This is a genomic window from Arthrobacter monumenti (assembly GCF_054511255.1).
The window spans coordinates 1-111,113 of sequence record NZ_JBTNCY010000005.1 but is presented as its reverse complement, the minus strand read 5'-3'; the positions used below and the strand labels follow the sequence as shown (position 1 = coordinate 111,113).

The 111,113-nt window shown below is 61.3% G+C and carries 124 protein-coding genes and 2 pseudogenes (1 of these 126 running past the window's edge); 76 read left to right on the top strand and 50 right to left on the bottom strand.

Features of this window, described 5'->3' with window-relative positions; genetic code table 11:
- The 21 genes from rpsS to ACX80B_RS08770 form a co-directional block, all read left to right on the top strand.
- On the top strand, positions 1-282 hold the 3' portion of the coding sequence (rpsS, locus tag ACX80B_RS08870) for a 30S ribosomal protein S19 (protein WP_459295204.1). 6 nt of this gene lie to the left of the window's left edge; 282 of the gene's 288 nt are visible here — the last part of the coding sequence; its start codon lies beyond the left edge, outside the window; it ends in the stop codon at positions 280-282.
- A gap of 56 nt (positions 283-338) precedes the next feature.
- Complete coding sequence (gene rplV, locus ACX80B_RS08865) at positions 339-740, top strand: 50S ribosomal protein L22 (RefSeq protein WP_459295202.1); 402 nt, start codon at positions 339-341, stop codon at positions 738-740.
- The gene (gene rpsC / locus ACX80B_RS08860) at positions 740-1,627 is read left to right on the top strand and encodes a 30S ribosomal protein S3 (RefSeq protein WP_026534042.1); all 888 of its coding nucleotides are present in this window, start codon (positions 740-742) and stop codon (positions 1,625-1,627) included. The genes rplV and rpsC overlap by 1 nt, the downstream gene beginning before the upstream one ends.
- Positions 1,628-2,044 (top strand): 50S ribosomal protein L16, encoded by a 417-nt coding sequence (rplP, locus tag ACX80B_RS08855; RefSeq protein WP_026534041.1) that lies wholly within the window; start codon positions 1,628-1,630, stop codon positions 2,042-2,044.
- A gap of 2 nt (positions 2,045-2,046) precedes the next feature.
- On the top strand, positions 2,047-2,403 hold the full coding sequence (gene rpmC, locus ACX80B_RS08850) for a 50S ribosomal protein L29 (protein WP_459295199.1): 357 nt from the start codon (positions 2,047-2,049) through the stop codon (positions 2,401-2,403).
- Complete coding sequence (gene rpsQ / locus ACX80B_RS08845; protein WP_459295197.1) at positions 2,400-2,705, top strand: 30S ribosomal protein S17; 306 nt, start codon at positions 2,400-2,402, stop codon at positions 2,703-2,705. Before rpmC ends, rpsQ begins: the two co-directional genes overlap by 4 nt.
- A 127-nt stretch (positions 2,706-2,832) precedes the next feature.
- Complete coding sequence (gene rplN, locus ACX80B_RS08840) at positions 2,833-3,201, top strand: 50S ribosomal protein L14 (protein ID WP_026534038.1); 369 nt, start codon at positions 2,833-2,835, stop codon at positions 3,199-3,201.
- Positions 3,202-3,204: 3 nt separating this feature from the next.
- Positions 3,205-3,564 (top strand): 50S ribosomal protein L24, encoded by a 360-nt coding sequence (gene rplX, locus ACX80B_RS08835; protein WP_459295194.1) that lies wholly within the window; start codon positions 3,205-3,207, stop codon positions 3,562-3,564.
- Positions 3,564-4,139 carry a 50S ribosomal protein L5 gene (gene rplE, locus ACX80B_RS08830; protein WP_459295192.1) on the top strand — a complete coding sequence of 192 codons (576 nt, stop codon included), beginning with the start codon at positions 3,564-3,566 and terminating at the stop codon, positions 4,137-4,139. The genes rplX and rplE overlap by 1 nt, the downstream gene beginning before the upstream one ends.
- A gap of 71 nt (positions 4,140-4,210) precedes the next feature.
- Positions 4,211-4,609, top strand: a complete 399-nt coding sequence (gene rpsH, locus ACX80B_RS08825; protein ID WP_459295191.1) for a 30S ribosomal protein S8 — start codon at positions 4,211-4,213, stop codon at positions 4,607-4,609.
- An 18-nt stretch (positions 4,610-4,627) separates the two neighbouring features.
- A complete protein-coding gene (rplF, locus tag ACX80B_RS08820; protein WP_459295189.1) occupies positions 4,628-5,164 on the top strand; it encodes a 50S ribosomal protein L6 in 537 nt (178 codons plus the stop codon).
- Positions 5,165-5,166: 2 nt separating this feature from the next.
- Positions 5,167-5,538, top strand: a complete 372-nt coding sequence (rplR, locus tag ACX80B_RS08815; protein WP_459295187.1) for a 50S ribosomal protein L18 — start codon at positions 5,167-5,169, stop codon at positions 5,536-5,538.
- Between the two features lie 29 nt (positions 5,539-5,567).
- Positions 5,568-6,326, top strand: coding sequence for a 30S ribosomal protein S5 (gene rpsE, locus ACX80B_RS08810; RefSeq protein WP_459295571.1), 759 nt, complete (start codon positions 5,568-5,570; stop codon positions 6,324-6,326).
- Positions 6,326-6,520, top strand: coding sequence for a 50S ribosomal protein L30 (rpmD, locus tag ACX80B_RS08805; protein WP_026534031.1), 195 nt, complete (start codon positions 6,326-6,328; stop codon positions 6,518-6,520). Before rpsE ends, rpmD begins: the two co-directional genes overlap by 1 nt.
- Positions 6,521-6,522: 2 nt before the next feature.
- A complete protein-coding gene (gene rplO / locus ACX80B_RS08800; protein ID WP_459295184.1) occupies positions 6,523-6,984 on the top strand; it encodes a 50S ribosomal protein L15 in 462 nt (153 codons plus the stop codon).
- 177 nt (positions 6,985-7,161) lie between these two features.
- Positions 7,162-8,475: a preprotein translocase subunit SecY gene (gene secY, locus ACX80B_RS08795; protein ID WP_459295182.1), complete on the top strand. Its 1,314-nt coding sequence runs from the start codon at positions 7,162-7,164 to the stop codon at positions 8,473-8,475.
- Positions 8,472-9,044, top strand: a complete 573-nt coding sequence (locus ACX80B_RS08790) for an adenylate kinase (protein ID WP_459295180.1) — start codon at positions 8,472-8,474, stop codon at positions 9,042-9,044. Before secY ends, ACX80B_RS08790 begins: the two co-directional genes overlap by 4 nt.
- A gap of 69 nt (positions 9,045-9,113) precedes the next feature.
- The gene (gene map / locus ACX80B_RS08785; protein WP_459295178.1) at positions 9,114-9,938 is read left to right on the top strand and encodes a type I methionyl aminopeptidase; all 825 of its coding nucleotides are present in this window, start codon (positions 9,114-9,116) and stop codon (positions 9,936-9,938) included.
- A gap of 360 nt (positions 9,939-10,298) precedes the next feature.
- Positions 10,299-10,910 carry a hypothetical protein gene (locus ACX80B_RS08780; protein ID WP_459295176.1) on the top strand — a complete coding sequence of 204 codons (612 nt, stop codon included), beginning with the start codon at positions 10,299-10,301 and terminating at the stop codon, positions 10,908-10,910.
- Positions 10,910-11,503, top strand: coding sequence for an RNA polymerase sigma factor (locus ACX80B_RS08775; RefSeq protein WP_459295174.1), 594 nt, complete (start codon positions 10,910-10,912; stop codon positions 11,501-11,503). The genes ACX80B_RS08780 and ACX80B_RS08775 overlap by 1 nt, the downstream gene beginning before the upstream one ends.
- A gap of 14 nt (positions 11,504-11,517) precedes the next feature.
- Positions 11,518-12,075: a hypothetical protein gene (locus ACX80B_RS08770; RefSeq protein ID WP_459295172.1), complete on the top strand. Its 558-nt coding sequence runs from the start codon at positions 11,518-11,520 to the stop codon at positions 12,073-12,075.
- Positions 12,076-12,108: 33 nt separating this feature from the next.
- Here ACX80B_RS08770 and ACX80B_RS08765 read toward each other — a convergent pair whose 3' ends face one another.
- Genes ACX80B_RS08765 through ACX80B_RS08755 form a run of 3 tightly spaced genes read right to left on the bottom strand, consistent with a single transcriptional unit; the run spans position 12,109 to position 15,191 of the window.
- A complete protein-coding gene (locus ACX80B_RS08765; RefSeq protein WP_459295170.1) occupies positions 12,109-12,774 on the bottom strand; it encodes a response regulator transcription factor in 666 nt (221 codons plus the stop codon).
- On the bottom strand, positions 12,771-14,060 hold the full coding sequence (locus ACX80B_RS08760; RefSeq protein WP_459295168.1) for a sensor histidine kinase: 1,290 nt from the start codon (positions 14,058-14,060) through the stop codon (positions 12,771-12,773). Before ACX80B_RS08760 ends, ACX80B_RS08765 begins: the two co-directional genes overlap by 4 nt.
- Positions 14,061-14,090: 30 nt before the next feature.
- A complete protein-coding gene (locus ACX80B_RS08755; protein ID WP_459295166.1) occupies positions 14,091-15,191 on the bottom strand; it encodes a hypothetical protein in 1,101 nt (366 codons plus the stop codon).
- Positions 15,192-15,368: 177 nt separating this feature from the next.
- Between ACX80B_RS08755 and ACX80B_RS08750 the strand changes: the two genes are divergently transcribed.
- Together ACX80B_RS08750 and ACX80B_RS08745 are read left to right on the top strand one after the other, a co-directional pair.
- Complete coding sequence (locus ACX80B_RS08750) at positions 15,369-15,761, top strand: YciI family protein (RefSeq protein ID WP_459295164.1); 393 nt, start codon at positions 15,369-15,371, stop codon at positions 15,759-15,761.
- Positions 15,758-17,035: an RNA polymerase sigma factor gene (locus tag ACX80B_RS08745; RefSeq protein ID WP_459295162.1), complete on the top strand. Its 1,278-nt coding sequence runs from the start codon at positions 15,758-15,760 to the stop codon at positions 17,033-17,035. The genes ACX80B_RS08750 and ACX80B_RS08745 overlap by 4 nt, the downstream gene beginning before the upstream one ends.
- Here the strand turns inward: ACX80B_RS08745 and ACX80B_RS08740 are convergent.
- Entirely contained in the window at positions 17,032-17,469 is a 438-nt protein-coding gene (locus tag ACX80B_RS08740; protein ID WP_459295160.1) for a VOC family protein, read from the bottom strand. The two genes, ACX80B_RS08745 and ACX80B_RS08740, sit on opposite strands and share 4 nt — an antisense overlap.
- A gap of 92 nt (positions 17,470-17,561) precedes the next feature.
- Between ACX80B_RS08740 and ACX80B_RS08735 the strand changes: the two genes are divergently transcribed.
- The 12 genes from ACX80B_RS08735 (at position 17,562) to ACX80B_RS08680 (ending at position 25,241) form a co-directional block, all read left to right on the top strand.
- Complete coding sequence (locus ACX80B_RS08735; protein WP_459295158.1) at positions 17,562-18,578, top strand: P1 family peptidase; 1,017 nt, start codon at positions 17,562-17,564, stop codon at positions 18,576-18,578.
- 209 nt (positions 18,579-18,787) lie between these two features.
- A complete protein-coding gene (infA, locus tag ACX80B_RS08730) occupies positions 18,788-19,009 on the top strand; it encodes a translation initiation factor IF-1 (protein WP_026534021.1) in 222 nt (73 codons plus the stop codon).
- 41 nt (positions 19,010-19,050) lie between these two features.
- The gene (gene rpmJ / locus ACX80B_RS08725; protein WP_035780128.1) at positions 19,051-19,164 is read left to right on the top strand and encodes a 50S ribosomal protein L36; all 114 of its coding nucleotides are present in this window, start codon (positions 19,051-19,053) and stop codon (positions 19,162-19,164) included.
- A gap of 171 nt (positions 19,165-19,335) precedes the next feature.
- Complete coding sequence (rpsM, locus tag ACX80B_RS08720; RefSeq protein WP_459295155.1) at positions 19,336-19,704, top strand: 30S ribosomal protein S13; 369 nt, start codon at positions 19,336-19,338, stop codon at positions 19,702-19,704.
- A 55-nt stretch (positions 19,705-19,759) separates the two neighbouring features.
- Positions 19,760-20,161 carry a 30S ribosomal protein S11 gene (gene rpsK / locus ACX80B_RS08715; RefSeq protein ID WP_459295153.1) on the top strand — a complete coding sequence of 134 codons (402 nt, stop codon included), beginning with the start codon at positions 19,760-19,762 and terminating at the stop codon, positions 20,159-20,161.
- 185 nt (positions 20,162-20,346) lie between these two features.
- On the top strand, positions 20,347-21,360 hold the full coding sequence (locus tag ACX80B_RS08710; RefSeq protein ID WP_026534018.1) for a DNA-directed RNA polymerase subunit alpha: 1,014 nt from the start codon (positions 20,347-20,349) through the stop codon (positions 21,358-21,360).
- Positions 21,361-21,421: 61 nt separating this feature from the next.
- Entirely contained in the window at positions 21,422-22,024 is a 603-nt protein-coding gene (rplQ, locus tag ACX80B_RS08705; protein ID WP_459295151.1) for a 50S ribosomal protein L17, read from the top strand.
- A gap of 14 nt (positions 22,025-22,038) precedes the next feature.
- A complete protein-coding gene (gene truA, locus ACX80B_RS08700) occupies positions 22,039-22,983 on the top strand; it encodes a tRNA pseudouridine(38-40) synthase TruA (RefSeq protein WP_459295149.1) in 945 nt (314 codons plus the stop codon).
- A 183-nt stretch (positions 22,984-23,166) separates the two neighbouring features.
- Positions 23,167-23,763 (top strand): TasA family protein, encoded by a 597-nt coding sequence (locus ACX80B_RS08695; RefSeq protein ID WP_459295147.1) that lies wholly within the window; start codon positions 23,167-23,169, stop codon positions 23,761-23,763.
- A gap of 32 nt (positions 23,764-23,795) precedes the next feature.
- Entirely contained in the window at positions 23,796-24,365 is a 570-nt protein-coding gene (locus tag ACX80B_RS08690; RefSeq protein WP_459295145.1) for a signal peptidase I, read from the top strand.
- Positions 24,349-24,726: an Hpt domain-containing protein gene (locus tag ACX80B_RS08685; protein ID WP_459295143.1), complete on the top strand. Its 378-nt coding sequence runs from the start codon at positions 24,349-24,351 to the stop codon at positions 24,724-24,726. The genes ACX80B_RS08690 and ACX80B_RS08685 overlap by 17 nt, the downstream gene beginning before the upstream one ends.
- Positions 24,727-24,791: 65 nt before the next feature.
- Positions 24,792-25,241 (top strand): hypothetical protein, encoded by a 450-nt coding sequence (locus ACX80B_RS08680; protein WP_459295141.1) that lies wholly within the window; start codon positions 24,792-24,794, stop codon positions 25,239-25,241.
- Between the two features lie 71 nt (positions 25,242-25,312).
- Here ACX80B_RS08680 and ACX80B_RS08675 read toward each other — a convergent pair whose 3' ends face one another.
- Genes ACX80B_RS08675 through ACX80B_RS08665 form a run of 3 tightly spaced genes read right to left on the bottom strand, consistent with a single transcriptional unit; the run spans position 25,313 to position 28,205 of the window.
- On the bottom strand, positions 25,313-26,194 hold the full coding sequence (locus ACX80B_RS08675) for a 3-hydroxyacyl-CoA dehydrogenase family protein (RefSeq protein ID WP_459295139.1): 882 nt from the start codon (positions 26,192-26,194) through the stop codon (positions 25,313-25,315).
- A gap of 2 nt (positions 26,195-26,196) precedes the next feature.
- On the bottom strand, positions 26,197-26,976 hold the full coding sequence (locus ACX80B_RS08670; protein ID WP_459295137.1) for an enoyl-CoA hydratase/isomerase family protein: 780 nt from the start codon (positions 26,974-26,976) through the stop codon (positions 26,197-26,199).
- A 5-nt stretch (positions 26,977-26,981) separates the two neighbouring features.
- Positions 26,982-28,205 carry an acyl-CoA dehydrogenase family protein gene (locus ACX80B_RS08665; RefSeq protein WP_459295135.1) on the bottom strand — a complete coding sequence of 408 codons (1,224 nt, stop codon included), beginning with the start codon at positions 28,203-28,205 and terminating at the stop codon, positions 26,982-26,984.
- Positions 28,206-28,512: 307 nt separating this feature from the next.
- On the opposite strand from ACX80B_RS08665, the gene ACX80B_RS08660 reads away from it, so the two are divergent.
- Both ACX80B_RS08660 and ACX80B_RS08655 read left to right on the top strand, forming a co-directional pair.
- A complete protein-coding gene (locus ACX80B_RS08660) occupies positions 28,513-29,622 on the top strand; it encodes a TAXI family TRAP transporter solute-binding subunit (protein WP_459295133.1) in 1,110 nt (369 codons plus the stop codon).
- Positions 29,615-31,678 carry a TRAP transporter permease gene (locus tag ACX80B_RS08655; RefSeq protein ID WP_459295131.1) on the top strand — a complete coding sequence of 688 codons (2,064 nt, stop codon included), beginning with the start codon at positions 29,615-29,617 and terminating at the stop codon, positions 31,676-31,678. The genes ACX80B_RS08660 and ACX80B_RS08655 overlap by 8 nt, the downstream gene beginning before the upstream one ends.
- Positions 31,679-31,706: 28 nt before the next feature.
- Here ACX80B_RS08655 and ACX80B_RS08650 read toward each other — a convergent pair whose 3' ends face one another.
- Positions 31,707-32,636, bottom strand: coding sequence for a LysR substrate-binding domain-containing protein (locus tag ACX80B_RS08650; protein ID WP_459295129.1), 930 nt, complete (start codon positions 32,634-32,636; stop codon positions 31,707-31,709).
- A 213-nt stretch (positions 32,637-32,849) separates the two neighbouring features.
- Here ACX80B_RS08650 and ACX80B_RS08645 point away from each other — a divergent pair, with 213 nt between their 5' ends.
- Genes ACX80B_RS08645 through ACX80B_RS08630 form a run of 4 tightly spaced genes read left to right on the top strand, consistent with a single transcriptional unit; the run spans position 32,850 to position 36,931 of the window.
- A complete protein-coding gene (locus ACX80B_RS08645) occupies positions 32,850-34,052 on the top strand; it encodes a CaiB/BaiF CoA transferase family protein (protein ID WP_459295127.1) in 1,203 nt (400 codons plus the stop codon).
- On the top strand, positions 34,049-34,489 hold the full coding sequence (locus tag ACX80B_RS08640) for an acyl-CoA thioesterase (protein WP_459295125.1): 441 nt from the start codon (positions 34,049-34,051) through the stop codon (positions 34,487-34,489). The genes ACX80B_RS08645 and ACX80B_RS08640 overlap by 4 nt, the downstream gene beginning before the upstream one ends.
- A gap of 34 nt (positions 34,490-34,523) precedes the next feature.
- The gene (locus tag ACX80B_RS08635) at positions 34,524-35,729 is read left to right on the top strand and encodes an acyl-CoA dehydrogenase family protein (protein ID WP_459295123.1); all 1,206 of its coding nucleotides are present in this window, start codon (positions 34,524-34,526) and stop codon (positions 35,727-35,729) included.
- A gap of 17 nt (positions 35,730-35,746) precedes the next feature.
- Positions 35,747-36,931: a thiolase family protein gene (locus ACX80B_RS08630; RefSeq protein ID WP_459295121.1), complete on the top strand. Its 1,185-nt coding sequence runs from the start codon at positions 35,747-35,749 to the stop codon at positions 36,929-36,931.
- Between the two features lie 3 nt (positions 36,932-36,934).
- On the opposite strand, the gene ACX80B_RS08625 is transcribed toward ACX80B_RS08630, so the two are convergent.
- The 13 genes from ACX80B_RS08625 to ACX80B_RS08565 all read right to left on the bottom strand — a co-directional run bounded on the left by ACX80B_RS08625 (position 36,935) and on the right by ACX80B_RS08565 (position 48,142).
- On the bottom strand, positions 36,935-37,357 hold the full coding sequence (locus tag ACX80B_RS08625) for a hypothetical protein (protein ID WP_459295119.1): 423 nt from the start codon (positions 37,355-37,357) through the stop codon (positions 36,935-36,937).
- 359 nt (positions 37,358-37,716) lie between these two features.
- On the bottom strand, positions 37,717-37,896 hold the full coding sequence (locus ACX80B_RS08620; protein WP_459295117.1) for a hypothetical protein: 180 nt from the start codon (positions 37,894-37,896) through the stop codon (positions 37,717-37,719).
- A 36-nt stretch (positions 37,897-37,932) separates the two neighbouring features.
- Positions 37,933-38,817 carry a type II secretion system F family protein gene (locus ACX80B_RS08615; protein ID WP_459295115.1) on the bottom strand — a complete coding sequence of 295 codons (885 nt, stop codon included), beginning with the start codon at positions 38,815-38,817 and terminating at the stop codon, positions 37,933-37,935.
- A gap of 12 nt (positions 38,818-38,829) precedes the next feature.
- On the bottom strand, positions 38,830-39,711 hold the full coding sequence (locus tag ACX80B_RS08610; RefSeq protein WP_459295569.1) for a type II secretion system F family protein: 882 nt from the start codon (positions 39,709-39,711) through the stop codon (positions 38,830-38,832).
- A 65-nt stretch (positions 39,712-39,776) separates the two neighbouring features.
- Positions 39,777-41,252 carry a CpaF family protein gene (locus ACX80B_RS08605; RefSeq protein ID WP_459295113.1) on the bottom strand — a complete coding sequence of 492 codons (1,476 nt, stop codon included), beginning with the start codon at positions 41,250-41,252 and terminating at the stop codon, positions 39,777-39,779.
- Positions 41,252-42,448, bottom strand: a complete 1,197-nt coding sequence (locus ACX80B_RS08600; RefSeq protein WP_459295111.1) for an AAA family ATPase — start codon at positions 42,446-42,448, stop codon at positions 41,252-41,254. Before ACX80B_RS08600 ends, ACX80B_RS08605 begins: the two co-directional genes overlap by 1 nt.
- Positions 42,445-43,173, bottom strand: a complete 729-nt coding sequence (gene cpaB, locus ACX80B_RS08595; protein ID WP_459295109.1) for a Flp pilus assembly protein CpaB — start codon at positions 43,171-43,173, stop codon at positions 42,445-42,447. Before cpaB ends, ACX80B_RS08600 begins: the two co-directional genes overlap by 4 nt.
- Positions 43,170-44,186, bottom strand: a complete 1,017-nt coding sequence (locus tag ACX80B_RS08590) for a pilus assembly protein TadG-related protein (RefSeq protein WP_459295107.1) — start codon at positions 44,184-44,186, stop codon at positions 43,170-43,172. Before ACX80B_RS08590 ends, cpaB begins: the two co-directional genes overlap by 4 nt.
- Complete coding sequence (locus ACX80B_RS08585) at positions 44,174-44,542, bottom strand: TadE/TadG family type IV pilus assembly protein (protein ID WP_459295105.1); 369 nt, start codon at positions 44,540-44,542, stop codon at positions 44,174-44,176. The genes ACX80B_RS08590 and ACX80B_RS08585 overlap by 13 nt, the downstream gene beginning before the upstream one ends.
- 84 nt (positions 44,543-44,626) lie before the next feature.
- Complete coding sequence (locus ACX80B_RS08580; protein ID WP_459295103.1) at positions 44,627-44,836, bottom strand: Flp family type IVb pilin; 210 nt, start codon at positions 44,834-44,836, stop codon at positions 44,627-44,629.
- A gap of 247 nt (positions 44,837-45,083) precedes the next feature.
- Positions 45,084-45,644: a prepilin peptidase gene (locus ACX80B_RS08575; protein ID WP_459295101.1), complete on the bottom strand. Its 561-nt coding sequence runs from the start codon at positions 45,642-45,644 to the stop codon at positions 45,084-45,086.
- A gap of 125 nt (positions 45,645-45,769) precedes the next feature.
- Positions 45,770-47,581, bottom strand: a complete 1,812-nt coding sequence (locus tag ACX80B_RS08570; protein ID WP_459295099.1) for a hypothetical protein — start codon at positions 47,579-47,581, stop codon at positions 45,770-45,772.
- Positions 47,582-47,872: 291 nt separating this feature from the next.
- Positions 47,873-48,142 (bottom strand): hypothetical protein, encoded by a 270-nt coding sequence (locus ACX80B_RS08565; protein ID WP_459295097.1) that lies wholly within the window; start codon positions 48,140-48,142, stop codon positions 47,873-47,875.
- 57 nt (positions 48,143-48,199) lie between these two features.
- Here ACX80B_RS08565 and ACX80B_RS08560 point away from each other — a divergent pair, with 57 nt between their 5' ends.
- The 6 genes from ACX80B_RS08560 to glmM all read left to right on the top strand — a co-directional run bounded on the left by ACX80B_RS08560 (position 48,200) and on the right by glmM (position 54,248).
- A complete protein-coding gene (locus ACX80B_RS08560; RefSeq protein ID WP_459295095.1) occupies positions 48,200-49,243 on the top strand; it encodes a hypothetical protein in 1,044 nt (347 codons plus the stop codon).
- 274 nt (positions 49,244-49,517) lie between these two features.
- Positions 49,518-49,916, top strand: a complete 399-nt coding sequence (locus ACX80B_RS08555; protein ID WP_459295093.1) for a DUF7793 family protein — start codon at positions 49,518-49,520, stop codon at positions 49,914-49,916.
- On the top strand, positions 49,891-51,510 hold the full coding sequence (locus tag ACX80B_RS08550; protein WP_459295091.1) for a putative bifunctional diguanylate cyclase/phosphodiesterase: 1,620 nt from the start codon (positions 49,891-49,893) through the stop codon (positions 51,508-51,510). The genes ACX80B_RS08555 and ACX80B_RS08550 overlap by 26 nt, the downstream gene beginning before the upstream one ends.
- Before the next feature lie 256 nt (positions 51,511-51,766).
- Complete coding sequence (rplM, locus tag ACX80B_RS08545) at positions 51,767-52,210, top strand: 50S ribosomal protein L13 (protein ID WP_459295089.1); 444 nt, start codon at positions 51,767-51,769, stop codon at positions 52,208-52,210.
- A gap of 38 nt (positions 52,211-52,248) precedes the next feature.
- The gene (gene rpsI / locus ACX80B_RS08540) at positions 52,249-52,764 is read left to right on the top strand and encodes a 30S ribosomal protein S9 (protein WP_459295087.1); all 516 of its coding nucleotides are present in this window, start codon (positions 52,249-52,251) and stop codon (positions 52,762-52,764) included.
- Between the two features lie 134 nt (positions 52,765-52,898).
- A complete protein-coding gene (gene glmM, locus ACX80B_RS08535; protein ID WP_459295085.1) occupies positions 52,899-54,248 on the top strand; it encodes a phosphoglucosamine mutase in 1,350 nt (449 codons plus the stop codon).
- Positions 54,249-54,274: 26 nt separating this feature from the next.
- Here glmM and ACX80B_RS08530 read toward each other — a convergent pair whose 3' ends face one another.
- Positions 54,275-55,657 (bottom strand): signal peptidase I, encoded by a 1,383-nt coding sequence (locus ACX80B_RS08530; RefSeq protein ID WP_459295083.1) that lies wholly within the window; start codon positions 55,655-55,657, stop codon positions 54,275-54,277.
- 31 nt (positions 55,658-55,688) lie between these two features.
- Positions 55,689-56,324 carry a hypothetical protein gene (locus ACX80B_RS08525; RefSeq protein WP_459295081.1) on the bottom strand — a complete coding sequence of 212 codons (636 nt, stop codon included), beginning with the start codon at positions 56,322-56,324 and terminating at the stop codon, positions 55,689-55,691.
- A gap of 361 nt (positions 56,325-56,685) precedes the next feature.
- On the opposite strand from ACX80B_RS08525, the gene ACX80B_RS08520 reads away from it, so the two are divergent.
- From ACX80B_RS08520 to ACX80B_RS08495, 6 genes are all read left to right on the top strand, one after another.
- Positions 56,686-57,237: a TasA family protein gene (locus tag ACX80B_RS08520; protein WP_459295079.1), complete on the top strand. Its 552-nt coding sequence runs from the start codon at positions 56,686-56,688 to the stop codon at positions 57,235-57,237.
- A 59-nt stretch (positions 57,238-57,296) separates the two neighbouring features.
- Positions 57,297-57,890 carry a signal peptidase I gene (locus ACX80B_RS08515; RefSeq protein ID WP_459295077.1) on the top strand — a complete coding sequence of 198 codons (594 nt, stop codon included), beginning with the start codon at positions 57,297-57,299 and terminating at the stop codon, positions 57,888-57,890.
- A gap of 177 nt (positions 57,891-58,067) precedes the next feature.
- Positions 58,068-59,864, top strand: a complete 1,797-nt coding sequence (locus tag ACX80B_RS08510; RefSeq protein ID WP_459295075.1) for an Ig-like domain-containing protein — start codon at positions 58,068-58,070, stop codon at positions 59,862-59,864.
- A 26-nt stretch (positions 59,865-59,890) separates the two neighbouring features.
- Entirely contained in the window at positions 59,891-60,265 is a 375-nt protein-coding gene (locus ACX80B_RS08505) for a hypothetical protein (protein ID WP_459295073.1), read from the top strand.
- A gap of 1 nt (position 60,266) precedes the next feature.
- Positions 60,267-60,968 (top strand): response regulator transcription factor, encoded by a 702-nt coding sequence (locus ACX80B_RS08500; RefSeq protein ID WP_459295071.1) that lies wholly within the window; start codon positions 60,267-60,269, stop codon positions 60,966-60,968.
- The gene (locus ACX80B_RS08495) at positions 60,961-62,274 is read left to right on the top strand and encodes a sensor histidine kinase (protein WP_459295069.1); all 1,314 of its coding nucleotides are present in this window, start codon (positions 60,961-60,963) and stop codon (positions 62,272-62,274) included. Before ACX80B_RS08500 ends, ACX80B_RS08495 begins: the two co-directional genes overlap by 8 nt.
- A 176-nt stretch (positions 62,275-62,450) precedes the next feature.
- On the opposite strand, the gene ACX80B_RS08490 is transcribed toward ACX80B_RS08495, so the two are convergent.
- Positions 62,451-63,992: an HNH endonuclease signature motif containing protein gene (locus tag ACX80B_RS08490; protein ID WP_459295067.1), complete on the bottom strand. Its 1,542-nt coding sequence runs from the start codon at positions 63,990-63,992 to the stop codon at positions 62,451-62,453.
- 299 nt (positions 63,993-64,291) lie between these two features.
- Between ACX80B_RS08490 and ACX80B_RS08485 the strand changes: the two genes are divergently transcribed.
- The 3 genes from ACX80B_RS08485 (at position 64,292) to ACX80B_RS08475 (ending at position 66,412) form a co-directional block, all read left to right on the top strand.
- A complete protein-coding gene (locus ACX80B_RS08485; protein ID WP_459295065.1) occupies positions 64,292-65,686 on the top strand; it encodes a glycosyltransferase family 2 protein in 1,395 nt (464 codons plus the stop codon).
- The gene (locus tag ACX80B_RS08480; RefSeq protein ID WP_459295063.1) at positions 65,683-65,913 is read left to right on the top strand and encodes a hypothetical protein; all 231 of its coding nucleotides are present in this window, start codon (positions 65,683-65,685) and stop codon (positions 65,911-65,913) included. The genes ACX80B_RS08485 and ACX80B_RS08480 overlap by 4 nt, the downstream gene beginning before the upstream one ends.
- A gap of 67 nt (positions 65,914-65,980) precedes the next feature.
- Positions 65,981-66,412: a hypothetical protein gene (locus tag ACX80B_RS08475; protein WP_459295061.1), complete on the top strand. Its 432-nt coding sequence runs from the start codon at positions 65,981-65,983 to the stop codon at positions 66,410-66,412.
- 9 nt (positions 66,413-66,421) lie between these two features.
- Here the strand turns inward: ACX80B_RS08475 and ACX80B_RS08470 are convergent, their stop codons facing one another.
- The 4 genes from ACX80B_RS08470 to ACX80B_RS08455 are packed head-to-tail and all read right to left on the bottom strand — an operon-like array spanning position 66,422 to position 68,750.
- Positions 66,422-66,970, bottom strand: a complete 549-nt coding sequence (locus ACX80B_RS08470; protein ID WP_459295059.1) for a hypothetical protein — start codon at positions 66,968-66,970, stop codon at positions 66,422-66,424.
- A 46-nt stretch (positions 66,971-67,016) separates the two neighbouring features.
- Positions 67,017-67,319 (bottom strand): twin-arginine translocase TatA/TatE family subunit, encoded by a 303-nt coding sequence (locus tag ACX80B_RS08465; RefSeq protein WP_459295057.1) that lies wholly within the window; start codon positions 67,317-67,319, stop codon positions 67,017-67,019.
- Between the two features lie 19 nt (positions 67,320-67,338).
- On the bottom strand, positions 67,339-68,397 hold the full coding sequence (locus ACX80B_RS08460) for an alkaline phosphatase PhoX (RefSeq protein ID WP_459295055.1): 1,059 nt from the start codon (positions 68,395-68,397) through the stop codon (positions 67,339-67,341).
- Positions 68,394-68,750 (bottom strand): twin-arginine translocation signal domain-containing protein, encoded by a 357-nt coding sequence (locus ACX80B_RS08455; RefSeq protein WP_459295053.1) that lies wholly within the window; start codon positions 68,748-68,750, stop codon positions 68,394-68,396. Before ACX80B_RS08455 ends, ACX80B_RS08460 begins: the two co-directional genes overlap by 4 nt.
- Before the next feature lie 284 nt (positions 68,751-69,034).
- Here ACX80B_RS08455 and ACX80B_RS08450 point away from each other — a divergent pair, with 284 nt between their 5' ends.
- Positions 69,035-69,826 carry a sulfotransferase gene (locus ACX80B_RS08450; protein WP_459295051.1) on the top strand — a complete coding sequence of 264 codons (792 nt, stop codon included), beginning with the start codon at positions 69,035-69,037 and terminating at the stop codon, positions 69,824-69,826.
- On the opposite strand, the gene ACX80B_RS08445 is transcribed toward ACX80B_RS08450, so the two are convergent.
- The 10 genes and pseudogenes from ACX80B_RS08445 to ACX80B_RS08400 form a co-directional block, all read right to left on the bottom strand.
- Positions 69,820-71,106, bottom strand: a complete 1,287-nt coding sequence (locus ACX80B_RS08445) for a DUF6716 putative glycosyltransferase (protein ID WP_459295049.1) — start codon at positions 71,104-71,106, stop codon at positions 69,820-69,822. The genes ACX80B_RS08450 and ACX80B_RS08445 overlap by 7 nt on opposite strands.
- Positions 71,103-72,134 (bottom strand): hypothetical protein, encoded by a 1,032-nt coding sequence (locus ACX80B_RS08440; RefSeq protein WP_459295047.1) that lies wholly within the window; start codon positions 72,132-72,134, stop codon positions 71,103-71,105. Before ACX80B_RS08440 ends, ACX80B_RS08445 begins: the two co-directional genes overlap by 4 nt.
- 4 nt (positions 72,135-72,138) lie before the next feature.
- Positions 72,139-73,545 carry a polysialyltransferase family glycosyltransferase gene (locus ACX80B_RS08435; RefSeq protein WP_459295045.1) on the bottom strand — a complete coding sequence of 469 codons (1,407 nt, stop codon included), beginning with the start codon at positions 73,543-73,545 and terminating at the stop codon, positions 72,139-72,141.
- Entirely contained in the window at positions 73,542-74,534 is a 993-nt protein-coding gene (locus ACX80B_RS08430; protein WP_459295043.1) for a glycosyltransferase family 2 protein, read from the bottom strand. Before ACX80B_RS08430 ends, ACX80B_RS08435 begins: the two co-directional genes overlap by 4 nt.
- 14 nt (positions 74,535-74,548) lie before the next feature.
- A complete protein-coding gene (locus ACX80B_RS08425; protein ID WP_459295567.1) occupies positions 74,549-75,517 on the bottom strand; it encodes an N-acetylneuraminate synthase family protein in 969 nt (322 codons plus the stop codon).
- A gap of 135 nt (positions 75,518-75,652) precedes the next feature.
- Positions 75,653-76,807: pseudogene (locus ACX80B_RS08420) on the bottom strand (cytidylyltransferase domain-containing protein); the annotation flags it as partial.
- 166 nt (positions 76,808-76,973) lie between these two features.
- Entirely contained in the window at positions 76,974-77,765 is a 792-nt protein-coding gene (locus ACX80B_RS08415; protein ID WP_459295041.1) for an NYN domain-containing protein, read from the bottom strand.
- A 72-nt stretch (positions 77,766-77,837) separates the two neighbouring features.
- Positions 77,838-78,242: a large conductance mechanosensitive channel protein MscL gene (mscL, locus tag ACX80B_RS08410; RefSeq protein WP_459295039.1), complete on the bottom strand. Its 405-nt coding sequence runs from the start codon at positions 78,240-78,242 to the stop codon at positions 77,838-77,840.
- Positions 78,243-78,324: 82 nt separating this feature from the next.
- Positions 78,325-78,783: an RrF2 family transcriptional regulator gene (locus ACX80B_RS08405; protein WP_459295037.1), complete on the bottom strand. Its 459-nt coding sequence runs from the start codon at positions 78,781-78,783 to the stop codon at positions 78,325-78,327.
- A gap of 99 nt (positions 78,784-78,882) precedes the next feature.
- Positions 78,883-79,788, bottom strand: coding sequence for a sulfite exporter TauE/SafE family protein (locus tag ACX80B_RS08400; RefSeq protein ID WP_459295035.1), 906 nt, complete (start codon positions 79,786-79,788; stop codon positions 78,883-78,885).
- Between the two features lie 114 nt (positions 79,789-79,902).
- Between ACX80B_RS08400 and ACX80B_RS08395 the strand changes: the two genes are divergently transcribed.
- The gene (locus tag ACX80B_RS08395; RefSeq protein ID WP_459295033.1) at positions 79,903-80,550 is read left to right on the top strand and encodes a M23 family metallopeptidase; all 648 of its coding nucleotides are present in this window, start codon (positions 79,903-79,905) and stop codon (positions 80,548-80,550) included.
- Positions 80,551-80,568: 18 nt separating this feature from the next.
- On the opposite strand, the gene ACX80B_RS08390 is transcribed toward ACX80B_RS08395, so the two are convergent.
- From ACX80B_RS08390 to coaA, 3 genes are all read right to left on the bottom strand, one after another.
- Positions 80,569-81,006 carry a PaaI family thioesterase gene (locus tag ACX80B_RS08390; RefSeq protein ID WP_459295031.1) on the bottom strand — a complete coding sequence of 146 codons (438 nt, stop codon included), beginning with the start codon at positions 81,004-81,006 and terminating at the stop codon, positions 80,569-80,571.
- A gap of 169 nt (positions 81,007-81,175) precedes the next feature.
- A complete protein-coding gene (locus ACX80B_RS08385) occupies positions 81,176-82,198 on the bottom strand; it encodes a M15 family metallopeptidase (RefSeq protein WP_459295029.1) in 1,023 nt (340 codons plus the stop codon).
- The gene (gene coaA, locus ACX80B_RS08380; protein WP_459295027.1) at positions 82,198-83,172 is read right to left on the bottom strand and encodes a type I pantothenate kinase; all 975 of its coding nucleotides are present in this window, start codon (positions 83,170-83,172) and stop codon (positions 82,198-82,200) included. The genes ACX80B_RS08385 and coaA overlap by 1 nt, the downstream gene beginning before the upstream one ends.
- Positions 83,173-83,276: 104 nt before the next feature.
- Here coaA and glmS point away from each other — a divergent pair, with 104 nt between their 5' ends.
- The 8 genes from glmS (at position 83,277) to mgrA (ending at position 96,757) form a co-directional block, all read left to right on the top strand.
- Positions 83,277-85,166, top strand: coding sequence for a glutamine--fructose-6-phosphate transaminase (isomerizing) (gene glmS / locus ACX80B_RS08375; RefSeq protein WP_459295025.1), 1,890 nt, complete (start codon positions 83,277-83,279; stop codon positions 85,164-85,166).
- A 484-nt stretch (positions 85,167-85,650) separates the two neighbouring features.
- Complete coding sequence (locus ACX80B_RS08370; protein WP_459295023.1) at positions 85,651-86,424, top strand: SurA N-terminal domain-containing protein; 774 nt, start codon at positions 85,651-85,653, stop codon at positions 86,422-86,424.
- Between the two features lie 31 nt (positions 86,425-86,455).
- Positions 86,456-86,839, top strand: coding sequence for a holo-ACP synthase (locus tag ACX80B_RS08365; RefSeq protein WP_459295021.1), 384 nt, complete (start codon positions 86,456-86,458; stop codon positions 86,837-86,839).
- Positions 86,840-86,848: 9 nt separating this feature from the next.
- Positions 86,849-88,594 (top strand): bifunctional ADP-dependent NAD(P)H-hydrate dehydratase/NAD(P)H-hydrate epimerase, encoded by a 1,746-nt coding sequence (locus ACX80B_RS08360; protein WP_459295019.1) that lies wholly within the window; start codon positions 86,849-86,851, stop codon positions 88,592-88,594.
- A 59-nt stretch (positions 88,595-88,653) separates the two neighbouring features.
- Positions 88,654-90,768 carry a glycogen debranching protein GlgX gene (glgX, locus tag ACX80B_RS08355; RefSeq protein ID WP_459295017.1) on the top strand — a complete coding sequence of 705 codons (2,115 nt, stop codon included), beginning with the start codon at positions 88,654-88,656 and terminating at the stop codon, positions 90,766-90,768.
- On the top strand, positions 90,765-93,188 hold the full coding sequence (gene treY / locus ACX80B_RS08350; RefSeq protein WP_459295015.1) for a malto-oligosyltrehalose synthase: 2,424 nt from the start codon (positions 90,765-90,767) through the stop codon (positions 93,186-93,188). Before glgX ends, treY begins: the two co-directional genes overlap by 4 nt.
- A gap of 122 nt (positions 93,189-93,310) precedes the next feature.
- Positions 93,311-95,182, top strand: a complete 1,872-nt coding sequence (gene treZ, locus ACX80B_RS08345; protein WP_459295565.1) for a malto-oligosyltrehalose trehalohydrolase — start codon at positions 93,311-93,313, stop codon at positions 95,180-95,182.
- A 528-nt stretch (positions 95,183-95,710) separates the two neighbouring features.
- Entirely contained in the window at positions 95,711-96,757 is a 1,047-nt protein-coding gene (gene mgrA, locus ACX80B_RS08340) for an L-glyceraldehyde 3-phosphate reductase (protein ID WP_459295013.1), read from the top strand.
- Between the two features lie 82 nt (positions 96,758-96,839).
- On the opposite strand, the gene ACX80B_RS08335 is transcribed toward mgrA, so the two are convergent.
- The gene (locus ACX80B_RS08335; RefSeq protein WP_459295011.1) at positions 96,840-98,321 is read right to left on the bottom strand and encodes a family 4 glycosyl hydrolase; all 1,482 of its coding nucleotides are present in this window, start codon (positions 98,319-98,321) and stop codon (positions 96,840-96,842) included.
- A 50-nt stretch (positions 98,322-98,371) separates the two neighbouring features.
- Between ACX80B_RS08335 and ACX80B_RS08330 the strand changes: the two genes are divergently transcribed.
- Positions 98,372-99,466 carry a PfkB family carbohydrate kinase gene (locus ACX80B_RS08330; protein ID WP_459295009.1) on the top strand — a complete coding sequence of 365 codons (1,095 nt, stop codon included), beginning with the start codon at positions 98,372-98,374 and terminating at the stop codon, positions 99,464-99,466.
- 152 nt (positions 99,467-99,618) lie between these two features.
- On the opposite strand, the gene ACX80B_RS08325 is transcribed toward ACX80B_RS08330, so the two are convergent.
- From ACX80B_RS08325 to ACX80B_RS08300, 6 genes are all read right to left on the bottom strand, one after another.
- A complete protein-coding gene (locus ACX80B_RS08325; protein ID WP_459295007.1) occupies positions 99,619-100,347 on the bottom strand; it encodes a DinB family protein in 729 nt (242 codons plus the stop codon).
- 116 nt (positions 100,348-100,463) lie between these two features.
- Positions 100,464-100,706 carry a hypothetical protein gene (locus ACX80B_RS08320; RefSeq protein WP_459295005.1) on the bottom strand — a complete coding sequence of 81 codons (243 nt, stop codon included), beginning with the start codon at positions 100,704-100,706 and terminating at the stop codon, positions 100,464-100,466.
- 546 nt (positions 100,707-101,252) lie between these two features.
- Positions 101,253-101,471 carry a hypothetical protein gene (locus tag ACX80B_RS08315; RefSeq protein WP_459295003.1) on the bottom strand — a complete coding sequence of 73 codons (219 nt, stop codon included), beginning with the start codon at positions 101,469-101,471 and terminating at the stop codon, positions 101,253-101,255.
- 105 nt (positions 101,472-101,576) lie between these two features.
- A complete protein-coding gene (locus ACX80B_RS08310) occupies positions 101,577-102,197 on the bottom strand; it encodes a dihydrofolate reductase family protein (RefSeq protein ID WP_459295001.1) in 621 nt (206 codons plus the stop codon).
- On the bottom strand, positions 102,197-102,664 hold the full coding sequence (locus ACX80B_RS08305; protein WP_459294999.1) for an SRPBCC family protein: 468 nt from the start codon (positions 102,662-102,664) through the stop codon (positions 102,197-102,199). The genes ACX80B_RS08310 and ACX80B_RS08305 overlap by 1 nt, the downstream gene beginning before the upstream one ends.
- Before the next feature lie 42 nt (positions 102,665-102,706).
- On the bottom strand, positions 102,707-103,048 hold the full coding sequence (locus tag ACX80B_RS08300) for an ArsR/SmtB family transcription factor (RefSeq protein ID WP_459294997.1): 342 nt from the start codon (positions 103,046-103,048) through the stop codon (positions 102,707-102,709).
- A gap of 606 nt (positions 103,049-103,654) precedes the next feature.
- On the opposite strand from ACX80B_RS08300, the gene ACX80B_RS08295 reads away from it, so the two are divergent.
- On the top strand, positions 103,655-104,146 hold the full coding sequence (locus ACX80B_RS08295; RefSeq protein WP_459294995.1) for a hypothetical protein: 492 nt from the start codon (positions 103,655-103,657) through the stop codon (positions 104,144-104,146).
- Positions 104,147-104,175: 29 nt separating this feature from the next.
- On the top strand, positions 104,176-104,619 hold the full coding sequence (locus tag ACX80B_RS08290) for a hypothetical protein (protein ID WP_459294993.1): 444 nt from the start codon (positions 104,176-104,178) through the stop codon (positions 104,617-104,619).
- A gap of 402 nt (positions 104,620-105,021) precedes the next feature.
- On the opposite strand, the gene ACX80B_RS08285 is transcribed toward ACX80B_RS08290, so the two are convergent.
- Positions 105,022-105,216, bottom strand: coding sequence for a hypothetical protein (locus tag ACX80B_RS08285; RefSeq protein WP_459294991.1), 195 nt, complete (start codon positions 105,214-105,216; stop codon positions 105,022-105,024).
- Positions 105,217-105,665: 449 nt separating this feature from the next.
- On the opposite strand from ACX80B_RS08285, the gene ACX80B_RS08280 reads away from it, so the two are divergent.
- The 7 genes and pseudogenes from ACX80B_RS08280 (at position 105,666) to ACX80B_RS08250 (ending at position 110,456) form a co-directional block, all read left to right on the top strand.
- Positions 105,666-107,018, top strand: coding sequence for a vWA domain-containing protein (locus ACX80B_RS08280; RefSeq protein ID WP_459294989.1), 1,353 nt, complete (start codon positions 105,666-105,668; stop codon positions 107,016-107,018).
- A gap of 244 nt (positions 107,019-107,262) precedes the next feature.
- Positions 107,263-107,628 carry a hypothetical protein gene (locus ACX80B_RS08275; protein WP_459294987.1) on the top strand — a complete coding sequence of 122 codons (366 nt, stop codon included), beginning with the start codon at positions 107,263-107,265 and terminating at the stop codon, positions 107,626-107,628.
- A 59-nt stretch (positions 107,629-107,687) separates the two neighbouring features.
- Complete coding sequence (locus ACX80B_RS08270) at positions 107,688-108,089, top strand: hypothetical protein (RefSeq protein WP_459294985.1); 402 nt, start codon at positions 107,688-107,690, stop codon at positions 108,087-108,089.
- Between the two features lie 483 nt (positions 108,090-108,572).
- Positions 108,573-109,088 (top strand): annotated as a pseudogene (locus tag ACX80B_RS08265) (sugar nucleotide-binding protein); the annotation flags it as partial.
- 117 nt (positions 109,089-109,205) lie between these two features.
- Positions 109,206-109,451, top strand: coding sequence for a ribbon-helix-helix domain-containing protein (locus tag ACX80B_RS08260; protein ID WP_459295563.1), 246 nt, complete (start codon positions 109,206-109,208; stop codon positions 109,449-109,451).
- Positions 109,448-109,792, top strand: a complete 345-nt coding sequence (locus tag ACX80B_RS08255) for a type II toxin-antitoxin system PemK/MazF family toxin (RefSeq protein ID WP_459294983.1) — start codon at positions 109,448-109,450, stop codon at positions 109,790-109,792. The genes ACX80B_RS08260 and ACX80B_RS08255 overlap by 4 nt, the downstream gene beginning before the upstream one ends.
- A 229-nt stretch (positions 109,793-110,021) precedes the next feature.
- Positions 110,022-110,456, top strand: a complete 435-nt coding sequence (locus ACX80B_RS08250; RefSeq protein ID WP_459294981.1) for a VOC family protein — start codon at positions 110,022-110,024, stop codon at positions 110,454-110,456.
- Between the two features lie 279 nt (positions 110,457-110,735).
- On the opposite strand, the gene ACX80B_RS08245 is transcribed toward ACX80B_RS08250, so the two are convergent.
- Positions 110,736-111,113 (bottom strand): transposase (locus ACX80B_RS08245; RefSeq protein ID WP_459294979.1); only part of this gene is annotated, 378 nt, incomplete at its 5' end.

Sequence of the window (111,113 nt, the reverse complement as noted above, 5' to 3'; positions counted from 1 at the left end):
CGCAGCCTGAAGAAAGGTCCTTTCGTCGACCAGCACCTCTTTGTGAAGGTCGCTAAAGAAAACGAGAAGGCCTCAAAAAACAAAAGCGTCATCAAGACGTGGTCCCGCCGCTCGATGATCATCCCCGACATGCTCGGGCACACGATCGCCGTGCATGACGGGCGCAAGCACATCCCGGTATTCATTACCGAGTCGATGGTCGGGCACAAGCTCGGCGAATTTGCCATCACGCGGACATTCCGCGGCCATGTGAAGGACGACCGCAAGGGCAAGCGCCGCTGAGCCCCCGGCTCAACGACGTAAGTTCTTACGGCATAGAAGACGAGAGAAGGAAAGCAATGGAAGCCAAGGCAATTGCGCGCCACGTCCGCGTAACGCCTATGAAGGCCCGGCGCGTCGTCAACCTGATTCGTGGCAAGCAGGCGAATGAGGCTCTGGCAATTCTGAAGTTTGCCCCCCAGGCAGCTTCGGAGCCGGTATTCAAGGTAGTTCAATCCGCGATGGCAAACGCCCGCGGACTGGCGGACCGCGACAGTGTCGCCTTTGACGAGGACGACCTGTTCATCAGCGAAGCATTCGTGGATGAAGGCCCGACGATGAAGCGGTTCCAGCCGCGTGCCCAAGGCCGCGCGTACCGTATTCTCAAGCGGACCAGCCACATCACGGTTGTGCTCGCCACCCCCGAGGAAGAAGCAGCTCTCGCGGGCGCTTCGGCTAACAAGAAAGGCGGGAACCGATAGTGGGACAGAAGATTAACCCGCACGGGTTCCGACTCGGCATCACCACCGACCACATCTCGCACTGGTTTGCGGATGGCAACAAGGCCGGACAGCGCTACCGGGACTTCGTCCGCGAGGACATCAAGATCCGTCAGCTCATGTCCACGGGCATGGACCGCGCCGGTATTGCCAAGGTTGAGATCGAGCGCACCCGTGACCGTGTACGCGTTGACATCCACACCGCCCGTCCCGGCATTGTGATCGGACGCCGTGGAGCCGAAGCGGACCGCATCCGTGGTGAGCTCGAGAAGCTCACCAACAAGCAGGTGCAGCTGAACATCCTCGAGGTCAAGAACCCGGAGATCGAAGCACAGCTGGTTGCCCAGGGTGTTGCAGAGCAGCTGACTTCCCGCGTGGCGTTCCGCCGTGCGATGAAGAAGGCCATGCAGTCCGCACAGCGCGGGGGAGCGAAGGGTATCCGTATCCAGTGCTCCGGCCGCCTGGGTGGCGCCGAAATGAGCCGCTCGGAGTTCTACCGCGAAGGCCGTGTGCCCCTGCACACCCTGCGCGCGAACATCGACTACGGCTTCTTCGAAGCCAAGACCACCTTCGGCCGCATCGGCGTGAAGGTCTGGATCTACAAGGGCGATGTGACCTCGAAGGAACTGGCAGCGGCACAGGCAGCTGCTCCGTCCCGTGGACGTGGTTCCGACCGCCCGGGCCGCGGCCCCGGTGGAGCCGGTGGCGACCGCGGAGGACGCGGCGGCGCTGGTGGCGGGGACCGTCGTCGTAATGACCGCGCTGCAGCTCCGAGGGGCAATGCAGCTCAGACCGCACCTGAGGCTCCGGCCGCAGACGCAACGCCCGCGGCAGCAACTGGTGCTTCAGCAGAAGGTGGAGACAAGTAAATGCTTATCCCACGTCGAGTTAAGTTCCGCAAGCAGCACCACCCGAAGCGTTCGGGCCAGGCAACAGGCGGCACCACGGTCAGCTTCGGTGAATGGGGAATCCAGGCGCTGACTCCGGCATACGTGACCAACCGTCAGATTGAGGCTGCACGTATCGCCATGACCCGTCACATCAAGCGTGGCGGTAAGGTCTGGATCAACATTTACCCGGACCGCCCGTTGACCAAAAAGCCCGCTGAAACCCGTATGGGTTCCGGTAAGGGCTCCCCCGAGTGGTGGGTAGCCAACGTCAAGCCCGGCCGTGTTCTCTTCGAACTGTCCGGTGTCTCCGACGAGATCGCGAAAGAAGCGCTCCGCCTGGCTGTCCACAAGCTCCCGTTGAAGGCTCGCATTGTGCGACGCGAAGGTGGTGAATAGAGATGGCTGTTGGATCTAAAGAACTGACTTCCAGCCAGCTGGACGGGTTCGACAAGGACCGTCTGGTCGAAGAGCTGCGCAAGTCCAAGGAGGAGCTGTTCAACCTCCGTTTCCAGTCCGCCACCGGGCAGCTGGAGAGCCATGGACGGCTGAAGTCCGTCAAGCGTGACATCGCCCGTATCTACACGGTCCTCCGTGAGCGCGAATTGGGCATCCGGCCCGACGTCGTTGCTCCGGTTGAAGAGGTCAAGAGCGCCAAGGCGGACACGAAGAAGTCCACGAAGAAGAAGGCTGACAAGGACGACGCCGCGAAGGCCAAGTCCGAGGATGCTGAAGTTTCCGAGGATGATGCCAAATGAGCGAAAACATCAAGGAAGAAACTGTGAGTTCAGAAACCAGTGCCGAGGACGCCCGCGGTTACCGCAAGACCCGGCGCGGCTACGTCGTCTCGGACAAGATGAACAAGACCGTAGTGGTCAAGGTCGAGGACCGCGTCAAGCACGCGCTCTACGGCAAGGTGCTGCGCCGTTCATCCCGCGTCAAGGTCCACGATGAGCAGAACAGCGCCGGTATCGGCGACCTGGTCGTCATCAGTGAGACCCGCCCGCTGTCCGCTACCAAGCGGTGGCGTCTGGTCGAAATTTTGGAGAAGGCCAAGTAAGGCCTGTTCAATATCATGCCCGTCCGGGCGGGGGAGACTATCCACCTCAACCGCCTGGACAACGGGCCCACCATATCCGTTCCGCAAGGCTCCACCAGGAGAACCGGCGCGACGACAGGAGAAATAAGTGATTCAGCAGGAGTCGCGACTGAAGATCGCCGACAACACGGGTGCGAAGGAAATTCTCACCATTCGTGTTCTCGGTGGCTCTGGCCGTCGCTACGCAGGCATTGGCGACACCATTGTTGCCACCGTCAAGGATGCAATTCCCGGCGGCAACGTCAAGAAGGGCGACGTCGTTAAAGCCGTCATCGTCCGCACGAAGAAGGAACGCCGTCGTTCAGATGGTTCCTACATTAAGTTCGACGAGAACGCAGCGGTGATCTTGAAGACCGACGGCGACCCCCGCGGTACCCGTATCTTCGGCCCCGTCGGCCGCGAACTTCGTGACAAGAAGTTCATGAAGATCATCTCGCTGGCTCCGGAGGTGCTGTAGCCCATGGCAAAGATTAAGAAGGGTGACCTCGTTCAGGTCATCACTGGCGCCAAGCAGGACCGCGGCGGAGACCGCGGCAAGCAGGGCAAAGTTCTGCAGGTCTTCCCCGAATCCGACCGCGTGTTGGTTGAGGGCATCAACCGGGTGACCAAGCACACCCGGGCGGGCCAGTCGCAGAGCGGCGCGAAGACGGGTGGGATCGAGACCATTGAGGCCCCGATCCACATCAGCAACGTCGCCGTCGTCGACCCTGAGACCAAAAAGCCGACCCGCGTCGGCTACCGCACGGAGACTGTCGAGCGCGACGGCCGTGAGCGCAACGTTCGCGTCCGCATCGCCAAGGGCTCCGGGAAGGACATCTAATGACTGAAACAGTAGAAACCTCAGCCAAGATCGCTCCGCGCCTGAAGACCCGTTACAACGAGGAGATCAAGTCCTCGCTGCAGAACGAATTCAACTACACCAACGTGAACCAGGTCCCCGGACTGGTCAAGGTTGTTGTGAACATGGGTGTTGGAGATGCCGCCAAGGACTCCAAGCTCATCGACGGCGCCGTCAAGGATCTGACCCTGATCACCGGGCAGAAGCCGCAGGTGACCAAGGCACGCAAATCCATCGCTCAGTTCAAGCTGCGTGAAGGTATGCCGATTGGTGCGCACACCACGCTGCGCAACAACCGGATGTGGGAATTCGTGGACCGCCTGGTCTCCCTGGCGCTGCCGCGTATCCGTGACTTCCGTGGGCTCAGCCCCCGCCAGTTCGATGGCAATGGCAACTACACGTTCGGTTTGACCGAGCAGTCGATGTTCCATGAGATCGATCAGGACAAGATCGACCGCGTCCGCGGTATGGACATCACGGTAGTGACCACAGCCAAGACCGACGACGAGGGACGCGCGCTGCTCAAGGCGCTCGGCTTCCCGTTCAAGACCGACTAATTACTACGTTGCAGGTCCGGACCGCACCAAATGCGGCCACGGAAACCGTTACGAGGAGGGGCTGAAGCCCAATGACAATGACAGACCCTGTCGCAGACATGCTTACGCGTCTGCGCAATGCAAACTCGGCATACCACGAATCCGTGGGCATGCCATACAGCAAGCTCAAGGCACACATCGCCGACATCCTGAAGGCCGAGGGGTACATCGCCTCCTGGACGGCTGAAGACGAGGGCGTCAGCAAGAAACTGATGATTGAGCTGAAATTCGGTCCGAACCGCGAGCGTTCCATCGCCGGCGTCCGTCGTATCTCCAAGCCCGGCCTGCGCGTTTACGCCAAGTCGACCAACCTGCCACATGTGCTGGGTGGCTTGGGTATCGCTATCTTGTCGACGTCGTCAGGCCTGCTGACCGACCGCCAAGCCGCAAAGAAAGGCGTGGGTGGGGAAGTCCTCGCCTACGTCTGGTAGAAGGAAGGAAGAGAAGACATGTCACGTATTGGACGTCATCCTATCTCGGTACCTTCCGGCGTTGAGGTCAACATTGATGGAGCCGATGTTTCCGTCAAGGGCCCCAAGGGCGAATTGAGCCTTACCGTTCCCAGTCCGATTGCCGCCACGCTCGACGACGGTGTCATCACCGTCACCCGTCCCAACGACGAGCGCGAATCACGGTCATTGCACGGTCTGAGCCGCACCCTGATCTCCAACCTGATCACCGGTGTGACCGAAGGCTACAAGAAGGACCTGGAAATCGTCGGTACCGGTTACCGCGTGGTGGCCAAGGGCGCGGACCTCGAGTTCGCCCTCGGCTACAGTCATCCAGTGCCCGTAGCGGCGCCGGACGGCATCACCCTGACTGTGGAAAGCCCTACCAAGGTCACGGTCTCGGGTATCTCCAAGCAGCGTGTAGGTGAGGTTGCTGCCAACATCCGCAAGCTGCGTCGTCCCGATCCCTATAAGGGCAAGGGTATCCGCTATGCAGGCGAGCAGCTCCGCCGCAAGGTCGGAAAGGCTGGTAAGTAATTATGGCTCTCGCAATCAAGGGTAAGAGCAAGTCCGCTTCGCGCGGACGCCGTCACCTCCGCGTTCGCAAGCGCATCACCGGTTCCGCGGTCCGTCCGCGTCTGGTGGTCAACCGCTCGGCGCGCCACGTGTTCGTTCAGATCGTCGACGACAGCCAGGGCAAGACCGTGGCGTCGGCTTCGACCATGGAAGCGGACCTGCGCGCGTTCGACGGCGACAAGACGGCTAAATCAAAGCGCGTTGGCGAGCTCGTCGCAGAGCGCGCCAAGGCTGCCGGCATCGAGTCGGTTGTCTTCGACCGCGGTGGTAACAAGTACCACGGCCGCGTCGCAGCGATCGCAGACGGCGCTCGCGAAGGTGGGTTGTCGCTGTGACTGAAGCTAATAATGCAAAGGAAGCTGATTTGAAGCAGGAGCCTGAACAGACTGCGGCCGAAGGTAGCGCTGCTGAAGCAACCGGGACCGCCTCTGACGCAGACAAGAGCACCGAGACTGCAGCCGGCAGCACCGAGGACCGCAACGCCGGTCGCCGGGGCGAGCGCGGCGGTGGACGTGGCGAGCGTGGCGGTGGCCGCGGAGAACGCGGTGGCCGCGACAGTGGTCGTGGCGGTGGACGTGGCGGACGCGACGGCGGCCGTGACGCTGAGAAGGAAAAGTTCGTTGAGCGCGTGGTTGCTATCAACCGCGTAGCGAAGGTCGTCAAGGGCGGCCGGCGCTTCAGCTTCACCGCACTCGTGGTTGTCGGCGACGGCAACGGCATGGTCGGCATCGGCTACGGAAAGGCCAAGGAAGTTCCCTCGGCCATCTCCAAGGGCGTTGAGGAAGCCAAGAAGTCCTTCTTCAAGGTTCCGCGGGTCCAGGGCACCATTCCGCACCAGGTCCAGGGCGAGGCGGCTGCAGGCGTTGTCCTGCTGCGTCCGGCTTCCCCCGGTACCGGTGTTATCGCCGGTGGTCCGGTCCGCGCCGTGCTCGACTGCGCCGGAGTCCACGACGTGCTGTCCAAATCGCTCGGGTCGGCCAACGCCATCAACATCGTGCACGCCACCGTTGACGCTCTGCGCAGGCTCGAAGAGCCGGCAGCAGTAGCGGCCCGCCGTGGTCTGCCGCTGGATGAAGTTGTTCCGCCGGCACTGCTGCGCAACATGCAGAAGGCAGGTGCGTAATGGCTGAGACCACGACGCAGTTGAAGATCACTCAGACGAAATCCGCCATTGGCGGCAAGCAGAACCAGCGAGACACCCTGCGGTCACTGGGTTTGAAGCGGATCGGCCACACCGTGGTCCGGGATGCAACAGACTCCACCCGCGGGATGATCAACACTGTTTCTCACCTCGTGAAGGTTGAGGAGGCGAAGTAATCATGGCGGAAGAGAAAAAAGAGCACGCGCTCAAGGTTCACCACCTGCGTCCCGCCCCTGGTGCCAAGACTGCCAAGACCCGCGTAGGTCGAGGCGAGGCATCCAAGGGTAAGACCGCAGGCCGCGGTACCAAGGGAACAAAGGCCCGGTACCAGGTGTCGGCAGGATTTGCCGGTGGCCAGCTGCCACTGCACATGCGCCTGCCGAAGCTCCGTGGCTTCAAGAACCCGTTCCGGGTGGAGTTCCAGGTCGTGAACCTGGACAAGCTCTCCGAGCTGTACCCCGACGGCGGCGAAGTCACCGTGGAATCCCTGGTGGCCAAGGGTGCGGTTCGCAAGAACCAGCCCGTGAAGGTCCTCGGCAGTGGCGACATCACCGTCAAGGTTGATGTCAAGGCAGATGCCTTCTCGGCGAGTGCCGCAGAAAAGATCGCAGCAGCAGGCGGAAGCGCCACTGCACTGTGATTTTTCGCAGGAAATGATTGAACTCTTGGTGGGTCGGAGGCTTCCGGCCCACCAAGAGTTTCATTCAGTTAAGACTCGGGGCACGTCGACGGTCCAAACCTGGCATAGTGACCAGCTAGACTCGGTTGTTGAGAATCGTCGGTGCCCATCATCGACTCAGGACCTTCAGGAGGACAATTGCTTAGCGCATTTGGCCGGGCCTTCCGCACGCCTGATCTACGACGCAAGTTGTTGTTCACGCTGGGAATTATCATCATCTACCGTCTCGGGACGTTCATTCCGTCCCCTGGCGTCGATTACGGAAACGTGCAGCAGTGTCTCGCCTTGGGCAACACCCAGGGCGGCGTTTATGACCTGGTGAACCTTTTCAGCGGCGGAGCCTTGCTCCAGGTGTCGATTTTCGCCCTCGGAATCATGCCGTACATTACGGCCAGCATCATTACTCAGCTTCTCCGGGTGGTCATTCCCCGGTTCGAGGAACTGCACAAGGAAGGGCAGCAGGGGCAGGCGAAGCTGACGCAGTACACGCGCTACCTCACCATTGCCCTCGGCTTGCTGCAGGCAACGACGCTGGTGTCATTGGCCCGCTCTGGCAGCTTGTTGGGCCAGTGTCCCGTTCCGATCATCCCGAACGACACCCTGATCACGATCATTCTGATCATTCTCACGATGACAGCCGGTACCGGCCTGATCATGTGGATGGGTGAGTTGATCACCGAAAAGGGCGTCGGCAACGGCATGTCGCTGCTGATCTTCATCTCCATCGCAGCAGGCTTCCCCACCTCGCTGGGCGCGATCCTGAACACCCAGGGCTGGACGGTATTCCTCAGCGTGCTCGCTATCGGGCTCGTCATTGTGGCCCTGGTGGTCTTCGTGGAGCAGTCCCAGCGCCGTATTCCGGTCCAGTACGCGAAGCGTATGGTCGGCCGGCGCACCATGGGCGGCACCAGCACGTACATCCCGATCAAGGTCAACATGGCCGGCGTGATCCCCGTGATCTTCGCGTCCTCCATGCTCTACCTGCCGGGCCTGCTCGTGCAGTTCAACACCCCCACGGACGGCACAACCCCGCCGCCGGAATGGGCACAGTGGATCCAGAACAACCTGGTCAGCGGGGAGTCGCCGCTGTACATGCTGCTCTACTTCCTGCTCAATATCTTCTTCACCTACTTCTACGTTTCGATCACGTTCAACCCGGACGAGGTCTCGGAGAACATGAAGAAGTACGGCGGATTCATCCCCGGTATCCGTGCCGGGCGTCCGACGGCGGAGTACCTGCAGTACGTCATCAGCCGCATCACGGCCGCCGGCGCTCTCTACCTCGGTCTGATTGCCCTCGTTCCGCTGATCGCGCTGGTGCTGATCGGTGCCAACGCCAACTTCCCCTTCGGAGGTGCAGCGATCCTGATTATCGTGGGTGTTGGCCTTGAGACCGTCAAGCAGATCGACGCTCAGCTACAACAACGCCACTACGAAGGGTTATTGCGATGACGAGAATGCTGATCATTGGTCCTCCGGGATCCGGCAAGGGCACCCAGGCGGCACGCATTTCGGACCGTCTCGGCGTCGTGGCGATCTCCACCGGCGACATCTTCCGTGCCAACGTGAAGGAAATGACCCCGCTGGGTAAAGAGGCCAAGAGCTATATGGACGCCGGCGACTATGTCCCGGACAGCGTCACCAACCAGATGGTCCGCGACCGTCTCAAGGAGAACGACGTCGAGGACGGCTTCCTGCTCGATGGTTACCCGCGGACCACGTCCCAGGTCGATGAGCTGGATGACATCCTGGCCAGCAACAACCAGGAGCTCGACGCCGTCCTGCAGCTGACGGCCGACGACGAGGAACTCGTCAAGCGCCTGCTCGGCCGCGCGGCGCAGGATGGCCGTACGGATGACACCGAAGAGGTAGTCCGGCACCGGCTGGATCTCTACCACGAGAAAACCGAAGCGGTGGTGTCCAAGTACGCCGACCGCGGGATCGTCGCGAAGGTGGATGGCATCGGCGGGATCGACGAAGTCACCGACCGCGTGATGACCGCCCTCAAAGACGTGCAGTAAATTTACTAACCGAATGGCCCTCCTGCACCCGTAGCAGGAGGGCCATTCGTATTTTGGAAGGTTTTGAACATGTTTGGTCGCTCCATCGAGTACAAGTCGACAGCGCAGATGCGGCATATGGTCGACGCCGGCAAGGTCACCAGCGATGCGCTCGATGCTGCCGTCGCGGCCGCCGTCGCAGGTGCCACCACCGCGGATCTGAACGATGCGGCAGCCGCCGTCCTCAAGAAGGCGGGAGCTACCTCGAACTTCCTCGGCTACTACGGGTTCCCTGCAACGATCTGCACCTCCGTAAACGAGCAGGTCGTGCACGGCATCCCGGGCGGCTATGTCCTCAAGGACGGCGATATGGTCTCGATCGACGGCGGCGCCATCGTCAATGGCTGGCATGGCGACTCCGCCCGCACTGTCATCGTGGGGGAGGCGGACCCGGAGGACCAGGCGCTGTCCGATGTCACCCGCGCCTCGCTGTGGCACGGCATTGCGGCGTTGGCGAAGGCCAGCCGCGTCGGCGAAATTGGCTGCGCCATCGACGACTACGTGAACAGCACCGCCGGCAACAAGTACGGCATTCTCGAGGAATACGTCGGCCACGGCATCGGCTCCGAGATGCACCAGGCTCCGGACGTGGTCAACTTCCGCAGCCGTAACCTCGGCCCCAAGGTCAAAGCCGGTATGTGCCTGGCGATCGAACCCATGCTCGTCCGCGGACGCCTCGAGACTGAAGTGCTCGACGACGACTGGACCGTCGTCACGGCCGACGGCGCCCGCGCTGCACACTGGGAACATTCCGTAGCCGTTCACAGTGGCGGCATCTGGGTACTGACTGCCCCCGACGGCGGCGCGGCCGAACTGGCTCCCTTGGGTATTACGCCGGCCCCCATCACAGGCTGAGAACGGCCATTTCCGCCTGAATCAAAAAAGTTGAAAAAAACTTTGAAAACCGGCGCAACCTATCCGCACCCCGCGACATTAACCAAGTAGATGGCCACCGCGGCAATGGTGAAAGCGGGGGAGCGAACGGCTTCCGCTTCCACACAGCATTGCGTGGGGCGGCCATCGTCAACGCTGCTGAACCAAGGTTTGTTGCGAGCCGCAGGTTCGGCTGGCCGCCGGGCGGTCCCCCGACCCGGATGGGGTGGGCCTGCAAGGCGTTGCTGACTGGATACTGGCCGGTCGGCTTCCGCCTTGCAGGCCGCCGCGTTGCCCCGTCTTTTTTCTTCTGTTGGATAAGGAGTTGGTTATGGTGGAGGAATGGTGCGTAATTTCAGAACATGGAAGCTGGGAAGTACATTCGCCTCCGCCCTGATGCTTTCTGCGGTGCTGACCGCCGGCGCAGTGCCGGCGTCCGGGGCCCAGCCAGCGACAAGTCAGCCAACTCCGGGAGGCCAGCCAAGTGCTGGTCAGGAGTACTGCTGGCTCAATGGCGATTCCGGCACCATGCAATGCTTCACCTCGGAAGCGGAGATGAACACGGCCATGCAGCAACCCACACGGGAGACCATGCAGGAGCCGCAGCTCAAATCCGCCAGCCCCGGGTCCGGGCCCACACCACAATTACAGATGAGAAGTGCGGCTGCGGACCAGCAGGTTGTCGGCCGATTCTACCGCGATGCCGGGTACGAAGGCGGATACCTGATCATCTCGCGCAGCGGGGGTTGCAACAGCGGAAACCACATTGCGGACCTGAGCGGTTACCCCGGCTGGAACGACACCGTTTCGTCGTTCGTAGCAGGATCGGGATGCCGAATCGGACTCTATGACGACTCGGATCTCAGCGGATCCTTCTACGGGCATTACCGGAGCTCGGGCTACGTCGGGTACCTCAATGACCGCGCATCGTCCGCCCGGTTCATCGCTGGCTGATGCAGGAGGACGGCCGCCGGACGGATGGTGCCGGGGCCGACCCGAGGACCGATGAGGAGTTGCTCCATCGGTGCGCGAAACGTGACGACGACGCCTTCGACGTTCTGTATGAACGCTACGCAAGCAACCTGCTCAAGGTCTGTCGCCGCATGTCCGGCGATATGTCGGTGGCTGAGGACATGGCGCAGGAAGCGTTCTTCACCCTGTGGTCCAAAGCCAGCAAGGTCACGATTGCGGATGGAACTGCTTGGCCGTGGTTATTCACCACGGCTAAGTTCCTGATTTACAACCACAATCGGAAAATGGGCAATCAGCCAACGCTCGACATCCATGAGCATGACGTCGAGCGTTACCTTTCGCACAGCCATGTGGAGGAAGCGGTGGCCTCCCGGGACGCCGTGCAACGCGTGCTGGAAACAGTCCGGACCATGCCTGCCGAGGACCACCATATCTTCGTCATCCACTTCATCGAGGGTGCTTCGCATGCCCGGATTGCCAAGGACCTGGGTATCACCCGGTCCGCGGCCAAGAGCCGCATCTTCCGCCTGAGGGCGAAACTCCAGTCCACTTTTACCGACATGACGACCAGCTGAAGGGGGTGATGGACATGGATGAAATTTCTTCCGCCAAGGACCGAGTGCGGAACCGGTTGCGGGCCCGCATCGGCGAAGACAAACGACGGCGGAAGCGCCGCAAGCAACTCGGCGTGTTCGTGGCCGCGCCCTTGGCCGTCGTGTCTGCCACCGCCGGGTTCGCGCTGCTCAACGTCACCGAGGAGCAGGCCAACTTCTCGACCTTTTGCTACGCCGGTTCCAGTCCCGACGCCCCGCAGGCCGAGGTATACACCCTGCACCAAGGCGAAATGACGGGCCGCGATGACGAAGGAAATCCGGTTTTCGACGACTCCGAAGCCATCGACTCCATCGAGCCAAAGGAACTCTGCGCAACCATATGGGAAGCGGGTTTCGACGATCCTGCCAACCCGGGCGAGCTGCTGCCGCCGGTCGATCCGGCGCCTCCGATGGTGACCTGTATCCGCGACGACTGGCGCTACGCCGTCTTCCGCGCCCCGGGCGATGAACCGGTCAGCAGCAAAGAATTCTGCCCCACCGTCGACATGCGGCCCAACACGATCGACGTCGCGGAGCTCCTGGAGCGGCAATAAATCCATGCTTTTGCCCCGGCCGGGAGCCATTAGTCAGGAGCGGGGCTGGACGAAGCCGGATTCATAGGCGGCGATGACGGCCTGTGTCCGGTCACGCACCCGGAGCTTGGCCAGAATTGAGCCGATGTGTGTCTTCACGGTCTCGACGCCAAGATACATCGACCGGGCGATCTCCTGGTTGTTATACCCCTGAGCCAACTGACGAAGGACTTCGGTCTCACGGTTGCTCAGCCCGGCATCGGCTACGAGGTCAGTGCGGCGGCCACCGTGCTCGACCACGAGGTTCCGCAGCATCGCTGGGAACATGATCGATTCGCCGTGGGCGACCGTCCTGACGGCCTGGATCAGTTCTTCCGGCCGGGCGCGCTTGAGCAGGAACCCATCGGCGCCGGCTTTGAGGGCCTGGTAGACGTAATCGTCGCTTTCGAACGTCGTCAGGATCAGAATCCGCGGTACGTGTGGCAGGCGCCCGGCGTTGTCCAGCAGCTGAGTCGTCGCCGCAATGCCGTCCAGTCCGGGCATCCGGACATCCATCATGACCACGTCCGGCTCCAACCGCCGCACCTGCGGCCAGACCTCCGTGCCGTCGGCGGCTTCGCCGACAATCGAAAAGTCCGCCACCTGTGAGAGGACCGCGGCGAGGCCGGAGCGGATCAGTGGTTCGTCGTCGACCACAAGGATTCTGATGGGTTCACTCACGGGCGCTCCTCCTCGAGCGGAAATTCGGCTCGCAAGATCCAGTTGCCATCGTGCAGCGCCGATTGTGCCGTGCCGCCCACCAACCGTGCGTGCTCGGTGAGACCGTCCAGTCCACGGCCGCCGCCCAGCACCTGACGCGGGACGGCGACAGGGTTGGTCAGCACAAGATGAAGCCGGCCATGGACGTCGTCGATCTGCAGGATGGCTTCCTGCGGCTGGGCATACCGGAGCACATTGGTCAGGCCCTCCTGCACCACCTTGAACGCAGCCGCGGAAACGGCACCAGGAAGGCGGCCAATCAAATTGGGGTCAAAGTGGCGGTCGATGACGAGTCCCTGCTCCGAGAGCCGATCCAGACATGGCTGCAGCAATCGCAGATCCGGGGCACCCTCCCGTCCGGGGTAATCATTCCCATCGGGATTACGCAGCATGCCGATCACATGATCCAATTCCGCCAAAGCTGCACGTCCGGTATCGGCCACCGCCTGCATCGCCCGTTCAGCGGAATCCGGATCATTGCGCAGGAGCGACTGGGCCGCGGTCGCCTGCAAGGTGGTGACCGTCAGGGCGTGTCCCACGGAATCGTGAAGTTCGCGTGCCAGCTCATTCCGTTTCGCCGCGATCCGTGCCCGGTGTTCCTCAAGGGCACGCAGTTCGGCCCCGGAAGGGCCGAGCATCACCTGCGCCCAGTGCGGCAGGGCGATGCCGGTCAGCACGGTGAACACAACGATTCCAGCGCTCAGTCCCAACGACCACAGGATCGCCGTCGTACTGTCCACGAAGGGGGAGAGGACGTTGGTGATCTGCTCCGTCGATTCCGTCTGACCGGTCAGAGTCAGGACGGTTAGAGTCACGATAACCGGAATGGCGACGGCGACGGCCACCAGCGTCAGCCCTCCCGCCGACAGGTGCACCAGGTACCAGAGTCCGCCCCGCCACGCCTGTACCCGCCACCCTCGGGGGTTCCATAAACGCACGCGCCTTGGATGCCTGTGCCCGCCCCGCGGAAGGGGGTCGGGCAGCTCCACTCCCAGCAGTTCCCGGACCGCCGTCCGTTCCAGCGCCCGGGTCACCGACAAGGACGCCGGAACCGCGAGCAGGAGGAACAGCAGGAAGAAGACGACGACGGCGGCCATAGGGTGCACTCCAGCGGCACCGGCGACTTGGGTTCCCCAGATAAAGAAGGCGACATAGGGCACGGCCAGCAGGGCGCCGATCATCATGAACACGCCATGCCTGAAGACCTTGACTGCCCACTTGACCGGGGCGCCGCTGCCGTCTGCCATAGGCCTATTCTTACTCATCCCCGCACCCGGTCAGCCGTTGAGGCCACAGCGGCTGCAGGTTCGACGGCGCTTGAGGTAGTAGGCAATGGTTGCCGCACCCAGCAGTGGCCCCCAGAGAATCCACAGCGCAGTAGGACCGACCGTGCCCCAATTGGTCCAGTCGAAAGGAATGCTTCCCAGTTCCGAGCTGAAGGCCAGCCGGATCATTTCTGCTCCCGCCGGCACGACGATGACGGAAACGAAGCCGGCAGGGATCACCGCCAGCAGGACAGGAACCGGGTGGCCGCCGAGCATTGGCAACCAGCGCGGAAACACCGAACCCCATCGAAGGAGAAGTCCCAGCGTCAGGACGCTTCCCAACAGGGCCATCGCGGCCAGCCCGAGTCCGGCATAGACCATACCGTTGGTCTGCATGGTGGCCAGGAACTCTGTACTGATGCCGAGCGGGATTCCAGCGAACCAGGCCAGGCGGATGAAGGCGTAGAGAGCCGGGATGACTGCGGCCGCGATCGTTACCGGCGCGGCCCACTTCCGGGCAGCCTCGGCAGTGAACCAGCCGCCGTCGTCGTTCCTCCTGCCGCAGCTGAGACAGGCGGCCGACGCCTTCCGCGCCGCGGCGGTGGCGGTCAGGATCCACAAGCCGACGCCGGCCAGGGTCACCAGTTGATGCAGCATGACGGTCCAATCCAGGTTCATGCCCTGAAGGGAGCCGGGATCGGTGACGGCTTTTACCGCCAGGAATGGTGCGTAACCAAGAACAGTCAGGATCCGGCTGTCCGCCACCAATAGCAGGATCAGGGCGGAGTAGACAGCGGCGAAACCAACTGAACCATAAACGAAGGCCTTGCCCGGTCGGCGTACCCGGTGCACACCGGCAGCAATCAGCGCGCCTATCATGGCCAGCGACGGAAGGGCGTAATGGAGAACATCGCCGAGCGGCCCATTTAAGGGGTTGTACCCCGGCGGCGCGTCGGCATTTCCCAGTGGAAGTTCATTGCCGGTCAGCAGCCCGACGGCCGCAATTGAGCCGTAAAGCAGGGCGGCCGCGGCCGTAACCAGCGGAAGGGCGGACATGAAACTCCTCTTTCGAACCGAAGTGATGTCCGGAACAGAGTGTGAATTGATAGTCATGGTTTCAGTCTGCTTTTCCGGTACCGCCGGTTTATCCCCCTGCCGGGTCTACCATCTCCCCCAAAAGAGTGGGTTTTTTCGACATACTAGGCTCAGCGATGTAGAGACGACGTCCGTGGCATCGACGTACCAAGTGTCATGGCCGCACGGCCAAATCACTCCAGGAAGGCCAAACCCATGAAATTCGTCATCCTCATCCACTCCAACCCGCAGCCGTGGGGGCATCCGACGGGTGACTACGTCGCCGAGCATCAGGCTCTCCCCAAGGAACAGCGCGAGCAGATGAATACCGAGTTCGAAGCACTGCTCACACAGCTCCAGGCCAACGGCGAGTTGCTCGGCGGCGAGGCGCTGGGCGACCCCGCGACGTCCACGCTGTACCGGTGGGAGTCGGGCAAATCCATCGCGACGGATGGGCCGTACGCAGAATCCAAGGAGCAGTTCGCCGGTTTCTTCATGATCGATGTTGCCACCCGCGGGCGTGCCGAGGATATCGCGGCGGCCTTCGCCGGTCCAAGCGAGACGATTGAGCTGCGCCCCGCCATGTGGCCCGGCGGCGACGATCAGTGAATCCTGATTGCTGCGAGGATGTGTGGCGTTTCGAAACTCCATACATCCTCGCAGCGCTGCTGCGCCGCAGCGGAGACTTCGAAACGTGTGAAGACGCGGTCCAGGAAGCATTGCTGGCCGCGGCAGCTCAGTGGCCCTCCCAAGGAACACCGGACAATCCGCGTGCGTGGCTCATCCGCGTGGCCTCACGAAAGCTCATCGATCTCCAGCGCAGCCACGCCGCCCGCACCCAACGCGAGATCGACGCCGCTGTCCAAGCGCCGGCCGACACCCGGAACGTCGAATCAGCCGACAGCGCGGCTCTGCGCCATGGCGGAGACGACACGCTGCAGATGCTGCTGCTGTGCGCGCACCCAGCGCTCAGCGAAGCTTCCCAACTCGCCCTTACTCTGCGCGCCGTCGCCGGCCTGTCCATCGCACAGATCGCCGCGGGATTCCTCGTCCCCGAGGCGACCATGGCGCAACGCATCAGCCGGGCCAAGGCGACCTTGCGCACAGCAGGAGCCCGCTTTCAGCCGCCGACATGGGACGGTCTGCCCGGCCGGCTGCGTGTGGTGCGCCATGTCCTGTATCTCGCTTTCAACGAGGGATATACGACATCCAGCGGCACGATCCTCGTAGACACCGGTCTCGCCCGTGAGGCAATCCGCCTCGCGGAGCGCTTGCACCGCTCGGTGCCGGATGACACCGAGACCAGCGGGCTCCTTGCACTCATGCTGCTCACACACGCACGTACGTCTGCCCGCATTGGCGCCGACGGCGATCTGGTCCCACTCGCCGAGCAGGACCGGACAAGGTGGGATCGCGACATGATCGCCCGCGGCACCGCCCTCATCGAGGAAGCCCTTCCCGCCGGCGACGTTGGCCCGTTCCAACTCCAGGCCGCCATCGCAGCGGTCCATGGTGAAGCAGCCACCTCCGCGGCCACCGACTGGATGCAGATCACCATCCTCTACCGCATGCTTGACCATTGCGCGCCCTCGCCCACTGTGACGCTTAACTTGGCCATCGCCGTCGGCATGGCACATGGGCCGGCGGCTGGACTTGATGCCCTTGCGCCACTCCTCGAACGGTCTGACCAGCAACGGAACCACCGTGTCCACGCCGCCCGCGCACACCTGCTGGAACTGGCAGGGGACACCGTGGCCGCCAAGGACGCCTTCGACTTGGCCGCCCGGCTGACAAGCAGTATCCCTGAACAGCGGTACCTCAACCGGAAGGCTGGCAGGTTGCGTCCGCTGCCAGGCGGTCCGGCTCTGCCATCGGACGCTTAAACCACGCAGAATTCGTTTCCTTCAGGATCGGCCATAACCACGTGGTCAGGTATCCCACCGATAGCATGCTCCTGGATGGTGGTGGCACCGGCAGCAGTCAGCCGCACGACTGCAGCAGTCACCCGGGACCATCGGACTTCAGACGGCTCACTCCGGCCCCCGCCGACCTGGATGTCCAAGTGAAGCCGGTTTTTCGCCGCCTTGCGTTCAGGCACTTTGAGGAAGGAGATGCCGGGTTCCACGCCGGCCGGATCGGCCAGCGCCGCCCCGTCATTCCATTCGAACTCGGGTACTTCGCATTTAATGAACCAGTCCCTCCAGCTCTCAAATCCCTCCGGCGGCGGGGCATCGACGTATCCCAACGCCTCTCTCCAAAACGCAGCCAGCTTGCCAGGGTCGGAACAGTCGACCGTTAAGGTCCATTTCGCAGCCATTGATCCTCCGATTTGAGATGTGCGAATGACGATACTGGATCCCACTGACATTGATGGATGCTGACGGCAGCCGGGTGGGAGACAATCGGAGCATGGTCTCCTCAATCACTGACGTCCCCGGCATCCGCGTCGGCCATGCCCAACGGACCGATCCAGGTTGGCTGACCGGTGTAACCGTCGTACTGCCGCCGCCGGGAACGGTCGGTTCCGTCGACGTGCGCGGGGGAGGTCCCGGAACGCATGAAACCGACGCGCTCGATCCCACCACGCTGGTCCCTACCGTCGACGCCGTGGTGCTCACCGGCGGCAGTGCTTACGGGCTCGCAACCGCGAATGGTGTGCAACGTTGGTGCGAAGAACAGGGAAGGGGGTTTCCGGTCACCGGGGGAGTCGTTCCGATAGTTCCTGCCGCCGCCATCTTCGACCTGGGCCGCGGCGGGGAGTTCGGAAACAGACCCGACGCCGGTATGGGCTATGAGGCTGCGGTTGCGGCTGCTGCCGAAAAGGACGGGCACGACGTCGGCCGCGGCAATGTGGGCGGCGGCACCGGGGCGGTACTGGCGCAGGGAAAATACAAGGGCGGAACCGGAACGGCATCGATCCGCCTTGAGGGCGATAACGCCGGGATCGTCATCGGAGCCATTGCGGTCGTCAACGCCGTCGGTTCACCGATTGGCGGCGGGGAAACGCAAGCGTCCGGGAACGCGGGTGAACCGGTGGAGAACGTCGACCAAGGCCGGAACGACGGTGTGGATGGCATCGGCACCGTCGGGTCGCTCAACACAACCCTCGTCGTCGTAGCCGCCAACGCCGTCCTTGGCCCAGCCCAATGCAAGCGCACCGCCACTGCAGCACATGCTGGTTTGGCCAGGTCGCTCAACCCCGTCCATACGCTTGCCGATGGCGACACCATCTTCACCCTCGCGACGGGGGAGCGGGCGCTGTCGGGCGAGGGTGCCGCCGTCGTACAGTCAGTCATGCAACTGCAGGCAGCGGCCGCCGACGCCGTCGAACTCGCGGTGCGGGACGCCATCGAACATGCCGAAGCCGTCGACAACGGGGTTGTCGACTTTCCGCCTTGGCCGGACCAACGTTCTTCGCGCCCGTGATGAGCCGGGTTCGGCGAAGGTGATAGTGGATAGGAAGGTCCGCTAGTGTACACCGATTTCACTTATCCCGGTGCTTAACGTAGAGTTGTCTGTTGGTTGTCTATGCTCTTGCGCCCATTCTGGCGGCGCGAAACAGGCAAGTATTACACCAAATCAGTAGTAAATACGCTCTTCGCGTCAGCGGAGGCAACAAAAAGTTAGCGGAGGATATGGCCAAGAAAGACGGGGTCATCGAGATTGAAGGCACGGTCAACGAGGCGCTGCCCAACGCGATGTTTCGTGTTGAGCTGAGCAACGGACACATTGTGCTCGCTCATATCTCAGGCAAGATGCGGCAACACTACATCCGGATCCTTCCCGAGGACCGGGTGGTTGTCGAGTTGAGCCCGTACGACCTGACCCGTGGCCGGATCGTATACCGCTACAAGTAATGCTCTAACCAAGCACACCTGCAAGAACGCAAAGGAACCCCATGAAGGTACAGCCGAGCGTTAAGCCGATCTGCGAAAAGTGCAAGGTGATTCGCCGCAACGGGCGCGTCATGGTGATCTGCGACAACGTGCGTCACAAACAACGCCAGGGCTAGATCAACTCTTAGCCCACGCACAGTTTGTGCAGTAGTAACTCAATAGAAGGCAACGCACCAGCCGGTCCGCAAGGACCAGAGTTGGAAACCCCCGGTCGGAGGCCGGGGCCCTGCTGAACGCAGGGATGTGATTGCTTACGACCTCCGGTTTATCCAAGGAGTGAGGCCATAATGGCTCGTCTCGCTGGCGTAGACCTTCCCCGCGAAAAGCGGTTGGAAGTAGCGCTTACATACATTTACGGCGTGGGCAAAACCCGTGCACTGAAGACTCTTGCAGACACCGGCATCAGCGCCGACGTCCGCGTCAAGGATCTCTCTGACGATCAGCTCGTTCAGCTGCGTGACTACATTGAAGCTACCTTCCAGGTTGAGGGTGACCTTCGCCGCGAGGTGGCAGCCGATATCCGCCGCAAGGTTGAGATTGGCAGCTACCAGGGTATCCGCCACCGCCGCGGACTGCCGGTACGCGGACAGCGCACCAAAACCAATGCCCGCACCCGCAAGGGCCCCAAGCGTACGGTCGCTGGCAAGAAGAAGTAGATCCCGTGAACCCGTTATTCCCAACGGGATCCGATGACCTTTTGTAGGAGATGTAATGCCCCCAAAGACTCGTGGAGCGGTTCGTAAGCCGCGTCGCAAGGATAAAAAGAATGTAGCGGTCGGACAGGCCCACATTAAGAGCACCTTTAACAACACCATCGTGTCCATCACGGACCCGTCCGGTGCTGTCATCTCATGGGCCTCGGCCGGTGAAGTTGGCTTCAAGGGCTCACGCAAGTCCACCCCATACGCTGCGCAGATGGCCGCCGAGGCCGCTGCCAAGCGTGCCCAGGAGCATGGCGTCAAGAAGGTTGACGTTTTTGTGAAGGGTCCGGGGTCGGGACGCGAGACCGCAATCCGTTCGCTGCAGGCCACTGGCCTCGAGGTTGGCTCCATCTCGGATGTCACCCCCAGCGCCCACAACGGTTGCCGTCCCCCCAAGCGCCGTCGCGTCTAACTGACCAAGCCGCCGCAGCCGCCTGATGACGGGCCGGTTCCGCCGTCGAAAGATGAGCGTGAACCACCGTACCGATCAGGCGGCCTGCGCTGGCTAACGGCCGGGCTATTGGCCGGTCAGTCAAGACGTTTGTTTCAATCCCTGTGTTGCGTCATATAGCGGATGCTCGCCGAAAGGAAACCTAAGTGCTCATTGCACAGCGCCCCACCCTATCCGAAGAAGTAGTTGCAGATAACCGGTCCAGGTTCGTCATCGAACCACTGGAGCCCGGCTTCGGCTACACGCTGGGAAACTCGCTTCGCCGAACCCTGCTGTCCTCCATCCCCGGAGCTGCTGTCACCAGCATCCGGATCGATGGCGTACTGCACGAGTTCACCACCGTTCCCGGTGTGAAGGAAGATGTCACCGAGATCATCCTGAACATCAAAAACCTGGCTGTGTCCTCAGAGCACGACGAGCCCGTCGTCGCCTACCTGCGCAAGCAGGGACCCGGCGTCGTCACGGCTGCCGACATCGCTCCGCCGGCCGGTGTGGAGTTCCACAACCCGGAACAGCACATCGCCACGCTGAACGAGAACGGCAAGTTCGAGGTCGAGCTGACCATCGAGCGCGGCCGCGGCTACGTTTCGGCTGCTCAGAACAAGTCCGCGGATGCAGAGATCGGCCGTATTCCGGTTGACTCCATCTACTCGCCGGTCCTGAAGGTGACCTTCCGCGTGGAAGCCACCCGTGTTGAGCAGCGCACCGACTTCGACCGCCTGGTGGTCGACGTCGAAACCAAGGAAGCCATGGCACCGCGCGACGCCGTCGCCTCCGCCGGCACCACCTTGGTTGAACTGTTTGGTCTTGCCCGTGAGCTGAACACCACGGCCGAGGGCATCGAGATTGGTCCGTCGCCGACCGACGCCGCACTGGCAGCGGATATGGCACTGCCGATCGAGGATCTGGACCTCACCGTCCGTTCCTACAACTGCCTCAAGCGCGAGGGCATCCACTCCGTGGGTGAACTCGTGGCCCGCTCCGAGGCAGACCTCATGGACATCCGTAACTTCGGTGCGAAGTCCATCGATGAGGTCAAGGCAAAGCTGGTCGAGCTTGGGCTTTCGCTCAAGGATTCGCCCCCAGGGTTCGACCTGGCACGCGCCGCCGAAGAAAAAGACGACGAGGCCGACTACAGCGACGAAGACGACCAACTCTAAATCGCGACAGACGCTCTGAGAGAAGATTCCCTCGCAGAGCACCATTTGAGGAGAAACTACAATGCCTACGCCCACAAAGGGTAAGCGCCTGGGAGGCGGAGCCTCACACGAGCGTTTGATGCTCGCGAACCTCTCCGCTGCTCTGTTCGAGCACAAGCGCATCACCACCACAGTTACCAAAGCCAAGCGCTTGCGTCCTTTCGCGGAGCGCATGGTGACCTTCGCCAAGCGCGGGGACCTGACCAGCCGCCGCCGCGTGCTGGCCCAGATCCGCGACAAGTCAATTGTGCACGAGCTGTTCACCGACATCGCGTCCGCAGTTGAAGGCCGCGACGGCGGTTACACCCGGATCACCAAGATCGGCAACCGCAAGGGCGACAACGCCCCCATGGCCGTCATCGAACTGATCCTGGACCCGGTCAGCCCCAAGCAGGCAACTGTTGCTGAAGCCGAGACCGCCACCAAGTCCGCAGCCCCGGCCCCCGTTGCCGAGTCCGCAGACAGCGGCGATTCGGCCGACTCCGCTGATTCCCCGGAATCGGCAGACAGCGCCCCGTCCGCCGATTCGGCTGACGAGACCAAGGACGAGTCGGCAGCCGCGGAAGCCCCCGCCGTCGACGTCGAAAAAGGCAACGAAGAAGACGAGCCCGAGAAGAAGGCCTAGCTTCACCTGTTGATATGACAACGCACCAGCCCGCTGTACCCCAATCCGGGGGCGGCGGGCTTTTGCGTGTCAAAATGCGGGTGGCCTACGACGGCGGTCCCTTCTCCGGGTGGGCCATACAGCCCGGCCGCATCACAGTACAGGGTGTCCTGGAAGAGGGGCTCGCCACGCTGATCCGCCGTCCCGTCCGTGCCACCGTCGCCGGCCGGACCGACGCCGGAGTCCACGCCCGGGGCCAGGTGGTCCATTTCGATCTGTCGCCCGATGAGTGGTACGGACTCAGCCGCGGCAAGGACCTCGAACCGGGGGAGGCGTTGCAGCGCCGGCTCCGCGGTGTCATGAACAAGATTCTGCATATCGGTTTCTCGGGCGCCGACGTCCGGACCGACAGTCTCGCCGCCGACAGCAGCGTCAATGCCATCCAAGTGCACGATGCCGTCCTGGCGCCGGCGGGCTTCGACGCCCGTTTCTCCGCACTCTGGCGCCGCTACAGCTACCGCATTGCCGACGACGCCGGCAGCTGGGACCCGCTGACCCGACACCTGACGCTCTGGTACAAAGATGCTCTCGACATCGACGTCATGAACAATGCCGCCAAGGCGCTGCTGGGCCTTCAGGATTTCAAAGCATTCTGCAAACCCCGCGAGGGCCGCACAACCATCCGGGAACTGCAGCGCTTCGAATTTGTGAGGAACGACGACGGCGTCATCGTCGCCACTGTCCAGGCGGACGCCTTCTGCCACAACATGGTCCGTTGCCTGATCGGTGCGGCCCTGCTTGTCGGATCCGGCGACAGGTCGGCCGAATGGCTGAGCGAACGACTGCTCGCCAGGAAACGCGATGCCCAGGCGAAAATGTCGCCGGCGCATCCATTGGTCTTCGAAGAGGTCGGCTACCCGGGCGACGCTGAAATGCTGTCGCGCGCGGAGTCCACGCGCGCCCGCCGCGTCCTGCCTTGATCGAATCTTGAGCTTGGGATGAAATTTCCTGAATCCTGAGCGCTTCTTTCTTTGTAAACAAACGTTTCTTGAGGATGCTCAGGCATTGTTGCAGATGTCAGCCAAAGAGGCTGAAGAGATTCGGTTCCCGGTTCCACCCCGTTGGGGGGATGGGGTGGAACCGCCAACTGAAACGAGACTCTAATGCGTATCAACATGAAGACCACTTCCGGCAAGCTCCTCGCATCGGCAGCGCTCCTCGGTACCGCCGCCGCCGTCGCAGGACTTGGAACCTACGGAGCATTCACTGACTCGACCGCGGCCAACGCGGATGTCAGCCTTGGGACTGTCGATATCAGCCTGGGAGATCCCGACGACGCCGTAGCAGTGGCCATCGCGGATGTGCTGCCGGGTGACACCATCGAACAACTAGTCACCTTGTCCAACACGGGCGTTTCTGACCTTGCATCCATTAGCCTCACGACGACCAGCACGGCTACGGCAGGGCTTGACCTCAGCAGCGTTGTCAGCTTCACCATCGACGCCTGCTCCGGTACCTGGGTATCCGTTCCGAGTGGTGCGGATACCTGTAGCGGCACGACCACACCCATCGTGAGCAGCACTACGCTTGCCGTTACCAATCAGGCGCTCACCGGACTGTCAGCCGTCGATTCCGGGGAATCCGACCAGTTGAGGATTGCCGCGACCCTGTCTGATGAGGCCGGCAACGAGTACCAAGGGGCCATGAGCGACATCGCGTTCACGTTCGACGCTAGTCAGCGCACGGGCTCGACCAAGTAAGCCCAGGCTGGCCGGGGGGAGGGACGGGAATCATGCGGACAGTGTTGCGCTACTCAGCCACAGCCCTGGTATGGGGCCTCTTGACCACGGCAGTCCTTGCGTTCCTGTTCCTGGCCATCGGACCGAGGGTATTCGGGTATCAGACCTACACCATGCTTACCGGCTCGATGGCGCCGCTGATCAACTCTGGCGACGTCGTCGTAAGCGTCCCAACCGACGTCGAAGATGTTGCAGTGGGGGACATCATCACGTACCACATCCCTATCGACGATCACCGGGTCGAAACCCACCGCGTTGTCGAGGTCATCGAGAAGCCGGATGGTTCGACGGCTGTACGGACCAAGGGTGACGCGAACGAGAGCGTGGATCCATGGACCGCGGTTCTTGAGGGCGACCAGGTGGACCGGCATGCTCTGACCCTTCCCTACCTTGGAACAGCAATCCGGACCTTCCAGCAGCCCGTATTAATGAAAGTCCTACTGTACGGCGCACCCACGGTATTGGTTGCCGGCATGCTGATGGCCATCTGGCGCAAGAACCCTGAGGAAACCGACGACGGCAGCACGCAAGCGGCGAGGAAAGCCAATGTTTCCGCCGCCTAACGTGGCTCTGGGAGCCCTCTCCCCGGCAACTTTCTGCAAGTTGGCCGACGAGCTGGACAACATCTCCGGTGCAGTGAATTTCATAACCACGTTTTTGGAGCTCCTGCCTCGGCGGGTCACACGGATACTTCAAGCGGTTCAGAGCAGTAACGACTTGGAAGCCATGGAGGCAGTCCTGAGCCTGAAGGTAACGTCCGCTATGGCTGGTGCGCACAGCATGGAAGAGCTATGCGTGCTGCTGGAGACCGCTTTGAATTCGGGCAATTCGGCCGAGGCGAGTCGTGCAACAGCCGAACTTAGCAACGCCACAAGGTCATTCGGTTTCGTACACACTGACTCGCCGGGCGGGACGCCATGTTGACGCAACAGCCGCCTGTACTCCAGGAATCGTACGGATCAAGGTGGTGTAAGCGAGCCTTATGGCGCATGACCCTGGGGTTAATGCTGCTGGCATCGATGCTGTTTACCCCTACCGTGGCTGAGGCCGTTTTTTCCGGAACAGCCAGCCGCGTCATGACTGTCACCACGGCCAAGCTGGCCGCACCTGATGCGGTACAAACCGTTTCAACGGCCAGCTGTGAGAAAGCCGGAGGAGACTCGAAACTGACCATCACAGTGGGATCCTTGGCTGAGGTTCCAGGCGCAAACCTTCATGAACTGACAGTTTTTAATCCCGCTGGCGAACCCATTGAAACCGTTGTTCTCGACGCTGGCGGCTATGTGTACCCCAAGACAGACCAATGGAAGACCATGATCGGTACATGGACGTATGAAATCCATGGTTCCTATGCCGTTCCCGGGTCAACCAATGTATGGGAAGGCCCACCGCTCAGCCGAACGGTAATCTGCCCGGACAGAGCAGGGAAGGGCGGCTAGATCTCGACCGCTGGCTATACCACGATCGCTGGCGCCGTACATTGCCTCAACGCCGGAATTGCTTGGTACACCTACTCCGCGTAGGTGTACCAGCCCTGGCCGGTCTTCCGCCCGTAATGACCAGCCTCGAATAGCTCGGTCAATGCCGGATGCGGAAGATCGGCGGGATCGCCGGTTTCCTCGAAGTGCGCCTGCCTGATCAGGTGGACGACGTCGATACCCACCAGGTCCATCAATTCGTAAGGCCCCATAGGGTGGCCGAGCGCGGTTTTCGCTGCGGTGTCGATGTCCTGGAAACTGGCGATCCCGTCGTCGTAGAGTTTGAGGGCCTCTGTCCGCAAGGCGCCCAGCAACCGGTTGGCCACGAAGCCCGGGATCTCACGGTTGATCAGAATGGGGGACTTGCCCATTCGTTCCGCCAGACCCATGGCTGTCTCCACGGTTTCCGGTGAGGTGTTTTCGTGCCGCACCACCTCCACGCACTTCATCACCAGCGCAGGGTTGAAGAAGTGCATGTTGCATACCCGGTCGGCGCGGCCGGTAATATCGGCAACCTGCGAGGACCCCAGCGTGGATGAATTCGTGGCGAGGATGGCATGTGCGGGTGCATGCCGATCGAGTTCCTGGAAGATCTCCCGCTTGATCTCCAGCTTCTCGACCGCCGCCTCGATGACGAAGTCGGCCGTGGACGCCGCTTCCTGAAGACTGGTCAGGTAATTCATCCTTCCCAGGGCGGCGTCCACGTTCGCGCGCTCCATTCGGCCCTTCGAGACGTTGCGGTCCATCCGTTGCGCCAAGGCAGCCTGCGCCTTGGCCAGCATGTCCTCTGAAATGTCCTGAATGGTGACCTGGTATCCGGCCAGCGCGCCAACCATACCTATCTGCGAGCCCATCGCACCGGCGCCCACCACCAGGATGCGCTTGACGTTTTCGAGAGTTGGTGTTGAATTCATAGCTACTTTCCTTGGTAATTGGCAGGACGTTTCTCCAGGAACGCCGAGGTCCCTTCTGCCTTGTCCTCGCTGGTATACAGCAGGGATTGCGCGAGCCGTTCCAGCAGCAGGCCGGTTCGTTGGTCTGTTTCAAATCCGTGCCTGACCACCAGCTTTGCCATCCGGACCGCGAGCGGTCCTTTGGCCAGGATGGTTTCGGCCGTGGCGGAGACCGCCTCCATCAACTCCGCCGCAGGCACGACGTCGGTCACCAGCCCAATGGCTTCGGCCTCGGCGGCTTCGACCATACGGCCCGTGAGGATGAGTTCCACCGCCCGGCCCTTGCCGACCAACCGCGATAACCGCTGTGTTCCGCCGGCCCCCGGTATGATGCCGAGGTTCGTTTCCGGCAAGGCAAACCGGCTGCCCTGGGCAGCGATCCGGATATCGCAAGCCATCGCGAGCTCCAGCCCTCCACCCAAGGCATAGCCGTTGATGGCCGCAATGGTCGGCTTCTCATACTCTTCGATGGCGTCATACAGTTGCTGCATCTTCGGTGCCAGGCCGTCGAGCATCGTCTTGCGGACCAGCTGGTTAATATCGGCGCCGGCGATGAAACTCTTCCCGCCAGCACCGGTGAAAACGACGGCGCCCACCTGCTCATCTTCGGCAAAGACTTCAAGAGCCTGGGCAATTTCGTCCAGAACCAGCTGGTTGAGGGCATTGCGGCTCTCAGGCCGGTTAACCTTGATGATTCCCAACCGGCCGCTGACGTCTGCCTGGATAACTGAAAACTCCATCATTCCCCTTACTTGAATGCCGGGATGCCGGTGATGTGATTGCCGAGGATCAGGGTATGCACTTCGTCTGTGCCCTCATAGGTGCGCACACTTTCCAGATTGTTGGCATGGCGCAGTGGTGAGTAATCCAGCGTGATGCCATTGCCGCCGAGAATGGTTCGCGCCTCCCGCGCAATGGCGATCGCTTCCCGCACGTTATTGAGCTTGCCCACGGAAATCTGTTCAGGTTTCAGCGCACCTGCGTCCTTTAGTCTGCCGGTGTGGATCGCCAGCATCGTGCCCTTCTGGATTTCGAGCAACATGTTTACCAGCTTCTCCTGCGTGAGCTGGTAGGAGGCAAGTGGTTTCTCGAACTGCAACCGCTCCAACGAGTAATCCAGCACCGCTTCGTAACTATCCCGGGCCGCGCCCATGGCGCCCCAGATGATTCCGTACCTGGCCTCGTTGAGGCAGGAGAAAGGGCCGCGCAGGCCCTTCGCCCCGGGAAGCAGCGCAGAATCCGGAAGACGAACGTCCTCTAGCTCGATGTCGCACTGGACCGAAGCCCTCATGGACAGCTTCGATGTGATCGAAGTGGCGGTGAATCCGGGGGTGTCCGTGGAAACCAGGAAGCCGCGGACGCCGTCGTCGGTCATTGCCCAAATCACCGCAACCTGCGCAATGGTGGCCAGGCCGATCCAGCGCTTGGCACCATTGAGGACCCAGTCCTCTCCATCCTTCCGGGCGAAGGTGTTCATGCTGGACGGATCGCTGCCGGCGGTGGGTTCCGTGAGGCCGAAGCATCCAACAGTGTGCCCGGTGGCCATGGACGGCAACCACTGGTTCTTCTGCTCCTCGGATCCCCACTTGTGGATGGCGCTCATGGCGAGGGAGCCTTGGACGCTGACCAAAGTACGGATGCCCGAGTCTCCGGCCTCGAGCTCCATTGCGGCGAGGCCATACTCGACAGCCGACCGTCCGGGACAGCCGTAACCGGATATGTGCATGCCCAGAACTCCGAGGCTGCCCAGTTCGCGCATCAGGGCGACCGGGAATGTGGCGTCCTCGTACCATTCGGCAATGTTCGGCTTGATCCGCTCGTCCACGAAGTTCCGAACGCGGGCCCGCACGGCCAACTCATCATCCGTGAGCAGACCGTCAAGGTCCAGGATGTCGGACCTATTGTCCTGCCGGACCGGTTCCGGGCTGGCCGGACGGGCGCTTGCCTCCGGGGACAGTTCCAAGATTGCCATGTGTTCCTCCGGGTTTGGCCCGCCGGTTCCTGCGGGCGTTGGGGTGATCATCTTCACTCTTGCAGGGTTATTAGGTTCGTTCCAATACCAAAAAGGTGTCCCATTGATGCATGCAACCGACGTAATTGGGATCAGTCCCTGAAAACGCGCGGTCTTTGAAGCCGACGGCGCCCTGGGTATCAATCCCATCCGGATAAAGTATTGGATTCAGGGCAGTGGCCTCTGTAAGAGTGACGTGGATAACAAATCACGCTACGACGTCCGCAAGTCGCCGAATACCGGTGGAAGCGGAACGCGAGGGGCTTCAATGAAGAAATTACTGACTGGCGCTGCTATGGCTGCAATTCTCGCCGCAGGGATCGTCACCGGCGGTGCTCCGGCAAAGGGAGACCTGGATTCCCAACTCGTTATGACGACCTACGGGGTGGGAACCGGAACCTACAACGACCTCGCCGCCGTCGCCGACAGCCTCACCCGTGTGCAGGGCACCCAGGTTCGCATACTCCCTTCCGACACGATGATTGGCCGCGTTGCACCCATGCGGGCAGATAGCGCCCAGTTCAGCCGGATGGGCGATGAGTACTATTTCGCATTCGAAGGAATCCAGGATTTTGCCAGCGAGAACTGGGGCCCGCAGGATCTTCGCATTGTGTGGGCGCCGATGGGCAACTATGGAATGCTCGCCCGCGAGGATGCCGGGATCGATAGCTTCGAAGACCTGAAGGGCAAGAAATTTCCCCGCATCATTGCCAACAACTCCATCAACATCAAGCTGGAGGCGTACCTTGCCTACGGCGGATTGACATGGGATGACGTGAAGCCCGTGGACATGAGCTACAGCGATCAGACGGAAGCGCTGGAAACAGGACGGATTGATGTCCTCTTCAGCAGCGCGTACGGCTCCAACCTCGAGGAGCTCGCCAGCAAGGTCGACGTCGACTGGATGAGTATGGACAAAAAGTCACCCAAGAGGATGAAACGCGTGCATGAACTGGCGCCCATGGTCACAGTGGGTGAATTCTCCGGCGCACCGGGAATGGAGGAGGGCGAGTCCGCGAAGAATTTCGCCTATACCGTCCCCATCTCCACCTATGCGGATACCGACGACCAGACGGTGTATGAACTGGTAAAGGCAATTGATGAGAATTACGACCGATACAAAAACACGACTCCATCGGTCAGCGAATTCGCGCTGAAGGAAGTTCTCCATAAACCCCAAGTGGTTCCGTTCCATGAAGGCACCGTCAGCTATCTGAAGGAAAAGGGATTGTGGACCAAGGAAGCCGAGCGGAAGAACAACCGCCTTATTGAGCGCCAGTCCCGCCTCCAGTCCGGCTGGGAAGAATTCATAAAAACAGCGGATAAAGACAAACTCGCGCAGGAATGGATCGCGTGGAAGGAAGAGAACCTTGACTAATTTGATGCGGTCCTTCCGGGGCAGCTCATCGCACCCCGGGCAGGCCAATGAATCCGCCGGTCCGCGCCTCAACAGCTTATGGCGCACCGTTGTAGTGCTGATGACGATCGTCGGCATATTGCTGTCCATGAACCAGGCATTCATGTGGGGACTCTTCGGAATCACCCTGCTGACCCATGCCTACCTCTACTTCATGCTGACCTGCTTCCTTTCGATTACCTTCATCATCTTCCCGGCAGCAAAGGTTGCCCCCGTGCCGGCAGTGAGCACGCAGGGACAGGCGCTGCCCTCCAGCCGCCCTCCGGCGCTCGCCTGGTACGACGTCGTTCTCTTTGCCGTGACGATTCTTGTCACCTTGTACTTCGGAACGAATGCGAAGACCATCCTTACCTTCGGCTGGGACTATGCCGCGCCTGCGCTGGCCACCGTCTTCAGCGTGATCCTGTGGGGACTGGCGCTTGAGGCGCTGCGCCGCACTGCGGGCTTCACCGTGACGGTCATTGCATTCCTGTTCTCGGTCTATCCGATGTTTGCCTCCCGGATGCCGGTCGACTTCCTGCAGGGAATTTCCCATGACTTCCGAACCACGGCGCAGATCCATGCGGTTGGTGTGGAGAGCATCATGGGCCTGCCATTGCAGGCGGCCGCAAGCATTCTCATCGGCTTCCTGCTCTTTGGCGTAATTCTTAAGCACACCGGCGGATCGTCCTTCTTCCATGATCTGGCACAGTCCCTGTTTGGAGGCGCCCGTGGTGGCGCGGCCAAGGTGTCCGTGGCCAGTAGCGCCTCCATGGGGATGATGAGCGGAAGCGCAGTTTCAAATGTGCTCACCACCGGCCCGATGACAATTCCGGCAATGATCAGATCGGGATTTGCGCCGCGTTTCGCGGGAGCCGTCGAAGCTACGGCGTCCTCGGGCGGATCGATTACTCCGCCGGTTATGGGTACAGCGGCCTTCCTGATGATCTCCTTTGTCGGTGTTCCCTACAAGGAAATACTCATCGCGGCGGCCATTCCTGCAGTGCTCTACTACGTCGGCATCTACCTGCAGATTGATGCGTACTCAGCCAAAAAGGGCCTCACCGGACTGGACCGCTCTCAGCTGCCCCGGTTCAAAGCCGTCCTGGCTTCCGGCTGGCCCTATGTGGCGGCACTGGTGCTGCTGACCGGGTTACTGATCGTCACCACGGAAACCCAGGCACCCTTCTGGGTCGCCGGTGCGCTGGTGCTTTACGGAATGTTGAAGCGTGCGGACCGGCTGACTCCCCGCGGACTGATTGAGATGCTGTTCGACTGTGGCAAGACCATCAGCGAGATACTCGGAATCATCGCCGGTGTAGGCCTTATCGTCGGCGGGCTTAGCATGTCCGGCGTGTCCCTTTCCCTCGCCCGGGAATTGCTCGTTCTTGTGGGCGACAATGTGGTGCTCATGCTGATTGCGGGAGCTGTCACGTGCTTCATCCTGGGCATGGGCATGACTGTTTCCGCCGCTTACGTGTTCCTTGCCATCGTGATGGTGCCCGCCGTCGTCGAACTTGGTGTGAACCCGATCGCAGCCCACCTTTTCGTGATCTACTGGGCCGCCGTTTCCTACATCACGCCTCCGGTGGGGCTGGCGTCCTACGCGGCGGCGGGGGTTGCCGGCGCGGATCCGATGAAGACCAGTATCTCTGCGATGCGGTTGGGCGCCGTGAAGTACATCGTGCCGTTCGGGTTTGCGCTCAATCCGGCGTTGGTGGCACAGGCGCCACTTCCAGAAATTGTGACGGCATTCCTGCTGAGCCTGATCGGCGTCTACGCCCTGGCCTGTGCTTTCGAAGGCTGGTTGCTCGGCATGCGGCGGCGGATTCCAATCCTGCTCCGGGTGCTTTCCGGGGTGGCCGGTGTCAGTTTCCTGATGCCCGGGTTCATCGCGGCAGCCATTGGTGCAGTATTGCTCGCGGCGGTGGTGCTGCTGACACTGCTCCTGCGCCGCAAGGATGAGAGAACGACGACGGCGCCGGCTGCCGAGCGCTCGGAACCAAACGAGGACCCGGTCCTTGTATCCAACGAGTAGCCAGCGGAACCGGCCGGACCGCCTGTAGCTAGGTGGATCCGGGGGTTACAGCCTCCGGATCCGCTGCCGGGGAGGGGAACACGGCGTCGGAAAGCCGAAGCACTTCGCGCAGGGCAGGACTGCTGTCATCGTCGCGCCAGATGAGCTGGAGTTCTATGGGATCGACTGGGTCCGAAAGGTCAAGGAACTCCACGCCGGGGTAAGACACATTGGCCGGTACCGAGGAGACAGTGAGCGCGCATCCAATCTCCGCCGCAACCAGGGACAGCAGGGTGGAGGTGTCCGGAGCAACTTGAACGATCGACGGAACGAAACCTGCCTTGTGCGAGAGCCTGTCCAGATGGTCCCTGAGGACGGCACCCGGGTCCGGAGGCAGCGCCACCATTGACTCGCGGGCGAGATCGGCCATACTGACGGATTCCCGTCCCACCAGGCGGTGGTTCGCCGGAACGGCAATTACCAGCGTCTCGCGTGCGACCGTCCTGGACTCGATTCCGGCAGGAAGGAAATTCCAACGTCCCAGACCGATGTCCATCGTGCCCGCAATGACCTCGTTCAGCGCCGGGACTGCGTAGTAGGAGCTGTAGAGTTCCATGTCGATTCCCGGATGCGTCTGGCGCACCAGCTTGGCAAGCTTGCCCACCATAACGTGCGAGGATACGCCGGCAAAGGCAAAACGCACCCGGCCGGATTCGCCCTTGCCCGCAGAAGCCACGGCCGCCTTTGCCCGGCGGCAGGCCGCCATGATCTCCTCGGCCGGCTCCATCAGGGCCTGGCCCGCCGTCGTCAGTTTCACGTTCCGGGTGCTGCGCTCAAACAGCAGTGCGCCCAACTCCCGTTCCAAGTTCTTGATGGTGCGGCTAAGCGGAGGTTGGGCAATATGCAGGCGCTCCGCAGCCCGGCCGAAGTGGAGTTCGTTGGCCACAGCCAGGAAGGAGCGGATCTGTTGAAGTTCCATGAGACGGAATTATTGCCGTAAGTAAAGCCATTCGTCAATGATTGCTGAGCCCGAGGACATGAATCACGGTCCGCCTCCAACGAACAACCGCCAGGCACGCCCATCTTATCCATACTCTCGAAGCAATAATCAGCTACCCAATTTGTATTGGACGCCACGTAATAGCTCTGGAAGTCTAAGTGATACGCAGCACACCAATGGAGGGATCTAGCAATGACTGCATCTGCATCGGCCAAACTCAACGAGTTGTTTGGACGTACCGGTACCGGCCCCTTGAGCGGTCTCGTTGTTGCCGATTTCAGCCGGGTGCTTGCCGGCCCCTACTGCACGATGCTGCTGGCCGACATGGGTGCCACTGTGATCAAGGTGGAATCGCCGGAGGGAGACGACGCGCGGACGTGGAAGCCTCCGGTGCACGACGACGAAAGTACCTTCTTCCTGTCGGTCAACCGCAATAAGCACTCCATTGCACTGGACTTCAACGATGCCGCGGACCTTGCCTTGGCACAGCAGCTGGCCGCCCGGGCGGACATCATGGTGGAGAACTTCAAACCAACCGGACTTGAACGCTATGGCCTCGACTATGCCGCCGTCGCCGAACACAATCCGCAGGTGGTCTACGCCTCCATTACCGGATTCGGAACTGGCGCCGGCGCCGGACTGCCTGGCTACGACCTACTCGTGCAGGCGGCCTCTGGAATGATGAGCCTTACCGGAGACCAGAGCACCGAACCGTTCCGCGCAGGGCTGGCGATGTTCGACGTCATTACCGGTTTGCATGCAAGCACCGGAATTCTGGGGGCACTCCACCACCGGACCGTCACGGGGGAGGGGCAGCACGTTGAGCTGAACCTCATGTCGTCGGCGCTGTCCGGGATGGTGAACCAGTCAGCCGCCTATGTCACCGGAGGCGTCGTTCCCACCAGGATGGGGAATGAGCACCCGAGCCTCTATCCATACGAGCCGATGCTGACCGGGGATGGACGGCTGGTTATCGCCGCCGCGAACAACGGCCAGTTCGCACGCCTCTGCAATGCGCTCGATATCCCTGAACTGGCCGACGATCCCCGCTTCATCACCGCCGAGCAGCGCAACGCCCACCGCACTGACCTCCGGGTTCTGCTGGAGGAGCAACTCGCCGTCCGTTCTGCCGAAGAATGGTTCCCCATCCTGTCCGGAGCGGGATTGCCCTGTGCGCCCATCCAGGATGTCAAAGGCGGCGTCGAGTTTGCAGAACGACTGGGACTGGAGCCGGTGGTGCTTCCCGGTCCATTTGAACGGCAGATTCCCACCGTGCGGCACCCCGTCGAATTCTCCCGGACACCGGCCACCTACGAACTGGCGCCGCCGGTCCTGGGTTCGAGTTCGGAACTGGTGCGGGGCTGGTTGGCGGCCCAGATGGCCGGTGCACGGTGAGCGCGGGATTCCGGACGTCGTCGTACGTCCGTTGGTCCGATATGGACCTTAATGGGCACGTGAACAATGCCCGCGTGGTCACGCTTCTCGAGGAGGCGCGTATCCAGTGGCGTGCCCAATTGGAGAACATCGCGCCCGTGGACCGGGAGAACCAAACTGTCGTCGCGTCCCTGCAGCTCGACTATCTGGCGCCAACTGAATATGGCAGCGATGTGGATGTGGACATCACCGTTACGCGCATTGGAACCAGGTCCTACACCCTGAACTATGCCGGCAGCCAGGTCGGGATGCAGGTTTTCAAAGCCTCAACCGTCATGGTGCCGATGGAACAAAGCGGTGCCGGCGCCCGGCCGCTCACCGCTATTGAGCGGCAGGAACTTTCCACCTACCAAACGACCGGCCTCAACAGCGCAGACATGGCGACAACCAACGCCTGATCTGTCCGTTTTACATTTTTCGAGAAGGAGAACCATGAGCATCGACGCCATGAACACAGACATCGTCAACACCGATTACTACCTCCTGGATGAACTGCTGTCCGAAGAGGAAGTGCTGATCCGCAAGAAGGTCAGCGGCTTTGTCAACGAGTCGGTCCTGCCTGTGATCAATGACTATTGGGAAAAGGCCCAGTTCCCCTTTGAGCTGTTGCCGGGTATAGCGGACCTGGGCATCATCGGCTCGACCATCGAAGGCTACGGCTGCCCGGGCCTGAGCAGGCTCGCCTCCGGAATGGTCTCGGTCGAAATGGCCCGCGGCGATGGAAGCCTCAACACCTTCCTCGGCGTGCAGTCCGGGCTGTCCATGGGCACCATCAACATATTGGGCAACGAGGAACAAAGGCAACGCTGGCTGCCCGGTATGGCCCGGTTGGAGAAGATCGGCGCGTTTGGGCTGACCGAACCCGATCACGGATCTGACTCCGTGGCTCTGGAGACAACCGCCCGCAAGGAAGGCGGTCACTATGTGCTCAATGGCCGCAAACGCTGGATCGGCAACGCCAGCATCGCCGACGTCGTCATCATCTGGGCCCGCGATGAAAGTGACGGCAAGGTCAAGGGCTTCATCATCGAGAAGAACGACGACGGCAGTTACCCGGACGGCTACAGCACAGAGTTGATCACGGGGAAGATCGGCAAACGGGCCATTTGGCAGCCCGACGTCACCATCGAAAACGTGCGGGTTCCAGCGGAAAACAAGCTTGCCGAAGCCCATTCGTTCAAGGACGTCACCCGGGTCCTCACGGCCACCCGCAGCGGTGCTTCCTGGGAAGCTGTGGGCCATGGAATTGCCGCCTACGAAGCGGCGGTGACCTACGCCAAACAGCGCGTCCAGTTCGGCAAGTCAATCGCCGGGTACCAGCTGGTGCAGAACAAGCTGGCCAACATGTTGTCCGAACTGACAGCCATGCAGCTGATTTGTTTCCGGCTTGCCACGCTCGCCGATCAGGGCAAGATGACCAGTGCCATGGCGTCCCTGGCAAAGATGCACACCGCCCAGAAAGCGCGGTGGATCTGCTCCGAAGCACGCGACATCCTCGGCGGAAACGGGCTGCTGCTCGAGAACCACGTGGCCCGGCACATGACCGACATGGAAGTGGTGCATACCTACGAAGGCACCGATTCCATCCAGTCCCTGATCATCGGCCGGGACATCACCGGCATCTCTGCTTTCGCCTGAGAGGAAGGCCGGATCTTATGAACGAAGCATTCCTGGTTGGGGGAGTACGGACACCCGTTGGGCGCTACGGCGGCGCACTCTCCTCGGTACGCCCCGACGACCTGGCCGGCATGGTGATCAAGGAGGCGGTCGGCCGGGCCGGCATCGATCCCGAAGTCGTCGACGAAGTGATTCTCGGCTGTGTAAACCAGTCTGGCGAGGACAACCGCAACGTCGCCCGGATGGCCACCTTGCTCGCCGGCCTGCCGGATACAGTGCCCGCCATGACGGTCAACCGCCTCTGCGCCTCGGGACTCAGCGCCATCATCACGGCATCCCAGATAGTCAAGACCGGCGCGGCCGACATCGTGGTGGCCGGAGGCGTCGAATCCATGTCCCGCGCACCGTGGGTGATGGCCAAACCTGAAAAGCCGTTCGCTCGCCCGGGAGAGGTTGCGGACACCTCGCTTGGCTGGCGCTTCACCAACCCACGGTTCGCCGCACAGGAGAAAACCACCTTCTCCATGCCGGAAACCGCGGAGGAAGTCGCCAAGGTGGACGGTATTTCACGTGAGGACGCTGATGCCTTCGCTGTCAGGTCCCATCAAAATGCCCTCGCTGCCATTGAGGCAGGGCGGTTCGCGGACGAAATCCTACCAGTTCAAACCAAGGCCGGAGTCGTTGACCGTGATGAGGGGCCAAGGCCAGGCACATCAACGGAAGCGCTCGCCGGACTCCGTTCAGTAGTCCAACAGGGTGGTGTCGTCACGGCGGGCAATTCGAGTTCATTGAACGACGGGGCTTCCGCCATCGTAGTCGCCAGCGAGCGGGCGGTGGAGCGGTTCGGACTGACACCCCATGCCCGCGTGGTGGACGGCGCATCCGCCGGTGTACCACCGGAGATTATGGGCATCGGTCCTGTGCCTGCCACCGAAAAGGTGCTTTCCCGCAACGGATGGACGATCGGAGACCTAGGCGCGGTTGAGCTGAACGAAGCCTTCGCCACGCAGTCGCTGGCCTGCATCCGCCGCCTCGGCCTGGTTGCAGAAACGGTAAATAAAGACGGCGGTGCAATCGCACTCGGGCACGCCCTCGGATCATCCGGTGCACGAATAACCATCAGCCTGCTCGGCAGGATGGAGCGGGAAAACGCCCAGCGAGGACTGGCGACCATGTGCGTAGGCGTCGGTCAAGGCACCGCCATGCTATTGGAGCGGGTCTAACCTTCACACCGGCGCGGCGACAGCCTGGACTTCCGCTGAATGCACAGCTTTGGTTCGGTAGTAGAAGAGGGGGTACGTGCCCAGGGTCAATAATGCGAATGCGAAGAGCACGAGAGGCAGATCCAAAGTAACGACAATGCTCATATGGAGCACTACGCCCCCAACAATTGCCCCTTTGACTAGCTTGCGGGACCACAATGCAAACGCGAGAAACAGTCCCATGACGACAGCCCCGACACTCAGCGGGACGTGGGCAAAGTCAGGTAGTGGTATCCACATTGCGGAGCGAAGCATCTCGCCGCTGAGGAAAACGGGATTGATCTTTGCGATGGCGGTGAAGAAATAGACCACCGAAATTTGCGTCATGATCAGCATGTCCGGCCAGGTCAGGTGCGACTCCTGATATCCGCGAACCTTGGCGTCCAAGGACCAGCTCGCGCCCGGATGTCCCATGGCAAGCTACGCGCTAAGGCAGAGCAAGAGTAGCTGATGGCTGCTATAGGTCTGCTGGTCCCAGAGCAAAACAAACGCTGTGACGGCAGCTATGGAGCCAGCCGCCGTTCGGGAACGAAATCCCGCAATGAGAGCGATTGACCCGATAATTCCCACTGTGAGGACAACGGCTATTGCCTGATCACCAACCGCGGGAAATCACCCAAAGAATGGAACGGCGATGCGCCCTCGAGACAATGAGGATTCAGAGCGCCGCCGATCGGGGTAACAGCCAGTGCGTGCGATTCGGCGAAGTTCGCCGTCATGAGTCACCTTCGAAAGACTGCTCCGCCTTAGCCCAATGAGGTCGATAGCGGCAGGGCAGGAAATATGCCGCAGCCATGTGCGGGGAGCGCCATCTGCAGTTTTGATTCTGATTTTTGGAAGTTGCCAATCGGGCTGGCCAGCTGCAGAACGACAACGCTGAAGACGAACGGCCGCACCACCGGCTTAGCAGAGAGCGTCGTGTCCATCGATTCTTCTCCGGTTCGCTGCTTAAGGCTGGCAGCTTATCCTCCGCCAAATGTTTCCATCGCGTTGATAACGGCAGGCCCGAGTATCACGATGAACAACACGGGAAAGATAAAGAACAGTAACGGGAACAACACCATCACCGGCAGTTTCATTGCCTTCTCTTCAGCCCGCTGCCGGCGCCTCACTCGCATTACTTTTGCCTGTGTCCGGAGTACCTTGCTAAGGGCGATGCCATAAGCGTCGGCCTGTACGATCGCCTTAACGAAACTACGTAGTTCCGGCACGCTGGTGCGGTCGGATATGGCCAAGTAGGATTCTCGTCGGCTTCTACCGACCTGCATATCCTGCAACGCTCGTACCAATTCCTCAGCCAGTGGCCCTCTGCCATTGCTGCCCGCCCGCCACATGGCACTCTCGAATCCCAAGCCAGCTTCGACGGAGATCAACATTTGGTCCAGAGTGTTGGGCAGCTCCAACTGGATGGCCTTCTGCCTTTCCTGCCCCTTGCTGTATAGCATCAGATCGGGAATGAAGTAACCAAGCACTGTGAGAAAAACCCCGATTACCACGATGGTGGGTCCCGGGTTGAGAGCGAAGAACAACAGTCCAACGACGGCACCGAGTATGGCCATCGCAGGTTTACCAGCCAGCAGCCGTGCAAAGGGCATCGAAGCCGGACGACCAGCTAGGGACAGCAACCTGTCAAGCTTTTTGACGTAACCGGCCGGCGTAAGTGTACGTCCCAGACGGTAGAACAGGCTCGGATTGCCTGTTCGGCCCTCCTCCGGTTTTTCGAAGCCGCGGTTCAGGTTCGCTTGGACGATCTTTCGCCCCTTCCTATCGGTCGATAGGGCAGTCCAAGCGAGATACCCAACAGGCACGGAGACCAGTAGCAGCGACAGCATCAACACGATGTTCATAACCACCCGGCCTCAGAACTTCAGGTCTATGATTTTGCGCAGCCAGAGGGCACCAATGATCATCATCACGAGTGAGACGCCTATCATCACCCATCCGAGTGGGTCCGTCAGCAGAACGCTTACGTACTCGGGGCTTAGAAAGCTCAGCAGCCCGACGATACCGAACGGCAACCCGATGAGGATGTACGCCGAAAACTTGCCTTCCGCGCTCAAAGCTTTGATCTGGCCCTTGATCTCGCTGCGCTCCCGGATCGTTCCATTGACATGGTCCAAGACCTCCGCGAGGTCTCCGCCGACTTCACGGTTGATCTGAATGGCTTGTGCGATCCAGGCGAAGTCCTCGTTCTGCATCCGGTGCGAAGTATCCGTGAGCGCGGCCAACAGGTCCTTGCCCAGGCTGGTCTCGGTCACGACCCGTCGCATTTCCTCAGACATCGGGCTGTCGGCTTCGGTCGCTGCTGCGTCGATGGCCCGCAGAACACTGTGGCCGGCCCGGAGCCCGCCGGTGAGCAACTGCAGGATGTCTCCGAGCTGGCCATCGAACTTACTGCGCCGGCGGCTCGTCAACCGAGCCAGAATCAGGTGCGCGATAAAGGGCGTCAGCATGAAGAGCAGGAGAGCCAACAACGGGCCGCCCAGTGTCAGACCAACCAAGACAGCTACACAACCGCCCGCTGAGACCAGGATGAACATATCCGCTTGACTGAGCTTGACACCGGCGGTTTCCAAAATTTCGCGCCGATACAGCCGCTGAGGGTGACGCTGCAGAAACCGGTCGACGCCACGGACGGCGGACCCGGCGAACCGCGATAGCTGGGAGACCGTGGCTTCCACTTCGAATGGTCGACGGCGGTCCAGCGGCACGGAGGTCTGCTGTGGCTTGAGCGCATACATCACCAGAGCCAGGGCGGCGAGACAGGATGCGGAACCGATAAGGAATAGCGGGGTCACGGTGTCGTTCACCTGCCCATTGGAATATTGGCGCCGAAAACCGATGGCGAGACGGTGATGCCCATGTCTTCGAAGCGCTCAATGAAGCGAGGGCGGATACCTGTGGGTATGGGCTTTCCGAGGAAGCGTCCGGCTTGGTCAAGACCAGCAGAGTAGTCGAAGACAAAGGCGTCCTGCAAGGTGACGATGTCTCCTTCCATGCCCTGGACTTCGGTCACGTGCGTGATACGGCGTGTTCCGTCCCTGAGCCGACCTATCTGGATGATTAGATTCACGGCAGAAGCCAGTTGTTCCCGGATCGCGCGCAGTGGAAGATCCATACCGGCCATGAGCACCAACGTCTCCAGCCTTGCGACGGCGTCGCGCGGGGAGTTGGCATGCACGGTGGACAGTGAGCCATCGTGCCCGGTATTCATCGCCTGCAGCATGTCCAGCGATTCACCGCCGCGGACCTCACCGACCACGATTCTGTCCGGCCGCATGCGCAACGAGTTGCGCAGCAAGTCCCGGATGGTGACGGCGCCCTTGCCTTCGGTGTTCGCTGGTCTGCTTTCCAACCGGACGACGTGCTGCTGTTGAATCTGCAGCTCGACCGCGTCCTCTATGGTGACGATCCTGTCCGTGTCCGGCAGATAGGACGAGAGCACGTTTAGCAGCGTTGTCTTACCGGTTCCGGTTCCTCCGGAGACGATGATGTTTAGCTTTGCCTTCACACAGGCATCGAGCAGTTCGGCCATTTCAGGCGTAAGGGTGCCGAAGTCAATAAGATTCTGCACGGTAAGCGGAGTCTTGCTGAACTTTCGGATCGTCAGTGAGGACCCATTGACCGCAAGCGGCGGAATCACGGCGTTGACGCGGGAGCCGTCTTCGAGACGGGCATCCACCAACGGAGATGACTCGTCAATCCGCCGTCCGACCTTCGAAACGATGCGTTCAATGACCCGCCGCAGATGCTCCTCCGAGCTGAACCGCGAGCCTGTCAGCTCAATTTTTCCTGCGCGCTCAACATAGATCTGGTCCATGCGGTTTACCATGATCTCGGTGACGGCTTCGTCATCGAGCAATCGCTGCAGGGGGCCGAGGCCCAGGACGTCGTCGGCGACATCGCGGATCAACCGCCTCCTCTCATCGGGGGTGAGCGGTACCTGTTCGGCGTCAATCACTTGGCTGAGTTCTTCACGCGCTGCCGTGCGCAGATCCTCTTCTGTGACTGCCGAATCGTTGAATCTGGATCCCATTCGTTCAAACAGCGCCGTTGCTGCCCGCTGCTTCAGCCCTGCGAATGCGTCAACTCGAGGCTTCGGCGCTTCGACCGGAGCGGCAGGTACCGATGGGGCCGCAGGTTTGCTAGTGAGCGTCACCGGAGGCGCACTTTCAGATCCAGCCGGGGCTGCCGGCTCGGGTTGACGTGACTGGATGGGTGCCCGTGTCTCCTCTGCTGGTGCCATACCTGGACGGGTCGCAAGACGTTCTGACAGCTTCATTACACGACCACCCTTCGATGTAGTTTGCGCTGAGATTTGGCGCGCCAACTCGGGTCGAAGCGCTTTACAAGGGTACGCAGGCCCTTCGTCGCAGGATCCCGAACCTCTTCCTGTAACAGTGGAACCCCACGGTTGGTCGCCACAGACAGTGCCCGGGATCTGGGAACGGAAACGTCCACAGGCGCCCCGAGCGTTGCTTCGATATCCTGGACGGATAGACCAGTCTTCGAATCTGCGAAGTTGAGGACGACATGCCGGTTTTCAGGGATCAAGTCCAGTTGGTTGAGCAGATCCATCCCGGTACGCAATCCGCGTACGCTTGGCACGTCCATCCCCGTGACCCAGACAGCATCGGTGCAAACCTCAAGGGCCGCCAGACTGTGTTCGGTTATTCCGGGACCGGTATCGACCACTACGTACTGAAATTCCATCGCCAGCTGTTGCAGTAGCCGGGATAGTTGAGGCACTGAAATATGGTCGGACTCGACCGGGCTCTTGGGCGCACACAGCGCATAAATTCCGGTCGGATGCGCGGTAAGGAACGCCTTCAGAACCATCGAATCCTGACTCGCTGAGGGGGTGACGGCGTCCGTCAACGTGTACTCAGGATTGAGGTAGAGACCGGATGCCACATCGCCGAACTGCAAATCCAGATCGACGAGGACGACATTCATAGGGGCGATTTTGCCGAGTCCGACAGCTATGTTTGTGGCGATTGTTGTTTTTCCCACGCCGCCCTTAGGGGAGAACACCCCGATGACCAGACTATTTTCAGTCCGCGTGGCGGACAAGGTGGCTTCAGACCGCTTCCGGCTGGCCGACGCTTGGCACGCGCGTTCCAACAGCATGCGGATATTGGCAACATCTGCTGTAGGGTTCAGAACGTCCCTAACCCCGGCACGCATTGCATGCATGATCAATTCCGGGTGACTTTCTGCGACGAGAATCAAGCTGATTTCCGGGTACTGGACGTCGAATACGGTGGCCAGTCGGAGCGCATCATCGAGGGGCAAATCTGGGCCAAGAATGAGTACTTCGGTTCGTTCCGCAGACAATTGTGCGAAGATTTCCTGCGGTTGCCTGTGGAGGGCATCAGCGGCCAAGGACTGGACGTTCCCAGGCAGTGATCCTGTGGTCGCCTGCCGTAACCGTCGCTCGAAATCTTGATTCGGGCTGATGAGGATAAACCGACTCATTCGTACACCTCAGTCGTGGTTATTATTGCGTTATCACTTTCGGATGCGTCGGAAGATTCCTTGGTCAGCCACAATGTACCGAACTCACTGCCGTGAACGATCCTGGCTGATTTGGCGTCGTCGACAGCTACCGTTACAAGTAAAGACTCAGTCGGTAGTGGAGCTCCGTCAGGTTCGGATTCGTCAGGGCTGGCCACTGGAGCCCGCTGAATATTGGTCAGAAGCACCTTATGAAATACGAATTTGGTAGTCGACTCTTCTACAGGGTCCACTGCATAGGAAATATGAATGCCGACATGGTCTCCCGGTTCAATAGTTCCTCCTACGGCCCTCTGCGGTTCCAACAGGAAGGACAGTTCCTGGAAGCCTTTAGGGACCTCAACCCTTCCGGAGGATTCGAAGTCTTTAAGGTCAATCAGTCGCTCAGCAACTAGCTGTTCGCCAGCCACCAGATCCACGGCGGTTACTTTACCGGTGGATTCTTTCAGGTCCCTTAAGGCCGACTCGGCGACTGCGGACGCTGGCAGCTTCTCAACGGCCAGGGACTCGGTCAACAGGTCGATATTCGTGCCCGCAGAGACTCTCTCTTGAACGACGAGAACCTCGACGGGCTGCAGCCCGGCCATCGCCCGCTTATCGGCCGCCTGGGCGTAAGTAAAGACCAACAGCGCCCCCACAATCGCGAGGACAACTGCCGCAAAACCTGCGATGAGTCTTGATTTCATGAGGCCCCCTCTTTCATGGTCATATGTACAACGCTTGCCCCAAAATCTTCGGAGGCGCCACTCGTGTATTCCTCGTCAAGGACGACGTGCTGAACAAACTTTCCGATTATGCCAATGCAGTGTCCAGTACAAGCAAAGCCGCCATAATTCGATCGAAACTCGTATTCACCGCTACCACCTTGCTTGAATTTCCACCCATAGATTTCGAAGGCGGCAAAACCAGTGATGTCGTAGCTGGCAGTGTTTCCCGTGCCGGTCACAGAGTCGTGAATCGGAAATAGAACGATGGGATTTTCCCCGGCCAAAATTGATGCTTGCCACGAAGCAAGAAGTGCAGTGCATTCCTTCGGACCGTCGTTTCCTGGGTCACTTCCCGCCGAGTTCTCATCGACATCAACGCGGGCTTCACAGTCCTCGCCGTCGGCATCGAGTTTAGAAAAGCCTCCCGGTGGCCCGCCTAGACAACTCGGCGCTTCCGAACTCTTCGCATAGTACTGGATGAGTTGCAATTCATAACCGTCCTCGATTTCACACTTAGAAAATGTAATCGGAAAAGGCGCCGGCCCCTCAGATGGGGTTCCCCACGCAGCACTTGCATGAGCTCCTATTTCGGCCGATTCAAATCCGAGGGCCCTAGCGAAGAAAAGAGAGATTCTGTTTTCGCCCCCGCCGGTTTCCTTGGCGCCTGTTGTCACGGATACAATTCTTGCTGTGGTATCGAGTCCGATATTTTGAACGTTAGTGAGCCCGTCATTGGCGTTCTCGTTGGCGAGCGTCTTGGCCAACGGCGACGTATCGGAGCAAACAGTTGCGTCCGTAGGGTCCTCGGCACAGGACTGCGCGATGCTGATCGCTGCGGCATCGGCGCCATTTTGAAGCTGTGCCCTCTCTGCATACATAAGTCCAACATCGATGACTAGGGCCGCAAAGCCGAGCAGGGCAACCATCAGGATCGCGACAACGATACTGACAGCCCCGCGATCGCTATTCTCGCTTTTGGTTAGCCGCCGCATAACATCACGCCCTTGCCGATCAAGCTAAATGGACCTGCTATACCCGTTATCGTGTCTAGCTCATATGTGATGGTCATAGTGACTTGGGCGCCTGGTGTGCATGTACCTGGGTCTATGGTCATTCTTGTGGGGTCAAGCGAAGCGGCTGCGTTCTTGGCGGCTGATTTAGCAGCCAAGGCTTCACTGCCTTCGGATATAGCCATGACTCGTACACCTTCGCGCGCTGCGTGGGTGACTGTGATTTGTGCATTGAATGCCCGCCCAAATTCGGCTATTCCAAGTACGAGTAGGAGTAGGACCGGCAGAAGGATGGCGAGCTCCACCGCTACGGCCCCACGCTCGGATGACTTCGGCATTGCAAATCCCTCCCCCATAAAGTGCCGAACGGGTGGTGACGACCAACAGTGTCGCCACCACCTGCGCGGAAAATGCCTGTACTTTTACGGGGCAAGCGGCGTGATTTTACCGCTGACTTTTCCGAAGAGGGCAGCGATGTCTGTTCCCAACGTCGTAACCGCCAAAATGATGGCGACGGCGATGAGCGCGACCATGATGCCGTACTCGACGGCGGTGGCTCCACGCTCGTCGTTGGTGAGGCGATCTTTGGCGCCCAGGAACATGGTTTGGATGGTGGCATAGAGGTGCAACATGAGTTTTTCCCTTTGATTCGAGTGCTGATGAAACGAGATCCCCCGAGTTACTCGTGTGACTGGTGAGCCTCGATGAGAAAAGAGTAGCGCCTGCCCACGGCGCTGTCTACAGGCTTTTTTGCAACTCTTCTAAGGTTTTGTTCAGGTTCCTGTGAGTTGCTCAGGAACGAATCAAGATATGCGCTTAATCTGCTTCAGATTGGGGCTGCATTGCGCGGAATCATGCGAAAGTTGGAATCTCAAAAGCTTAGGGAAAAACTGCGTTGACCAGCGGTCCAGTCCAGTAGGTAGCTATCAGTGCGCCGAGGAGCATTGGAGGCCCGAAGGGAATGGTTGAGCTCCGAGTGGCCATCCGTACGAGGATCAGGATGAGCCCGGCCACGCCTCCTATGAGAAACGCGCTGAAGAGCCCGACGACCCATGCGTTCCATCCAAGAAAACCGAGGAAAACCCCTAGAACGGCGGCAAGTTTGACGTCTCCCATCCCAAGCCCGGCCGGACTGATAAGTGCCATAATTAGGTACAGGATGAACATGGCAGCGCCTCCCAGAATGGCCCTAAGGAGGGCACCCCAGGCGTCGGTTCCCGCTGCCGCGAAAGTGAGTAAGCCGATAGCCACCGCCAGCGACGGAAGAACAAAACGATTGGGTAACAGTTTATTTTTTAGGTCGATAAATCCTAAAGCAACGGCCATTGCCGACATATAGGCATATGCTGGCAGCTCCCAGCCGATGCCGAACCGGCGCAGCGTCAGCACGGCCACCAGCGCTGCGACGACGCCAGCGGACACGAGGACTTTGTTGCTCATGGGTTTCATGAGACGCGCGGAAGTATGGCGACGATATAGACCACCAAATTACCGTCGTCGTACAACGGGCGGGCGGAACAGTGCATAGCGGTCATCATCCCATCTAATGTCAGTCGGTGGGCTCGCTAAGCCATGAAGAGCGGCAGCATAGCTGGCCCCGCGACGCATATAGCCACCATGATGGCCAATGCGCGTGCCAGCGCTATACGGCGGGCGCGAATCCCGGCCAAGCTGGTGAGATTGAGTGGCGATCGTGGCGCAGTCTCGAACAGGAAAGCTTCCCTGTCTTGTGTGGTTCCACCCGCTTCGTCGCTACTGCGTAGTTGATACTTTGCGAGAGTTCGAGCGCCCTGCAGGTGGGCGAGGACGGCTTCCCTTGGGTTGATTTCGAGGTAGGAGTGTTGGGTCCAGGTCACTCTGGCGCGATTAAGCTCAAAACTGAGCGGTAGGTCGGAACCATCCTGCTGGATTGCGAGAACCACTTTCGGGCCCAAGGGGATGATGCCCATAGATGCAAGATCATCGAGATCCGGGGCGTAGATCTCCGACACGTGCGACCAATGAAAAGCAGCAACGACGTTTGGGCGAACGCCCTTGCCGAGGAGCATAGCGCGGCTCTCGTCAAAGTACACCGTGAAGAGCCGGGGAAGACCCGCGTTTTTCGAGTGCTTGAATGCCGCAGGCCTTACACGCCGCAGGGCGTCCAAGAATTCTTTGCTGCGCCTGCCTTGCATCACCGTGTGCTTGCTCAGCTCTTCGGCTGATTCGAAGAAGGCTGTCGCTGGAAGGTCGATAATGGCAACAAGTCCGAGATAAATCAACCAGGCCATACACACTTCAAGCAGAACGAGGGTTAGGGCGCCAACCCACGCGGAGAACGGTGGACCAGTGAACAGCGTTTCGAGCAACGGTCGTGCTGCCCAAATGGACAGTGTGACTGCGGCAAAGGGGAGGAGCACCGACAGGAATTTCTTAAGCCGCACTATGCGGTCATCTGTGTCTGTCCTCGAAAGCCGATGGCCGAAAGCGGCTCCTGCTGTCGCGGGGTTCGTGGCGCTCGTGACAGCGAAACGGGATGTGCCGTCGTCGTTCATCCAACCTGATCTGGTTTCAGGGGTCGTCTTGCTCGGAGAAATGGCTCTTTCGAGTTTAGACAATTCCGCGCGGAGCTCTTCCTCGGTAAGATCCGCTGGTGATATTCCGAACTCGGACAACCGCCCCTCGCTGAGCATGCTCACAATCTTTTCGGTGTCAGGTGACTTCGTAAGTATGAACTGGGCGAATTTGACCGTCATACAATGGCAGGCAACTTTCGCGTCGGCATATGCATCAAGTCCTGAATATCCCATGCTCGCCGTGACGTGGGCAGAGGTTTTGCTCAACTGCAGTGACGCGAAGGAGGCGGCAATGTCGAATACCGCGAAGACTGAGTCGGAGCCATACCTTGAGGCGCCCTCGTTCGTGAGCGATTCGCCTCGTGCCAGATTCAGGACGCTTTTGACCTGGCCCATGCAGTGTTCGAACATCGAATTGCGATGGGACGTCAGAATGTCGCGGAAGGTTAGCATGTCGAGTAGATGGGCTTCAGCAGTTGCATGGCCCCAGGGGGAATTGCAAGTGCCGATAAGGAACTGAGCCGCACCACTCCCACACGGGCCAACGACAAAGCCGCGGTGAGTCGCTAGGCTGTCGGGCCGCAACAGGTCCGACTCGAGCGCCCTTAGGGTTCCAAGTCTGAATACTTGGAGGACATTCAACGAGCTTTCGAGTTGCGCAGAATTCTTCTCGTCAGTATTGACATAGCCTTCCCAGCGGGATGCGGGCCATTCTCGTCGGGAAACTGCTGCTTCGTGCTGCCGGCGCAGCTGATCTTCCCGGGACAAGGTGGCAATTCGTTCAATGATTGCTTCTTTTTCAGCCTGTTCAGGGCTGTCCATATCGTTCTACTTTCAAGGGGCAACACTTTGAGATGCCGCGTTCCCACCGGGAGCAGGCATAGGGGAGCAATCAGAGGGACTTGTTTGCGCCCATGAGGAAAAGCTTGTTGCCGGATGCGACGACGTTCGTAGCCAGAGGACAACGGCGCTAACCGATTCTCTGCTCAAGGCGGCTTTTAGCTTTCACATTGACGGTGAGACCTTTGGCAGCAAAAGATCGAGAAGGGCCCGCCTGGCGTCAGGCGGACCCTTCCCAAACCTGCCTAGAGTCGCAGGAGGTAATGCCTCAAATTAGTGCGGCCAGTTGCCGACCATGGTCGTGCTGGTGTCGGAGTGAGGCCAGTTGCCGACCTTGGTGATGCTTACAGTGGTCGAATCTGTATCGGACACCTTTTTGGCAGCCATTGCAGGAGCAGCGAAACCCCCGCCAACCAGAACGCCGGCCAACATTACAGATGCAATCAGCTTTTTCATGTAAATATCCCCATTTTCTACGGTGCTCAACCCAGTGATGAACAAACTAAGTATATGGAGGAATGCGCCAAATGGAATAGTTTCCACAGATTATTTTGTCGCCTTTGGAACAGCTTGTTGGCACACCTTGTGGATAATAGTGACATGTCCAACCCAATGAACGCGGCGACGTATGTGCTTGACGAGCTTAGGGCGCGTGAAGCCTGGACCAAGCGAAACTACGACCTGGCGTTCGAGAGCGCGAAAAATGCCGCCGAGACTGCACTTGAAACAGGAGACTCAGCCGCATGGTGGAACCTGACATATTTGCAGGCGGAGTGTCTTCGTGAGAAGTACGCCTACGATGAATGCGTAGTTTTGGCACAACACCTGCTCGAGCATCCGCTTGCCTCACAGTTCCAGCTCCTCGCGGTTCGGGCTTCGACAATGTTGGCCGTTGCGCTTCAAGGACTGGATAGACTTCCCGAGGCTCGGGAAGCGGCAGCTGGGGCCGTCGAGAATGCGGCTGCTGATGATCAGGCAGGTGGCTTAAAGGTGGAAGCGCAACATGCGTATATCGCTTCACTCGCAGAAAGTGGTGAACTGGACGAAGCATGGCTCCAGTGTCTTGAGCTAGATACCGCAGTAACCAACCAAGTGGATGATCAGACATGTGGAAAAGCCTATTGGGTGATCGGGAACGTGGCGTTTCTGCGGCAGCAAGTTTCTGAAGGATTGCGCTACCATTCTTTGGCAGCCAAGAAACTCTCGCCAACTAATGACGTCGACCTTTGGGCTAAGTTCAATAAGGCCTCGGCGGCGATGAGATTGAGCGCCGACATCCTTGAGCCCGAGACTTTGGAGTGCATAGAGCGCGCAGAACTTGCCGCGGAGATTGTAGGGGCGAGCACGTCAGAACTGTTGCAACTTTCTGCCACTAGAGCTCACTGGCTCTACTCGACGGGAGACGTTACAGCAGCCATCGAACTACTTCGTCCGATATGTGAGCAGCGGAGCTTGTTATACGCTCAAACAGCAGGTGATGCCTTACTACTGCTCGGCAAATCGCTGCTGGCACAGGGGGACCAGATGGAGGCGCTGTCTTACCTGAATATGGCTGCTGACCAGTTCACTAGCGCCGGCGCTCAAGAGAAAGCGGCGCTCACTCTCGCACTCATCGAGGGACTTCCAAGGAAGGATGTGCCGTGATCGGCCAGGGTGCTGAGGCGGGGTTGAACTTCTCACAGGTTTACCAGTGACGGAAGTAGTGGCTCGGAATCAGTGTAATGTGTGTCACACTGGCCTCGGAGGTGCATATGCGTTTATCATGAGGGCTACCGAGAGAAGGAACGTCACGGGTCTCAGCTTCGCTGGCGGGTCTTCTTATTGAGGAAACAACGACGGATTTTCTGCCGTTGCATTGGGTTGTGGGGGAACAATGCTGGATTTGCCCGTTATATCGGACCGGAGAAGCTTCACTAAGGTGCCAGAGCCGATTGCGCTTAGGGAGACTGCTGTACCGGACATTCGGTCCCGTACCGACGGTGTGATCCGTCTCCAACTTCCTCCTGGGATCCATATCAGTGAAGCTATAGCGCGTAAAACCATTGATCGCCTCCTCGAAATGAGCCGTCAACAACCCGTTCCGGTGCTCCTGCAATTAACGGGTGTCGGTTCTGTGAGCCGTGGAGCCAGGCGAGTCTACACCGCCACGGAATCTGCATCTGCTTTTGCATTGCTAGGGGAGACGCCCGTTGATCGGGTTATTGCCAGCTTCTTTCTGGGTGGGGAGGCTCCTAACTGCCCGACCAAGTTCTTTACGTCCGAGTCGGAAGCACTGACCTGGCTGGAGGGCTATGTCCGAGCAGAAGAAGTCAACTGATCACAGACTTGACTCACTGGTTGAAGGCATCGTCCGTCTTTCCTCCGGGGATCTGAAAACCCGAATTGATCCTTCCAAAGATCGTGACGAGATCGATGCTGTAATTACGGGCTTCAATCTCCTCGCAGCAGAACTTGAAATAGCCCAGCAGGAACTTGAAGAACGGGTCGAAAGCCGCACGGCAATGCTCCATGAGGCGCACGTAGCCATGGAGAGAATGGCCATGACTGATGCTCTAACCGGTCTGGCGAACCGAGTTGCATTCATGCGTGCCTTGGAAGACACCCTGGATGAAGCCGACGAGGGAGCGGCGCCTCCTGCCTTACTCCTGCTGGATTTGGATTCATTCAAGGCCGTTAATGACAGTCTGGGGCATGCCGCTGGCGATCATGTCTTAGCGACAGTGGCTGACCGGCTGCGGCGGGCGGTTCGAGAGACGGATATGGTTGCCCGTCTGGGCGGAGACGAGTTTGCCTTGCTGATTCGTCAATCCACCCCTGCCCATGCCCAACGGGTAGCAAGTGGAGTACTCAACGCACTGAATGAGCCGATCGAACTTGCCGAAATGCAGGTCTTCCCCCGAGCGAGCATAGGTCTTCACGTAGCGAGGGCGGGCGCCACAGCAGAAAACCTGCTGCTCGAGGCCGACACGGCTATGTACGAGGCCAAGGCGAGCGGCCGAAGCAACGTCAGAATATTTGAACCGATCATGCTTCACGCACGCCAGATGCGTAACACGCTCACGTCGGAGTTGCGCGCGGCCATAGCCGAGGATCAGTTGGTTCTCCACTATCAACCGGTTATTCACCTGGCTTCAGGACGAATCCAGGGGGTGGAGGCACTCGTCCGTTGGAATCATCCGACCCGTGGTCTTGTCATGCCGGACGAGTTCATCCCACTCGCCGAGGACAGCGGGATCATCGTCGACCTTGGCCGCTGGGTCCTCATGACAGCTGCGAGACAAATGCGGGCATGGCAGAACCAGCTGGATCTGGCCAAGGACATCAAGATCGGAATCAACCTCTCGGCGGTTGAACTGCGGAGGATCGACTTGGTGGAAGACGTTCGAAACGCTCTGCGTACGACCGGGCTGAACCCTGCGAATCTGGTTCTCGAAATAACAGAGACCGCGCTTGTCACCAGAAACGAAGTTGATCGCTATGCTCTTACAGGCATAAAGAAACTCGGTGTTGGGATTGAAATCGACGACTTTGGCACTGGGTATTCCTCAATCAGTTACCTCCGGGAGCTGCCGGTGAACATGGTCAAAATCGATCGTTCCTTGATGGGCGACGTTGCCACCTGCCCAAAGCAGCAAGAGTTCGTTGCGGCGATTCTCCACCTCGTTCGAGCATGTGAATTGGAAGCGATTTTCGAAGGTATCGAAACTTGGGAACAGGCTGAACAGTTGAAACGGCTCGGCTGCTCTTCAGGCCAGGGATACTACTTCAGTCGGCCTATGCCCGAGTCCGAGATGACGGCATTATTGGCCAGAACCGCTCGCAACGGTGGCAGTTCGGAGAATATATCTCTTGCTAGTTGGATGGCGGATGAAGCGGTGAAATTCGACTCTTCTTTGACCTCCGCGGAATGAACCAATCCGCGTCAGTTTGCCCCGGAGGCCTCCGCCGGGCTACGATTTATTGTCGTTGTGCGTGTCCTGTCTCGATACGCTGCGCTCCGTGGAGGTTCAGTTGCAGAACCGCTAATTCACAGGGGTCAGTCGAGGCCCGAGGGATCGCCGGTTACATTTCAGTCCTCACCTGGAGTTCCGGTACCGCATAAGTAACCGGCGTTGCATAGGAACACATGCTCCGCCATCGAAGAACACTCAAACGAAGGCAAACACCGTGCGTACGTACACCCCGAAGCCAGGCGACATCAACCGCCAGTGGCACGTCATTGACGCCACCGACGTTGTCCTAGGCCGTCTTGCCAGCCAGACCGCAACACTGCTGCGCGGAAAGCACAAGCCGACCTTTGCCCCCCATATGGACATGGGCGATTTCGTCATCATCATCAACGCTGAGAAGGTCGCCCTCACCGGCGCCAAGCTCGAACAGAAGCGTGCCTACCGCCACTCCGGTTACCCGGGTGGTCTCTCCTCCATGAACTACGCGGAACTGCTCGAGAAGAACCCGGTCCGCGCCGTGGAGAAGGCCATCATTGGCATGCTGCCCAAGAACAAGCTGGCTGCCCAGCAGGTATCCAAGCTGAAGGTCTACGCCGGTGCCGAGCACCCGCATGCGGCCCAGCAGCCCAAGACGTTCGAAATTAACCAGGTCGCCCAGTAGTCCTGGCCACCAACACAAACTTTTAACTAAGGAGAATCGTGGCTCAGAACACTGAAGAGCAGACGACGACGGAAACCACTTCCGAGGAAGTACCCACCAGCTACACGTCCGAGAGCGCACCGGAGTCGACCGAGTCGGCCGCGGCACGTGAGCGTCCGGCCCTGACCGTTCCCGGTGGAGCAGTTGGCCGCCGCAAGGAAGCCATCGCCCGCGTGCGCCTGATTCCCGGAACCGGTACCTGGAAGGTCAACGGCCGCGAACTGGCTGACTACTTCCCGAACAAGCTGCACCAGCAGGAAGTCAACGACCCGTTCCGCATCCTCGAGCTCGAGGGCGCCTACGACGTCATCGCGCGCATCAACGGTGGTGGCCCATCCGGCCAGGCTGGCGCGTTGCGTCTGGGTGTAGCTCGTTCCTTGAACGAGATCGACCGCGAAAACAACCGTCCGGCGCTGAAGAAGGCCGGCTTCCTGGCCCGCGACGCCCGTATCATCGAGCGCAAGAAGGCTGGTCTGAAGAAGGCCCGCAAGGCTCCGCAGTACTCGAAGCGCTAAAGTCCCGCCCGCCGGGATCAGCGCGAGTATTACAGCAAAGCCCGTCTGGATCCGCTACGCCGGTTCCGGACGGGCTTTGTTTGTATCCGGAACGTGACCAGATCCGACGGGGTCGTGAAATAAGATTGGGTTCAATGTCTAGATTGTTTGGGACCGATGGGGTTCGAGGATTAGCTAACGGTTTGCTCACGGCAGAGCTGGCGCTGGAGCTGGCTCAGGCCGCTGCAGCGGTGCTTGGCCATGACAAGATTTCTGATGGACGTCGTCCGACGGCGGTCATCGCCCGGGACCCCCGGGCCAGCGGAGAGTTCATCGCCGCCGCCGTCGAGGCGGGCCTGGCCAGTGCCGGCGTGGATGTTTTCGACGCCGGTGTGCTCCCCACTCCCGCGGCGGCATATTTGATTGCGGACCTGAACGCTGACTTCGGTGTGATGATTTCGGCTTCGCATAATCCCGCGCCGGACAACGGCATCAAGTTCTTTGCCCGTGGCGGCCAGAAACTGGGCGACGACGCCGAAGACGCCATCGAGGCGCAGCTCAGCAAGGATAAGCTGCGGCCACTGGCCGGCGATGTTGGCCGAATCTCGCGCTTTGCCGACGCCGAGGACCGCTACATCGTCCACCTGCTTTCCACGATGCCGTCCCGCCTCGACGGGCTGAAGATCGTCATTGATTGCGCGAACGGCGCCGCCAGCGGTTGTTCCCCGCAGGTGTTCAAGGATGCCGGCGCAGACGTGATCGTCATCGGCGCCGAACCGGACGGCCTCAATATCAACGACGGCGTCGGCTCGACCCATATGGACCAGCTGAAGAAAGCCGTCGTCGGACATGGCGCCGATATGGGCGTTGCCCATGATGGCGACGCCGACCGCTGTCTCGCGATTGACCATGAGGGCAACGAGGTCGACGGCGACCAGATCATGGCGATCCTGGCAATGGCACTGCATGCCGCCGGCGGGCTCAAAGACAACGTCCTGGTGGCCACCGTAATGAGCAACCTTGGACTGAAGCTGGCGATGTCAGCCGCGGGAATCCGCGTCGAGGAAACCGCCGTCGGAGACCGCTACGTGCTCGAGGCTATGCGCAAGGGCGGCTACAGTCTCGGCGGCGAACAGTCCGGCCACCTGATCTTCAACGAGTACGCCACCACTGGCGACGGCGTCCTGACCGGACTTCAGCTTGCGGCGCAGGTCGCTGCCACGGGCAAAACTCTGGCCGAGCTCGCCGCGCAAATGACGAAGTTGCCCCAGGTGCTGATCAACGTCAGCGATGTCGACAAGTCCAAGGTCAAGCTGCACGATGGACTGCAGAGCGCCGTCCTCGCCGCCGAGGAGCAGCTGGGGGCCACCGGACGCGTGCTGCTGCGGCCTTCGGGTACTGAACCCCTCGTTCGTGTCATGGTGGAGGCCGCGGACCTGTCCACGGCCGAAAAGGTTGCCAATAACCTGGCGGGGGCAGTCCAGACGCACCTTGCGCTGACCTAAAGACTCGTGTTCAAAAGCATGGCTAATTAGCGCGGCACTCTGATGGTGGCGCGGTTGACGGTGATACTTCCGTTGAGGGAGATGAGCCGGCCGGTCAGGTCGGTCTGGCGGTCGATGGCGGCGGCGTTGGTCGCGAGGAAGTTTCCGCTGGTGACGCTGTCGCGTATCAGGTTGATGGTGCCAGTGGCCCTCCAAAAAATGTTGTGGGCCGAGGCGCCGTTGACGAGCTTGATATGGCTGTCACGCGCAGCGGTGATGGTGGTCCCGGTAAAGATGAAGACTGCGTCGGCGTTTCCCTGTCCGTCGAGGGTGAGTGTGCCGTTGATGATGAAGTCGCCGGTGCTGCTGCCGTAGATCCCAGGGGCGATGGTGCCGGTCAGGGTCGGTTTCAGGGTCCGGGTGGACTGCCTCGCGTCGACGGCGGCGTAGAGGGCGGCGGCGTCGGTTTTAGCGTTTCGCGCGACCTGGTTGTTGCGGTCAACGCCTCCGGAAATCTGCCAGAAATTGAAACCGGTGATGGTTGTCCCGGGACTCGTCCCGGCGCTGCCGTCGATAAAGGTGGTAGGTCCGTCGTTAGTGATACTGGCCGCGGCGAACAGTGCGTAAGGCGTGAGCCTGCCCAGCAACAGCGGCGGGGCGGCCGCAACGCTCCAACTGTTCTTTACATTCGAAGTCCGGGCGGTAAAGGCTGCTGTTGTCGCCCCACGGGGAAGAGCCGTGAGACCGGCCGCCACTGATGCAATGGCCAGGGCCAGAATCGTGCGGCGGCCAGCATCGGCTGGCTGACCTTCGGCGGGGGAGTGCTCCGGACTGCCAGGGTCATCTCCCGGGTTCTCGTCGTCGTGGCCGGACCGTTTCAAGGGGCCGAGCCCAAATGCTGCTGCCGCTATGGCCAGCAGGGTCACTACGGACCAGACTGCCAGCGGCGGATAGTTGGCGGAACCGATCCACAGCGACGGCAAGCCGATAAAGGGAATGAGGAGTCTGGCCTGGGCAGTGATCCGTTCCCTGGTAATGGGGGTGCTGTCGACTTCAGGGTTGGCGTCACCGGCGGTGACGTAGGTGCCGTCCTCATTATCGTGGACGATCCGGTGCAGAATGGTCGTGAATCCCGAACCGTCTGATTGCGGCCTTTGGAACTCTACGACCCCTCCCACAGGGACTGGTGACTCATCGGGAAGTTCGGTGGACAACACCACATCGCCGGGTCGAATCTTCGGCTCCATCGAACCACTTTGTACTACTGAGCCCTGCCATCCTAAGATCATCGGCACTGTTGCGATCACAGTCAGGGCAAGGACGAAGATCAGGTAAACCTGCGCGGCAGCAGTCAGCAGAAACCAGACCCAGCCGTCTTTCGAGAAAAATTGACGTGGGCCCGTTTCCCTATTCTGCGCCGGCACTGTCATCAGGATGCCGTGCGTGGGCCACAGCGCAGGGCTACGGTGTGGCGGTGCTGTCGCCGACCTGCAGCTCCCAGACCAGGTCGACGCTGACGCGGGCGCCCTGCAGGGCGTCGATCTGCTGCTGGCTCATCCCGGTCGTATCGAACGTCCAGGTCCCGCGGTAGGTTTTCGACTCACCCGGTGTTCCCTCGGTGACCCACGCGGCGCCGCCGCTAGCGTAGTTGTTGTTCACCTGCGCCAGGGTCGACAGCGGCAACGGTCCCGGCGCGTCCGGGCGGGCTTCGGGAACGAAGCCTTCACAGTTGGCGAAGCTTCCACCTTCACCGATTTCGACCTCGAATTCGATGTGGTCCTCCAAGCCCTGCGGCGAATCGGCCAGGTTCGCCACATAGGCGCGTACTTCGCCGGCGACGGTCGAATTGGAGGTGACCTCCAAGCAGCGCTGACCGGTGTCGCCGGGGACCATGTTCTCGACTGTGAAGCCAGCGACGCCGTTATCGTCGTCCGTTAGTACTACCTGGCCGGTGCTCCATGCATTGCCGGCGTTGCGGGTGGTGGCCGTGAAAGCAGCCTGCGAACCCTGCCACACCATCGCCCCGGCAAGCAGGACTGCAATCGGACCGGCGCTGAATGCTGTGATTTTTCGGATACGGGCGGAAGGAGTATTCATGGTGGGACCTCATTGAATTATGTGCGGGTGAAAGAGGTGCTGCGCCGGGAAGAAAACCTGACCGCCCCAGACAGCTGTACATGGCCAGATTTCCCGCGCCCCGGTGATACGTATGTTACTAAAGTGACTGCTTATATACCTAATTCAGTATTCTAGGCAAATTTTGTGACGAATATTACCCGCGGGTAACCGCCATCCCCGACACGACATCTGAGCCGATCCAGTGCCTCTACCTCGCTACCCGTCTTTGTTTCCTTTTCGTGGGCTGGATGAGCAGTTCCTGTTGCCGACCTGTTCCCCGGCGCTGCATAACGTTTGAGATATCAGCACCGCACTCTTTCAAATGTCACAGGAGCATCCCATGAATAGCACTGCCACCGTAATCAGATCCGCTTCCCGCCGTCGTCGTCTTCTCCTTGCGTTAGCAGGTCTTCTCGCAGCCACGGCACTGACCATCGGCTCGGGTGCGGATTTCGTGTCCTCCAGCGTCAACACTTCCAACGCCTACACCTCGGGAACGCTCACCCAGAGCAATTCAAAGGCCAACGCCGCGATCTTCAACCTGAGCAACGTGAAGCCGGGTGACACTGTCAACGGCACCGTCACCATTACCAATACTGGCTCGCTGGCTTCCACCTTCACGCTGAAGGAAACGGCCACCAATGGCTTCACCAACAAGGCCAACCTCAAGCTCACCGTTACGCAGGAAGGCGTTACCGCTCCCATCTGGACCGGCACCTTCGGTGAGCTGGCGTCCGTGAACCTCGGCACGTTTGCTGCCGGTGAAGCCCGTACCTTCACCTTCAGTACCAACTTGGCCCAGTCGGCAGGTAACGATGAGCAGGGCAAGACCGCCACCGCCGTGTACACCTGGGATGCCGTCCAGACCGCAGCCACCACCACCAATCAGTAACATGCCCGCACCCACGACCTGACAGCGCAGAGCACGAAGCCAGTCCGGAAGGTATTTCCATGAGCAGCAGCGAAGCAGCCAGCCGCGGCGTACTACGCATCATCGGCAGGGTGGCCACCAATGTCGCCGTCGTGGCTGGCTTCGCTCTCGCCGCGCTGTTCCTGGTCCCGGGCCTGCTGGGATTCGAACGCTATGTCATTACCGGCGGCTCCATGTCCGGAACGTTCGAACGCGGTTCCTTGGTCTTCGAACAGACAGCGCCCGTCGCCGAACTGAAGGTGGGGGACATCATCACCTACATGCCGCCGCCGGAGTCGGGTATCAACGAACTGGTCACGCACCGCATTGTCTCCATCAAAGCCACAGAGCAGGGCCCGCAGTTTCGCACCCGAGGTGATGCCAATGCTGTCGTTGACCATTGGACGTTCATGCTCGAGGGGCCAACTCAAGCCCGTTTTGAAGTAGCGGTGCCCTATGTTGGATGGGCGCTGATCGCCCTTGCCGATGACGACCTGCGCATGATCATTATTGGCGTCCCGGCCGCAGTGATCGGGCTCATGAGCATTCTTGAGGTGGTCCGCGTGCTGCGTGAACCCAAAGTCGACGGCCAGCCGCTACCGGTAGCTGAAATGGGTGCCAAAACGTCCATTTGACCGCCACTGGGAAAAGCAGGGCGAGTGCCCTCCCTCGATGAAAGGGGGCACTCGTGTGTCCGGAGGTTGTTACCAAATTGTGGAACTGACATCCGGCGCCTGTTGCATTCCTGTTGAAGGCCGTTTCCTACCGTTGATAGGGACAGGCGTAAGACCACCAACCCCGAAAGTCCAGCCATGAAAGCACGCACGATGCTCGCCCTGATGGCGCTGCTCGTTGGGCTCGTGACACTGGACCTGCCGGACTTCTCCACAGCAGCCTTCACCTCATCCAGTACCAATACGGGCACCGTGCGTGCAGCGGCTGACTGGACTCCGCCGACCGTCAGCATGATCAACCCCGGTTCCCCAGTGAAAGGCATTGTCACCGTCACAGCCAACGCCTCCGACTCCGAGACCGGCATTGCCAGCGTCACCATCCAGTACCTCGCGGCAGACGGCGCGTCGTGGGTCACCCTCTGCACAACCACAGTCCCGCCGTATTCGTGCTCCTGGGACACCAAGACCGTGGCCGACGGCGGTTACAGCCTTCGCGCGATCGCCACCGACAAGGCCAACTACACGACGACGTCGGAGGCCTTGTCCACCACTGTCGCCAACAACTTCATGGTGACCCTGTCCAATCCGGGAGAATTTGCTCGCGGTTCCGTCACGCTGACCGCGTCTCTGGTAAACGCAGGTCTGGCCGTGTACACCACCCGCATCGAATATGCGGTAGCAGGCACTGGTCAGTGGAAAACGCTGTGCAGCAATCTGCTTCCTCCCTACAACTGCACCTGGAACACCGCTGGTTTCGTAAACGACTATTACGATCTACGCGCAGCTGCCACTGCCAACGGCACCACTACCTACTCGGCGATCATCAACGATGTGCTGGTGGACAACGCATCGCCAAGCGTCACCATGACCGACCCCGGCACCCCACTGAGCGGCTTCCGCACCTTCGCGGCCACGGCCACTGATGCCCACTCCGACGTCGCTCAGGTCACCATCCAATACGCCGGCACCGGCACGACATCTTGGACCACCCTCTGCACCATCACAGTGTCACCCTTCTCCTGCCGTTACGACACCGCACGGATCGTTGATGGTAGCTACAGCTTCCGTGCCATCGCCATCGATTTCGCCGGCAACACTACGACGTCGGCCGCCGTCACCAACCGGCTCATCGATAACACGGTGTCTTCGGTTTCCATGGAAGACCCTGGTGAATTCCTCGCCGGCACCGTGCCGCTGACGGCAAATGCCGCGTCGACGGCGGGAGTCGCCTCGGTGCGCATTCAGATGGCGCCAAATGGGAGCAGTTCCTGGTCCACGCTCTGCTCCGTGGCCGCCTCGCCGTACACCTGCAACTGGAACAGTGCCACCGTAGCCAACGGCGTGTACGACTTCCGCGCAATCCTGGTGGACGGCGCCAGCAGGGAGACCATCTCTACGGTCGTCGCCTCAAGGAGGGTGGACAACACCCCGCTGCGCGGAATTGATGTCCAGGCCCTGAACGGTTCCACCACACCGGGCCGGATGGAGGCAGGAGACACACTGACCCTCACCTATAGCCAGCAAGTTAACCTCGCCACGATCACGCCCGGCTGGAACGGAAACGCCCTCCCCGTCACCGTCCGGGCACAGGACGGGAACCTGCTGGGCCTTGGAAGCGCAGGCGATACCGTCGATGTGCTCCGGACCGGAAGTACCGTCAATCTGGGCTCGGTGAACCTGCGCAAGAATTACATCCGCAACAACAGGACTGTGAACTTCAACAGCACCATGACCGCATCCACAGTCTCGGTAAACGGTGTGCAGCGTACCGTCATCACCATTACCCTCGGCGCCACGTCCAGCGGTAACCTCCGCACGGTGAGCACGGGCGGATCGATGGTGTGGACACCGAACGGCGCTGTCACCGACCCGCTCGGCAACCGCACCTCGACGGCGCCCGCCACCGAAACCGGCGTCCTGGACCGGGATTTCTAATGCGGGATCGTTCTCGTCCAAGAGTCTTGGCATCGGCTGCGCTTGCCTTGGCGGCCGTACAGGCGATCGAGGGAGTGAGGTATCTGGACGACGCTCAGTACCTTTCGGTGCTGCTGTTCATGGCGTCATTCTTAGGGGTACTTGCCAGTCTGAAGATGTGGCGTGGCAACAGTTTCGGGTCACGTTTTACCCTCGCGGTGATTGCCGTGGCTGCGATCGTGGGACACACGCTGTCCCTCATCGTAGGACTGCCAGGGTCCACAATGGACCCCTGGACCAGCGGGCAGGGATTGTTTGATGTCGTCGCGTTGGCAACGGCAATCGTGATCTTAGTCGTGCTGCTTCCTCATTTCTTTCCGAACCGCACCGAGCCGGGCAGCAGAACCCGGTATGATGCCTGAAATGCCGCACAAAATACTTTTGATCGAGGACGATGACGGGATCGCCCTGCCTTTGATCCGCACCCTGGAGCGGGAGGGCTACGACGTGCAGCGGGTAGCCGAGGGCGTTCCCGGTATCGAGCTTGTGGCGCAGGAAACCTTCGATGTGATCGTTCTTGACCTCGGCCTTCCCGACGTTGAAGGACTCGAAGTGTGCCGGCGCGTACGGGAGTCCGGCTACCTCGGCAGCATTCTCATCCTCACCGCCCGCGGCAGCGAAATTGATCGCGTGGTTGGGCTCGACGTAGGCGCCGACGACTACATGGCCAAACCGTTTGGCCTGGCTGAGTTACTGGCACGCATGCGCGCACTGCTGAGACGGTCCGGCCCCCGGATCCAACCCACCCCTTCGCCGGCGCCCGATGCTGCTTCGCCAGCCTTCTGCATTGATGTTCAGTCCCGGCGCGCCTTCACCGAAGGCACCGAATTGCCGCTGACTGTGAAGGAATTCGACGTCCTGGCAATGCTCGACCAGAACAGGGGAGCAGTAGTCACCCGGGAACGGCTGATGGACGAGGTTTGGGACGAGAACTGGTTTGGTTCCACCAAAACCCTGGACGTGACGATCGGGCGGCTGCGCCAGAAACTTGAGGAAACTGGAGTGCGGGTAGTCACCGTGCGTGGAGTGGGGTTCAGGATCGAGGACGGTATAGGGGATGCGTGAGCGGCTGATCGCCGCCTTTGCGGGCCTGGCCGTCATCGTCGTCGCACTCTATGGTGTGCCACGTGCCTACATCGTCGCTGACCAAGTGTTGGAATCGGAGCGTAGCAAAATTGAACGCTCCGCCGAGCTTCTGGTGAACCTCCTGCCGAAACTGGCAGCCAATGGCGAAATCTCCGACTCCGACCTCGCGGACCTCGTGCAGGACAGTGAACGAATCGAATACAGGGACGCGGACGGTGATGTCATTGCTTCGGCTGGTCCACAACTGACCAGCCATCCGGACGACATCAGCGTGACCCGGCAGACCGACGACGGCTCCACGGTCACACTGCAGCGGTCCGGAAACCTCGTGGCCGGCCGCGTTGCGGACGCCGTCATGCCCGTGGTACTCACCGGAGTCGCCCTGACTCTATTTTCCGCTCTCGCGGGATTCATCCTCGCGCGACTGCTGTCACGGCCCTTCCAGGAGCTCGCGGAGGCCGCCGAACAACTTGGCACCGGAAAGTTCGACCTCGAGGGAAAAAAATACTCGATGCCGGAGGCCCAGGAAATTGGAACGGCCCTGCACACCAGTTCCCAAGCCCTCGCCGAGCTCGTGAGGCGCGAACGTGAATATGCAGCCAACGCCTCACACCAGTTGCGGACACCGATTACAGCCCTGCGCCTGGAACTGGAAGACCTGTCCTACTGGGAAGAAACTCCGCCAGCCGTCGCCAGACAGTTGACACACTCCCTGGGCGAGATCGACCGCCTTTCCACGGCGGTGAGCGAACTACTTGAGCTGGCACGTGGACAACGGCTCACATCCACCTGTGAACTGGACTTGGGAATTATCGCGGCCAAAGCCGAGGCCCGGTGGGAACTGCAGGCCCGGGCGAAAGGCAAGGAAATCGTGAGCCACGACGGAACACTGCCCGCAGTCATCAACCCGGGGCCGGTGAACCAAATCCTCGACGTCCTGATAGAGAACGCAATCAACCATGGCACCGGAACCATCCGCGTGGCGGCCGCCGACGCCGGAACACATTTCAGCCTGACCGTGAGTGACGAGGGGTCCCGGCCGCCAAGGAACAGTATCTTCAAACGCCGTGTCTCCGAACAATCAGGCGGCGAGGGGATCGGGCTGTCAGTCGCCACGGAGCTGGCCGATGCCATCGGCGGTCACTTGGTCCTCGGAGCCGAGGATCACACCACGTTTAACTTGATGCTACCGAAGCGGGACCGCCCCCATATATCTGAAACCGGACGCGTGCCGCAGACAATGCCCGTTACGAAAATGGACACAAGCAGCAGGACTGTGGACTGAAGACTCGTTGCACCGCCGAGGTGCCCGGTCGAAAAGAGGGCGGCGCTGGCAAGAATCGCCCTCAGCACAGCGCGAGCTTCAGGCCGAGGTTAAGGCCGCGCTCAGTCGCGGCTGGCCGGGTGCTCCGGAACTGTGGCTGAATCGCTGTTCAAGCATTGAAGCACCTTCTTGTGGTTTCAGAATGGTGGGGTTTGGTCGTGGTCGCCGGTTTCGGTGTTGTTTGCGGTGTTGTTGTTGTTTTTGGGGTTCCATGGGTCGAAGTGGTGGCCGTTGCCGGTGGCGTAGCGTTGGGCGTCTTTGCGGCTGGTGAGGACGGGTCCTTCGGGTTTTGATGTGTAGGTTCGTCCTGCTGGTGATGTGACGGTGATGGTGCCGTCTTTGTCTTGGGTGTCTTTCCATCCGCAGGCGGTTTTACGGAGATGGTGCATGGGGCAGTAGCCTTTCAGTGATTCGTAGTCTGTTTTTCCGCCTTCGGCCCAGGGCGTGGTGTGGTCGAGTTCGGTGAAGCGTGCGGATCGGTTGCAGCCCGGTGCGCGGCAACATCGGTCGCGGATATTGATCATTTTTTTCAGGTCGGCGGGTACTTTGTAGGTGGTTCTGCCGAAGGAGATCATCGCCCCGGTTTCCGGGTGGGTGAGGATCCGTTTGAATGAGGGGGCGTTCGCGCATAGTTTTCGGGCGGTCTCGTCGTCCATGGGTCCGAAGCCTTCAAGCTCAGCCGGCTCCTCGGAGAGGCCGAGCAGGGTGAGGACGGGGACGGTGACGATGACTTCGGGTTTGATCTGCTCGTAGTTGGGCAGGTGTGGTTCTGCCACGGCCTGACCGGAGGAAGCAGTGCCGGTTGAGCCGGGTGCGGGATTCCCGCCCCTGCCACGATCGTTGTTGTTGTCGTCGTTCAGGCCCGCAATTGGTCCATCTGGGATCGGCCCGGCGCCGAGGAGGAGGTCGGTGAAGACGTCGGCGCAGAGTTGGGCGCCGGTTCGTTCCTCGTCCGGGCCGCGGAGGGCCCGGGCGGCGGCGGTGATGCGGTTGAAGGCGGCGGTGGCTGCTTCGGCGGGCAGGTAGGCGCCGAGCCAGGCCATTCCGTCTTCGGCGGGCTGGAACCAGGCCCTGCGGTCGCAGGCTGCTTTCTTTTTCCGCCGGGCGCCGGATTCGGGATGCATGCGTTCGCGCAGGCGCTTGGCCTTGCCGGCCAGTTTCGGCCGTGGCAGGGACGGTGCGTCGGCGAGCAGTTCCTGCTCGAATTCGGGTTGGGCCTCTTCGGGGAGGGTTTGTGCCTGGTCGATGATGACCATGGCCTGGTCCCGGTTCAGTTCCCCGGCTTCGAGGCGGTCGAGCGTGGCGGGGAAAGAGCCGACCAGTTCGGTGCTTTCGAAGATGAGTTTCTGCGCTGTCTTCGTTGCCAGGGTCAACGCCCCGCTGACTTCGCCCTCGACGTTCATCCGGGCCAGGCGTTCGGCGTTCCGTGACGGGCCGGCCGGATCGGGCTGCGGGACCGTGCCGGCGGAGGTTTCACAGAGCCGGGTGACCAGGCGGGCTTTGAGCCCCTCCGCCCACGCGATGAGCTGCCCCGCCGAGACCAGGGCCATGGTCGCTTCATCGAAGGACAAGACCCCGGGCACCACGTCGCCGAGTGGGCCGGCCAGTTCCGGCAGCTCAAAGGCACCGGTCGGAGCGCCGTCGCTGTCCCCGCCGCCTGGTGCTTCCTCGTTTGCCATGTCTTTAGTACATCAGCCGGTACCGACAATATTCGAAACCCTGTACGCTACCGGATAACGAAAAGGTAACGAAGGAGAGGATGGAATCTAAAGGTCAGCAGCACAAGCCCGAGACGCTGGACTTCCGGCATGTCGTTCTGCCGTTTGGCGACAGTCATTTTCCAATTGTCGTCACTCCGGTCGAAAATAGATGCCCCGCTCTGATGTGACCTATGTTACTGGTGATCATTGCGGTGTAATATTTGCGCATGGGGAAAAGGCGGTTTCAGCGGGGGGTCGGTCTGGTCATAGCAGCCGCTGTGATCAGCGCGACTGCGTTGATCTGGTTTACGGTTGCGGCGGAGCGGCCGGCAGCCGGTTATGCGCCAACCGAAGGCGTCGCCTTAGGTGTTTGGACCGTCCTTTATGATGTTGAAGCGCCGCCATTGCGGGCGCTTCTCGCGGCCGTCGCGCTTGCACTTTTGCTTGCCGCCGGCGTGGCGCTGCTCGAGCGGCGTATCGCCAACACATCAAGACGATCAGTCGACGCTCTGACAACCCCGTTGGCGCCGAGGGTTGTGATGGGAGCCACGCGTGGAGTCTATGCCGGGCCGGTGTCCGTGACCGTGCTCATTCCCGCTCACAACGAAGAATCGTCCTTACCCTCGACCATCGCCTCGCTGTTGAACCAATCGCACCGTCCGGAGCGTGTCATCGTTGTTGCCGACAACTGCACGGACTCGACGGTCGCGGTGGCCCGGCGGGCCGGAGTCGAGGTCCTCGAGTCGGTGGGAAATACGCAGAAGAAGGCCGGAGCTCTGAACCAGGCCCTTAAGCAGGTGCTCCCACAACAGGGTGATAACGACGTCGTCATGGTGATGGACGCGGATACCAGACTTGATGACGGTTTCCTCGAAGCAGCTGTTGGCCGCTTCACCGATGACCGGGCGTTAATGGCGATCGGCGGCCTGTTCTACGGGGAGGAAGGGCATGGGTTGCTCGGCCTTTTCCAACGCAACGAATACATCCGCTATGGCCGCGAAATCCGCCGCAGACGTGGGCGGGTTTTCGTCCTGACCGGCACCGCTTCGATTTTCCGCCCAGCCGCATTGAGGACCGTCGCAAAGAACCGTGGCACATCGATCCCGGGACAGCCCGGCGACGTCTATGACACCGCCGCGTTGACCGAGGACAACGAGCTAACGATTGCGCTGAAATCCTTGGGCGCGCTCATGATTTCCCCTGCACAATGCACCGTCGTCACGGAATTAATGCCGACGTGGTCGACGTTGTGGGCTCAACGGCTGCGCTGGCAACGGGGCGCCTTGGAAAATCTCGGCGCCTACGGCATCACTGCCCAGACCCTGCGTTACTGGGCGCAGCAGTTCGGGATCGGCTATGGCGTCATCGCTCTGGGATCCTATCTGTTGCTCATCGCTGTCATGGTGCTCTCGCTTGATGTCTGGATCTGGTTTCCGTTCTGGATAGGACTGGGTGTGCTGTTCATCATCGAACGCGTGGTCACGGTGTGGAAGGGCGGCTGGCGTTCACGCATGCTGGCTTTTCTGCTCTTCCCCGAGCTGCTGTTCGACATGTTCCTCAACGTCGTGTACGTCAAGGGAATCATCGACATCTCTTTGGGGCGCCAGGCCAATTGGAAGCACGTCACCCCTAAGACTCCTGTAACCGTTCCTGCAGAGGGAGCGCGGGTATGAACGTTCTGACTGGCGTAATGCCGCCCACCGGAATCCTCTTTCCCGAGGCGACTTTGCAGTCCGAGTTGTTCGCCATCATGGCGGCGTTCGTGGCGCTGAATACCGTCATGTACGTGGCATTATCGGTCGCCAAGATTCTGCCCAAGGTGTACTTTGGCGACTGGATCAGAACGCATAAGGCACGTTCCGAGACACGCAGCATCCATCCAGACGCACCAATACGTTAGCGACCGCTGACGATTTGTGCCGAGGCACAGCCGATGACCATGCCACCTCAAGCAGCCAGGGGAGGTCTTGTTCACGATCGACACGCTAGAAGTCGATGATCCGATATTCGGGGACCGTCGTGTTGTTGACCATGAGCGCCATATACGGATGCAGATGGTGGCCGGTCACGTACACCGGCCTGGGGAGTCGTTCAAACTCGTTGTCGGGGAAGCAGTGATTCCCTTCGAGGCGAGCGAAGAATTAGTCGAGGATCCCGAGCCTGGTGAATCGTTCCTTCTGAGACGCTTTGAAACCTTTGGCACTAGCCCTACAGCGGCAAGCTACGCCGGGATTCAGCCTTACCGTTTCAAGGATGAGGCAGCAAAGCGGCAGATGATGAGGATAGCAGCCGAAGCGTTGCTAATTTACGGATATTTCTACGATGGCGATCAACAGCCAGATGGTTTCATTCGCGTCGAACTGGACGGTGAGATGTTGACGCGTGGGAGCGCGTCGTAGGCGCCTTGGCTACCGTGATGCAAACCACCCGATATCCGCAGCCCTGACGTAGTCCTCGGGACGAAAACCTGGGTGTTCCCGCTCCAACCGCGAAGCTGCATCGATTTCTGAAAGATCACATTGGGACCCTGCCTTGAGTAAACAAGCAGCGGATAGCACCGCTTCACGAATGTCTTCAATACTATGGAGATCGTCGAGTACATTCTCGACGTTGATGGGGCCTAACCGATCATGCCACGCTCCCGACCGGCGTGACTCCCGCAGCAAGATGAATGCCGCCACCAGCAGGGACTCGGAGCGTGCTTTGAGGATAAAATCATCGCGGTTACGTTGGTTCTCGGCTTGGTCTTCGCGTGCACTAATGAGGCCGGCTTCGACTGCTTCGCTGTATTGCCTATTAGTGAAGCTGGGGATGGTGATTCGCAACCTTTCGACCACAGCACCAAAACTCTCGCCCTCAAGGAGAAACCTGGCCTGAATCCGAGCGGCACTTTCAAGACGATCTAAGCGTGCCGTGGCCGCTTTTGGCCGAGTGTACTGTCGATCTTCTTGGGTCATTCCTTGTCCCCCCGTTGATCATTGATGATGCATCAATGGTTCCAATTTACGGGGTGCGGTCCGACGCGGATCCAGTTTCGCTTACCATGCTGTCTGCACGTCCGGAGTGGCTCGTGCTGTTTGTAGAAGCTTGATCGTCGCGAGCGGTAGCCGTGTCGCCAGCGGCGTCCGTACCGGCGTCGGCCTCTGGATTTACATCGTCCTTCATCTGGTGAACTTCAGACTTGAATATCCGCAGGGACTGGCCGACGCTGCGTGCCATGCCGGGGAGTTTTGGTGCTCCGAAGAGCAGCAGGGCAAGGATAACGATAATGATGAGGGGCAGTGGATTGTCGAAGAGTCTTGCCAAGGGAGAACGTCCTTTCTGGTTAGGCGGCGTTGCTTGGACGCCCCCATGGTCCCGTCACGGCGAGCGTGAATCCCGGGGACTGGATGTTGACGAACAGCGTGTTGCCATCCGCGCTGAAGGCCGGTCCGCAGAACTCGCTGTTGTTGTAGTCGTTTCGTGCCAGCGGATAGGCCTTGCCCTGGGATGTGACACCGACCAGGTGAGAGATGCCGGAGCCGTCTTCGGCAAGGATCAGTCCGCCGTGGGGAGAGACGGTGATGTTGTCCGGGCCGTCAAAGTTGTCGTTATCCTGCTGTGGCTCGGTATTGATGCCGAAGATGGTCTTGAGCGTGATGGTCTCGCTGGACGGATCGTAGAACCAGACCTGGCCGTCGTGGTCGTTGGCGCTGCCGTCCTCGGTACGGGCGAAGCTGGAGACGAAGAAAGCGCCGTCGTCGGCCCACCACTGGCCCTCAAGCTTGCGTGCGCGGGTAATCTGCCCGTCCTCAAACTGATTGCGCACCGATTCCGTGGCGGCACTGCGGTCCGGAACGTCAACCCATCTGACCTTGAGCCGGGTGCCGACGTTGGTCGCCTCCGACAGGTCAGAGATGTGCTGGCTGCCGAGGAAGCAACTCATCGCCTGAAGCCGGCCGGCGGTGTCACCACCCGGCAGTTCAGCGAGGTTACGCAGGGCGTTCTTTCCGGGTATGAAGCCCACCGGCGGCACCCAACGAAAGTAAAGGCCGTTGGGGTTGCTGGCGTCCTCGGTCAGGTAAACCTCGCTGGTGGCGGGATCGACTGCCACAGCCTCATGGGAGTACCGGCCCATGAATGTCAGTGGAGCGGGACTCTTGCCAATGTTGGCGGCGCGGCTCTGCGGATCGACCTCGAAGACGTAACCGTGGTTCTTGGTGTTTCCGCCTTCGCCCGCGCGGGACTCGGTCTCCTCGCAGGTCAGCCAGGTGCCCCAGGGGGTGATGCCACCGGCGCAGTTATTGTCCGTACCTGCCAGCGATGTGTACTGGCTTACCCTTCTGCCATTCTTGTCGACGAGGATGGTGGACGTGCCTCCGATGGCGCCGGGGTCGTACGTCATCCCGTCAATGGCCGGGACGGGGAAGTCCTCCTCGCCGCTGTTCTCGTGGTCACCAGGATGGAACCACCGTCACCGGCGGCGAAAACGCCCATTCCATCCGGATCGCTGGGGTGGACGCCGTCGTCGGTTGACGTCTCTCCGGACCGGGCAATCAGTTCATAGGAGAAGCCTTCCGGCAGCGCAAGGATGCCTCGCGGGTCCGGCACCAGAGTGCCGTAGCCGGTGGCGGTGCCTGTGGCGGCAGAGGCGGGCCGGATGAACGCATCGAGGCTTCCGGATCCGGCGAAGGCGAAGCCGAGCCCGGTGGCGGCGGTGCCGCCCAGGAACCCGCGGCGGGAAACAGATGAAGTCACGAAACAGCCTCCTAAAGGGAAAGGGCCGCGTAATTGTCGGCCGAGTCGACTCTGACTGGCCTACATGGTCAGGAAGGAACCGGCGGCTGACATTCAGGTGAACTCTCACAGCGGTGGAAACTCAAGCTGGCTCCGGTAAGGACAATTGACAGCCTGTCATCGGCAGACATTTCCGTCGGGTGAACGTCGGATGACATGTTCGCGCAGAGCCGCTTTTGGCCCGTTCCGGCCTGCTCATCGCCAGTAGCCTTGGAGAGATAGGCGATGTACGCGTAGGAGGCTTGGTGGACACGGTGACGTATCTCGGTGGCGTGGCGCGCCGGATTCCACGGCTCAGGGACGTCATTGCCGAACGGGACTACCTGCGTCGGCGGAATGCGGAAATATGCTTGGAAAATGAGCGGCTGAGGGGTGCACCCCGAAGCGACGGCGCAGGACTGAAGTACCTGTTTGTGGTGACGTACGGACGTTCCGGCTCCACATTGCTTCAGGGGATCTTGAATACGATTCCCGGCTACCTGATCCGCGGCGAAAACCGTGGCCTGATGGGCGACCTCTACAAATTCCACCAGCGGGCCGTCAAGGACCGGGAGCAGCGCAGGAAAGCGGAGCCCATCCCGGTGACACATCCGTGGTTCGGGATCGACGGTTACCCGGACGATGTCGCACTTTCCGGCATGCGGGAGCTGGCGTTGAGCACCTTCATCCGGCCGGAGAATGACTCACGGGTGGTGGGATACAAGGAAATCCGTTGGCCGCAGAATGATCTACCCGAATTCATCGATTACCTCCGCAGCGTGTTTCCCGGTGCACGGTTTGTCGTCAACACGCGGTCCCTCGAGGAAGTGAGCCGCAGCAAATGGTGGGCGGACAAGCCGAACGCGATCGCTGAGCTGAAGGCGACGGAAGAGAGGTTCCTGGCGCTGGCGGAGAATATCGGAGATGCCGCCTTCCGGGTGCACTTCGACGACTACGTGGCCAACCCGTCGAACCTGTCATCCCTCTTCGATTGGCTCGGCGAGGAGTTCGACGAAAAGGGCATCCGCAAAACGATGGAGCAACGGCACTCCTACTGACGGACGGGTTGGCGCGCGGATTGCGCCAGCTTCGACAGCCGCCGGGCCAGGTTCAGCGCCGGCGTGGGGAGTGCGGTGCGGAGCCGTAGACGGAGCCGACGACGGCGCGTATGGGCCGACACCGTGGCGGGGACTCCGAGCGTCCCGGCCCTGGCGCCGACGGCGTAGCTTCCAAGCAAGTAGGACAGCTTGTCTTCGGGTTCATGGAAGTAGTTATCGCGCAGCCATGGCCGTTCCGGATGGAAAAAGGTGCCGCGCTGTAGATCATCCAGCGAGCCGATCAGGCCGCTGCCGGTGAAGACAGCGTTGAGCAATTCGTCGTTGACGCCGAAGTCGCCGAGGATGAGCACCGGAAGTCCGGCGTCGACCGCTTCCAATGCCGCGGTGGAACTGACCGTGACCAGGGCCGCTCCAGCGGTGAGGAAGCCGGTCAGGGAGCCGGTCCCGAAGTTGAGTTCGTCACCCGCGACGGCGCCGTCAGCCGTCAGTTTCCGCCATAGCCGGTCATAAGGGTGGTGTTCGAGGTGTGTTTGCGGTTCGCCGTCCCATGCCCGCAGCTTCACGGTGACTTTGAGTTCGGGACGCAGCCGTGCCAGTTCGGCCAGGTGCTGCAGGATACGAATCCGTTCCTCCCGCCCGGCGGGCACCTTCGCCTGTGGGGCGAAGACGACCGACCGGAGCGGGGCATCGGCGGGTCGGGGCGGCTCCGCAGAGTGCTGGCATGTTGCGCCCTGGGGCAGCCTTCCGCGGAGAAACGGCAGCCGGGAAACGAGCATGGTGAGATCGACTCCGAGCGCGTCGGCCAGCACGCTGTAGGCGCGGCGTTCCGCGTGGCTGTGCGTGACAAAAGCATCGCTCATGGCCCGGTATCGCATGCCCTTTTCTGTTGCCGGCAGGGCCACTCCGGGCAGGGCGGAAATCAGCGCGGGCCGGGGGCGCAGCCGCGAGGCTCTGAACAACACTTCCTCGGCGATAGGCCCGGTGGCAGCGGCGAGGACGACGTCGGCCTGATCGACGACGGCGGACAGCTTACGGGCGGGGACGACGGGCACAGGGACGTCCGCCATGAAAGTCCCGGAGGTGGCGGCGCGGACCTGCTCCGTGGTGGGCAGCACGGGAGAGCGGACGACGACGACGCTTCTGTCCCACTCCGGCATGCCTTCGAGGGTGGCACAGGCAAACTTCAGGTAGGAGTCGCTGTCCACCACTGCGACGATCCTGAAGCCACCGGCGCTTTCGTCGATCCGGGCAAACCCGCCAGGTCCGCCAGCGCCGCTCACGCGGCAGATCCCAAACCATCCAGGGAACTGCTCAGGTGCCGGCGTAACTGTACCGTCGTCGTCGGCGTCCACCATGATGGGGGCACCGGCTGGCCCTGCAACCGGACACCGGCCGGGGCGAGGAGCAGGCCGAGTGAGGCCAACACCGTAGAGGGCAGGCAGTGGACGGTTTGGGGCGGGCAGAGGCCGCGCAGCCGCATCTCCACCGGGACTGTGTGTTCCTTCATGCGGATCATCGGGTTGGCGGCAATGCGGGCGAGGAGTTCCGGCGTTTCGCGGCGGTGCGGAAAATAGCCGACGGGTCCGTCCTCGGTGAGTTCGTGGACCCAATTGATATAGGGATCGGCGTGGATCAATCCGTCGGCTGGCATCGCCGAACCCACCATGATCATGGGTTCATTCACGATTTCAGTCACCGGTTGGGTGCTCAACCATTCGAACCGGTGGAACTCGAGGTGGCCACCGAGGCGTTCAAAGTCCGCATGAACTTGGGCGTCGATGGGCAGGGCGGTGAAGACGACGAGGTTGCCGCGTTGTGCCAGCTGGCGCAGCCGGAACCACGCGGCTAAACCCAAGGCGTCGCGGGCGGGGGTGCGCTTGGCGCGGGGACGGAGCAGCGGCGTCGGAATATCACGTGTCAGCCCTGACAGCAGCTTCCGGGTCGCCAAACCGTCGTCGAGCACGACCACCTCGTGCGCTGGCGGGTGCCGCAGCAACTGACGCTGCACCTGTCCGGAGAAGGCGTCGCCGATCACCCATTTGTCCACACCGGCAGCCCTGATCGAGGGGATCTGTGTCCTGGCCTGACCGAAGCTCACGCCGGCGGGCACCTGCGACATCATCGAACTCAGGATGCCGGACATGCCCACCGCTCCGGCCCGGGGATAAATCGTGGTGTCGCGGCCGAGCAAGCCCGCGCCGTGGCCTTCGACGGCGCTGAGGAGCTGCAGCGGAGATTCCGTCCATACCACCGCACTGCCGGACCTGGGCCTGGGAAGAGTGCGCAAGCCCACGTTCTTCAGGTCCATGTCATCAACCCGAGACAGACGCCAGGACCCGGCGTCCGAGGACATGGCCGGTCAGGACGCGGCGCCCGAGCTTGCGCATTGGCGGTGGGAGACGCTTGGCCAGTACCACTGCCTGGCGGCCGGCTGGCATCGACCCGGGAAGGTCGAGGGCGGTCAACCGGCGTCGCTTGAAGTACCGCAGGTTTTCCGTGCCGGCCGCGGTGCTGAGATAGCGCATTGCCATCGGTCGCAGAGTGGCGAGATTTACCGGCTGCATGCAGTAGGCGACCGCTTCCACCAATGGCTGAAGGTGCTGCCCGGCGTCCTCGGGCGCAGTCATTCCGCGAACCAGAACCGCATCGATGATGGTGACCGGAATCCGGTTGCTGTTTTCGTAGGGTGTCAGTCGTTCCAGCATCAGCTCGGTGCCGACTGCCACAGTTTCAATACCGAACAGGAAGCGTGCCGTTGCCATCGCGGTGGAAAAGGTTCCGACGACGGCGTCCGGACTCAGCAGCGCCAGAACCACCTCGGCCGGTACAGCAACGTCAAGAACGACGAACTCAAGGCCCAGTTTCGTGGCGGCTTCGGCCAGCTCGTGCGTTGCCTTACGGCCGGCGGACGGATGCGGTTTGAACACACAGCGTTTGATCCCCAGCCCGGCGGCGGCTTCGAGCATGCCGCGGTGCAGCTCCGCCTCCTCGTCGCTGTCGATGAGCCGCAGCTCAGTCAGGTATTGGCCCAGGATCAAGGCCGTCCGGTTCACGTTATCGGTGAGGTTCCCGGTACCGACCCCTGTGAGGTTCCCGGCACTGACCTCGCTACTGGAGAGGTCGACGGCACTGCCTTCGGCGAGCTCATCGATAACTGCACGCAGGGCATCCCGGGGGATCGCCGTCGTCGTAATTCCATGCTCACGCAGTAACTGGGGCTGGAGGCCGGGGACCAGATCCAGATACAGCAACTCATCCAGGCGCTGGCTGATATCCAATCCGAGGGGCGTGCGGGTGGGGCCGTAAACCATCAGCCCGTCGGAATGGACGGTCAGGGTTGCGCCGGTAAAGATCCGCGCCAGCGCGATGCCGGGATTGACGTGTACGGAATCGAGCACCAGCCGGATCGGTTCCGTACCGAGGGACCAGTGGCTGCGAAGCAGTGTCTGCCACATCCGCAGGTCCTCGTGCGCGGGGGAGAACTGCTGCGGCCGGCGCGGGTAGATCAGTTCGGCGAGGTCGAGGACGCGGTCGAACCGGGCGGCCACCAGCTCGAAGCCGGGCGAATTCTGCAGGCGTCCGGTGACTTCAGGTACCTGCGAACTGTTGGCCAGCACCAGGATCCGCTCCTCGCCGTCGGCTGTCAGCTGGCCTGCGTCGGCGGCCGCGGCGAGCGACATGCACTGGTACATGGTGGAGGCAACTATCAGCACCGTCATGCCGCCGTCCTCCATTTCCGGGCCGCTGTGGGCACCAGCGTCCGCACCCTCCGGTACCGGCCGGCGTCGAGGTTCCGCAGGGCGGTGGCCAGGACCGGCGTCGGTATCATTTCGAGGGTGTCCTCGGCGCGGGTCCGCAGCTGGTGACTGTCGAGCGAAGTCATGCCGTCCGAGCGGCCCAGATGGTGGGTCAGCACAGCCAGGAACATCCGTGCCGCCTTGGGCCAGAACCGGCCGGCCTCCCGGTCGGCCTCGACGAGGCGGAAAACCTGCTCGAAGGAGGGCAGGAAATCCAGCTGCCGCGAATCGTAGATTGAGGTCAACGACGACGGCAGCCCCCTCCGGTACAGGATGCCGGGGGAATCGACGACGGCGTAGGACTCCGCCTCGAGGTGCAGCCGCCACGCCCAGGGCCTGTCCTCGGCGGTGTGCAGTCCGTCCGGGAACTCAAGCAGGCCGGCGTCCGCCAGCCGGCGGTCGAAAACACCGGCCCAGGCGTAGCAGTAATCCACCATGGTGGCCGTCGTTTCCGGAAGGATGGATTCCCGTGGGTCCAGCACGACGGAACGGCGGGCCTGCGGAGCGCGGTGGGTGCTGCGCTTATTTCCTGTGACCCGCACGTGGTCCACCCGGAGGAAGTCACACCCTAAACGCTGGATGTTGGCGGTGATTGACGCCAGGTGTCCCGGCGCCAGCCAGTCATCGCCGTCCAGATAGGTCAGGTAGCGCCCACCGGCGGCAGCCAGACCCTGATTGCGTGCCGTGGCCAGTCCCTTCGGCGTCGCGTTGTGTATGATCCGGAGGCCCGGGAGGCGGCCGGCGTAGGCAGCGGCCACCTCCCGGGTCCCGTCGGTGGAGCCGTCGTCGACGACGATGACCTCCAGGGCGGAGGCGTCGTCAAACTGCCGGGTGAGGCTGGTGAGTGCGTCGGGCAGGTAGTCGAACTGGTCCTTGGCCGGCACGATAACGCTCAGTAATGGTGTGTTCATTGGGGAACGTTCCGTTATGCAGGCCGGCCGGCTGTAGCATTCTGGCCATCCACGCGGCGCAGGCGGGACAGCGGCGCCAGCTCGCCGGGCATGACGCGCTTCTCGCCGTCGCCCATGGCTTCACCGAGAATGCGGATGTCCCGGATCAGGTGCTCGAAGCCGGTCGGCTCCAGCGAGGAGGCCTGGTCGGAGCCCCACATGGTGCGGTCCAAAGTGATGTGGCGTTCGACGGCGACAGCACCGAGTGCCACCGCTGCAAGCGAGATCTGCAGACCGCGCTCGTGCCCGGAATATCCGACCGGTACGCCGTACCGTTCGCGGAGCGTTTCGATGGTCCGGAGGTTGGCCTCCTCCGGCGGAAGCGGGTAGGTGGAGGTAGAGTGCAGCATGATCAGCCGGGAAGTACCGAGGGTCTCGACCGCGGCGTCGATCTGTTCGATCGTGGACATCCCGGTGGAGAGGATGATCGGCTTGCCGGTTTCGGCCAGCACCTTGAGCATTTCGATGTCGGTGACCGAGGCCGATGCCACTTTGTGGGTGACGGCGCCGAGATCCTCCATGAACTGTACGGACGGGATGTCCCACGGGGATGCGAAGCATTCCAGTCCGAGCCCGGCGGCGTGGTTGATCAACTTCTCGTAGTCGGAGCGGCCGAACTCCACGCGCTCCTTATACTCCAGGTAGGTCATCTCGCCCCATGGGGTTGAGCGCATCTTGTTCTTCATGTCCGCCGGGGTGCTGATTTCGGGGGTGCGCTTTTGGAACTTGACCGCCTGGGCGCCGGCTTCGGCCGCGACGTCGATCAGCTGCTTGGCGATTTCAACGTCGCCATTGTGGTTGATGCCAATCTCGCCGATCACGTAGACCGGCTGGCCCGGGCCGATGCTCTTTCCACCGATACTGACTGGAGCGGCCTGGTCCCTGGTGGCGGCACCGTTGCCGGCGCCCGCCGTCGTGGTTAATGTTCCTTCAGCGGTTGTCATGGTGCTCATTTGGTCACTCACTTTCTCAATCACACTGTTTCCGGCCGGGCGGGATTGCCCTGCCGCGGATGGTTCTTGACGGATACGGGTTGGAAGGGAGGCAAGGATGCGCTCGCAGATTTCCCGTACCGCACCGTTCCCGCCGTTGTGGGCCAGCACTGTCCGTGCCGCGGCGAGGACGTCGGGATGGGCATCGGCGACGGCGATGGGCCAGCCGACGGAGGCCATCGCTGCGAGGTCGTTGACGTCGTTGCCGACATAGGCCACCCGTGCCGGATCGAGCCGCTGCACGGCCATCCATTGCCGGAGTGCGGAGGCCTTGTCGCTGACGTCCTGGAGCACGTCGACCCGCAGCTTCGCCGCACGGGCACCCACCACTGGATGCCGCTCGGTGGACAGGATCAGCTGCGGAATTCCCGCCGCGCGCAGCAGTGAGACGCCCATGCCGTCGCGGCGGCTGACCCGGACATGTTCGCCGCCGTCCCCGTCGACGAGCGCATGGTCGTCGGTGTGGACGCCATCAAAGTCAGTGACCAGGGCGTCGACGTCCACCGGTTCGACGGCCTCGTTGTGGCGCAGCTGCTGTTCTGAATCGTCGTGCCGCAGCTGGCCATGCGCGGGGCCAGACGCATCAACGATGGTCCGGACCATCGCGCGAACTGTGGCCAGATCCGCGGGTGTATCGATTTCAATAGCCGTATCCTCGGGAACTATCTGCAGTCCCAGGCGGCCGAAGAAACGGTGCCCGGAAGACTTCAGTCCGCGGGTGCGCATGACGTAAAAGGCGCCGGTTTCGCGATACTGCGGCTCCCGGTCCTGCCTGCGCGGGCGGAATGCGGCATCGTGGCCAACCGCCGTGACGCCGTCGTCGCCCGTGGACCAGAGGAAGTTGTGGTTTTCGGCCGCGGAGAAGACGCAGTCCTCGCCGCCGTGCAGCACACGATCAACTGCCTGATCCAGGTGGACGTCGGAGATGAACGGCGAGGTGCACTGGATCATCACTGTGACCGCGGGTTCTGGATCCAGCTGCTCGAGGGTGTAAATGAGCGCTGATTCGGAGGTCGCCTCGGAACCGGAAAGAGATTCCGGACGGTCGATGACGATTGCGCCCATCCGCTCGGCTTCGGCCCGGATGAGTGGGTGGTCAGTGCTGACGACGACGTCGGTAATTGCGTTTGCCTGCTGCGCCGACTCGATCGCCCGTGCCAGCAGGGTCTGTCCTGCGACCATTTCGAGGTTCTTCAGCTTGATGCCTTCTGAACCGCCGCGGGCGGGGATGATTGCGGTCACCCGGCTGGCGCCGTCGTCGTAATTTCCGGCTGGTGTTCTGCTCACACCAAGAACGTTAGGAAGCCAGAGTGGACGGGCCGTATGGATTAGGTAACGGGGGAGTGACTACCCGATGACGATCTCGTCAGTGCCTCCCGAGGTCGCCTCATAAAGTGTGGCGGCGTGTTTAGTTCTTACGTTTATCCCGCACGAATACCGTTAGATTCTGCCGTCTAACGTCGAACAGCCCAGTCGCCGTGAACAGCTTGCTTAAATTGCTGTGTCCATAGGCGCTTCTATCGAACGACGTGTCTTTGCGTATTTGCGTTCCCACTTCGCCCAAATGCGACCAGCCATCCTTGTTCTTCGATGCGTCCACGGCATTGCGCAACATCTCCTGAACCCGTGGATCCTGGAGATCCTTGGGATTGCCGGCCTTGGGAGCTTTCTGTGGCTCACTGATGTTGACCGTCTTTTTTGTTTCCGCAGTCTTTGCAGCGGCGTGTTTGGGCGCGGCATGCTTGGGACCGGCCGGCGACTTCCCCAGCTCGCTGAGATAGGTGAACTGTGTGCACGCATTGACGAATGCCGCCGATGTTTTCTCCTCGCCAAAGCCATACACCTTCACGCCATTAGCCCGGATACGCGTTACCAGCGGCGTGAAATCCGCATCGCTGGAGACGATGGCGAAAGCGTCGAAAGAATGCGCGTAGAGCAGGTCCATCGCGTCGATTACCATCGCTATGTCCGTGGCGTTTTTGCGTACGGTGAAGGCGAACTGTTGAACTGGCTGGATCGCGTGGAGAGGTAGCTTCTCTACCCACGGTTGAAGGGTCTCAAGTTTCCAGTCCCCGTAAGCTCGCCGGACATCGGCAGCACGCCCCCGGATTGCAAGTTCCTCCAGTATCAATTCAATTTTCGACGCCGGAGCATTGTCGGCGTCTATCAACAGTGCAATTCGTTTCTGATCCCCAGTCATCTCCTGATCATTCAGGCAGGCATGCAAACCGTCAATCCGCGGCTGCGGAAGATGCTGAATAGTTACCCGGAATTATCGTTGCCGTGCCCGCAACTCGTCGCGGATCTCGGTCAACAGCGCGATCTGCGGATCAACTACTTCTTCTTCCTCGGTGATTCCCAGCCGGGCATTCCGCCGCTCGACCATCTTGTTCATGGGGACAACAATGACGAAGTAAATGGCTGCGGCGATCAGGAGGAAATTCACAACCGTAGTCAGTACCGCTCCGAAGGAGACAATATTCTGGGGATCGGAACCGACCTGGAAAGCCAGAATCTTGTCGAAATCCGGGGCTCCGAATATGCCTGCAATAAGCGGCATAATCACTCTGTCGACAAGTGCTGTAACGACGGTGCCGAATGCGCTGGCGATAACGACGGCTACGGCAAGGTCAACGACATTGCCTTTCATTATGAAGGCCTTGAATCCCTGAATCATGGCAATAGACTACCTTTGACCGGACCAGCACCTGCGGAATTTCCTCATGGCAGGGAGTTCCTAACTGGAAACGGCTACGTGATTAGCGTGGTTCCCAAGCATCTTTGTCCGAAATGCGGTTCGTCACCTCGGGCGGCAGCTTCCCAGTGGCAAGGTCCGCAACGGTGACATGTTCGAGCACGTCACGCAGGCTCGTGCGTGCTGCAATCCAGACCTGTTGCAGACCATCCGCGGCAGCGTTGTAGCTGACGGCTTCAGGACGGATTCCGTAAACACTGACCAACGGTCCATCAACAGCGCGGATCACGTCCGCAACGCTGATACGGTCTGCCCCTACTGCGAGACGCCAACCGCCCGATGGTCCACGTTGGCTGCTGATAAAGCCCGCGCGGCGTAAATCCGCGAGGATGGCTTGCAGGTAACCGTGTGGAATGTCTTGTCGCTGTCCGACGTCCTCGGCTGATAGTGGACTGGCGCCGGTGTGGGCGGTTATCTCGATCAATGCCCGGAGCGCGTAGTCGGATTTGGTGGAGACGCGCATGGCTTTCAATCTATCAGAGCAGCCACTGCCAATCGACGCTGCTGAGGCGTTGAGCCAACCGATCAAAGCCGGTCACCTCCGGTTGATGCGAGTGCCTTCTCAGCGTGTCAAGGCGGGTTCGGGAGTGCGCTCGGCCTGATTCTCTGCGCGATGGGCTCTAACCGCACGAACAATCAGGTAAATCCAGCCCAGTGCCAGTGCCGCGACTATGAGCCAGAGAGTTGGAGAAGTCGGTTCGAAACCAAACCAGCTCTCCAGGACGGTTTTGGAGTTGGTGACGACGATCCATCCTCCTGCGCCCACGCCCAGGATGCGTGGGGCCAAACGCTTGACCACCCAAGCGGCTATTGGGGCAGCGATCGCTCCACCGATCAGGAGGGCGAGCGCCCATGCCCAGTTGATGCCTGCGCTGCCAAGGCCCACGAGAAAACCCAGTGAAGCGGCGACCGCGACGACGAATTCGGAAGTATTGACGGTGCCGATGACTTTCCGGGGTTCCATCCGTCCGGAGGCAAGCAGCGACGAGGTCCCCATAGGTCCCCAGCCACCGCCACCGATGGCATCCAATGCGCCTGCAACCAGCCCAAGCGGGAACAGGAAGAAGGCAGAGGGCCTCGCCTTTAGTTGCGGACGCGCCCCTCCCAAGCGAAGAAACCGGTAGATCACGTAGACGCCGAGGCTTAGCAGCAATAGGGCAACCCACGGTTTGGCTGAATCGCCGGGCAGGCCCACCAGGAAGGTGGCCCCGGCAAAGGCACCGATAGCACCGGGCAAGGCCAGGATCGAGACCACCCGCCAGTCTACGTTTCCGAACTTCCAGTGTGAAGCTCCGGAAACCAAGCTTGTGCCGACCTCCGACAAATGAACGACGGCGGATGCAGCAGCCGGAGCGATGCCCACTGTCAGCAGCAGCGTCGACGAGGTAACTCCATACGCCATACCCAGCGACCCGTCGACCAGCTGGGCGATAAATCCCACGATCCCAATCAAAACCAAACTTCGCATCACACACTCCATGTCAGCTAAATAAGTCTACTAAGTTAGTAGAGTAAATGTATTTACTGCACTATGCAAGAGTGCTTCGCCGATGAGTTTCTGTTGATTGGGTACGGTGAAACCATGATGACCACTCCGCAGGATGCTGTGGTGCTCGACTTTCCCTTCCGGGGCAGTTGGCGGGTGGAAAACAGCCCAGCACGACGGGTACCCAGCCATGGCACATACGCTTTTGGCACGTCGCATGCGATTGATTTCGTTGCCGTCGATAGTGCCGGCCGGTCGGGACCGCGCACGTGGCGCACGTTCTTGACCTCAGAACCGGCCGGGATTTTTATTGGGTTCGGGCAACCGATCCTGGCGCCGGCGTCGGGGACTGTAGTTGCCGTCCATGACGGCGAAGCTGATCATCAGGGGCGCCGGTCACAGCTGACTCTTGTGCCATACATGCTGGGACAAGCAGGTCGGATACGTGAGGGCGTAGCTGCCATCGCCGGTAACCACGTAGTGATTGCTGTGAGCCACGGCGGCCCCTATGTGCTCCTCGCACATCTGCGTCAAGGCACCATTGAAGTACGCCCGGGGCAGGCCGTGCAGACTGGCGAAATGGTCGCCCAATGCGGCAACTCCGGCAACAGCACCGAACCACACGTGCATGTCCAAGTCTCTGATTCGACCGATTGGAACCGTGCCCGAGGCGTCCCCATCGCCTTTCGTGATCGCAACGGGAACGCCTGGCTGCCGAACGATTCCGACGTCGTTAAGATCTAAGCCCTACGCGCACTCTGCTTAAGCTGGCTGAGTTTCAGGGAGCGGCACGTTTTGCAGGCGCAGCTGTCCGCGCGCCAACACCTTGGCAGTTTCGACGTCGGTAATCACTACCTGCCACAGCTGCTGCGTGCGTCCCTGATGCAGGGCTTCGGCTTCCACCGAGGCCCGTCCTCCGGTTGAAGGGCGCAGGAAGTCAGTGGCGTTGTGCACGCCTACCGCGAACTGCCCCCGCTCGACGACGGCCTTGCTGGCACCGATGCTGCCTGCGCTTTCGACGATGGTCGCATACACGCCGCCATGCACGACGCCCCATGGCGTGTGGTGGTCCGCGCCAAGGTCGACATATCCGCGCACACGTGTGCCTGTTGCTTCCTCGACGACGAATCCCGACGCCGCGACAAAACGGCTGGAGGCCGCGAGGGACACATCGGGAACGTGAGGGTCGTTTGCCGCCATACTCTGAACTCCTCAATACTGACTTCGATTGTTGAAGTCAGCCTAGACCAGCGTTTGGAGTCAGAGGGTGGGCAGAACCTTCGTGACGCGGCGTTCGTGCATTGCGAGGGCATGCGCGGATTGCTGAAGTTATGACGGCAGCACTGGCCGGTCTCCCTTCACAGTTTCATTAGTACCGCGGAGCGGGTGGAAGGCCGAAGTATTCCTCCAGGGTGTGGATTCCCCGTTCCTTCATCGCGGTCGCATCCTGCACACCGATATACCGCAAATGCCACGGCTCCGGGTTAAACCCGGTAATGGCGTAATAATCGGGCTGATAGCGCACGATGTAGCCAAATTTGTGCGCGTTCTCCCGGGCCCATTCCGCAGCCGGAAGTTTGGCGAAGCAGGGCTGCAGTGAGCAGGCACCGCTGGCGACGCCGATATCCAGTGCCAGCCCGGTTTGGTGTTCGGAGTAGCCGGGCCGTGCTGAGACCCGGTCCGCTTCAGCGACCGAGCCCAGCCGGATGACCCACCTGTTGTAGGTTGTCAGCTGAGTGCTGTAGGACCGGTAGCCGCTGAGCAAGGTCAGGTTGATTCCGTCCGCGGCGGCGGCTTCGAACATCCTGTCTGCGGCCGCAGCGGCATCGTCCCGCAGCAGCGCGTTCTCGCCGGTGACAGCAGAAGTGACCGGCGCCTTCACCAGCCCCGAGGGCGCGTAGTCGAGTGGAAACAGCGGACGTTGCTTATTGACGACGACGGACAGGCTGGACGGGTTGTCGACGGTGACGAAGCGTGAGTTCGCTTCGTCATTCCGGAGCGGGGGACCGGTGCTGCGTCCGGTGGAGCCTGGCGCCGGGGGTGGGTCGGGTGCCGCCCGGGGCTGGCTCGGCGCGTTCGCATCCGTGCCGCGGGAGGGGGAGATGCCGTGCGGTCTTTCCCTTGGAGCGGAGCTGGACGAGACACCGGAGGCTGAGTCGCCGGAGGTTCCGGTTCCGCCCTCAGCGGTGGAGATTCCGGTTCCGCCGTCAGCTTCGGAGTTCCCAAAGTTGTTACCCGGTGACGACGACGCCGTGGTGGGTTCCGCCGTCGTACTTTCCTCCGGTGGGACGGTACAGGCAGCGAGGGACAGGGCGAGTGCCGCCGTCGTCGACCATGCCGCGGTTTTTCGAAGGAAGGCAAGGAAGGCGGGCACGCCGCCTGGAGTGTCCATTACGTCTTCCGGAGCAACATCCGCCGGATTGAATGGTCGGCGTCCTTGGTCAGCACCAGCTGGGCCCGGCCGCGGGTAGGCAGCACGTTCTCCTGCAGGTTCGGCTCGTTGATCCGCTTCCAGATCCCGCGGGCGGTCTGCTCAGCTTCGTCATAGGACAGGCCCGCGTACCGGTGGAAGTAGGATTCGGGGGAGGTGAACGAGGACGTGCGCAGCGACTGGAAGCGTTCGATGTACCACTGCTCGATATAGTCCATTTTCGCGTCCACATATACAGAGAAGTCGAAAAAGTCGCTCAGCGCCAGCCCCGAGCGGCCGTCGGGACGCGTGCGGGCGGGGGCGAGCACGTTCAGGCCTTCCAGGATCAGCACATCCGGGCGGCGGACGACGACCTCGCGGCCGGGAACGATGTCGTAGGTGACGTGTGAATACCAGGGGGCGCGGACCTCTTCGGCGCCGGATTTCACTTCGCTGATGAAGCGCAGCAGGCCACGGCGGTCGTAGGACTCCGGAAAGCCCTTGCGTTCCATCAGGCCGCGGCGTTTGAGCTCGGCGTTCGGGTAGAGGAAGCCGTCCGTGGTCACCAGTTCCACGTTCGGGGTGTCCGGCCAGCGCCGCAGCAGTTGCTGGAGTACGCGGGCGGTGGTGGATTTTCCGACGGCGACGGACCCGGCGACCGCGATGACGAACGGGGTGCGGGTGGTTTTCTCGCCGAGGAAGGTGGTGGTGGCCGCATGCAGCTGACCCGCCGCGCCGACGTAGAGATTCAGCAGTCGCGAGAGCGGGAGGTAGACCTCGCGGACCTCGTCCATATCGAGCGGATCGCCGAGCCCACGCAGGCGGTTGATGTCGCCCTGGTTCAGGGGAGATTCGATTTCGGACGACAACCGCGACCAGGTTTGCCGGTCCAACTCCACAAAGGGCGTGAAATTGCTCTCACCGCCATTGCTGGTGCTCTTGGACTCTTGGCTCACTTAACGCATTCTGCCGTCTCCAGAGGGCAAACTCCAACGTGGGGCCGCCGACGCCGTGTAATAGCGGTACGGGAGACCCGGATGTCACAGGTACCCTTGATGACATGTGTGGAATTGTGGGTTACGTCGGCCGCGCCGGCGCAAATGCGACTGTTGAGAACAACGACTCCAGCCATGGCGCGCTCGATGTAGTGCTCGAAGGGCTGCGACGCTTGGAGTACCGGGGCTACGATTCGGCGGGTGTCGCCGTCGTTACCGACGCCGGTGTCGAGTCCCGGAAGAAGTCCGGCAAGCTGAGCAATCTACTCAGTGAGCTGGAGGGCAAGCCGTTGCCGGCAGCCGTCACGGGCATCGGCCACACCCGCTGGGCTACGCATGGCGGACCGACCGACCAGAACGCTCACCCGCATCTGGCGGACAATGGCCGCCTGGCCGTCATCCACAACGGCATCATCGAAAACTTCTCGGTCATCAAGGCCGAACTGCTGGAGAAGGGCTACGAGTTCCGCTCCGAGACGGACACCGAAGTGGCCGCCATCCTGCTGGGCGACATCTACGCCAACCAGGTCGCCGATCTGCCCAAGGCGATGCAGGTTGCCTGCCAACGCCTTGAGGGTGCGTTCACCCTGCTGGCCGTGCACGCGGACCAGCCCGACGTCGTCGTCGCCGCCCGCCGCAACTCACCGCTCGTGGTGGGACTGGGCGACGGCGAGAATTTCCTTGGTTCCGACGTCTCCGGCTTCATCGACTTCACCCGCCGCGCCGTCGAGCTCGGCCAGGACCAGATTGTCACCATCACCCCCGAGGATGTGACGATCACCGACTTCTTTGGTGCTCCCGGGCAGGGCAAGGAGTTCCACGTCGACTGGGACGCTGCCGCGGCCGAGAAGGATGGCTACCCCTCCTTCATGGCGAAAGAAATCAACGAGCAGCCCGGCGCTGTCGCCCAGACCCTGCTGGGCCGTACCGATGTGGACGGGCGTCTGATCCTGGACGAGCTGCGCATTGACGAAGCAGTGCTCCGCTCGATCGACAAGATCGTGGTCATCGCCTGCGGCACCGCGGCCTACGCCGGTTCGGTCGCCAAATACGCGATCGAGCACTGGTGCCGGATCCCCACCGAGGTGGAGCTGGCGCACGAATTCCGTTACCGGGACCCGATCGTGAACGAGAAAACCCTGGTGGTCGCGATCTCGCAGTCCGGCGAAACCATGGACACGCTGATGGCGGTCCGGCACGCCCGCGAACAGGGCGCGAAGGTGATCGCGATCTGCAACACCAATGGTTCGACGATTCCGCGCGAATCCGATGCCGTCCTCTACACGCACGCCGGTCCGGAAATCGCCGTCGCCTCCACCAAGGCGTTCCTGGCGCAGATCACCGCTACCTACCTGCTCGGCCTCTACCTCGCGCAGCTTCGCGGCAACAAGTACAAGGACGAAATCTCCGAGATCATGCGCGACCTGGCGCAGATGCCGGACAAGGTGCAGCAGGTCCTCGACGGCGTCGATGACGTCCGTGAGCTGGCCCGGTCCATGTCGGATGCCAAGTCCGTGCTGTTCCTGGGCCGCCACGTCGGTTTCCCGGTTGCGATGGAGGGTGCGCTCAAACTCAAGGAGCTCGCCTACATCCACGCCGAGGGCTTTGCCGCCGGTGAACTCAAGCACGGCCCGATCGCATTGATCGAAGAGGGCCAGCCGGTCTTCGTCGTCGTGCCTTCCCCGCGCGGCCGCGATTCGCTGCACGCCAAGGTGGTCTCCAACATCCAGGAGATCCGTGCCCGCGGCGCCGTGACGATCGTGATCGCCGAAGAGGGCGACGAGGCCGTGAGGGAATTCGCGAACCACGTGATTTACATCCCACAGAGCCCGACCTTGATGGCGCCGCTGCTGTCCACGGTCCCGCTGCAGGTCTTCGCGTGCGAGCTGGCGTCGGCCAAGGGTTACGACGTCGATCAGCCGCGCAACCTGGCGAAGTCCGTCACCGTTGAGTAAGTGAGACCGTGCGTTCGGGTCAGTCCCTCGGCTACGGCCCAATCGCTCGGGGTAGCCCCTCGGCTACGGCCCAATCGCTCGGGGTAGCCCCTCGGCTACGGCCCAATCGCTCGGGGTAGCGCCTCGGCTACGGCCCAATCGCTCGGGTCAGCCCCTCGGCTACGGTCCGAACGCTCGAGTCAGCCCCTCGGCCGCGAGGTAGCCCATTAGAATGGGCTACCTCGCGGCTAAGTAGCTGACTCAGTGTTGGAGCGACCGCAGTGGTGGGTCCACCCCAGGGGTGGATCGACCGTAGTGTTAGGTCCACACCAAGGTCGGGCCGGCCGTTCTCCATACCCGTGACTCCCAGCAAATTGCCAGCGAGTGAGTCGGGAACTGCCAAGGACAGAGGATACCGTCGTGTGCGGGCCTGAGGAGTAAGTAACTCCGAGGGAGCATCGTTCTGAAGGGACATTGTATTTTGAGCAAAAAGTGGATAGTAAGCTTGTGCCTCGCGGCATCCCTGTCAGCCGTCACCGCGTGCGGTGCCGGACCGACGGGAGAAGCTGAAGGAAAGCCCTCCACCCAGCAGGAAGCACCTGCCAGTGGTGGCAGCCAGGCGTCCGGCCCACAGAGCGGCGAACAGCCGAAGATGCCGGAACCCGACCTCAAGGGCATCCCTGCCGTAGTGGCCGAAGTCAACGGCGAGAAAATCGAGAAGAAGGAATTCGTCTCGGCCTATGAGGGGCAGTTCCAGCAGGCAGCCATGCAGGCGCAGATGTCCGGTCAGAAAATTGACCAGGACCAGATGAAGGAACAGACCGTCAACGGCATGGTCAGTACGGAACTCCTCATCCAGGAAGTCGCCGAACGTGACATCAAGGCTTCGCAGGCGGACATGAACCAGACGCTGGACGAGCTGGCCAAGCAGAATCAGCTCAAGTCCGGGGACGAGTTCATGGCGGCGCTGAAGAAGCAGGGCATGTCTGAAAAAGAAATCATGTCGCAGCTTGCCACGCAGGTAAAGGTCGAGCAACTCATTAAGGAAGAGGCCGGCAACACCAACGTGACCGAGGCCGAACTCAAGGCCGCCTATGAACAGGTCAAGGCGCAGCAGGCACAGATGGCTCAAGGCGGACAGGGCGGTGGCAAGCTCCCACCGCTGGAAGAGGTCAAGCCGGAACTTGAAAAGCAAGTGAAGAAGCAAAAGGAGAGCCAGGCAACCCAGGCTCTCGTCAAGGAGCTCCGCAAGGACGCCAAGGTAACTATCAATCTCTAATCCGTCTCCGGCGAGCACGTACGATGGAGCCATGATTGTTGGAATTGGCGTAGATGTCGTCGACCTGGCCAGGTTCGGCCGGCAGCTTGAGCGTACGCCCGGGCTGCGGAACCGGCTTTTCGTCCCCGCCGAACGTGAATTGTCGCTGCGCTCCTTGGCGGCTCGGTTTGCCGCCAAGGAGGCCGTGGCCAAGGCGCTCGACGCACCGGCCGGGATGAACTGGCAGGACTGCTGGATCGGCGTGGACGAAGCCGGAAGCCCGTTGGTCGAGATCAAGGGAACGGTGGCTGCCGCAGCCGAGGCGAAGGGCGTCGAGCGGTGGCATCTGTCGATCAGCCATGACGGCAATATCGCCACCGCAATGGTGGTGGCCGAAGGCGCCAAGCGGAATGTGATTGCCGCGGAAACGCCGTAGGCCGAAGTCATGATCCACGCCTATACCGGAACGCAAATCCGCGCTGCCGAGGCGCCGCTGCTCGGGATCGGCCAGGGCAATGCCTTGATGCAACGGGCGGCGTATGGTCTCGCCAGCACTGTCCTGCGCGAACTACGTCGGCTTGAGCGCGGGGTCTACGGCCGGCGCCTGGTCGTGCTGGCCGGCAGCGGCAACAACGGCGGAGATGCGCTCTTCGCAGCCGCCCGGCTGTCCCGCCAAGGGATGGGTACGACGGCGGTGCTCACCTCCGCGCGCGTCCACCCTGAGGCGCTGGCTGCCTTCCGCAAGGCCGGCGGTCGGGTGCAATCTTTGGTCGACGACACAAACGGTTCTGGACCGTCCCCTGGTCCGGACGCTGGTTTCGTGTCCGGACCAGGCTCTGTCTCCGGAACAGGCTCCGGCATGGAGACGGTTTCCGTTCCAGACGCCGCCGCACTGTGCCGGGATGCCGACGTCGTTATTGATGGAATTCTTGGCACTGGTGCCCGCGGCGGACTCCGCGAACCCGTGGCCTCGCTGGTTGAACAACTCGCTGGCGGCGGACCCGACGGACCGGGCAGCTTGCCCGGCGTTGTGACTGACCGGCCGACGGGGAGCCGCTTCCAGGCGAAGCCTTTGATCGTTGCCTGCGACCTGCCCAGCGGTATCGATGCCGACTCAGGCGAAGTCCATGGCCCGGTCCTGACCGCCGATCTGACGGTCACCTTCGGTGGAGCCAAATCCGGTCTGTTCCTCAACCCGGCTGCCGGTTACGCCGGGCGGGTTGAAACCATCCGCATAGGCATCGACGAATACCTCCCCGAACCGGCGCTGCGCCGGCTCGAGACCCGCGACCTGGCCCGGTTGTGGACTGCCCCGGACCCGGCGTCCCATAAATACAGCCGCGGGGTCCTGGGAATAGTGGCCGGTTCGGCCCAGTATCCCGGTGCGGCGCTGCTGACCGCCGGGGGAGCGCTCGCCACCGGCGTCGGCATGATCCGCTATCTGGGCCCGGAAGCCGTGGCCCGCCTGATCAATCTGAACCTGCCGGAAGTGGTGTGCAGCCAGGACTCCGTTTCCGACTCGCATGTGCAGGCCTGGCTTGTCGGCCCGGGAATCGGCGACGACAAACGGCAACTGCGGCGGGCCCGGGACGCCATCACCTCAGGATTGCCGACCGTCGTCGACGCGAGCGCTCTTCCACTGCTGCCCGCGGAGCTGGGCCCTCACGTTCTGCTGACCCCGCATGCTGGGGAACTTTCGGCCGTCCTCAAAGAACAGGGGATCGACGCCAGCCGGAAAGAGATCGAGGCGTCCGGTGCGGAGTACGCCAGACTGGCGGCCGGCCTGACCGGCGCCACGGTGCTGCTCAAGGGCGGCACCACACTGATCGCATCGCCATCGGGAGTTCTGTTCAGCCAGGCCGAAGGCACCAGCTGGCTCTCCACCGCCGGCAGCGGAGATACCCTCGCCGGAATCCTCGGCGCGCTGATGACCACCTTCGCCGAAGTCCCCGGGATAACGGAACGCGCGATGTTGGCCACATTCGCGGAAGCTCCCGGGACTGAAGCACCCGGCATGCCGCCGTCGTCGGGCCTTGCCGGGATGGACAAATTCGCTCTTCTAGGGGCGATGGCGGCGAGTATTCATGGGCGTGCCGCGCTGCTCGCATCGGGTGGCGGTCCTATTTCGTCGTCGCAAATCAGTAAGCTTATGAACCAAGTCTTTATTTCCATCCAACATGGGGATACTTAAAAGGCACGACAAGAGTTACCGACGGTACTGATAATGCCGCCAATTGTTGAGGAGCACGTGTGGAAGTTTGGCCCGGATCCGCCTATCCGTTGGGAGCCACGTTCGATGGCACCGGCACCAATTTCGCCCTGTACAGCGATGTCGCTGACAAAGTAGAGCTGTGCCTGTTCGACGACGACGGCGGCGAGGAACGCTTCACCGTCACCGAACTCGACGGCTTCGTCTGGCACTGCTACCTGCCGCAGGTCCAGCCGGGCCAGAAGTACGGCTTCCGCGTGCACGGGCCGCACGATCCGGAACAGGGCCAGCGCTGCAACCCGAACAAACTGCTGCTGGACCCGTATGCCAAGGCCGTGCATGGCCAGATGGACTGGAACCAGGCGCTCTTCGGCTACAACTTTGGCGATGAGACGTCGCGCAATGACGAGGACTCGGCGCAGTACATGATGCTCGGCGTCGTCGTGAATCCCTTCTTCGACTGGGACGGCGACCGCAAGCCGAAGACCCCGTACCATGACTCGGTGATCTACGAGGCTCACGTCAAGGGCCTGACCGAGTTGCACCCGGACGTGCCCGAGGAGCAGCGCGGCACCTACGCCGGCGTCGCTCACCCGTCGGTGATCTCGCACCTGCAGAAGCTCGGCATCACCGCCATCGAGTTGATGCCGGTGCACCAGTTCGTCAACGACAGCACCCTGCAGGACAAGGGTCTGGCCAATTACTGGGGCTACAACACCATCGGCTTCTTCGCCCCGCAGAACACCTACAGCTCCACCGGGGACCTGGGCGGCCAGTGCCAGGAGTTCAAGGCGATGGTCCGCGAACTGCACCGGGCCGGCATCGAGGTGATTCTCGACGTCGTCTACAACCACACCGCCGAGGGCAACCACCTTGGCCCCACAGTGTCCTTCCGTGGTATCGACAACGCAGCGTACTACCGCCTGGTTGAAGACGACCCGCAGTACTACATGGACTATACCGGCACCGGAAACTCACTCAATGTCCGGAATCCGCACTCGCTGCAGCTTTTGATGGACTCGCTGCGATACTGGGCCACCGAGATGCACGTAGACGGTTTCCGCTTTGACCTGGCCTCCACACTGGCCCGCGAATTTTACGACGTCGACCGGCTGTCCACGTTCTTCGACCTGGTGCAGCAGGACCCGATCGTCTCCCAGTGCAAGCTGATCGCCGAGCCGTGGGATGTCGGGCCCGGCGGCTATCAGGTCGGCAACTTCCCGGCACTGTGGACCGAGTGGAACGGGATGTACAGGGACACCGTCCGCGATTTCTGGCGTGGTGAACCGTCGACGCTGGGCGAATTCGCGTCCCGGTTGACCGGTTCGGCCGACCTGTATGAGCATTCCGGACGCCGCCCGGTGGCCTCAATCAACTTCGTTACCGCCCACGACGGCTTCACCCTGCGGGACCTTGTCTCCTACAACGACAAGCACAATGAGGCCAACGGCGAGGACAATAACGACGGCGAATCCCACAACCGTTCCTGGAACTGCGGGGTGGAGGGGCCGACGAAAAAGAAGACCGTGCTGGCCCTGCGAGCGCGGCAGCAGCGGAACTTCCTGACCACGCTGCTGCTTTCCCAGGGCGTGCCGATGATCCTGCATGGTGATGAGGTCGGCCGGACGCAGCGGGGGAATAACAACACGTACTGCCAGGATTCGGAGCTGAGCTGGATGCACTGGGACGAGTTGGACGAAGAGCTGCTGGAGTTCACCTCCCGGCTCACCAACCTGCGTGCCGAACATCCGACCTTCCGCCGCCGACGCTTCTTTGACGGACGCCCGGTGCGCCGCGGCGAGGGCGAGAAACTGCCGGATATTGTCTGGCTGGACCCGGAGAGCTCCACGCTGAGCCAGGAAGACTGGGACACCTCCTTCGCCCGCTCCATCGCGGTGTATCTGAACGGCGACGGAATCCACGGGCGCGACGAGCGCGGTCAGCACATTTACGACAACAGCTTCCTGCTGCTCTTCAACGCCCACGACGAGACGGTGAAGTTCACCATTCCGGCCGAGGAATATTCGCCGGAGTGGGAGATGGTCATCGACACCGCTGCCAAGAATGATGTGGTCGCCACGCGGACCATCAAGGCGGACGGGGAGGTCTCGGTCGCCGGCAAGGCCGCCGTCGTCCTGAAGTCTGTGAGCGCATGAAAGTTCCACAGTCGACGTACCGGCTGCAGATCCGTCCGGAATGCACCTTGCAGGATGCCGCTGCCTTGGTGGACTACATCAAGGCTCTCGGCGTCGACTGGGTGTATGTCTCGCCCATCCTGACCGCCGAGCAGGGCTCGGATCATGGCTACGACGTGACGGACCCGTCGGCCATTGATCCCGCCCGCGGTGGTCCGGAGGGCCTGGAAGCGCTCGCCGCCGCGGCGCATGGGGCGGGCATGGGGGTGCTGGCCGATATCGTGCCCAACCACATGGGTGTCGCGACGCCGGTCCAGAATCCGTGGTGGTGGTCGCTGCTGAAGGAAGGCGGCGGCTCACGGTATGCGGACGCGTTCGACGTCGACTGGGACCTTGGCGGGGGCAAGATCCGGATCCCGGTGCTGGGGGACTCGGCCGACGAGCTGGAGAAGCTCACCTTGGTTCCCGCCGCCGAATCGAAGAGCGGCGAACCCGAGCTGCACTACTACGACAACTGCTTTCCGGTGGCGGAGGGAACTTTCGACGACGACGCCGACCCGCAGAGCGTCCATGCCCGGCAGCACTATGAGCTGATGAACTGGCGGCGGGCGGATGATGAGCTCAACTACCGGCGCTTCTTCGCGGTCAACACGCTCGCCGGGATCCGGGTTGAGGAGCCGTGGGTCTTCGACGAAGCGCATGCCGAGATTCTGCGCTGGGTCCGCGATGGCATGGTGGATGGGTTGCGGATCGACCACCCGGACGGATTGGCCGATCCGGCCGGCTATCTGGACCGGCTGCGCTCCGAATCCGGCGGCATCTACGTGCTGGTGGAAAAGATCCTGGAACCGGGGGAGTCGTTGCCCGAAAGCTGGGCCTGCGAGGGAACCAGCGGGTATGACGCGCTGGCACAGATCGACCGGCTCTGGGTCGACCCCGCCGGTCGCGAAACGCTGGACGCGCTGGATTCGGAACTGAGAGGTGGCTCCGGACCGGTTTCCTGGCAGGACATGACGCGCGGCACCAAACGGATGATCGCCGACGGCATTTTGCACTCCGAGGTACTCCGCCTCGCCCGCTTGGTCCCCGCCGACGCCGGCCTCGAGCAGGACGCCGCAGCTGACGCTATCGGCGAACTCCTGACCTGTTTCCCGGTCTACCGCAGCTACCTGCCACAGCACCGCGAATACCTGGAGGAAGCAGCCAGACTGGCGAAGCAGTACCGGCCGGATCTCGCCGGCGCTGTGGACACGCTCCTGCCGCTGCTTTCCGACGTCGGGAATCAACAGGGTGCGCCGGCCGCCCCAGCGGCCGCGCTGGCCATCCGGTTCCAACAGACATCCGGCATGGTCATGGCCAAGGGGGTCGAGGACACCGCGTTCTACCGCTACACCCGGCTGACTTCGCTGAACGAGGTCGGCGCCGACCCGTCGGAATTCTCCCTCGACGTGGATCAGTTCCATCTGGAGACCGCCGGACGGCAGCAGGATTACCCCTGCGCCATGACGACCCTGTCCACCCATGACACCAAGCGCGGCGAAGATGTCCGGGCCAGGATCAGCGTGCTCTCCGAAGTGGCGCACCGCTGGACCCAGATCATGCGCAGCCTGCAGGACCTCGCTCCGCTGGAGGACGGCCCGCTGGCCAACCTGCTCTGGCAGGCGGTCATCGGCGCGTGGCCCGCTTCGCGGGAACGGCTGCACGCCTACGCCGAAAAAGCATCACGCGAGGCAGGCAACTCGACCTTGTGGACAGCGCCGGACGAGGAGTTCGAAGCCGCCATGCACCGGCTGATCGACGCCGCCTTTGATAATCCTGAAGTGAACCGCATTGTGACGGATTTCGTCCGGGAGATCGATGGCTTCGGCAAGTCCAACTCGCTCTCCGCCAAGATCGTCCAGTTGACCATGCCCGGGGTGCCCGACGTCTACCAGGGCACCGAGCTCTGGGAGGATTCGCTCGTCGATCCAGATAACCGGCGCCCGGTCGACTTTGACAAACGCCGGCGCCTCCTGGCACAGCTCGACGACGGGACAGGCGGTGGCAGCGCGACCGGAAGTTCAGCCGGTGGCAGTGTCCACACCAAGGTGGACGACGACGACGTCGGACTGGCGAAGCTGCTCGTCACCAGCCGCGCCCTGCGGCTCAAACGGGACCGGCCGGAATTGTTCACCAGCTACACGCCCTTCAGGGCCAACGGCGACGCCGCCGATCACCTCGTCGGTTTTGACCGCGGCGGTGCCATCACCCTCGCGACCCGGCTTCCTGCCGGACTGAAGAAACGCGGCGGCTGGGGCGATACCGCCGTCGCCCTGCCTTCCGCCATGCGGGACGAACTCACCGGCAGGTCCTATCGGGCCGGGGAAATTCCAGTGTTCGATCTGATGAGCGACTATCCGGTAGCCCTGCTGGCCGCCGACGCAGAGGAGGAAACCCAGTGAGCAAGCACCGCAGTTCGAGCGGAGTCAATGGTGCGGGCACTCCCTTTGCCGGCTACCCGACGCCGCGTCGCGACCCCGAGGCCGCCCGCAGGTTCAGCGTCTGGGCGCCGCGGGCTGAGCAGCTGCAACTGCAACTTGGCGATCAGCGGCACGTGATGAACAAGGGAACCGGAGGATGGTGGCACGCCCCCGACGAGGTGCTGATGTCCGACGACGGCGCTCCCGACGCCGCTGTTCCTGAAGCGCCGGACGCGGTCACCGGCGTCGAACCCGGTGCCTCGGCGGACCCCGATACCGGGACATCCGACTACGGCTACCTCATCAACGGTTCCGACACTCCCGTTCCCGACCCCCGCTCCCGCCGGCAGCCCCACGGTGTGCACCAGCTTTCACGCACCTTTGATCCCGGCGCATATCACTGGAACGACGGCGACTGGACCGGCCGTGCGCTGGCCGACGGCGTCATTTACGAGATGCATATCGGAACTTTCACCGAGGCAGGAACCTTGGATGCCGCCGTCGAACGCCTCCCGTATCTGGCGGAGCTGGGTGTCGATTTCGTCGAGGTGCTGCCGGTCAACGCCTTCAACGGGACCCATAACTGGGGCTACGACGGGGTGCTCTGGTACGCCGTCCAGGAGGAATACGGTGGTCCCGCGGCTTACCAGCGTTTTGTCGACGCGGCGCATCAGGCGGGTATCGGCGTGATCCAGGACGTGGTCTACAACCACCTGGGCCCCAGCGGGAATTACCTGCCGATGTTCGGGCCCTACCTGACCGAAGGAAACGCCAACACCTGGGGCGATTCGGTCAACCTGGACGGACCGGACTCGGACGAGGTGCGCGAATTCATCCTGGACAATTCGCAGATGTGGTTCAACGATTACCACGTCGACGGGCTGCGCCTGGATGCCGTGCACGCCCTGAAGGACTCCCGCGCCCTGCACATCCTCGAGGAACTCGCCGCGCGCACCGAGGCGACCGCCGCCGTCGTCGGCAAACCGTTGTTCCTGGTTGCCGAGTCCGACCTGAACGACCCGCGGATGATCACCTCCCGGGAAGCCAGCGGCCTTGGCATGGATGGCCAGTGGAGCGACGATTTCCACCACGCCGTGCACGTGAACCTGACGGGCGAGACGGCCGGCTACTACGCCGATTTCGGTTCGCCCGGCGCCCTGGCGAAGATCCTGACCGACGGCTTCTTCCACAACGGCACCTACTCGAGTTTCCGGAAACGGCACCATGGCCGGCCGCTCGATCCGGCGGCCAAGGCCTGGCGGCTGGTGGTCTGCACCCAGAACCACGACCAGATCGGCAACCGCGCCGCGGGGGACCGGCTCACCGCGACCCTCTCCTATGGTCAACTGGCGCTCGCAGCCGTGTTGAACCTGACATCACCCTTCACGCCCATGCTGTTCATGGGGGAGGAGTACGGCGCGACGACGTCGTGGCAGTTCTTCACCTCGCACCCGGAGCCTGAGCTGGACAGGGCGACGGCGGAGGGCAGGCTGCGGGAGTTCGAGCAGATGGGGTGGGATCCAGAGATTGTGCCCAACCCACAGGACCCGGAGACGTTCCGGCGCTCGAAGTTGGACTGGTCAGAGGCGGAGTCCGGCAAGCATGCCAAACTGCTGGAGCTGTACCGGGAGCTCATCCGCCTCCGGCATGAGCTTCCCGAGCTGCGGGGCGCAGCCGTCGTCGATGCCCGCGTGGACTACGACAATGACGACCGCTGGCTGCTGGTCAACCGCGGTGGAGTGCAGATCGCGTTCAACTTCGACGATGCGGCGCATACCGTCATCCTGGGCGACGTTCCAGGTGAAGAGGACTCAGGCGGGGCCACGGGCGGCGACCCCGTCGAATCAGGATCGGATGCGACGGAGCCGGCCGAAACAATCAGGCACCAACGGCTGTTGCTGGCAACGGACGACCACGTTCACTTCAGCGAAGGCAGCGTCCGGCTGCCCGGACACAGCGCGGCGATCATCGGGTAGAAGGGTTACTGTGCCCTCTATAGGGTGACCTGGCTCCCTCTGGCGAGACACAGATCGCTCGCGCAAAGAGAGAGACATCCTAACGGGACCTACGCTGCATTCGGATCGCTAACCAAAGGGCCAACAAAGCCAAAACGAGCACGGGAATAGAAACAAAGTAGATCAGTCCACCGCCTAATGGTGAATTATCCGAGGTCCCCCATATGGAACCGGGAATCAACCATACCGAAAGCAACAGGAAGAAAATGGTCACTACCCATGTGATCCTTAGCAAAATTTTCGACGGTTTTCGTTCCAGATTTTCCACTATTGACCTCATTCCGTGACACGCAAACCGACTGACCTCGGATCGCGGGGGTCACCCAACCCGAACACAATTACGTATCGTGATAGTAGCTCCAAACTGATCAGATATGGTCTATATCGTGTAGTGGTCGTGTCCGCAGTCGACGTGCTCAGCACCGCAAGGGGCCAAAGACAAGCTGAAACAGGCGCCTCAACCAAAAGCTGGATGGCATGATGTTTGTTATGACTTATCAACCTGCTGAAGACCGTTATGATTCCATGCCGTACCGCCGCGTTGGACGCAGCGGACTGCAGTTACCAGCTGTGTCGCTGGGCCTGTGGCACAACTTTGGTGATGACAAGCCCTTCGAGACGCAGAGGGAGACCTTGCGCCGCGCCTTTGACCTCGGCGTCACGCATTTCGACCTGGCCAACAACTACGGCCCTCCTTACGGAAGCGCGGAAACAAACTTCGGACGACACTTCGCCGACGATTTCAAGCCTTTTCGGGACGAACTGATCATCTCCTCCAAGGCCGGCTACGACATGTGGCCCGGCCCCTACGGCAACTGGGGATCCCGGAAGTACCTGCTGGCCAGCCTGGACCAGTCCCTGAACCGGATGGGCCTGGACTACGTGGACATCTTCTACAGCCACCGTCCCGATCCGGAAACACCGCTGGAAGAAACGATGGGCGCACTGGACACGGCCGTACGCTCGGGCCGCGCGCTGTACGCGGGCATCTCCTCCTATTCGCCGGAGAAGACCATAGAGGCGGCCCGGATCCTGCGCGAAATGGGAACACCGCTGCTGATCCACCAGCCGTCCTACTCCATGCTGAACCGCTGGGTGGAGAACGGCGAACCGAATCTGCTCCAGGTCCTCGACGACGAGGGCGTCGGCTCTATCGCGTTCTCACCGCTGGCGCAGGGCATGCTGACCAATAAGTACCTCAACGGTGTGCCATCCGATTCCCGTGCGGCGGCGCAGAAGTCGCTCTCGAAGGATCTGCTTTCGGATGAGAACATGCGCCGGGTGCGCGGACTGAACGAGATTGCGGAGTCGCGGGGTCAGACCCTGGCCCAGATGGCCATCGCCTGGGTGCTGCGCAAGCAAAGCAAGGGATCATCCATTACCTCGGCACTGGTCGGCGCTTCCAGCGTGCGGCAGCTCGAGGACAGCCTGGCCGCCGTGAACAACCTGGACTTCAGCGACGATGAGCTGCGGAGCATGGACGAGTTCGCCGTCGAGTCCGACATTAACCTCTGGGCAGCGGCGCTGAGGAGCTAACCGCGATACGGCTCCAGCTTGCCTCCTTGGAATTCGGCCAGCCCAGGAATGCAAGCCGCCGTCGTTGCGACGACGGCGGCACTCACCGCCACAATTGCCCGAGCTTGGGGAATGCTTGTTCGTAGCCCTCGAGCAACCTGCCGGCTAGGTTCGCGGAATTGATCAGGGGATGCAGCGTGAACGCTCTCAACGCTGCATCCCTGCTGCCTTCCGTGACGGCCTCAATAACGGATTCCTCGACCGCCTTGACCTCCGTCATGAGGCCACGTTGGTGCAGCGTCAGCGGCCGGACCGGCATCGCTTCGGCACCGGATCCGTCCACGATGCTGGGCACTTCGATGACGCACGACGCCGGCAGGCAGGCGATGGTGCTGCCGTTGCGGACATTGAGGATGAGGTGGGCGCGGGTGTCGGTCAGGACCGCGTTCATCACCGCCAGTGCCACCGCCTCGTAGCCACCGCCCGCCAGGTCGGACTCATCCCGCTTTTCCTCATCGGTGCGGGCCTCGGCCAGGTAGCCTTCCTCCCGCGAGCGGCGCGCCGCATCCCAAAGCTCATAGGCGGTTGGCGCGGTCGATTCCGTGCCAGCCCCGCCAATCATGCCGCCAAGGTTGGCGCTCGCTTCGTTGCCGTGTTCGGCACCCGCATGGCCGGCTGCTGCTCGGCCGCCGACTCCGCCACCGATCCCGGGACCTTCTGCGGTGTCAGCGGTTCCGGCGAGCCGGGCGTACAGTTCGTCCTGCTGGGCGGCGATGAATTCGCCGCGGGTCTGGCCGGAGCCGGTCAGGGCGCGGGTGGCTTCGGCCTCGAAGTAGTAATAGAAGAGGTACTCGTTTGGAATGGCTTTCAACAGTTTCAGCAGGCGCGGGCCGAACACCCGGCCTTCTTCGAAACCAGACAATTTGGAAGCATCGGCGAGCAGCGCTGGAAGCCGGTCGACGCCGTCGTGCTCCAATCCGCGCAGCCAGCCCAGATGATTGAGACCGACGTAATCTACACCGGACAGCGAACCCGTGGCAGGAATGTTGACCGCGCGGGCGGCACGGCGGACGAGGCCGATCGGGGAGTCGCAGATTCCGATCACGCGTTTGCCCAGCACCTGCTGGAGTGCCTCGGTGACCATACCGGCCGGATTCGTGAAGTTGATCAACCAGGCGTGCGGACTGATTTCCTTGAGCCGTTCGGCGATGCGGAGCATTTCGGGAATGGAGCGCAGCGCGTAGGAAATCCCGCCGGCGCCGACTGTTTCCTGGCCGATCAGACCCAGCTCGAGGGCGACGCGCTCGTCCGCGACACGGCCCGCCGTGGAGCCGGGGCGGATGGCCGCAAAGACGATGTCGGCCCCGGTCAAGGCCTCGTCGAGATCGGTGGTGACGTTCAGGCTGGGCTTGGAGAGGCCGCCGTCGGGCATTGAATCCAGCACATTGCTGACGGCCCGGAGCCGGACCGGATCGGTGTCGTAGAGCGTGACGTCGCTGATCAGACCGGCGTACGGCCCGCCGCTCAAAGCACGGAAGACGAGCGGGACGCGGAAACCGCCGCCGCCCAGGATAGCCAGTCGCATGATTCTCCCTTTGCTGGTAGCTCAATGTTCCTACTAGTAGTCTGCCGTACATGGACAGCCTTCACCGTTTTGATCCCCTCGCGGACAGCCGCGGCACCAATGACTCAGAGATTGACCTCATTCTGACCGGCAGTGTCTTCCTGGACATTATCTACACCGGGCTGGAGGCGCTGCCTACCCCAGGGACCGAAGTCTGGGCCGAGGGCATGGGATCAAGTCCCGGAGGCGTGGCGAACCAGGCGATTGCCGCCAGCCGCCTTGGCCTGCACACCTCGCTTTCGGCCGCATTCGGCGACGACGGTTATGGCGACTTTAATTGGTCCATCCTGCAGGATCAAGAGTATGTGGACCTGTCGCTGTCGCAGCGCTTCGACGGCTGGCATTCCCCGGTGACCGTTTCGCTTTCCGTTCACCGCGACCGCTCCATGGTCACGCATGGGCACCCCTCGCCGCTGACCGCGTCGGAACTGATTGGCACGCCACCAAGGGCGCGTGCCGCCATCGTTGGTTTGGAACCAGAACTGGAGCCGTGGGCGAAGGCGGCTCACGGAAAAGGGACCAAACTCTTTGGCGACGTCGGCTGGGACCCGTCCGGGCAGTGGTCCGAGGAGCTGCTGGACGGGCTGGATAACTTTCACGCGTTCATGCCGAACAGCGAGGAAGCAATGCGCTACACGCGCACCGAGGATCCGTGGGCGGCGCTGTATGCGTTGGCCGACAAGGTGCCGATTGCCATTGTCACCGCCGGTGCGCAGGGCGCGCTCGCGGTGGATTCGATCACCGGTGAAGAGGAATGGGTCCCGGCGCTGCCGGTGAAGGCCTGGGATCCGACCGGTGCGGGGGACTGCTTCAGCGCCGCGTTCGTGATGGGGACGCTTGCCGGCTGGAGCCTGGCGGACCGGCTGGGTTTTGCGAATCTGTGCGCCGCGCTTTCGGTCCAGGAGGTCGGCGGTTCGCTGGCCGCTCCGGGTTGGGGCGACATCGCCGACTGGTGGCACCGGGCGAACACCGAACGCGCCGGCATCCGCAAGCAGTGGCTGCGCCGGTATGCGTTCCTGGAGGACATTGTCCGCAACGTCCCGCCCGAAGCCGTCCGGCGTGCCTCGGCGACCATCGCCCACCAGTCCGACGCCGGCCCGTCGTAGGGGGAGCACGGATGTAGAATTCCAATTCACCTCTCCTGAGGGCAGGCCTGCGACCCTCGGCCTTAGAATCGGTAGCCAGTGGTGCCATGTCGTAAGCGGGACGGCTTACGGTGCGCTCGCGGCTGAGCGGACCCTGGCTGGCTTCTCTTAGCTCAACGCAATCGAGCGAGGTCCCGTCGGATGTAGCGCAGGTGCGCCCACTCCTCCTCCAGGATCACGCGGACGCAGTCCCCGACGCTGAGACGCCAGTCACCGCCGCCCCACGGGTTTTCGCGTTCCTCCGCGAGCAGCTCCGCGGTGGCCTCGGCCAAGAAATCGGTCACCATCTGCTGTCGCTCGGTACGCACCGCGAGGATCTCCTCGTAGGCCGGGTCCGCGCGGAAGATCGACATGTCGAAGCCCATCTCGTCGGCACCTGTGAAGATCTGGCCGATCTCGTGGAACGGCTGCTGTATCCGCAGGATTCCGCCGCGGAGCCAGGCGTCGGTCGCCAAGATGAGGTGCCGCAGGGTTTGGGCCAGGGACCACTCGTTCTCGACGTGGGCGTCCACAAGGTCCGATGGCGTGCCCGCCACCGTGGTCTGCCACGCGGATTGCACCGCGACCCAACCCTCGCGCAGGCCTTCGGGCGACTGCGCCTTCTGCAGCTCGCGGCCGGGAAACTGCCGGTTGAGCTCGGCGTCCACGAGTGGCACCACGTCGACCCCGTTGACTAGCAGGCTGCCGAAGAACAGGTCGTGGCTGTCGATGTCGAGGCCGTCCACGTCGACGCTGCGCATCGTCACACCGCTAACATCGGAGAATCGCAGGGTGGCGCCCTTGAAGCTCGCCTTGACGAAAGTCGCGCCTTCGAACTCCTCCGTGCCGGAAAAGGTCGTCATCGCTCCATCATAACTGCCGGGGACGGTCTTGACCGAGAGGATCGCGAGCCATCGGTCCCGTCAAGGCTGACCGCTCATCGATTCTTTACCGGTAGAGATAGTGGGGTCGAGTTGCGCTAGCCATCTTCGGGCTCGGAGCGTTCAATCTTTCGATTCTTCTTCGGTACGGTAACCACAAACCATATGATGCATAGATAGAGCAGAGCAGCCGCAATGACCGCCGCTATCGGCCCGAAAGCTGCGTGCACCACCAACGCTATGGGCGGTGGGAAGACCAAAAGGATTAGCCGCCAGGTGCTCAACTCACGACCAGTGACATTCCAGTTTCGCTTCACCGGCTGGTCATCGGGCTCACTCATTTCTCGAGCCTCCATTCAGCTAGAAAACTTATGAGCATGCTTCACCGAAGCGCTTGCGCCCAGAATCAAGCTGGAGATCGCGCTGAGCCTTTCACCCGATGTACGTGACGCACTGCAAGAACAACACCGAGGGATACCGAAAGGCAGCCGCTGGACGGAACCTTCAGATTTGTTTTGTCGCCTAGCCTGAAGCACCAGAAGTACGACGCTCCCGGCCGCAAAACAGGATCCAGCGATTAGTCCAAAGAGCGCCGCCTGATCCCAGCCGCCGATAATGTACCCGACGACGGACCACACGAGAACGTAGATCACAAGCAGTGCCAACGACTTGAGGACAAGGTTCCTGGAATTTTTCAACAGCGGATCACACACCGATCGTAGATCTCGTTAACCGACGATCGCCATTGGACCCTGAGAACATACAGTTCTCGTAGCGACACCCGCCCGTGACGGATCCTCTACCGGCCGGCGCCCTGCGGCTGTGGGTGGGCCTGAGGGATTCTCTCGACCGGACATCTCGGTACCGCACGTAGAAACGATCTGCCGCTACATCGTGCCGCTGCCATCAACAGTTCGGCGCAGCGCTGCAATGGCTCGCGCTACCATCGCAGCACCCGCCACGGCTACGATGCAGGACCCAAGCACCAGGTACCAATTGGGCGAGAGAGTGAACATCACGATTGTGAGCAGCCCCAAAAACATACCGCCTATCGCCCACCCCATAGCCTCGCGGTTCGGGGCCGTGTTCCTTTTATCATTTGCCATGAAATTCACCTTATCTTCGCGTCCCTCTCAGGCAGTATCCACACCAACCAGTTAGAGATGTCTCTCTAGCCGATCCCTAACTGATGCGTCCACCCTGGCGTACGCCTACCGCTCCCGGATGGCGTAGGTCAGGTGGGTCACCCTCGGGGAGGGGTCCGCGCGGACCGATTCCAAGGTCACGCGGCCCGCGTCCACGCCTTCGAATAAGCGTATTCCGGAGCCGAACAGCACGGGTGAGAGCGCCACCGAGAACTCGTCGACCAGGCCGGCGTTCACGTATTCCACGATCGTCGCACCACCGCCCGCGATGCGGACGTCCCCGTCGCCGGCGGCCTCGCGGGCCCGGTCGAGCGCGGACTCGATGCCGTCGTTGACGAAGTGGAAGGTGGTACCGCCCGGCCGCTCCCACGGCTCGCGTTCATCGTGGGTCAGCACGAACACCGGCGTATGGAACGGCGGTTCGTCCGGCCACATCTGCTCACCGGCATCGAACATGCGCTTGCCCATCACGCTCGCGCCAGTGCGCTCGAACGTCTCGGCCAGGATGTCGTTATCGCGGCCCTCCTCGCCGCCCTTTCCGAGCTTGAGATTCTCGCGGAAGTGCCGCTGTCGGAAGACCCACTGTTGCAGTTCCATCCACTGCTGTCCCATCAGCTCCTCGGAGGACCCTGGCGCGATGAACCCGTCCAGTGACATCGACACACTGAAGAACACCTTGTCGGCCATCAGCTCCCGGCCCCTCTCAGAACGATCTCCATGACGTAAGCAGCCAGATTGCCCAGGGTCTGCTGACCACCCTCGATCGCGCCGTGCTTCTCAATCGCTTCGTCGCGCAGCTCCTTGGTCGGGAACACCCCGAGCATCTCGATCCTGGTCGCCTCCTCCTCCGGCTCGAACGTGAGGACCGACTCGAACGCATTCGGATCGCCGCGATACTCGCCGTGGAGCATCGCAATCCTTTCCGGCGGAGTAATTTCGGTCCAAGAGATCCACTCCTGGTAATCCGTCCCGTCCGGTCCGTGCATCACGAAGTCCCACACGGCACCGACGCGGAACTCAAACGCACGCGTGGTGGTGGTGAATCCTTTCGGCCCCCACCACTGCGACAGGTGTCGAACCTCGGTGAACGCCTCGAACACCAGCTCCCGCGGAGCGTCAATGATCCGGGAGACCACAATCTCGCGATCTGTCATGTCCGCCTGTGTAGACCTTTCGGGTCCTGTTGATTCCATCAGCTATTCTTCCCACCTTTCCTGTTTAAGACCCTGCACATACGCATCCAGCCGGTCGAAGCTCTCGCTCCAGAACTGCTCGAACCCGCCGGTCCATTCGTGAACCGTTCGCAGTCCACGGGCGTCGAGGCCATACAGGCGCTGCTTGCCCTGCTGGCGGTCCCGCACGAGCCCGACCTCCCGGAGCACTCGCAAGTGCTTGGACGCACCGGGTTGAGGCAGGCCCAACTCCTGGGCCAGCTCTGACACCGGCCGCTCGCCAGCCCGTAGCATGACGAGGATCTCCCGACGCCGAGGCTCGGCGATCGCGTTGAAGACATCCGAAGTCGTAGTTGCTCGTGCCATGACAGTCATCATATACCCATATGGGCATGCGTCAAGGGAGAGGAATTCAGGCGGGTCTTGTCAGATGTCAATTCATGAATTCGCACAGGTAGACGATTGCCACAAGAGGGTTTCTCGACTATCCGCTCCCCAGCCTGGCGACGAGGGTGAGTGACAACTGAAATTAGTTCTGACCGGTCAGCTAAACTTGCCGTCTCCGGTCACTCTAGAATTGCCGCTTACGAGACTGTCCGCATGCACTAAAGAGAACGCAGCCCTGGACCACTACACCACGGCAAAAACCAGACAGCGACAGAACTAGCCAGGCAGCGTGGCACCAGTGTCAGTAGAGGATTCGGCTACGGGGACGTCAGCCCGCCTGAATGTCATGATGGGTTCATGACGCATATGAAGGCGGCGGTCCTTGCCGCGTATGGTGGTCGGGCATGCTGGCCGTGCCATCTGGGATTCGTTCACCGCTTATCTAGTGCGGCAGTGCGCGTCATCTTCCGGTACTGTTCCCGCGGGTGAGAAGTTGGTGGCAATCCATTCCGCCTATACGTTGTTAACAGTTACCATACGAAACGAATGTGAAAATTGATGATGCGTATGAAGAAGACAGCCGCTATGACCGCAGCTCTGCTCTCGGGGTCGATGATTTTCGGAGCCTTACCAGCCACGGCTGCCCCATCCGGACATGCAACCGGTTCTTTGCGGGCGGTAACTGTTTCGCCCCAGAGGACCATGGGTGGCTTCACCTCGGCCGACTGGAGCGCGATTGCCAAGAACGCCGAAAAGGCCGGTGACCGGGTCAGTGCACAGGCTGCACGCCAGGCAGCTAAGACTGGGCAGGGTGGATCCACTGCCGGTGGTGGTACGGTCCAGCCGGCCAACATCTTTACGGCTGTCGCCAAGAAGGCGCTCGTTGCCGCGCTGCGCTACGGTGGCCCGAAGCTGCCCAAACCGATGCGCCCTTATGCTCACAAGCTGGCAAACGTCATCGAGGACGTCGGCGAGTTTCAGGAAGGTGCCCTGATCACCGCGTTCCAGCAAGTAGGCATCCCCTACGACGTGGCGGCTACCGCGGCTAAGTGGTGCGTCGTGTTCCTCGGCGTCTAGGCCTGGGGCAAGTGGATACCAGGGAAGTTATGCCCAGATCCGGTGAACGGCTGCCCCCGCTTGGTACGGGACACAAGATCCTGTTCGGCCTTTGGTTGTTCGCCAACCTGACACTGGTTGCGCTGCCGATGATTGGCGGTTACTACGGTGCACTCTTGATCTTTACAGCCGATGTGGTCCATCCCGGGGTCGGACCATGGGTCACACCGATTATGGTCGGCATTCTTATTGCCTGGCTGGTCACCACCCACATTGTCGAGTTGTTACTGCGTCGCACCCTTCCAGCCCGGCTTGTGGTCCTCAGGGAAGTCGTGTCCACACTGATCGGCCTGCTGATCCTCGCTGTGCTCTATGGTCTTGTGTTCACTGAGGCAATGGCTTCATTAGTTGCTGCTGTGATCGCCAGCGCCTTGCTCCTCGCGTGCATTCCTTTGGTAAAGTTCCTCGAAAAGCGGGCACCTGACCGATCGTGACCCGCCCAATGGCCGGCCGCGAATTCCGGCTGCTGTGCTGCCCCGCCGACCGGCTCCCGGTGGGAACAGAACCCGGTTTTTAGCGTGAGAATGGCCGGTAAGCAGTTGAGAGAAGCCGGGAAATGTCTCTCCTTACCGGCGCACCCCCCGTTTTTGGGGCGGCGAAAAAGAGAAACCCCGAAAAGTGAATCTGGAGCTTGGAATTGGAACGGGGACTCGGGTGCAACCCCCCACTTCCCGAAACCACTCCTGCCTCATAGAATGCAATGCACAATGATGGCCCCTTGCCCCTCACCAGCCATCAATGTCGAGTCGGCCATGGCGATAGGCCACGAATCGGGCTCCCGGCGCCCCCCCCCGGCCGAGTGCCCGGTTGAGGAGTTAACCGGTGAGATGCACCGCCTACGTCCGGTGGGATTGGCGACGATCAGTTCGTTGGACGGCCTTGCGCTGACGGACGACCTCGATCAGCAGCGTCAGAAGGAGCACGATGGCCAGCGCGATACCCCAGCGGACCAACATGGGAAGGTCGAAGGCGACATCGACAACGACGTTGACCAACAACGCGACAACCACGACCACAACTGTGCGGGTCATGCCCTCGTGTTTCCTCATGCTCCGACCGTGTCAATCATCCTCCGCCGCTCAAGCATCGAAGGGCGCACCTATCCCTTGATCTCGACTCGGGACCGACGCGGAAGGGCCTGAGGTGGAGCCCGCGGCTGTCGGCGCCTTCACCGTGACCGGCAGGGGATCGGTCTATGGCGTGCGTCATTGGCTGTCAGTGCCGACTCAACTTCAGGACGAGAGTGAAACCTCAGAGTTGAATCGGAGGTTAGTGCTTGCGTGTCGGACTCGAAAACAAGGTCCACTTAATGGTCACTAGTGGCTAGGCTGCGGTCCACCTCAGACCTACGAGGCGAGGCATTCGCCTCTTTGTTGTGTTGTGATCTACGCCACCGTAATGTGGGCGAGGTCGTGCAGGGCCCCCGCGTGGAGAATACGTCATGAATGTCAGCCGGTCGAGGAGTCTCAAAGGTCTGTTCATGACGACAATACTGTTCGGTACCGCATTGATAGCGGGCTGCTCAGCCGTGGAGGAGGAGTCTGGGCCAACGGGCAGGAGTTCGACGCCATCCTCCGGCGGGCAAACCACCGGCTCCGCCAGTCCGAAACCATCCGCTATTCCCAGCGCCACTGCCACCCAGAACCGTTCCGGGACGGAGCGCATCCTGGCGGATAAGTGGTACGTGGACTCCGACGGCAACGAGGTTCCTGACTTCATCGAGGCCGAGGAGGGTTTCGATCCCGCGAGCGACGAGTGCGCCAAGAAGGTGGACTGTCCCGGCCTCTCAGAGGTGGCTGGGACTTCCGCCGTGGACCTCGTCTCGAAGGAACAGAACACCATCCTGATTCTGGACGCTTCCGGATCGATGGCTGAGCCGATAGGTGCCGGGCAAACAAAGATGGACGCCGCCAAAGCCTCCCTGCAGCGCTATGCGACCGGTACGCCGGACTTCATCAACCTCGGGTTCATGGTCTACGGGCACAAGGGCTCTAGTTCACAGGCAGACAAAGCCGCAAGCTGTGCCAGCGCGGAGATGCTGGAACCACTCGGAAAAGTGGATTTTCGTACCTTTGATAAGACCTTGTCATCGTTTCAGCCCAGCGGATGGACTCCCATTGCCGGTGCCCTGAATGAGGTTGGTGACGCGTTCTCCGGTGAGGCCGGCGCCACCAACCGAGTCATCCTCGTCTCGGACGGTGTAGGAACGTGCGGCGGCGATCCGGTCGCGGCAGCGCAGCAGCTCGCCGATGAGGACATCAACGTGACCATAGACGTGGTCGGCTTTGACATCCCAGGGGTCAAGGCGGCCCAGCTTCAGCAGATCGCCGAGGTCACCGGCGGCGGGTACACGACTGTCCGGAGCGAAGAGGAGCTGCAGGATTATTTTGGTCAGCAGCGGCTGATCTACCGGACATTGCGGGATCAGCTCTCCTGTGTGGCCAGGGAAGGCCGGGAGGTTTACGGTTGCTATGACCTGATCAGACGTGAAACCACCGCCCTGATGTACAGGTTGGAGCGCGGCATATCCCATGACAGCGAAGACGGCCAAGAGAGAAAAGATGCCGTCCGGCAAATTGCCTCCAAGGCCAATGACTACTTGAGAAGCGCCTATGAGGAGTCATCTCAGGAAACGCGGGCACGGATAGCTGAAATCGACGAAGACCTTCAACAAGCGCGCCAGCGGATGAATCAGCGCTTCGAGGAGTCAGTCTCGTTCTCGCCGACTGCTCCGTGCCCTCACCCGGACAACCCGCGGACCGGCTCCAGAAACGGCGCCATACTGGCCGTAGAAAACCGGGCCGCTCCTACACTATGGTATGAGGAAATTTAGGATTGTCCCGGTGCGGCTCAAGGCCTTCTTCTCCGCTGTCGGCATTGCTTTTTTGGTTGCTTCCTGTAGTGGTACGGGGCCGGCGGACAGTGTTGGCACAACGAGCGCCGGGGAGTCTCCGCCGTCGGACACTGCCAGTTCCCAAGTCCCCGGCGGCGACACTACTTCTTCTTCAGAGCCATCGATGCCCTCTGCAGAACCGGCGGCAACGTAATCGGCAGCTGCTGGGGATCGGCAATCGTCGTTGACGGGCGCGCTGGGACGCAATATTGTGCTGACCCAGTGGAACATGGTGTTTGCGCTACCCGAGCGTCTCGATGTGACCGATATCCGCATTATCTATGCGGATGAGGAACAATACGATCTTGCCGTCATTTCCAGTAAAGGCCTTCCATCGAAACTTAAAACGGAAGAGTGTTGGGGTGGAACATTGGAACTCGGCGCGTTCGTTGAGGTTACACGCTTCACCGAACCGGAAGACGGTCGCATCCAGATTGGAAGCCACTACTATGTGGTGCAGGAGGGGCCTGCCCATGAAACCTGCTACGACGAAGCCACCACGAAAATTACTATGCCCCTGATGTCGTCGAGGCGGTGCGGGGCAGCCTGAAGGAACGGTAGCCACTCTCTGCAAAACAAGACTGAGCCCTGATCTTTGAGGAGAATCTAATGCTCCATCCCTTCCGAAGCGGTGTGCCTGCGACTGTGCTCATTGCCGGCGCTATAGTGAGCGGCTGTTCCGGTGGCGGTGACACTGAGCCCGTGGATGCACAGGTGGCGACATATTCACCCATGACAATGGCTGGCGCCATGCAGACGCTGAAGGGCACACTCATCGTCGACGAAGGCTGCGTGTACATCGACGACGGCGAGACCCGCTGGCTGCCGGTGTTCCCCGAAGGTCTTGCCTCGTGGGAGAAGACCGCCTTGGTGATGGACGGGCAAGAGTACGCCGCCGGCGAGGAGGTGGCGGTGGAGGGTGGGAAGACCGCCGGCCCGGCAATGCAAGGCGAGCAAGTACCAGAGGGGTGCGAGACCACGAACCGGTGGATTGTCAGCGATCCAGCCTGAGCCCCGTCTGATTCGGCCGCTGGTTAAAACCGGGGCGAGGAAACAGCCATTACCCCGCCATCCATGGCTGTCGTCCCGGTGATTATAAGACTCCTGATCCTGGGTGAGCGTCTCCGTCGATCCCAGACACTCGGACTGGCCGCCGCGCTGACCGCTACAGTTCTCATAGCACTGGTGTGAGGACCGTTCCAATGAGGATCCACTACTGGGGCGGAAATCGTACGTAGGTAGGATCAGATGATGAGATTACTGGTCCTTGGCGGTAGTGGGTTTCTCGGCCGAGAAGTCGTTCGACAAGCCCTCTGTGCCGGTTCTCATGTCGCAGCGACCTACTGGACGCAACCCACTGACACTGCACGTGTTGTTTGGCAGAAGGCGGATCTCGAAATCGGCGGCGGACAATGGAGCTAGTCGAAGCGGCCCGACCGGACGCAATTATCAACACAGTTTTCCGGCAGAACAGCTGGACAGACACTGCGGATAGTGCGCCGCGATCGCCTCTTCTGCCACGAACAGCCGTCTTGTCTTGTTTCCAGCGACGCTGTCTTCGCTGGCAGCAGTACTGCATACCCCGAGACGGCTGAACCAGACCCCATAACGCCCTACGGTGCGGCCAAGGCAGCCGCGGAAACGGCAGTCAAAACGATCATTCCTTCAGCGGTGGTCGCCCGCACCTCTTTAATCATAGGCAGTAATGGAGAGTCCTTACACGAGCAGAGGGTGCATGCCTATGGAGCCGGCCGGGAGAGTGGTGTTCTGTTTACCGATGACATTCGCTGTCCCGTGCACGTGGCCGATCTGTCATCGGCCCTGCTTGAACTCGCAAACTCCACCTGCTCCGGAGTTCACCACCGGGCTGGCCCGGAGGCGATTAGTCGATACGAACTGGGTCTACTGATCGCGCGTCGCGATGGGCTCGCCCTCGATCTGCTGATTCCGGGATTACGTGCCGACAGCCCGTTTACCGGTCCGCTAAACGTTCGCCTGGACAGCACGAAGACTCAAAGAAGCTACGTACCCAGATTCGAGGCGCGAGCGATTTCCTGCGCGCTGTGCACAGCCCGTAAGCCCATCCCCTCATCGACAACTCGCGGTATAACCAGTTATACTTGGATCATGAAGACCGCGATATCGATTCCCGACAGCGACTTCGAACACTTCGAGCGGGTCGCTGCCCGTCATGGCATGAACCGTTCCGAGTTCTTCCGGCGCGCCGGTCGTCATCTTGTCGAGGAGCTTGAGGGCGAAGCGGAGCTCACCGAACTGGCGAACTCGGTGATCAAACGCGTCGGGCAGCCGTCCGCGGACAGCCCGTTTCTGCATGAGTCGGAGCGGACGATGCTCGAGGGCACTGACTGGTGATCTCGCACGGCGATGTCGTTTGGGTCGACTTTGGTTCGCCTCGTGGATCGGAGCCAGCAAAGCGTCGGCCGGCCGTGGTCGTGCAGGAGGATTGGCTGCTTGCCACCCAAATCTCGACGGTCCTTGTCGTGCCGCTGACGTCGAACCTCGCACTGGATGCATTCCCAGGTAACGTGCTGATACCAGTCGACGCTTCGGGACTCGGCAAAGACTCCGTCGCGGTAGTGTCGCAGGTCGGTCCGGTCAGTCGCGAGTTCCTCGAACCGTACCCGGTCGGGCACGTGCCCAGTTACGTGCTCTCCAAGGTCGCCGGAGGGATCCGCCTGGTCATGGGCATCTGAGCGCCAATCGCGCCAACGCAATCACCGGTAGCCGATCCCAACTGCTACAGAGAGATCAGCGTCGGCATTAGGACACTAAACGTCCGGGTCGCTCCACCACAGCTTTGGTAGCCGGGTTAGTCTGCTGTCAGAGGCCGGGGGTTCCGGCCGTCCGGGGTGACTGCGGATATCCCCGGATGGACGTTGAGTCCAGTGGGCTAATTACCGGGCACGATGAAAGGAACTGGACATGTCAACGAAGAGCGCGCTGCGGGGTCTTGCCCAAGTCAATGTATCGGCCGAGGACGTCGTCGCGGCGCGTGATTGGTATGCCGAGTTTCTTGGAGTCGAACCATATTTTCAGCGACCCGACGCCGACAATCCGGCCTACGTGGAATTCCGGCTCGGTGACTACGAACATGAACTTGGGATCATTGACCGCCGCTACTTGCCGGAACACTCAAATTCACCAACAGGCGGAGTCATCGCGCGCTGGCATGTCGAGGATCTCAGCGCCACCGTCGAGCGATTGACTGCACTCGGGGCGCGCCAAAACGAACCTGTCATCGAACGCGAAGCCGGTTTCGTCACCGCATCGGTGATAGATCCCTTCGGCAACATCATCGGGCTCATCTCAAGTCCCCACTATGTGCAGAAGCTGGCCGACGGCGTTCGAGAATCGTAGGGGCTGGCTGGACGTGCAGCGAACCGTGGCCCAAAAGATGGGCGTCCGCGAGGGTGTGCGGAGCTACATAACCAACGCGCCCGCGACGGCCATACAAGGCATGAACCTGCCCGACCTCGATCTCGATGAGACTTTACGAGGACAGTTCTGGTACATGCACCTCTTCGTTCTCACCCAAGCAGAGATGGCCGATGCGTTCCCGCGCACCAAGGAACACCTGGGTGCTCCGGGGATGCTGTGGATATCGTGGCCCAAAGGGGGGTGTCCCTATGTTCTTTGTCAAGCAGCTTGGGGCAGTTTCTCCTCGTAGAGGGTCATGTCTCGGAGCATTGCGAAGAGGGTGTCGCAGCGGCGGCGGGCGAGGGCGATGAGCGCTTGGTTGTGGCGTTTACCTTCGGCGCGTTTCCGGTCGTAGTAGGCCCTTGATACCGGGTCTTTCAAAGCGGCGAAGGCGGAGAGGAACAGGGCACGTTTGAGGATCTTGTTGCCTTTCCGCGAGGGGTGGTCGCCGCGGATCGATGTTCCTGACCGCCACGTCACCGGGGCCAGCCCGGCGTAGGAGGCCAGGTGGCCGGCGGTGGCGAAATCCTTACCGACAACTTCGGTCAGGATACGTGCTTCTGTCCTGATGCCGACCGCCGGTATCGACGTCAGGAC

Coding starts and splice junctions, on each gene's coding strand:
- treY (WP_459295015.1), top strand. CDS start 90,765: ATGAAAGTTCCACAGTCGACGTACCGGCTGCAGATCCGTCCGGAATGC.
- ACX80B_RS08270 (WP_459294985.1), top strand. CDS start 107,688: ATGCTCCATCCCTTCCGAAGCGGTGTGCCTGCGACTGTGCTCATTGCC.
- ACX80B_RS08495 (WP_459295069.1), top strand. CDS start 60,961: ATGCGTGAGCGGCTGATCGCCGCCTTTGCGGGCCTGGCCGTCATCGTC.
- ACX80B_RS08610 (WP_459295569.1), bottom strand. CDS start 39,711: ATGTATGCGCTCAAGCCACAGCAGACCTCCGTGCCGCTGGACCGCCGT.
- ACX80B_RS08385 (WP_459295029.1), bottom strand. CDS start 82,198: ATGGACACTCCAGGCGGCGTGCCCGCCTTCCTTGCCTTCCTTCGAAAA.
- ACX80B_RS08575 (WP_459295101.1), bottom strand. CDS start 45,644: ATGAGCAACAAAGTCCTCGTGTCCGCTGGCGTCGTCGCAGCGCTGGTG.
- ACX80B_RS08780 (WP_459295176.1), top strand. CDS start 10,299: ATGGTGCGTAATTTCAGAACATGGAAGCTGGGAAGTACATTCGCCTCC.
- ACX80B_RS08280 (WP_459294989.1), top strand. CDS start 105,666: ATGACGACAATACTGTTCGGTACCGCATTGATAGCGGGCTGCTCAGCC.
- ACX80B_RS08570 (WP_459295099.1), bottom strand. CDS start 47,581: ATGGACAGCCCTGAACAGGCTGAAAAAGAAGCAATCATTGAACGAATT.
- rpsK (WP_459295153.1), top strand. CDS start 19,760: ATGCCCCCAAAGACTCGTGGAGCGGTTCGTAAGCCGCGTCGCAAGGAT.
- ACX80B_RS08530 (WP_459295083.1), bottom strand. CDS start 55,657: ATGACAGTGCCGGCGCAGAATAGGGAAACGGGCCCACGTCAATTTTTC.
- ACX80B_RS08690 (WP_459295145.1), top strand. CDS start 23,796: ATGCGGACAGTGTTGCGCTACTCAGCCACAGCCCTGGTATGGGGCCTC.
- ACX80B_RS08650 (WP_459295129.1), bottom strand. CDS start 32,636: ATGGAACTTCAACAGATCCGCTCCTTCCTGGCTGTGGCCAACGAACTC.
- ACX80B_RS08290 (WP_459294993.1), top strand. CDS start 104,176: ATGCCCAGATCCGGTGAACGGCTGCCCCCGCTTGGTACGGGACACAAG.
- ACX80B_RS08760 (WP_459295168.1), bottom strand. CDS start 14,060: ATGGCAGACGGCAGCGGCGCCCCGGTCAAGTGGGCAGTCAAGGTCTTC.
- ACX80B_RS08305 (WP_459294999.1), bottom strand. CDS start 102,664: ATGACAGATCGCGAGATTGTGGTCTCCCGGATCATTGACGCTCCGCGG.
- ACX80B_RS08430 (WP_459295043.1), bottom strand. CDS start 74,534: ATGAACACACCATTACTGAGCGTTATCGTGCCGGCCAAGGACCAGTTC.
- truA (WP_459295149.1), top strand. CDS start 22,039: ATGACAACGCACCAGCCCGCTGTACCCCAATCCGGGGGCGGCGGGCTT.
- rpsM (WP_459295155.1), top strand. CDS start 19,336: ATGGCTCGTCTCGCTGGCGTAGACCTTCCCCGCGAAAAGCGGTTGGAA.
- ACX80B_RS08630 (WP_459295121.1), top strand. CDS start 35,747: ATGAACGAAGCATTCCTGGTTGGGGGAGTACGGACACCCGTTGGGCGC.
- ACX80B_RS08660 (WP_459295133.1), top strand. CDS start 28,513: ATGAAGAAATTACTGACTGGCGCTGCTATGGCTGCAATTCTCGCCGCA.
- ACX80B_RS08325 (WP_459295007.1), bottom strand. CDS start 100,347: ATGACGACCTTTTCCGGCACGGAGGAGTTCGAAGGCGCGACTTTCGTC.
- ACX80B_RS08405 (WP_459295037.1), bottom strand. CDS start 78,783: ATGCGCGTCTCCACCAAATCCGACTACGCGCTCCGGGCATTGATCGAG.
- ACX80B_RS08330 (WP_459295009.1), top strand. CDS start 98,372: ATGGACAGCCTTCACCGTTTTGATCCCCTCGCGGACAGCCGCGGCACC.
- ACX80B_RS08605 (WP_459295113.1), bottom strand. CDS start 41,252: ATGAAGCTGTCAGAACGTCTTGCGACCCGTCCAGGTATGGCACCAGCA.
- ACX80B_RS08360 (WP_459295019.1), top strand. CDS start 86,849: ATGATCCACGCCTATACCGGAACGCAAATCCGCGCTGCCGAGGCGCCG.
- ACX80B_RS08685 (WP_459295143.1), top strand. CDS start 24,349: ATGTTTCCGCCGCCTAACGTGGCTCTGGGAGCCCTCTCCCCGGCAACT.
- rplE (WP_459295192.1), top strand. CDS start 3,564: ATGACTGAAACAGTAGAAACCTCAGCCAAGATCGCTCCGCGCCTGAAG.
- ACX80B_RS08250 (WP_459294981.1), top strand. CDS start 110,022: ATGTCAACGAAGAGCGCGCTGCGGGGTCTTGCCCAAGTCAATGTATCG.
- ACX80B_RS08315 (WP_459295003.1), bottom strand. CDS start 101,471: ATGGCAAATGATAAAAGGAACACGGCCCCGAACCGCGAGGCTATGGGG.
- ACX80B_RS08755 (WP_459295166.1), bottom strand. CDS start 15,191: ATGACTATCAATTCACACTCTGTTCCGGACATCACTTCGGTTCGAAAG.
- ACX80B_RS08500 (WP_459295071.1), top strand. CDS start 60,267: ATGCCGCACAAAATACTTTTGATCGAGGACGATGACGGGATCGCCCTG.
- ACX80B_RS08635 (WP_459295123.1), top strand. CDS start 34,524: ATGAGCATCGACGCCATGAACACAGACATCGTCAACACCGATTACTAC.
- rplP (WP_026534041.1), top strand. CDS start 1,628: ATGCTTATCCCACGTCGAGTTAAGTTCCGCAAGCAGCACCACCCGAAG.
- ACX80B_RS08320 (WP_459295005.1), bottom strand. CDS start 100,706: ATGAGTGAGCCCGATGACCAGCCGGTGAAGCGAAACTGGAATGTCACT.
- ACX80B_RS08615 (WP_459295115.1), bottom strand. CDS start 38,817: ATGAACATCGTGTTGATGCTGTCGCTGCTACTGGTCTCCGTGCCTGTT.
- rplR (WP_459295187.1), top strand. CDS start 5,167: ATGGCTCTCGCAATCAAGGGTAAGAGCAAGTCCGCTTCGCGCGGACGC.
- ACX80B_RS08400 (WP_459295035.1), bottom strand. CDS start 79,788: ATGCGAAGTTTGGTTTTGATTGGGATCGTGGGATTTATCGCCCAGCTG.
- ACX80B_RS08460 (WP_459295055.1), bottom strand. CDS start 68,397: ATGACGTACGACCCCGGCGCCATCGGAGGCACGTCCACCATCCTCGTC.
- ACX80B_RS08580 (WP_459295103.1), bottom strand. CDS start 44,836: ATGTTGCACCTCTATGCCACCATCCAAACCATGTTCCTGGGCGCCAAA.
- rpmD (WP_026534031.1), top strand. CDS start 6,326: ATGGCTGAGACCACGACGCAGTTGAAGATCACTCAGACGAAATCCGCC.
- ACX80B_RS08680 (WP_459295141.1), top strand. CDS start 24,792: ATGACCCTGGGGTTAATGCTGCTGGCATCGATGCTGTTTACCCCTACC.
- ACX80B_RS08425 (WP_459295567.1), bottom strand. CDS start 75,517: ATGACAACCGCTGAAGGAACATTAACCACGACGGCGGGCGCCGGCAAC.
- rplV (WP_459295202.1), top strand. CDS start 339: ATGGAAGCCAAGGCAATTGCGCGCCACGTCCGCGTAACGCCTATGAAG.
- ACX80B_RS08300 (WP_459294997.1), bottom strand. CDS start 103,048: ATGGCACGAGCAACTACGACTTCGGATGTCTTCAACGCGATCGCCGAG.
- ACX80B_RS08440 (WP_459295047.1), bottom strand. CDS start 72,134: ATGGACCTGAAGAACGTGGGCTTGCGCACTCTTCCCAGGCCCAGGTCC.
- ACX80B_RS08415 (WP_459295041.1), bottom strand. CDS start 77,765: ATGACTGGGGATCAGAAACGAATTGCACTGTTGATAGACGCCGACAAT.
- ACX80B_RS08390 (WP_459295031.1), bottom strand. CDS start 81,006: ATGGCGGCAAACGACCCTCACGTTCCCGATGTGTCCCTCGCGGCCTCC.
- ACX80B_RS08515 (WP_459295077.1), top strand. CDS start 57,297: ATGAGCAGCAGCGAAGCAGCCAGCCGCGGCGTACTACGCATCATCGGC.
- rpsQ (WP_459295197.1), top strand. CDS start 2,400: ATGAGCGAAAACATCAAGGAAGAAACTGTGAGTTCAGAAACCAGTGCC.
- ACX80B_RS08470 (WP_459295059.1), bottom strand. CDS start 66,970: ATGACCCAAGAAGATCGACAGTACACTCGGCCAAAAGCGGCCACGGCA.
- ACX80B_RS08675 (WP_459295139.1), bottom strand. CDS start 26,194: ATGAATTCAACACCAACTCTCGAAAACGTCAAGCGCATCCTGGTGGTG.
- ACX80B_RS08770 (WP_459295172.1), top strand. CDS start 11,518: ATGGATGAAATTTCTTCCGCCAAGGACCGAGTGCGGAACCGGTTGCGG.
- ACX80B_RS08490 (WP_459295067.1), bottom strand. CDS start 63,992: ATGGCAAACGAGGAAGCACCAGGCGGCGGGGACAGCGACGGCGCTCCG.
- rplQ (WP_459295151.1), top strand. CDS start 21,422: ATGCCTACGCCCACAAAGGGTAAGCGCCTGGGAGGCGGAGCCTCACAC.
- map (WP_459295178.1), top strand. CDS start 9,114: ATGTTTGGTCGCTCCATCGAGTACAAGTCGACAGCGCAGATGCGGCAT.
- ACX80B_RS08550 (WP_459295091.1), top strand. CDS start 49,891: ATGTCCGAGCAGAAGAAGTCAACTGATCACAGACTTGACTCACTGGTT.
- ACX80B_RS08735 (WP_459295158.1), top strand. CDS start 17,562: ATGGTCTCCTCAATCACTGACGTCCCCGGCATCCGCGTCGGCCATGCC.
- ACX80B_RS08435 (WP_459295045.1), bottom strand. CDS start 73,545: ATGACGGTGCTGATAGTTGCCTCCACCATGTACCAGTGCATGTCGCTC.
- ACX80B_RS08775 (WP_459295174.1), top strand. CDS start 10,910: ATGCAGGAGGACGGCCGCCGGACGGATGGTGCCGGGGCCGACCCGAGG.
- ACX80B_RS08790 (WP_459295180.1), top strand. CDS start 8,472: ATGACGAGAATGCTGATCATTGGTCCTCCGGGATCCGGCAAGGGCACC.
- rplO (WP_459295184.1), top strand. CDS start 6,523: ATGGCGGAAGAGAAAAAAGAGCACGCGCTCAAGGTTCACCACCTGCGT.
- cpaB (WP_459295109.1), bottom strand. CDS start 43,173: ATGAAATCAAGACTCATCGCAGGTTTTGCGGCAGTTGTCCTCGCGATT.
- glmS (WP_459295025.1), top strand. CDS start 83,277: ATGTGTGGAATTGTGGGTTACGTCGGCCGCGCCGGCGCAAATGCGACT.
- ACX80B_RS08620 (WP_459295117.1), bottom strand. CDS start 37,896: ATGGACACGACGCTCTCTGCTAAGCCGGTGGTGCGGCCGTTCGTCTTC.
- infA (WP_026534021.1), top strand. CDS start 18,788: ATGGCCAAGAAAGACGGGGTCATCGAGATTGAAGGCACGGTCAACGAG.
- ACX80B_RS08520 (WP_459295079.1), top strand. CDS start 56,686: ATGAATAGCACTGCCACCGTAATCAGATCCGCTTCCCGCCGTCGTCGT.
- ACX80B_RS08295 (WP_459294995.1), top strand. CDS start 103,655: ATGACCGCAGCTCTGCTCTCGGGGTCGATGATTTTCGGAGCCTTACCA.
- ACX80B_RS08365 (WP_459295021.1), top strand. CDS start 86,456: ATGATTGTTGGAATTGGCGTAGATGTCGTCGACCTGGCCAGGTTCGGC.
- rplF (WP_459295189.1), top strand. CDS start 4,628: ATGTCACGTATTGGACGTCATCCTATCTCGGTACCTTCCGGCGTTGAG.
- ACX80B_RS08585 (WP_459295105.1), bottom strand. CDS start 44,542: ATGCCGAAGTCATCCGAGCGTGGGGCCGTAGCGGTGGAGCTCGCCATC.
- rpsH (WP_459295191.1), top strand. CDS start 4,211: ATGACAATGACAGACCCTGTCGCAGACATGCTTACGCGTCTGCGCAAT.
- glmM (WP_459295085.1), top strand. CDS start 52,899: ATGTCTAGATTGTTTGGGACCGATGGGGTTCGAGGATTAGCTAACGGT.
- ACX80B_RS08525 (WP_459295081.1), bottom strand. CDS start 56,324: ATGAATACTCCTTCCGCCCGTATCCGAAAAATCACAGCATTCAGCGCC.
- ACX80B_RS08665 (WP_459295135.1), bottom strand. CDS start 28,205: ATGGCAATCTTGGAACTGTCCCCGGAGGCAAGCGCCCGTCCGGCCAGC.
- ACX80B_RS08750 (WP_459295164.1), top strand. CDS start 15,369: ATGAAATTCGTCATCCTCATCCACTCCAACCCGCAGCCGTGGGGGCAT.
- ACX80B_RS08260 (WP_459295563.1), top strand. CDS start 109,206: ATGAAGACCGCGATATCGATTCCCGACAGCGACTTCGAACACTTCGAG.
- ACX80B_RS08335 (WP_459295011.1), bottom strand. CDS start 98,321: ATGCGACTGGCTATCCTGGGCGGCGGCGGTTTCCGCGTCCCGCTCGTC.
- ACX80B_RS08740 (WP_459295160.1), bottom strand. CDS start 17,469: ATGGCTGCGAAATGGACCTTAACGGTCGACTGTTCCGACCCTGGCAAG.
- rpmC (WP_459295199.1), top strand. CDS start 2,047: ATGGCTGTTGGATCTAAAGAACTGACTTCCAGCCAGCTGGACGGGTTC.
- ACX80B_RS08600 (WP_459295111.1), bottom strand. CDS start 42,448: ATGAGTCGGTTTATCCTCATCAGCCCGAATCAAGATTTCGAGCGACGG.
- ACX80B_RS08560 (WP_459295095.1), top strand. CDS start 48,200: ATGTCCAACCCAATGAACGCGGCGACGTATGTGCTTGACGAGCTTAGG.
- ACX80B_RS08310 (WP_459295001.1), bottom strand. CDS start 102,197: ATGGCCGACAAGGTGTTCTTCAGTGTGTCGATGTCACTGGACGGGTTC.
- ACX80B_RS08590 (WP_459295107.1), bottom strand. CDS start 44,186: ATGCGGCGGCTAACCAAAAGCGAGAATAGCGATCGCGGGGCTGTCAGT.
- rpmJ (WP_035780128.1), top strand. CDS start 19,051: ATGAAGGTACAGCCGAGCGTTAAGCCGATCTGCGAAAAGTGCAAGGTG.
- ACX80B_RS08695 (WP_459295147.1), top strand. CDS start 23,167: ATGCGTATCAACATGAAGACCACTTCCGGCAAGCTCCTCGCATCGGCA.
- ACX80B_RS08670 (WP_459295137.1), bottom strand. CDS start 26,976: ATGATGGAGTTTTCAGTTATCCAGGCAGACGTCAGCGGCCGGTTGGGA.
- ACX80B_RS08480 (WP_459295063.1), top strand. CDS start 65,683: ATGAACGTTCTGACTGGCGTAATGCCGCCCACCGGAATCCTCTTTCCC.
- mgrA (WP_459295013.1), top strand. CDS start 95,711: ATGACTTATCAACCTGCTGAAGACCGTTATGATTCCATGCCGTACCGC.
- rplX (WP_459295194.1), top strand. CDS start 3,205: ATGGCAAAGATTAAGAAGGGTGACCTCGTTCAGGTCATCACTGGCGCC.
- ACX80B_RS08395 (WP_459295033.1), top strand. CDS start 79,903: ATGATGACCACTCCGCAGGATGCTGTGGTGCTCGACTTTCCCTTCCGG.
- ACX80B_RS08645 (WP_459295127.1), top strand. CDS start 32,850: ATGACTGCATCTGCATCGGCCAAACTCAACGAGTTGTTTGGACGTACC.
- ACX80B_RS08510 (WP_459295075.1), top strand. CDS start 58,068: ATGAAAGCACGCACGATGCTCGCCCTGATGGCGCTGCTCGTTGGGCTC.
- mscL (WP_459295039.1), bottom strand. CDS start 78,242: ATGATTCAGGGATTCAAGGCCTTCATAATGAAAGGCAATGTCGTTGAC.
- ACX80B_RS08285 (WP_459294991.1), bottom strand. CDS start 105,216: ATGACCCGCACAGTTGTGGTCGTGGTTGTCGCGTTGTTGGTCAACGTC.